The sequence below is a fragment of the Bradyrhizobium sp. CCBAU 53415 genome (assembly GCF_028128735.1).
Classification (GTDB): domain Bacteria; phylum Pseudomonadota; class Alphaproteobacteria; order Rhizobiales; family Xanthobacteraceae; genus Bradyrhizobium.
This window is the reverse complement of the sequence record NZ_LBJF01000019.1, coordinates 1-112,115: the sequence shown is the minus strand read 5'-3', so window position 1 is coordinate 112,115 and position 112,115 is coordinate 1. Positions and strand designations below refer to the sequence as shown.

Sequence of the window (112,115 nt, the reverse complement as noted above, 5' to 3'; positions counted from 1 at the left end):
GACCAGCGCGTCGCTGCGCGTGCCGCGCATGGCGTCGGCCTCCTTCGAAGGATCGATGACGATCAGCGGGATCTTCGCCGACTGTTCGTGGAACAGGTCCTTCTCGCCCATCCAGTGATCGCCGAGATAATCGCCGTGATCGGAAGTGAACACGATCATGGTCGTTTCCAGGAGATCGCGCGCCTCCAGGAATTTCATCAGCGCGCCCATCTGGTCGTCGATCTGGGTGATCAGGCCCATATAGGTCGGGATCACCTTTTCGCGGGCCTCGTCGCGCGCCATGTTGCGGGAGTAGCGCATGTCCATATAGGCGCCGAACACCGGATGCGGATTCTGCCGCTCGCGCTCGGAGCGGATCACCGGAATCATGTCGTCGGTCGAATACATGCTGGCATAGGGCTCCGGCGCGATATAGGGCCAGTGCGGCTTGATGTAGGACAGATGCAGGCACCACGGCCTGCCGTCGGTCTCGGCCTCGCTGATGAAATCCATCGCGCGCCGCGTCATGTAGGGCGTCTCGGAATGCTCGTCCGGCACGCGCGCGGCCTTGTCGGCGTGCACCAGCAGCCAGCCGTTCTGCAAGGAGCCATCGTCGGCCGCGCCTGAATTGGCCCAATGCTCCCAGGGGTTGGTCGCTTCGAAGCCATGCCGGCGCAGATATTCATCGTATTTCGGCCGCGGCCGCCCCGTGGGATGCAGGCCGTCGTCGCGCTCATAGGGCTCGAAGCCGCATTCGGCGACGTGCACGCCGATGATCGATTCCGGGGGTATGCCGAGCGCCTTCATGCCCTCGAGATCGGGCGCCATGTGGGTCTTGCCGACCAGCACGTTGCGCACGCCGATCTTGCCCAGGTGATCGCCGAGCGTGGGCTCGCCGACGCGCAGCGGCCAGCCGTTCCAGTGCGAGCCGTGCGAGCGCATGTAGCGCCCGGTGTAGAACGACATCCGCGAGGGCCCGCAGATCGGCGATTGCACATAGGCGTTGGTGAACAGTACGCCGCGCTTCGCCATCGCGTCGATGTTCGGTGTCTTCAGCGTGGGATGGCCGGTGCAGCCGAGATAATCATAGCGGAGCTGGTCGCACATGATCCAGAGAACGTTCTTCGCGCGCGCCATGCGTCATCCCTGTCGTTTCTTGATTGTTGGATGCTGCGCTATTGCGGTCGCGATGACAAGCCAGTGATGCGCGTGCCCGCAGTCTCACACTCTACTGTCGTCCCTGCGAAAGCAGGGACCCATAACCACAGGGGTTGGTTTGGCGAAGATTCGTCGTTCGGTACTACGACCGTGCCCGACCGAAAGATTACGCGGTATGGGTCCCCGCGTGCGCGCGGACGACGTTGGGGAGAGAGACTAGGCCGACCACGGTTCGGCTTCCGCCGCGCTCTTCGCCTTCGCCGACACCGGGGCCTCGCCGATCACCTCGACGAGCGCACGCAAGGCTTCCTTCACACCCTGACCGGTCGCGCCGGAGAGCAGCAGCGGCGTCTTCCTGGCGGCGCGCTTGAGGCGGTCCTTTTGCTTCTTGAGCTCGTCCGGCTCGACCGCGTCGATCTTGTTCAGCGCGACGATCTCGATCTTGTCGGTGAGCTGTCCGCCATAGGCATCGAGCTCCTTGCGCACGGTCTTGTAGGCCTTGCCGGCGTGCTCGCAGGTTGCGTCGACGAGATGCAGCAGCACGCGGCAACGTTCGACGTGGCCGAGGAAGCGGTCGCCGAGGCCTGCGCCTTCATGCGCGCCCTCGATCAGACCGGGAATATCCGCCAGCACGAATTCGCGGCCGTCGGCATTCACGACGCCGAGCTGCGGATGCAGCGTGGTGAAGGGATAGTCGGCGATCTTCGGCTTCGCCGCGCTGACCTTGGAGAGGAAGGTCGACTTGCCGGCATTGGGCAGGCCGACGAGACCGGCATCGGCGATCAGCTTCAGCCGCAGCCAGATCCAGCGCTCCTCGCCGGGCTGGCCGGGATTGGCGTTGCGCGGCGCGCGGTTGGTCGACGACTTGAAATGCGCATTGCCGAAGCCGCCATTGCCGCCCTCGGCCAGCACGAACTTCTCGCCGACCTTGGTGAAGTCGTGGATCAGTGTCTCGCGGTCCTCGTCGAAGATCTGCGTGCCCACCGGGACCTTGAGCACGATGTTCTTGCCGTTGGCGCCGTGACGGTCCGAGCCCATGCCGTTCTCGCCCTTCTGGGCCTTGAAGTGCTGCTGATAGCGGTAGTCGATCAGCGTGTTGAGGCCGTCGGCGACCTCGATGATGACGTTGCCGCCGCGGCCGCCATTGCCCCCGGAAGGGCCGCCGAACTCGATGAACTTCTCGCGGCGGAACGCCACGCAGCCGTTCCCGCCGTCACCGGAGCGGATATAGACCTTTGCTTCGTCGAGGAATTTCATGGGCCATAGGTAGGCCAGCCGGTCCCGCGCGGCAACCCGGATTGACCCGCAAATTGGCGGAATTTCAGCGATCTTGGGGCCGTGCTTAACTCGCCGCTGGCCGCCGCCTGATCAGGAATTTCTGCGTGCCCTCCAGCACCAGCTCCTTGCGCTGGTTGAACACGGTGCTCCGAAGCGTCACCGCACCCGTCGTGCGTCCTGGCGAGAGTTCGGTGACTTCCAGCGCCGGATAGATCGTGTCGTCGGCAAATACGGGTTTCAGGAATCGGCTCGTTTGCTCGAGGAAGCCGACCAGGGAGTCCTCGACCATGAACGGAAACAGGCCGGCACCGGGCGCGGTGTGGATCAGGGTCTGGAAACCGTGGGCGAGCAGATGCGGCATGCCGCGGCTGCGGCAATACTCCACGTCATAGTGCACCGGATGGGTGTCGCCGCTCGCGGTCTGGAATGCGGCGAACACCGCCGAGGTCTGGGTTCGGCTCGGCAGCACGAAACGTTCGCCGACGACGAAATCCTCAAACCAGCGCTGCTCGGGGATCATGCGATGCTGGGTGGGGTCGAAATCGGTCATGCGGTTGCTCTTTCCTTCGCGGGCAGCCTATCGCTACCGCGATGCGAAGAGTGCGACAATCCGTTCAATTCGGCTTGCGCGGGCTTGTCGCGGTCGCTCACGTCATTAAAACGACCGCAAGCGACACTACCAGCCGATTCCTGACGCTCTCTCCGCCGTCATTGCGAGCGCAGCGAAGCCATCCAGACTGCCGCCGCGGAAAGATTCTGGATTGCTTCGCTGCGCTCGCAATGACGAGCCTCTCAGATCCAGACTCGTTTCAATGCCCCTCCTCAAGTCTCTCTCCGCCTATGACGACCGCTCCGCGCGCCTCGCCGGCATCGCACTCATGGTGCTGTCGATCTTCATGTTCTCGTTCGGCGACGCCATGGGCAAGTTCCTGGTGGGCACTTACTCGGTGGGGCAGCTCCTGTTCCTGCGCGCCTGCGCGGCGCTCTTGCTGCTGTCACCTCTGATCTGGAAGCAGCGACGCCAGTTCCTGCATCTGGAGCGGCCGGGCCTGCAGCTGTTCCGTGTCCTGCTGTCGACGCTGGAGGTGGCCGCCTTCTTCCTTGCCACGGTCTATCTGCCGCTCGCCGACGTCATCACCTATTATCTGGCAGGTCCCATCTTCGTCACCGCGATGTCGGCGGTGTTCTTGCGCGAGCGGGTCGGCTGGCGGCGCTGGAGTGCGATCCTGATCGGCTTCTGCGGCGTCTTGATCGCGCTGCGCCCCTCCGCGCAGACGGTCAGCCTGCCGGCGCTGATTGCGCTCGGCGGCAGCCTGTCCTTCGCGACCCTGATGCTGATCACCCGCAGCCTGCGCAAGACGCCCGACATCGTGATGGCGTCGTCGCAATTCGTCGGCACGTTCTCGCTGGGCGCGGTGCTGTCGGCCTTCAACTGGGTGCCGCCGACCCCCGGCAGCCTCGTGATCTTTGCGCTGGCCGGGTGCGTCTCGGTGACGGCGCTGTTCTGCGTCAACCGCTCGCTCAAGCTCGCGCCGGCGAGCGTCGTCGTGCCCTACCAATATTCGATGATCGTCTGGGCCGTGATCTTCGGCTTCGTCGTGTTCGGCGACGTCCCGTCCATCGCAACACTCGTCGGCGCCGCCATCATCATCGGCGCCGGGTTCTACATTTACTTGCGCGAGCGCGATTTGGGACGGGAGAGTGCCGAGGTGAATCCGCCGGCGTAGCTCTTACCCTCCCCTGGAGGGGGAGGGTCGATCGCGCGCAGCGCGAGCGGGGTGGGGTGATCTCTCCACTCGAGCACCTGCTTCCGCTGAAAGACTGTCACCCCACCCCGTCTCACATTTCGCTGCGCTCAACGTGAGCCCACCCTCCCCCTCCAGGGGAGGGTGGTCAGCTTGCCTTACCTCACCCGTCGTGCGCTGCTCCAGCTCTTCAGCGACGCCCACACGCCGCGCGAGAGGCGGAAGCAGTCGACGGGCGTCGAGGAGCCCAGCGCCAGGAAGCGGTGCAGCTGGACGCCGCTCCACTGGAAGCCGCACTTCTCCAGCACCTTGCGCGAGGCCGGATTGGTGACGCGCGCACCGGCATGGAGATGCTCGTCCTCGAACTCCTCGAAGAAGAAGTCGATCGCACCGCGCGCGGCCTCGGTGGCAAAGCCCTGGCCCCAGTGATCGACGCCGAGCCAATAACCGAGCTCGGCACTATCGGGCTTCGAGCAGTCGATCCCGACCATGCCGACCGGCCCGCTATCGTGCTCGATCAGGAACACCGTCTCGCTGCCGAGCTCGGCGGTGGCGCGGATAAATTCGGCGGCGTCGTCCTGCGAATAGGGATGCGGCAGGCGCCGCGTGTTCTCGGCGACACGGCGGTCATTGGCGAGCCGGGCGATGGTCCTGACGTCGGCCAGCGTCGGCCGCCGCAAGGTCAGCCGCTCGGTGGCGACGACGCTGGGTCTCGCCTCCCGCAAGGTCACGCTCGAGAAATCCTGCAACATGTCCGGCTCCGTGAAAGTCACTAATTCGAAGTGAGCAAGTCAAAGAAAAGGGGAGGCCGGTTTCCCGCCTCCCCTGGAGCCTTCGATCTCTATGATCTCTGGGACTCCGCCGGTTCAGTCAGGACCCGGCGGACTCCAAATTTGATCCACCGTCTATTCAGCCGCCTCTGCGATCGGGAGTACCGATACGAAGGTGCGGCCGTTGGCTTTGGCCTGGAACGCAACACGGCCCTCGATCTTGGCGAACAAAGTGTGGTCCGTGCCCATGCCGACATTAAGGCCGGGGTGCCAGGTGGTGCCGCGCTGACGCGCAATGATGTTGCCGGGAGTGACGATCTCCCCGCCGAACGCCTTGATACCGAGGCGCTTGCCCTTGGAATCGCGTCCGTTGCGCGATGAACCGCCTGCCTTTTTGTGAGCCATGGCTCGTCTCCGAAATCCTGCGTATTTCTAGATCAATTCCTTGACGGAATCATTTCAAAATTTCTCACGCATCAATTCGTGAATTGGCGTGATCAATTCCATTTTATTCGGCGGCTTCCGTTGCCGGCTCCTTGGCCACCTTCTCCTTCTTCGGACGCGGGCCCTTGGTGGGCTTGGCGCCATCAGTCAGGATCTCGCTGATGCGCAGCACGGTGATCTCGTCGCGGTAGCCGCGCTTCCGGCGCGAATTCTTGCGGCGGCGCTTCTTGAACGCGATGACCTTGGGGCCGCGCTTGTGGTCGAGCACCTCGACCGCAACGGAGGCGCCCGCCACCGTCGGCACGCCCAGCACCGGCGTGTCACCGCCGACCACCAGAACTTCATTCAACTGCACGATCGAGCCGACTTCGCCTTCGATCTTGCCTACTTCCAGGACATCATCCGGCACGACGCGGTATTGCTTGCCGCCGGTTTTGATGACTGCGAACATCGTTTTTTTCCTTCGTGTTCAATCCCGGCCTCGCGACGAGAATCGTCCGGGCCGGCTTTTTGTCAGTCGCTATGGGTTTACATGCGTTTTGTGCGGGCGGGAGTTATCCCATTGAAAACCCACGCAAAAACAAGCGGCGCGAGAAACGCCCCGCGCCGGCTGCGGGACTTATAGCCGCCGAGCGCCGCAAGTCAAGGAAAAGCGGGCGAAAGCGCCCGGATTTGAAGGATTTGGTCCGCTCGCGACCTTGCAGGCGAATCTCGGACCGCCTTGCAACAAACCGGTTCCCTCGCCGTTGTCCCGGCCGGAACAGCTAAAAGCGGGCAAGGGCTCTCATGGCAACGGACGAACTGGTCAAGACGACGGGCATCGCCCATCACGGCGCGGAACGGCTGCCGTCGGTGGACATCGACAGCTTCAACATCGAGATGAAGGACGAGGACGGCTTCCTCGGCGACCGCGCCAGCAAGGGCGCCTTCCGCGACATCCTCGACCGCTGGCGCAAGCCGCTGCGCAAGACCGGCGAGGATCCGTTCGGCAAGGAGCCGTCGGAAAACGTCAGCAAGAAGACGCTGGACGCCATGCTTGTCGGCGACGACACCGAAGCCTCTGCGGTGGTGCACAGCGCGATCGAGGACTTTGCGCAGGAGCTCGCCTACGTCACCCGGCGCTTTCTCAAGACCAAGGCCTGGGCCAGGACCGAGCGCATCGTGGTCGGCGGCGGCTTCCGCGATTCCCGGCTCGGCGAGCTTGCGATCGCGCGTACCGAGATCATCCTGAAGGCCGAGGATTTCAAGATCGACCTGCAGCCGATCCGCCATCACCCCGACGAGGCCGGCCTGGTCGGCGCGCTGCATCTGGCGCCGTCCTGGATCTTCGAGGCTCATGACAGCATCCTCGCCGTCGACATCGGCGGCACCAATATCCGCTGCGGCCTCGTCGAGACCAGCTGGAAAAAGGCCAAGGACCTTTCGAAGGCCAAGGTCGTGAAATCCGAGCTGTGGCGTCACGCCGACGACGAGCCGACGCGCGAGGGTGCGGTGAAGCGGCTCACCAAGATGCTGAAGGGGTTGATCACCGAGGCCGAGAAGGAGGGCTTCAAGCTCGCGCCCTTCGTCGGCATCGCCTGTCCCGGCGTCATCAATGCCGACGGCTCGATCGAGAAGGGCGCGCAAAATCTTCCCGGCAATTGGGAGAGCAGCAAGTTCAACCTGCCGGCGAGCCTGATCGAGGGCATCCCCGTCATCGGCGAGCACGACACCGCGATCCTGATGCACAATGACGGCGTGGTTCAGGGCCTGTCGGAAGTGCCGTTCATGCAGGATGTCGAGCGCTGGGGCGTGCTCACCATCGGTACCGGGCTCGGCAATGCCCGCTTCACCAACCGCCGCAAGGACAACGGGAAGGACCGGGATTCCACGGAGAACGGGAAGAAAAAGGGTAAAGCGGACAAGGAGTAACCTTGACCGGTTAGGTTAAGGACCGGATTGCGTTGCGGGCTGCCTGCCGCACGTTAGGGTCGAATCGTCGCTTCCACTTGGCCGGCGAAGCCGCCCTTCCCGGCCAGTATTTCAATGAGCGGCACCGGGACCGCCAGTATTTACCGCGTCTGGCGGTCCCACCCCTCGGCTGTGCGCTGAGGCGTGATTCGGGGCCGATGCGCCGCCTCGGCGTTCGCGCCGGCGCATCGCCACGACATCGGCGGAACAGCTCGCGTCCAATTGCCCAAACGGCCGCCGAAATCCGGAACGGGTCCCGTTTCTGCTGTGCCATCGCGGGGTCCGGCCGGAAAACCCGCCTGATTTTCGTCCCCGTAGCCTTGTCTGGCCCGCCATCCTCGCCTATTAACGCCCCCAACCACAGGGGCCGCTGCTCCTATATGGCGCCTTCAGGAGAGGTGGCAGAGTGGTTGAATGCACCGCACTCGAAATGCGGCATAGGTGCAAGCCTATCGGGGGTTCGAATCCCTCCCTCTCCGCCATCTGCCCGCGACGTGCGAAAACCCCTATAAAACAAGGGGCGCCAAGAGCCCCCGGATTCGGTGGGGGAGAACCGCGGTGGAGAACCGCGGATCGTTCAACTTGTCGCAATCTGCCACCATTGCGCGGCTCGCGAAAGCCGAATCCTCCCAAAAACTGTCGTCTGGTCCAAGCCCGACCCATCGGGATGCGGCCATCGCTCTAGGCCTATCGGCGGTGGCGCCGGGTCTCCTGTGGCCTTAATCTGAAATTGCAAAGAAGAGATGAGACACCTAGGGAGGCTGCGAATGGAGAACGAGATCGACTTGATCCGATACAACCTCGGAAAAATCCTCGATCTCCTGCAATCGAGGTCGGGGAGCAGCAAACCGAATCCGCGCCGTATGATCGAGAACAAGGTGACGCGAACCATCCAGAACGGCGCGTTCATGGACGCCTTATCTGCAAACTACAAACGTCTGAAGTGGTTAGCTCCCCGTTCGGCAGACTCGATCTTTGACGAGGAGGTGAGCAGTTCATTGGCACGAAAAGAGTTGTCCGACGAGATCAGACGTCAAGCCAGAGATGAGACCAAATACTTGATCCCGTTCGCTTGCGTGCGCCAGGAAGCGGTCGGACACGGCGGCTTTCATACCGGCGCGTTGGGTTTCTGGAAGCCGCAGTTTCGGTGGATCTATGACTGCGGCGCCTGGCGCAAGAAAAGCGCCTTGTCGAACCGCATTCAGGCCTTTCTAACCAGATCACGGTCGGATCTATGTTCACCCGACGTCAATATTCTGTTCCTGTCCCATTTTGACGCCGATCACGTGAACGGGCTGGAGGAGTTATTTGAAGGATTTGCCGGCTCCCCAACTTCAGTAAAAATGGTCGTCGCGCCCTACCTCTCGCCGCGCGACGTCGTCGCCACGATCGGCAGGGCTGCTGAGGCCGGCAGGCATAGCGCTGATCTCATCCGTGCCGTCGCCGATCCGGCCGGATACTTTGGTGACAAGGGGGTGGAGACGTTGGTGTTGGTTCGGCCTGACGGTCCGCCGCCTTCGTCGTCGGAGGGCCCGGGCCGGGTGCCGACCTTGCCCACGCCGCATCCGCCTGACGGTGATCGGTTGGGCCTTGCATTTTTCAACCCGGATGGAAAATCCATCAGTTTGGATCCTCCTGAAAAAGGAAAGATCCACGTGATCGTCGCAGATCCGGGGTCGTTCTTCGAAATGACGTCGTACGGCCAAGCGCTGGACTGGATCTTTCTCCCCCATGCCCACGAATGGCGGCTTAACCGCGCGAAGATCGCCGACGAGTGCCGCCGAATACTCAAGCTCGATCCCGATGCGCCCGGCTTCAATCAAGCGCTTATCGAAAAGCTGAGGACTCGGGTCGGTCTGAATGACGTCAAGAAGCTCTACTGCGGCATGAATTCGAACGGGACTTCGATGTCCCTCTACGCGGGACCAAGAACTTCAGCATCCAACCGGGTCGTATACAGGAAGAAAAGCCGCTCTACGGGCTACGTGGCAACGACGAGTGCGCCAGGCTGGTTGCTCACGGGAGATGCACCGCTGAATAATCGAGACACGTTCGCCCAATGGAAGGGATCATTCGAACCGGTCGCAAGCCTCGCCGGCCATATGATGCTGCCGCATCACGGCGCCGAAAGGAACTTCAACAAGAGCTTGATTTCGTATGCTCCTGCAGCGATGCCGTTTCTCACGGTAGACCGCGACGACTACGTGGCATTCAAAAGGCCGCCTCTGAAGGTCAGGACCGCCATCAAGGGGCGTTTGGTCCCTGTGACCGAGAGGAAGTCCCTTGCGGAAGTAAGCGGCGAATCCAGAGGCATCCCGCACGCCGATGCCGTGTTGAAGTGGTAGCGGGCATCATCTGCTCCGACAATGAACCGTTTGGCTTGGAACATGAGGTTCAATCGCCGAGCTCCGAGAGATACCGGTCGACTATGATCCGAGTGAGCTGCTCTCCTCTCTTGGTGAGCAGCTCAAGGTTGTCGTGGGAGATGGGTGCGAAATCGGTGGGATAATTGTTCACTTCCTCTCGCCGCACTAGGTCTGGAGGACAGCACGGAAGCCGATTGTCCTGCTGGCCGAGATAGACCATGCCGAATGCTTCCAGTTCGCCGCATTCCACGTATTGATGCAATCGCTGGTAAGTGGCGTCCTGCACCTTGCGATGGACTGCAGAGAAGGATCGCGCCACGCGACCGATCCACCAGAAGTGGGTGCCTTCGCTTTCCATCTGTCCTGCGCCGGCGTTCAAGCTGATGATGTGGGTGGTCGGGTAAGCAACGGTGATGTCTTGCGATCTTCCGGGCTCGAGAACCGAAACTCCCAGATTCTCGAACACGCCGCCGTCAGTTAACGCGACCGTGGCGCGGTGCTCGCGACCGCCTTTGCGGAAATCGAAAGTTTCGATCAACGGAGGAAGAAGTATCGGAAATGCGGCCGATGCCGCCACGGCTTTCGCCACGGTTGGCGTCGGTCCGGTGATATCGCCGTATCGCCATCCACCGGACCGGCGCGAACCGAAGCGAAATGCGGTTCCTGTCCGCAGATCGCATGCGTTGACGACGACTTCGAGGTCGGATCTGGCGACTTCCGACATCGTCGTGCCTCCGAACAGGCGGCGGGCCAAGGCGCGCTCGAACGCGCTTGTTAGGCTCGCCCAGATTGGCAAATTCCGCGCAACTGCGGCAAGCCCGCGCTCGATACTGATCGAAGGAAGGCCGACCAGCCGGCGCACTAGCGAAAGCAGCATGCCTGCGATGCCCAATACGATTGAGACCGTTCCTGCGACAAGCAAAGTAGCCAAGATCTTGGGAAGCTGAGCGGTGAAGAGGACCTCGCGGGCGATTGCGCCCTGAATTCCGCTTCTGAGAAGAGAAACGACGTTCTTGTCGAACGTGTCGAAGTCGGCGGGACCGTATGCGTAGTACGCGCCGAGTACGCTTCCGCCGGACACTGTCGATATGACTCGCACCTTCGACAGGATCTTCCGGTCGTGCAGTGCCCGCAGGCATCCAAGATGAAAGGCCATCGCCCGCGCACCGCCACCGGATAGGGCGAGCGCGATGAATGGCTTTCGCCCTTCAGTGTTCGTATTCGGAGCGTTTGTAGACATTGCCGGAAATCACAACGTTCGCGGTGGTGCCGCCCACGATCAACATCAGGAATTGGCGTCCGAGAAATTCATCGCCGCCTAGCAGCTTCGCCATCGCGGCGCGGTCCGTGCCGCTCGGTATCGGCATCCCTCCCGGGTGCGTGTGCCACATGCCCACGAACCGCACAGAGCCTCTGGTACGCTTCGTCTTCTCTGCGTGCAGGTCCTGCACGCCCTCGACTCCGCAGACGAACCCTTCTTCGGAGGCGATGCTGTCTGGGGGAGGGCCGCTGGCTTCGTCGATCCAGATTGTCTTGAGAAATTCATCGGCTTCGCCGAAAAGGATTCCGCCCGTCTCTACGCGAGGACCACGCAGTCGCTCCGATCTTCGGACCCAGGACAGGATCGCCGTCCGCGCCGATCGGCCGAGGTGCAATCGGTAGCCGTGCCGAAAGTCGGTCAACAGATCGTTCGGCGCCCAGTCAAATTCGAGCTCGGCCGGTAAGCGCGCCTTAGGTCTGCGATTGGAAAGATCCAGGGCATAGCATCGGTGTCTGGGCTGCTCTGCTTCGGAAAGCCAGGTGGCGCCGACGTTGAACATGCGTGACGTGAGGCAGAGTACGTCGGCCGCTGACCCACGGAATGTCGGATCGGAACAGCCGGGCTCCGGTTGAAAAAGACGCTCACGGTCCGCGGACACTGGCCAGAACTCGTCGAGAAATCCCTTACCCCGGCTGGAGTTTGCGAAGGCTATCTTGCTCAGGCGATCGACGTGCAACGACATGCCCGGCGACGCTGATGTCGCCAGCGTCATGAGAGCGATATCGCCATTGTGACCCAACGCCATAGTGAGCAAGGGAGGGTGGCTCTTCGGGAGCTCCCTGAATTGGCGTTCCCACGCCACCGCTACCGTCCGAGAAGCCGTCGCATCGACGATCACGTCGGCCTCGAGCAAAGCCGCCAGCCACTCATCCTCGCGGAGCACTTTCCGGATGTCCCGACCGAGGTGCACGGTCTCGACATCCGGATTTGCGTAGCTCACGTTGCGCGCGGTCGATTGAGCCTTGCCATAGCCTATTTGGTAGCGATCGAATTGTTGCCGCACCAAAATGCCGGGCTTGACGATCGAGTCGTCGTACAATTGCAGTTTTCTCGCGCCCGCGCGCGCCGCCATGATCGCGATGCTGCTTCCGATCGCGCCGCAGCCAACGATGGCCACGTTCTTTCCGGTCCACCATCCCGCGGGGGATCGCGAATCGCGCCTCTCAACGATTTCCGAACGATCTTCGAGAACTTGGCACCATTCGATCTTGGCCTCGACGGCCCAGGCATAGAATTCGTCGATGTCGATCGGATTGTCGGGCGTCGAGGCGAGTGCGGCATCGCATAGCTTCTTTCCGCGCTCCGGGTCGATGCGCCAGCAGGCGAGATGTTGCTTCCGCTCGCCCCCAGCCGTTCCGCGCATCGCCGCACCCAGCACGAAGATGACCGGCTGATCCGCATTGGTCCGTAGCGCGCCCAGCGTGAGGCTCAATCTTAAAATCTGGATGGGAACGCCGATCCCGACGAGATGGTCGAGCAGCTCCATCATCGTCGCGGGATATTCGTGCGGCATGCCGGCCGGCAGCAGGACCGCTGCCGCGACCCTGCCATCCGGGATGGGTTCCGAGTTCTCGATCCAAGCCCCGAGCTCGATCACGGTCTCCGATTCCTTGGTAATCCGCGCGTAACCCGCCCAGAACGGCGGGGCCGGCTCCGGGGTGTTCTGGCGCGGCACAACCCTCAGCTTGCTGGTTGAGTACGCGATCGGAGGATGGAGCGGCAGGCCGGTCGGATCGAGTTCTCCCGCGGCCGCCGCACGGAGCCAGGCGTCGACGCGCGTCAGGAATCCGAACATGCCGTCCGCCGGCTGCCACTCGGTCTCCGACGCCTGGTAAAGACAGATGTAATCGCCCCACTGTACATGGGAAAAGTCGGCATAGTTCTTGTGCGTGAAGTAGAGAAGCGGTCTGTCCAAGGGGAAATCGGCATGCACCTTGACGGTCAGGCGCTCGCGGGCCCTGAACGGGATCCCGCCTTCCCTGTGTTCGTAGCGGGACAGATCGACCGAAATCGTGGCCGACAGCAGACCTCCTTCCGCCGTCGGCTCGACGATCTCGACGACCTCGAACCACTCGCCGGATGCGCGTGCGATCTCGTCGAGCTGCTCGACCGCCCAGGCCTGCCCTTCAGACCGCATCCTAGCCGAAGCCCACCTTCGCGGTCGGGGGCGCGCTGCTCCCGCGAGCAGCCGCGACTGCCGCATCCAACGTATGCCGCGCGCTTTCGGAGATCGCGTAGTTGTCGCCGCCCATGCGGATGCCGTTCCCCGTCACCGTGAAGATGATCGGACGCACCTTTTCGGGGGTGCTGAATTCGCCGGTGCAGACGAAGCCCGTGTTCACGATCTCCTCGTATCGATTCCTAGCCCTGCGATGGGGCGGATTGTCCCCCGAGCTGTTGGCATGTGGAAATTCGTCGGAGCTCGCCACGATGTATCCGACGTTGAGTTGGCAAGCCTTGAATTCATCGAGGACGTCCTGTTGCAGCACGTCGTTCTCGTACATCGCCTTCTTCGAGCAGTGATGCGGCGAGAGCAGCACGTTCCACTTCAGCATCTCGTCGTTTCCGTGCCAGTGGGTCTGCTGGAAGATCTGCATCAGGACCGGATAGGAGATGTCACCCAGCAGCAAGCCCCGCATCGCCTGCTGCGAGTTTCCGATTGTCACCTGCATTGCGAGACTGGTCTCATTGCGTGCGTCTGCCTCACCCTCCTTGAAGGGGGCATGGACGAATGCGTGAAAGCGATCTCCCGCCTCGACGCCATCGATCTTCGTAATCGATTGGCCCGGACGCGTGTAGAACCCCTCCTTTGGAAAACCGTGGTACCGCTCGCCCGGCTGGAAGAGGTTGCTGTAGCCGATCAGGCGAACCCTGTTTCCAGGTCCTGCATCCCCGTTGACCGCGATCATCCGCTCGGCGCGCCGGCGGGCTTCGTCGCGGAAGGCTTGTGCGTCCGGGCTAAGATCAGTTTTGCTTTCTCGAAAGATGCGCGGCGTGTGCCAGATTTCGCCGATCGTTACCCGCTTGAGCAGGTCCTTGAAGCCGCGGCAGTGGTCGAGATCGGGGTGGGTGAGCGCGAAAACAGACAGATAGGGCTTGCCGCCGCGCTTCGGCAGCTTCTCGACCAGTTCGTCTACGATCGGAATATGCTCGTTACCCTTTTCGGCCGCCATAACTTTGTCATTGATGTCGATCTGCACGACTTCGTCGTTACTGACGACGATTGTAGTGGTGTCGCCGCATCCGACAGGCCAGAACACGAAGGAAGGGCCGCTCACGCCTGCAAACATTGAATCCTCTCCAAAAAGCGATGCGCTCACAATCTTGGATAGATGGAATTTTTCCGCTCGCTTTCAAGAAGGCGCATCCTCACCTTAAAAATAAAAATGAGGTGGATGGTTTTCCTCCGGCGCTTGAACCGGCCGAATCGAAGCGGGGATGCCTCCGAGAACAGGTGACCCCCGCAGGGCACCCGCGGAATGGTGCGCGCTTGCTTTGGAGCGCCGCCCCTACACGGTCTCGACCGCAGCGGTTCGATCCCGCGCCGGAAGATCGACGCTCGAGGACTCGCGTTCGCCCATGCCACGGCATCTTTATCCCCTACGTTGCATCCTGGTAGTCTCGCCGCGACAGGAGATGAGATTGGGGGACACCGCGAACTCGGGGAAGATGGGGACCGACTGGACAGCCAATCAGGTCGCCGCGGTCGTCGCGAATTATTTCATGATGCTCGAACGCGAGCGGCTAGGAGAACCGATCGTCAAGGCCGAGTTGTACAGGCAGCTCGCATCCGAAGTCGGCAGGTCGACCAAGTCGATCGAATGGAAGCTTCGGAACGTCTCGGCAGTACTCGAGGAGATCGGGATTCCATGGCTTCCCGGGCTGCTGCCTGCTCACAATTACCAGGATGCGTTGGTCGAAGCTGTCGGCGCGCAGGTCGCGCTGCACCCGCAACTTCTGACGGATCCAGCGGCGTCCGAACCGCGCTTTACGGCCGCGGGAGTGCCGGTACTGGTCGATCCGCCTGCATTCGGCAACTCGGATCGGGATCAACGCCCGGAAGCCCTCCGACGTCTTGTGAGAACGTACGACCCGGCGGAGCGAGACGAACTCAACCGATCGCTAGGGCGTGCCGGCGAGAGGATGATCATCGACTTTGAGCGGCTACGATTGAGGCGCGTGGGTCGAGACGACCTGGCCTCCAAGGTGCGGTGGGTCTCGGACCTCGACGGCGACCATCTGGGCTACGACATCAGATCATTCGAGCCCGACGGTGAGGAGCGGTTGATGGAAGTGAAGACGACGAACGGCCACGCGCGCACGCGGTTCTGGCTGTCCGCTAATCAATGCGAGATCGCCGCATCGAACCCCGACATCTATCGGGTCCGGCGGGTCTATCATTTCCGTAACGGGGCGCAGATGTTCGACGCCAAACCTCCTCTGGAGGCCGGTCTATTGATGAAGGCGGACAAGTACGTCGTCGTTCCACGATAGGGCCCGCAGCGGCTGGATGATCATTTGATGTTGGCGCCAATTGTTGTCGCGATGTCCTTTTCGTCGTCCGGACTGCAGCCGCAAAAGTAGCTTTTGTCCGCGGGAGCCGTACCGAATTGCACGGACCGCTCCGAGGAGCGAGCTCCGGGACTGACCACGTAGCTCGTCTCCGAATTGCCGGGCGAAACGACGAGGCAGCCCTGGAATCTCGCTTCGAATCGGCGCAAGGCCACCAGTTGATCAGAGGTGGACACGGTTATTGCGGCAGGATCGGCCGAGCAGGCATAGGTCGAATACACGACTTCGGGAACGAACGAGAATTCGTAGCAGCGTCGAAGCGCCAAGTGGGCGATGCGCTGGTCCCAACCGCCGCTGCAATAGACGTGCGAGTCCTTGTCGATCTGCTTGAGCACGTTCGCCAGGCCGACGAAATGTGAAGCCCCGGAGGAGGGTTCGGCCGCGTAGGTGAATTCTGGATTCATTCGATTGTACAGCCACAACCCTGCAAGGCCGAGAAGAACGACGACGGCGCCGCCTATCGCGGCGGCGATCTTATCGCCGATCGTGTCGGTGATCTTGTCGCCGACCTTCTTCGCAACCGAGCCCAGAAAACTCATGTCGACCTACTGTGCCGATATCGGAGGCTGGCCGGGCGTTACAATCGGGAGATAGACGGTACTCACAAAGCGTCCGCTTCCCCACGTGGCGGAAATGGCCAACGTTGGAAGTCCAGCCGCGATTTCGCCCCGCTCCAGGATCTCGTGTTTCCCGCGCTCGTCGGAATATGTCGGTGCCGCGGCGCAAGTGATGGGGTCGTCCTTGCCCTGATCTGGCTGGTTGAACTTGCCGTCGTTGGAGGAAAAGAACCCCCTTGCACAAGCTGAAACGCGCTCACTCGAACGTATCAGAGCGCTGATCAATTCGTCGGGCACTTGGTTCACCGGCGCGGAAGCCGCCATGAGGGATGCGAGTGCCACCGCGAGTCCCTTGGGGTCGCGCAGCATCGGCTTGTCCGGTTTCCGGACGAAATTGATTGCTTCAAGAACCTGGCCCGCCGGCGGGCTGGTCGCCACAGCTCCGTTGATGGAGAACACGCACGTGCCGCTCTGGCGGTCCTGCGTCTTGCTCACTTGGGATCCGGGGTGAACCGCTACGCTGGCTCCCTTGTCCGGCGGCCCCGCGCAAGGGATGGTGGTGTCGCTTGCGGATGCGCCAATACAGGACGCCGTCAGGATCGCCAGCACGGCGACGAAAAAGCACCGCATCGTTCCCCCCCCCTAGAGCTCGGACGCCGAAGAATAGCCAAGCCAGCGACTATTGCAATTGAGCAACCAGACTGAATCAACCTGTGCGGGATCGTTGACCAGTTAACTTCCCACCGCTTCGTTTTCCCCGCATTTCTGGCCGCCGAACGTGCGGGAACCTTTCTTTCCGCTATCGCATGTGCGCAGCGTGGAATGTGCCCTCGGCTGGAGGTGGGGCTGTCACCGAGTGAGGAGTAAACAAGCATGCGAGGCATTAGAGCTATTTCGATCGACCCGGTGGCGCGGTCGATCGCCGCAGTCGAGATCAGCCCCGAGGCGCGCATGCTGCGCAGCTTCTTCGGGGAGAAGCCGAAGCTGGCGGCGAGGTTGCCGAAGGGTGACTCGCTGCTTACGACAGCCCTAGGGTATGGAGAGGCCTTCACCGTCGGTGGAACGCGCCCGCTCGTCGGTCCCGGCTTGATCGTCGGACGCCGGGGCGAGTGGGGCCACCGCTCGTCCGCACGCATCGCTCTCGACGACGTCGTCACGATGGTGCGCTGGACCTCGGTCGAGCTGCCCCCGCGGCCAACGCTCCCTGAGCCGCCGGCAAGCGTGCGCGCCATCGTCATCGATCCGAAGCTGGGCATCGTCGAAGAGGAGGTGATCGCCGCCCACGTGCCGGCGGCCGAGCGCCTGTTAGGCGGCGCGCACGACTGGCACATCCGCCTGCCAAGCGGTGACTTCCTGCTTTCCGCGAAGACCGACCGGAATTACCGCTGGTGGGTCCGATTGTATGGCGAAGTGAAGCTTATCGGCCGCTGCGTGATCGTCGGTCATGACGACGAGACGGACTACTTCGCAGACGCGACGGTGAGGCTCGATCAACTGCGGAAGTGGGTTGATTTCCGCGGGCCCGACGACAAGTCCTGGGTCCGCTATTCCGATCGCCACGTGACGGCTGCGTCGGCGGAGGCCGAGTAACGTGCCGCGGCGGCTGCCGCGAAAGCCGGACGCACTCAACCGTCGCAGCGCGGCACGAAGGAAGCGCTCCATGCGATCGCGTCCTCGCGTGTACAAGCAGGCGGTCGGTTCGGCGTGACGGTTTACGACACTGGCGAAGGGTCTCGGCGCCCGGTGCCGACCTTCCCGAATGGCCGCGATAGTTGCAGGAGGCGACGACTTCGATTGTCTAGCCCAGTATTATTGCGGCGATTCCTGCCCGGCATGCGAGCAAGAGCTCTTGAGACCGATGGATCCCTGGAGATGGCGCAGTGAGCAGACAATTCACCGACGGAGAGATCGGAGCGGCGATCAAGGCGCTCGCTGCCGAGGGCGTGGCACTGACGCGCGCCTCTGTCCGCAAGCGCCTGGGCGGGGGCGGCTCGACCCGGATTTCCGCCCTCTTGAAGGAGTACGCCGATGGCCTCCCTGGACCGGTGAGACAGTCCGGACCGATCCGGTCCGGCGGTCCAAGTGGTCCGGACCGGCTCAGTCCGGCCGGTCCGGTGTCCCTCCCTAACCAAGGCAAGGCGGCCCGCGTAGCGGCCGGCAACCCTTCGGAGGAGACCGCTGCGTCGGCTCCGGCCCGACCGGCGGGGGAGGATTGCGGGCCGGAGGGCGGCCTCGCACGGCTGCAGAGCGAGATCCGGGTGCTCAAGATCCTGCTCGAATCGGAGCGCAACGCCCGCCGCGAGGAGGAGGCCAGGCACGCCCGGACCATCGAGGCCCTGCAGCGCGAGATCGAGCTCGCCAGCCGCCGGTGAAGCAGGCTGTCGGACGGGTAGGGTCTGAATGGGCTGCGGGAGTTTTGCCTCCAATTTGAAGCCGCGGTCATGCTCGGACTCGGAGAGATCGTATGGCAGCTCTGGACGTACCCGGCGATGGCGTTGGCGAGCAGCACCAAGTCGCCGTGCACCACGGACATGCTGCCGCACACGCCCGGGCAGGGCGGCCGCGCTGTCTTCGTCGGCTCGCCGGTGCGCCAGTTCGCGTAGCCCTTGCAGTCCGACTTGTTCAGAGCGCCGATCTGGATGTCACCACATCGCGAGCATCACGCCCCACTTCGACGGGCAATCCGCATGCCGCTTCCTGAAAGCCGCCTTCTCCTCCGGCGTGGTCGTGCTCTGTGATCCACAAAGCGGCGACCGCGTCGAGGGCGATGGAATGCGAATCGAAGAAGCCAGTGTCGGCGCCCTTCTGCTGGGGCTCCAGCAGGCGCAGCGGCCTCCCCCTTGCATTCGATAATCGACGGCGTCCCCGATGATCCCGCTGAGATGGCGAACCCGTCGGCGACACCACCGTCGCCTCCTCACGATTGGCGCGGCCGTCCACGCCTTCGGGGTTCAGCCTTGCGTCCAAGCATCTTCTCCAGGTCCGCGACGAAGGTCTTGTCGCCGATCGGCCAGCCGCGACGGACCGCGGCCTCGAGGCGCTCCTTGGCGCCGGGATCGACCTCCGTTCGCATGAACTGCTCGAACGGGCCGATCCGCTGCGCGAGCGGTTCGACCGCTACGACGCCGTCACTCTTGCCGGACGCATGAGCCCGAGCGCTCGACCACGGCCAGGCCGTCGGGTGCTTGACCGTGTTGCCGTCGACAGGGTTGTTGAGGACGTACCGGACCGCGTCGAGCAGGTAGCGCTCGTCGAGCGCCGCCGACCAGAAGCGGCCTTGCCAGAGGTAGCCTGTCGTCTTGTTGCGCCTGTTGATGACCGTGGTGTAGCGGCGGTGCGTCTCGCCTACCGTCCGCGCCAGAGCCGCTTCGGTATCCGGCCGCAGGATCAGATGAACGTGGTTGGGCATTAGGCAATAGCACCAGACTTCGCATCCACCGGCGCGGGCCTGCTCAGCCAGGATCGAAAGATAAAGACGGTAGTCGCCGTCGTTGAAAAACACGCGGTTGCGCTGGTTACCGCGTTGGGTGACATGGTGGGGGTGACCGGGCGCGACGAATCGGGACGTGCGAGCCATGGCGACCTTCATGATCAGGCGTTGTTAATGTATCGTGTCCCTGTTTTTCAATGCAACCTGATTGGAGTTCTTCTCGTTTGATGTCTTTTGGCGCTCCTACCAACCTGCGAACCAATTTAAGTTGGAATCCTGATTTGTGTTGATTTCCAGCTACTTACCTTGTGTCTTGATGATCTCGGCGTAGGATCATCACACTTCATTTCGGTATCATTCTGCCGCGGTTTCCCGTCAGCCTGCGCCATTTTCCGTCGTTTCGTGGGTACTATGCGACCTGCGGTCATCGGCCCCACCGACCAAGCCTAGGTTCCATACCCTCGTTTTCGAAGGTTGTTGTGAAAAATATCCACAATCCCTGAGTGTGCATCGGCCTGACGACCCCGCCCGACGTGACGAAAAAGCCCGCCGGCGGCCGCCGGCGGGCTTGGGTAGGTGCGAGGGTTTGTCTACCCTATTTTCGTTTTCTGCGGGGCTGCCGCAGGATGGTCTTGCGGGGGCGCCCGCGCCGTCTCTTCAACACCCCTGCCTCGATCCACCAGCGGCGGACCTGGCCGGATTTGATTCCGCAGCGCTCGGCGATGGCGACGCGCTTCCAGAGGGCGTGAGTGCTCTCGCCCGGCCTGCGGCCGGCGTAGGCCCCGATCCAGATTTGCTTCCACTCCGCGACGGTCCGTTCGATCGGGTCCGGCACCAGCCGCATCATCTCCCACCCCCTGATCAGGTGCTTGTTCGCCCTGAATAGCTCGACGACTTCCCGGAGCCTGAGCTTTCCCTCCTTCTTGAGGGCGTGGAGGTGGTCGAAATACCGGTCCCTCAGGTCGAGGCGGAATTTCTTCCATTTCTTCTCGTTCTTCGGCCACGCGACGGCGCGCAGCTCGAGCACGACCGGATTCTGCTCGAAGGCCGGCGAGACCTCCTTCCATCTGTGCTTGCTAGGCTCCGGCAGATTTCTGGGCTGCGACCGGATCCAGACCAGACCGCGCTTTCCCGTGAAAGCGCTGGCGGCGCCCGCCAAGGGATGGTTCTCCTCGAGAAAGCGCCGCAGCTTCGGCAGCGGCACGACGTAGTTGGGAGCCGCGACGTTCCGCCTGAAGCACCTGGGCCCCGAGACCGCCAGCACCATCTCGCCGCTCGTGCCCGGCGGTATCGTCATGTCGAAGAAGTCGTGCATGCGAGGGACGATGCTGCGGGTATCGATGCCCATCCGCTCGCCGATCCTGGTGCAGATGAAATGCAGCGTTTCGTGGCGCGACGTCGGCTCCCCTTCGGCGAACAGCAGGTCGCCTTCCTTCCTGTCGTAGGCATCGCGAATCCGCCGGAAGGCGAGTTGGGCGATCGGGAGCAGATAGGCCGGCCGCGGCGCGCGCTCGTCCGGCACCAGAAGACGACCGGGCCGTTCGGGCGACCAGTGCTCGCCCAGGCGGATCCGGGTCGCCTGCAGAAACCCGACGCGAGCGCAGGCCGCGGCCCCTAGCAGGCCGGCGATCATGGTCGCGGACTTCGGATACGGATAGTTGTCCGGCATCATCAGGGCCACCACGTCCGCCGGTGTCGGCACGGGGCAGGGCGGCCGTTCGTGCTCGGGGGGCGGCGGCAGCGGAGCCCGATCGGCGAAACCATCCATCATGCCGCGGCCCGCGCCTTGAGATCGGTGACCAGCTGCTCGACCAGATCGGGCGCGAGTGAGGTCGGGGAAACGCGTTTGAGGTCCCGCCAGCGGATGTCGTCCTTGGGGATGCGGTCCTTCCTGGTCGGCATCTTGTCCCAGTCGACGTGGGAATAGTTCTTCTTGATGGTGTCCTCGTCGTTGCCGAAAACGTCGGCAACCTCCGTGAAGGTCACGCCGCAGTAGCCCAGCAGCGTGACGCCGCCATGCTTGCACTTGTGGGCAGACTTCTTGACGCCGGAGCGCTTCAGGGCGTCGTCCACCTTGTTCTTGAAGTTCTTCGGCGGCTTCCCTTTTTCGTGGATCACCCATACGGGCTTGAAGCCATATTTGGCGCCGAGCCGCTCGTCGTCCTCGTGCCACCCCAGCACGATCTCCGTCATCATCGCCAGCAGGTCGCTGCGGCGTTTGGGCTTCTGGCGCGACTTGACCGCCTGGGCCCCGTTGCGCCAGATCACGCCGTTCTCGTAGTCGATGCAGCCGACGTGATCGTTGAAGCCCCACGCGAGCTTGCCGTTGGCGTCGTATCTTGTCCCGGTCAGGAAATAGAGCAGGAAGAACCTGACGAGCCAGCGCTGCTCCTCGCGCGGGACGCGGACGCGCTTGCCGCCCTTGGTCGCGTCGAACCCGAGGCAGGCCCACAGCAGGGCCATCATGTCGTCGTAGGTGTAGAACGGCATCTCGCGTTCGATGAAGTCCGGCCACTCGAACTTCGCCGGCAGCACGGGGAGCTTCTTCTTCGCCGCGAACCATTCGATCGCCCATTCCAGGCAGGAAAGCTCGTCCGCGATCGGCGAGTCCTTGAGATTCTCGGGATCGCGCTTGCCCTTCTTCAGTTCCTGCACGATCCGCCGGCCGTAGTAGTTGCGACCGGTGTCGATGTCGATGTCGCGCAGGGCGAGGCCTTCGAAGATGCCGGAGAGATGGTCGACGCAGTTGCCCAGCGCCTTCCAGCGCCGCATCTTCTTCTTGCGGTCGGGTACCCCCTTCGCCGGCTGGATCTCCTGGATCCAGCGCCGCAGGACGTAGTTGACCTTGAACGACAGCGGGTCGCGCTGCGCGCCGTCGTCCTCTAGATACTTCCTCGCCGACTCGTAGGACGTGTAGTGCACCAGAGCGAGCGGGCTGCTCTCCGGCTTCATCGTCTCGGGCACGGCGTCCACGCCGGTTGACGTCGGGACGCCGCGGTCCATGATGACGATCTTCGGAGCGCGCCCCTCGTGACCCTTGCGCACGTCCAGATACGGTCCCGTTCCGGGCGCCTTGCGGCGTCTGCGGGAAAGGTTGGCGTGGAGCTTCAGGACCGCCGGCAGTTCGTCGTCCTTCCACTGCATGGTCACGAGACCGCGCAGCAGCTCCTCGACGAGCGGCGACACCTTCGGCAGAAAGGCCGAGTTGGCGAGATCCTCGGCATCAAGCTCCATGCCGCACCCCGCGGTCTCGTTCGGCGAACAAGCGCACGATGCGCTGGTGCAGCTGGTCCATCCGGGACTGTACGGCCATGAAGGCTTCGGGATCCTTCGAATAGACGCCCGACCGCGTCGGCAGGGCGAGGCGGTCGCGCAGCTCGCAGCACTTGATCAGCGCATCGACGGCGGCGGCGAGGTCCGAAAGCGGAAGCTTGGCCGCGATGTGGGTTTCGAGGTCGAGGCCGCGGCGCGCGGCCCGTGTCTGCTCGTAGCTCCGCCTGGCCGGCGACAGGGCAGCGATCGCGTCGGCGACGGCGGCGGGATCGACGGGGTCGACCGTCCGCATCGCGCGGTTCGCCGGACGCAGAGCGAAGTCGAAATTCTCGCCGTAGTCTTCGGCGATCGCGCACAGGACCCGGGCCTCTCCTTCGGCGGTCGGCGTAACGTCGACCAGCTCTCCGCCCGGGCTGCGCCAGATCGCGTGGAATTCGCCCATGAGAAACAGGCGGTTCGCCCAAATCGCCCAGGCGTGGACGAGCTGCCCCCTGTGCAGCCGCATGTGATCCAGTACGTTGCGTTGGCACATGCCGAGTTCGGCGCCTGGAAACGGACGGACGTCCACGTACTGCGGGTCCGCGGCCCCCAGCTCTCTGCCGAAGGCGGTCACCGCGGCATCGATGGCGTCGGGCGTGGTCTGGAACATCGGATCCTCGGGCTCGTATCCTGAATAGGAGGCGACTTTGGCCAAGGGCATTGGAACAGTCTCCGGGCCCATGATCGGGCCGGCCCACTCCTAAGCCCCGCACCAGCGAGTCGCAATGCGAAAATCGCAATGAAGTTAACGAAAGGTGGCTATTCGGTCGCGATCAGCATCACCCGACCGAATTGGGCGACCAGGCGTCGCTCGATCGAAAGCGGTCTTCTGGTAGGACGGGCCGGGTCGACCTCGTTAAGGGCAACGAAGTGCAGCACCGCCTCATCGCTGCCGACGCACCGCAGGATCGCGATTCTATCCGGCCGCGCTCCGTGCCGGTCTGCCGGTGTTTTCATGCGCAAAAAGACGTCCGCGTTGGCCACCGGAGGCCGGTTCGGGTGAACGTAGAGCACCTCTCCCGTTCGCGCTCTGGGCGACAACGCGTCGTCCGGAGCGAAGAGCGCGAAGGCTCCCACCACGCCGATGCATTGCGGGGGGCAGGGGCGGTATTCGATGGGGCTTCCCTCCGTCAGGCGGAAGAAATGGGGGCCGTCCGGCTCGATCGGTCCGTAGACCGGAATGTCCTGGGAAAGACGCGTGCGCGGCCTCGGTCCCGGAAGTCCCTTCTTCGCCCGGACGTCGTTCGCGCGTGCTCGGCTCGGCCCGGGCACGGCGCCCTGCGGGCTGCCGTCGAAGAAACCCCGGATGGCGCGGGCTTCCTCGGCACCGAGCTTGCGTCTTCCGTCGAGCAGCCGACTCACGCCGGAGGCATCGATCCCAAGCAGTCGGGCGATTTCCCGCTGGGTCTTCCCGCTGTCCTCCAATCGGTTCCGGATCCAGGCCGCGTCAATCCAATCGTCTTCGCTCAAGGATTCCTCCGGCAGGCTCGCGAACGCGGCGACATTACCCTGCGGTTGCGTAATCCGCAATGCGGTGGCTCCAAGCTACTCTCTTCTCTCTCTCTCCCTCCGGAAACTTCAGTCCGACCGCAGGATACGGCGGAGGAGTTCCCGGTCCGAGGGCCTCGGCGCAGCCGCCGGAGGCGGCTGGCCCGGCTTGTTCCGGGGTCCGCACACGCACATGCGTTCGACGGCCAGACGGTTCGTCAGGATCTTGCCTGCGATCTCGACCACATCCAGGCGCTGATCGCGCACCGCCGTGCGGAGGCTCGTCGTGGTCAAAACGCCTGGAAAGAACAGCGCCGCGGCCTCCGGCAACGTCATCATTTCGGATTCTCCCCATTGATCTGGATGAGGCCGGTGTCGCACCCGCTCAGGGATGGACGGACGACCGGAGACAAGCCGGTCCGCCTCCTGGCCGTCGACGCCGCGGGGGTTATTCGGAATTTCGGCCTTGGTTGCCATGGGTGCCTTTCGTTGAGAGGATCTTGCAGAGGCGAAGCGTGGGCTTCCTGTCACGATCGATGAGTCCTTTGCGAACCGCGGATCCGAAGGATCCAAGAAAATTCCGGAAAGCCGCCTATTTCGGTTTCCGATCCTTCGCTAGGATGCGGCGGTGCCGTTGGTCGGACGTCCACCCGTCGTGCGCGAGACCCGACGCGGTATGCGACCGAGATGCGCCACCACGATGCGGTCGACCTCCGTGCGATCGGGTGGCGGCGCTCGGCGAGCAGGCCGCGACGGCACCGATCGCCTCGCGGTGGGCGGCGACGAGACGGGCCGCTCGCCGTTCGAGCCCGACCAGGTCGTTACCGACGCGTTCACGCAGGCCCAGGTCGAGCGCGACCGCGCAACATTTACTCGGAGCCGGCGCCGAAAAGACAGCCGGGCCGCGGAAGCCGTAGGCAGCGAGAAGAGCGGCGACGAAGGCCCTCGAGTGCACGGCGAGCCTGATCTCGGCGCCGGTCATGTCTTGGACGAGCGGACCGAACGCCGGTTGTGCTTGGTCGGCTTCTTCATGCGGCATCCTCGTATTCGCGGGGGCCGATTGGGCCCCTTTTACGAACTCAGGTGAACCGGAGCGGAGAAAGGCAGCGCCTCCGTCAGTCGCGGTCGGAATAGCGGTCGTACGCGTCGATGCGCCTCGCGTCGATGTCGACGTCCCGCCGGTAAATTTCGCGCATGAGAAAGCTACGTTCGTCCCCGATCGCGTCTTCCCGGACATCGATGAACCAAGCCTTGATGCCGCCGTCCCCGCCGGCATCCCAGCGGTACCCCCTCCTCTTCAGCGTCTCGCGGAACGCGTAGGGCGCGCCGACCGCACGGATCCGCCAGCGCGGTGTGCGGGACGATTCGATGAGCACGTCGAGCGCGCGGCGGCCGCTGACAGGAAGCTTCCGCGCGAGTAGATCGATGCCGGCGCGGCAGTCGTCGGCCGCGCGATGGCCGTTGTGGAAGAATCCGAAGCCGGCGGCGAGCTGCCCGAGTCTCACCCCGTCGAATCCTTCGTCCGCCCACGGAATCTCGCGCCAGGAGCAGGCCCAGGGAAGATGCCGGAACGCGCCGCAGAACCTCTCGGCGAAGCGCCGGTCGAAGCCGGCGTTATGGGCGACGACGAGTTCGGCGTCGGCGACGAAGGATTCCACTTCGACCGGATCGATCGATGCGCCGGTCAACATCGCGTCGGTGATGCCCGTGAGCGCGGTCACCTCGCGCGGAACGGGACGTCCCGGGTCCCGCAGGCGATCGAAGGATTCGTGCACGGCGAAAACGCGGCCGTCGGCCGCGAAGTCGAACGGCACCATCGCGAGCTCAAGGATCTCGTCCACGGTCGGATCGAGACCCGTCGTTTCGACGTCCAGGAAGATGCCGCGATGCGCGGTGCTTCCGTCGGGCTCGTCGTAGAGGGACCGCGGCTCCAGGCGCCGCAGGATCCTGTACCGGCCGCTCGCCTCCAGCAAAGCGGCCGCTGCCTCCATCTGATCCACCGCTTCCACTCCCGCTCTCCCTGCAAAGTCCTGCCGCCACGCCCGGCCCGCGCCGCTGCGGCCTCCGGATATCGGTGATCTAGGGCGCCAACCAGATGGCCTTGTTCACCGGCACCCATTTGCCGGGCGTGTGGGCACCGCACAGAATCTTGGCGGCGATCGAAGTCGACGGAAAGGCGACGGCGGCGACGAGCCGACGCCGGTCGGAGACGCCCGGAATCGCCGACAGCACCTTCGCATCGAACAGCTCGTCGCGACGCGACCGCGTGAGCGCATCGACCGAGCCGTTGGTCTCCTCTCTGACCTCGGATCCGGCGGCGACGACGAAACGGTCGGCGGCCCAGTAGCCCCGAGCCCAGAGCCCGAGATACCGCATCTCGAACTCGTCGGCCCCGAGCGGCGCGCTGGTAACCCCGATCGACATCGGACCGCCATCGACCGAGTCCCCGGCGCTCTCCGCCGCGGGTGGCGGCTGGCGCGGGGAGGGCTCGGATCCAGCCGGCACGAAGATCCTGCAACCGGCATCGTACAACAGGCGCAATGCGTCGCCGTACACGCGGTCGTGGGTGGCCCGGACGGCAGCCGTCATCCGCGGCTGGACCGGGTTCAATCCCTTCGCCACCGTCACGACGCCGCAGTCGATGGCCTCCCGCGTCAATCGGAATTGAAAGTCGAGGCCGAGAGCCTTGTCGAACGAACTGTCGTCGCAGCCGGTGACGACGAAGACGTCGCGGCCGAAACTCTTGGACGGGTCGGCGCAATGATCGGCGAGGCGACGCGACACCCGATTGCTTTCGCCGACGTAGGCCACGCGTCCGTCGGTCATCAGGTAGCTGCCCGGCGTCGCCAGCAGGTCCGCGCCGGAGACCGACGCCAGATCGCTCATGGGAAACGCGTGGACTACGACGCGGCTCGCGCCGTCGGAGATCACGCGATAGCCTCCGAGCCCGCCGTTCGGGCGGTGGATGATGGTGGTCGTCGAACGATCGGTCATGTTGCCCCCGATTGCTGTTGATGGATGGCAGGCGCCGCATCGCGTGGCGGCGCCGTCATCCCGGCGCGGGAGGATGGTCCGCGAAGATCCGGCGGGCTTCGACGCCGGACAGGTGCCGCTTCGCGACGAGGACGGAGGCGATGGCGTCGAGGGCTGCGCGATGCCGGCGGACGATGGTGACCGCAGTTTCGTGGAGGCGGACGAGATCTTGGTCGACCAGTCGTCGCAGATTCGGATCGATCCGCAGGAGGTCCATCGCCGATTGAGGGTCGCCGAGATAGGCCAGCCCCCCGCCGAGACCGGTCGACAATCGCAACGAGGCGACGGCTCTCGTCGCCAAGGCCAAGTCGCTCGACTCGTCGCCCCCGGCATTCGCGGCGCAGTCGCCGTCGTAGACGACGACCTCCGCCGCACGCCCGCCGAGGTGAACGATCGTACGGTTCTCGATGCTCGCGCGGGTCTCGATGCTCCGCCGCCGGCGAAAGATCGTGCGACCGAACGCGCCGCTATCGCCCACCAGGTCGATAGCGACCAGCTCCTCTTCGTCGAGGGCGAAGGCGGTCACCGCGTGACCGGCTTCGTGATCCGCGATGCGCCGCAGAGTCGAAGCGTCGAGATCGACGGGCGGCGCCATGGCCTCGATCAGATCCTCCACGCGGACCGCGCGCTTTTCCGTGCGCGCGGCGCTCTTAGCGACCTTGACCGCTGCGGCGAGCTCGGCCGGGCTTCTGCCGATGCCGATCTGGCCTATAGCCGTCAGGTCGGCGTCCGCGAGACCCCCGGCCAGATGATGGCGCACGATCGACACGATCCCGTCCGGCCCCGGAGCCGCGAATGCGATCACGCGGTCGAGGCGGCCCGGGCGTATCAACGCGGGATCGACGCGGTCCGCGTAGTTCGTCGCTGCCCACACGAATACGCCTGGGCGGTCGCCGCCGGCCGCCGAATCCAGGAGCGTGAGGAATTCGGCGACGACGGGAGTCCACCAACTGGACGCGCGCGCGTCCTGGTGCAGGGCTGCGCGCGTGGGCAGAGCGTCGATCTCGTCGAAGAGTATCGCGCACGGCGCGCCAGATTCGGCTTTGGCGAAGGTCTCGCGCACGGCCTTGATCACGGAATCCAGATATCCGGCCGAGGTCGCGAAAAGTTCGGATATCGACGTCGCGACAAGCGGGATGCCGAGGTGCGCGCTGAGCACGCGGCAGAAATATGTCTTGCCGAGGCCCGGCGGCCCCGCGAACAGCGCGTTCGTTCCGACCCCGATTTCATGCCACTTGAGCCTTCCGGCCTTGTAGTCGGCGAACTCCCGGCCGAGCGCCAGAGCCCAGTCGCGGGCCCGCCCATATTCGACGGCATCCTCCATCCGAGGCAGGCGATCGGTGCGCGGTGAAGACAAGCGACTGGCGGAGCGACGGATGCGCTCGACGATCTCCGCCGCGCTCGAGCCGGCGCGGAAGCCGGACACGATGTCGTGCAGGTCGAGGGTCCCGAGACCGTCGATCCGCTGCGGATCGACGGTGTCGCCGACGAACAGAGCGATGGCGCGGTCGAGTATCTCGCCGTCGATCCTCAGGTCGATCGTGATGTCGGCCCCGGCGGCGAGCACGCGAGGAAGCGTCGCGACCGACGGCGCGATGCCGACGACCATCCGCCCCTTCGCGAGATGTGCCGCGACCTCGCCGTTTCCGACCTCCGCCTTGTGCCCCGACTTGCTGGAGCCGTCTCGCGCATAGACCCGCGCTTTCGGGTTCAGGCGCTCGATGGCCGTCTCGACCGGCGCCACCCAGGCGGCCGCCGGAACGCGGATGATGACGGCGAGCGCCTCCGGACCGGACAGGCGAGCCCGCATATCGTCGGTCAACGCCGCCTCCAGCACCGCGTCCACGACGCAGCGGGCGGGGTCTGGGCGTTCGCGCGGCGCCAAGTTCTCCTCGTCGTTCGCGACCGGGACGACGGAATCCTCGTTCTCTCCCGCGACGTCCGTCTCGTCGTCCGGGCCTCCCCATTCCTCCGCCGCGACCGCCTCGGCAAGCGCTGCGAAGCCGCGCTTTCCGGACCGGCGGATCTCGTTCGCCTTCGGGCCGGCAGTCTTCGCGCCGTCGTCCTGATGCTTGGCCATCATGCTCCTGACTTGCGTTGCGGTCGATGTCGCCGCGTGTCGTGCAAGAATTCGATCGCCGTCGGCGATGCGGCCCCATCCGCGGACGTCGATGCGCGCGGAATCGAGGGACGTGGCGCACACAAATGGACCGTCCCGCGCGAGGTGTGCTCGCGCGGGACGGTCTCATTTCGGACGATGTGAGGATTATGCGCCGTAGGCGCGTAGACCGACGGAGGATCCGGCGTAGCCCGATCGCACGATCAGATCGTCGGTGATGCCGTCGCGGAGGTCGAATTCGACCGTCCCTTCGCACGCGAGCGCGAAGACCACCGCGCGGGCGTCGCCCCGCGTGTCGACCGACCCGATGAGCTGGGCCAAACCGACGGGCCCGCCGATCTGCAAGGCTTCGCGAATTTCCGCGCGATCATCCGCGTGGACGCGGACGGCGTGGTGGCTCCAGACTTCGCGCGCCGCCGAGCACAGCGGCTCCGTGCGCAGGTCCTCGGCTTTGACCTCGATGATCCCGTGGCAACCGCGGGCGAAGGCGAGCTGCGTCAGCGCTTCCACCGCCGAACCGTTGGCCGGGCGGGTGTCGACGAGGTCGACCGCGTAGCGACCGTCGAATCGCTCTACGACGATGCCTTCGACGGGTGCGATGCGCTCGTCGATGATGACGCTGCTCTGATATTCGATGCGCCGGATGTCGCCGTCGAGGGTCGCTTGGACCAGGAAGTCTCTGGTCAGGGTGCTGGCGAAGGGGATGGCGCGGCTGGCCTTGTGGCTGACGAAGAGGTTCTTCTTCTGCATCTATCCTCGCTGATATCGTCCAATGAAAACGGCGAACGGCGGTCGCCTCGCACGGAATCGCGCGGGGCAACCGAGGGGCGGCAAATCCTCCCATGTCGGAGATGGAACGTCTCAGTAGAGGCGGTTTAGATCACAGAAGACCCGGAAAGTCAAGGAACTAGATATCTGATAGATATCGATTAGATATCTGATTGCGGGTCAACAGCTTTATGGTTACCGGCCCTTAGCACCAAGCAACCATCCTGTTAGAATCCGATCGGATCCAGGAAGGGTGCGACCACGATGGCGAAGGCCAAGAAGGACGTGAAACCACCGACGCCATCGACGCGGGGCGACGGCCGAAAGGCGATGTTGGTCTATATGAAGCCGGCCCTTATCGAGGCCATCAAGGACGCGGCGGCGGCAGGCGACATGAAGGCCTGGCAGTTCGTCGAACAGGCGGTCGCCAAGGCGCTCAAATCGAGAAAGGCGTGAGTCCTTCAAATGCCTCGCCTTGGACGAACTCGCCTCCTCGCGCTATCCGATCGGCTTCATAGTCGTCGAGCATCGGCGGCCTCCTCCTCCATTCGACCTGCTTCCGCGCGATCGTCGCGGGCCGGCCGAATCGGCGCTACGCATCACGGGGCGGGTACGGCTAAATACGCCGGCGCTTCGACGCTGCGGGTCTGATCACCCGCCGGAAGCGCGGAGCCCAGCGCTGCCTCCGACCGCCGCATCGCAGAGCAACGGGGACTTCGCGATCATGCGTCCCGGTACCGGCTCGCTCTATTGAGCACCTACTCGTTTCGTCTAGTTGCGGCGGAAACCGGCCTAGTATCACCGGAGAAAACGCGGGCTACAGAGCTTTCCTTGCCGAATCCGGGAAGAAGGCCCCAAGCTCCGAGAAGCTTTTCGGGTACACGTTTCCGCGGACGACAGCGGAGTTCGGTCATCTCGCCGGATCAAATGGGCTAGATCAGCGCCTCGGCTCGCTGGAGGGGTGCCGGCGTTGCCGCCGGCACCGTTTCTTACTTGCGCTGGCCCTTCTTCTCGTCCTGCGACAGCACGGATGCTGCGAGCTTCTTCGAGTCCGTGATCGTCGGCTTCTTGACGCCGCTGAGCACGCGAGACGCGAGGGTGGAGAGTTTCGGGGAGCTTTGCTTGGTAGGCATTTCAGTCAGTCCTTCACGATGATCGGGAATACCCCCGATGCACTGAAAGGACGGGCTTGACCGATCGGTAAGACTTCGATTCTATGAAGTCGTTCTTACTACCCATCGACCTGCCTGACCCGTCCCAGGGTGAATGGCAGGCTGAAACTTTGAAGCCGCTTCGGGTTGCCGCCCTAGGCGGCTTCGCTGTTTCAGTTCCATGCAAGTTACGGTGTTGCCGTAACGCGCGTCAAGAAGTAGTGCGAGTTCCTGAATCAAACACTAAATATGGTGGAAAGCGGGGGATATCAGGGGGTTAGCTTACGCCTGTCCCTCCGCCAAGCATCAGTGATTCCTTGCGAATCTCGAAGCGAAAAAACTTCGGAATTTGGCGGACGGAGGTTCGCTTGTCCCGCTGTTCACAGGGCAGGTAAATTGCTGATGCGATATCTGGTCGAAGTCCGAGATCGCCTACTCGATGCCGCTTCGATTCGGACATTCATTGCTCATGTCGCGGAAGCGACGGGGTCTTCCTTGGCGCCGCGAGCGATGATGCGCAGCCTCCCATCTGGAAGCGGACGCTGAAGCTTCAAGGCTTCTTCCGCCGGCGCGGTCATCCAGGTGTCGACCTCCTCCGGCGTGATCGCCTTCGGATGAACGGCGCCAACTTCGGCGTTCAGCTCCGTCGTCAGAAATGCGCAGAGGAGAAAATTTTTTGCGCTGCCTATCGACTCTTTTGTTCTTGTTATGTTCTATAGCAAGATGACGGACCGACCCGCGAGCTGGCGCATGCCGACCACCAAGCAGATGGACAAGATGGCCGCTCTCGTCGGCAGAAACGTGCCACAGAAGCCCGCATTGGCCCCCGACGCCGATCTGCCCGCGGAATACTGGCAGCCGCTCTTGGGCGACCCTCGCGCCGAGGCACGGTCGGGCTCCTCCGAAGCGGCGCTGCGGCTGGACCAAATTCCTCAGCATCTGCTTAGGGTGGGCTGCCGGCGCTGCGCCCGGATCGTCGAGATTCAGAAGGTCGATGCCGTCCGTCTCTATGGTCGGGAGGCGCTCTGGAAAGACGTCGGGCGGCGGCTCTTGGACAACACCTGCGCCCAGCGGACCGGGCGCCACGAAGAAGACGGTTGCTGGCCAGCGTTCGAGTAGTCGCCGGCGCGACCGGAACCGGATGCTGCCATGGCGCCGAAGCACCATCCCACCCCGCTTAGCGGCGGCGACCGCAAGGCCCTGCAGAAGGAGCTCGGCCGGGCCCGCGCCATGACGGGCATCCTCGCCGCCCAAGCCGCCGAGGCCCGCGCAAAAGGAGAGGCCCTGATCCGTCAGGCCGACAAGTTGCTCTCCGAATCCTGGAACGAGCGCATGTGGGCCGACGGCGGTCCGATCGACCCGTCACCGACCATCGACCAGGCGATCAACGGTGGTTATCCTTGGCTCGAAATCGAATGCTCGAGATGCAAGGCAAAACGTGAGGTCGACATGGCTGCGCTGCGCCATCCGCCCACGACGGCAGTCCATGATCTCGCGAGTAGGCTCCGGTGCAGCAAGTGCGCAAAGGCCGGTCGCCGACCGCCGGCGTCGCTGCTACAGCTCTCCCAGCGAGCCCGCCATCCGGATCCGGAAGCCTGAATGTGTAACCTCTACTCGATCACCACCAACCAGGCCGCGATCAGCGCGCTGTTCCGTGTCGTCAACCGCTACGTCGGCAACCTCGCGCCCATGCCCGGCGTCTTTCCGGACTACAAGGCACCAATCGTTCGCAATGGCGCCGAGGGCCGGGAGCTCGTTACCGCGCGCTGGGGCATGCCGTCGTCGTCGAAGGCCCTGATGGACGCGACGAAAAAGCGGGCCGAGAAACTGCGGGCCAAGGGCAAGGAGATCGACTTCAAGGAATTGCTCCGGATGGAGCCTGACGGCGGGACGACCAACATCCGGAATGTGAAGTCGAAGCATTGGACCCGCTGGCTCGGTGTCGAGAATAGATGCGTCGTGCCGTTCAACTCGTTCAGCGAGTTCAACAAGGCCGAGGGCGGCGACATCTGGTTCGCGCTCGACGAGACCCGCCCACTTCTTTGCTTCGCCGGCATCTGGACCAACTGGACGTCGGTGAGGAAGGTGAAGGAGGGCGAGACCACCAACGACCTGTACGCGTTCCTGACGACGGAGCCCAACGCGGAGGTCGGCTCCATCCACCCGAAGGCGATGCCGGTGATCCTGACGACGCCCGACGAGGTCGAGACCTGGATGACTGCGCCGGCGGAGGAAGCGCTCCAGCTCCAGCGGCCGCTTCCGGACGGGACACTGCGCATCGTCGCCCGCGGCACGAAGGAAGACCCCGCGCCGGCGACCGCCGAAGTCCGTGACTGAGGTTCCCTGTAGTCCCGAGGCGCTTGACTCTGAGGGCGACCCTCGAACAAAAATAGAACGAACGATTCTGCCCCGAAGGTCCGCTTGGCCAAACTGCCGCAACTGCCGGTCTACTATTATCTCGACCACTTCGCTGAAATGTTGGGGTTCGTGGAGAGGACCTATGCCCCCGTGCTTGGTCCGGAGCATCACGCCTTCATAGGGCGGTTCGAGGGTCTTTCGAGGGATGCGAGATGCCTGTTGGTCCGCATGATCAACCGGCGCGGTGCCATATTCAACCGATCGCTGTTCAGCTACCCCGAGATCGATGACGTCGAGCGGGCGGCATCCGATCTGACCGCGGCCGGTCACGCACGGGCGCTCGGCGAAGAGGACTATGCGGTTTTCGTTTCATGCCTGCCGAAGGACGTCCTGGTGACTGGTGCGCAGGCGGCCGGGCGTGGAGACGTCCGGAAGTCCTGGTCAAAGCCGAAGTTCATCGACTACTACCTTGAGAGAATACCATTTTCGGTCGCCGCGCAGCACTGTGGGGCGCGCAATTTCATCGCGCTCGACGGGACGCGTCCCATCGAGTTTCTGCTCTACCTCTACTTCGGCAAGACCGAGGTGGATCTGAAGAACTTCGCGCTGCGCGACCTGGGAATCCTCCGCACCAACCAAGAGACCTCGTTCAGCGCGCGCTTCACCGATGCCGAGGAGGCGCTCGCCTCGTTCCATTACAGCAAGGTTCTGGACAGTCTGGAGGACGGATCGGAGCCTGCCCACAGACGGGCGGCCGTCGACGTGCTCGGCGGACCCGCCTGCATGACCCAGTTCGCCGCCGATCTCCGCAGCCGAGCCGCGCATCGAACCGGGCTTTTCTTCGAGAAAGCACGCGAAAGGGATCTCGCCCTTACGCTTTACCGGGCGGGGTCTTCGCCGGACTGCAACGAGCGACTGGTCCGACTGCTCTACAATGACGGCGACAAGACAGAATCCGAAGCGCTGCTGCAGCGCATGATCGATGATCCCGCCAGCGACGAAGAACACCTTTTCGCTACCGACTTCTATGCCCGCAAGTTCGGCGGACGGCGCACGGGTCTCCACACCGAACTTTTGCGGTCCGGCCGCACGATCACCGTAGACGACGCCCATCGCGGCAATCCCGAGGCGGGCGTCGCCGGCGTGCTGCGGCGCGAGGGCACCAAGGTTTTCTTCACCGAGAATGTGCTGTGGCACAGCCTGTTCGGCCTGCTCTTCTGGGACGAGCTCTTCGAAAGCACCCGGATGCCCAGCGGGTTCGATTGGCTACCTCACTGCCTGAAGGATCGCAGCTTCCGCCGGCTCTTCGCCGCGACGATCGACGAGAAGCTGGCAGCCATCGCGTCCGGATCCGCCCTCCCGTTGATCCTCCGCACCGTCGCAGCGAGATGGGGCCGCCCGAACGGGGTCTTCAGTTGGGACCATGTGCAAGCGGAGGCGCTGCGCGCGCTGCTCGAAGGGTCCGATCCGGCTGGCGTCGCCAGCATCCTCGGCAGCATGTGCGACGACTTCCGCGGCATGCGCGACGGCTTCCCCGACCTCATGTTGGTCCAGGACGGCAAGGCGTCCTTCATGGAGGTCAAGGCCGAAGGGGACGTGATCCGCCGCAACCAGCTGACCCGCCTCCGCCAATTCGGCGACGCCGGCATTGTGGCCGAGATCGGTCGGGTCGACTACCGCTTCGACCCCGAGCAGGATTACGTGGTGGTCGACATCGAGACCACCGGCTCATGGTCGAACGGGGACCGCATCACCGAGATCGGCGCGGTGAAGGTCCGCAACCACCAGGTCGTGGACGAGTGGCACTCTCTCCTCAACCCGCAGCGTTCCATTCCAGCCAAGATCGTCCAGCTGACCGGCATCACGAACGAGATGGTTCGCGACGCGCCTTTGTTCGCCGAAGTCGCGGATTCCTTCATGCAGTTCATGGCCGACGGCATCTTCGTCGCCCACAATGTCAGCTTCGACTACGGCTTCATCGCCCACGAATTTGAGCGCATCGGGCGGCGCTTTAGATTTCCGAAGCTCTGCACGTGTGCTGGGATGCGGCGGCGCTTTCCGGGACACAAGTCCTACGGACTTGGGAAGCTCTGCGAGATCTACGGCATATCACTGGACAATCACCACCGCGCCTTATGCGACGCGCGGGCTTCGGCGGAGTTATTGAATCTGATCAATCAGAAGCGGAGCCAGGAGAGATATATCGGCGAAGCCGCCTAGCGGTAGTAGCTTGGAGACGGCTCCGGAAAATTCCGATAAGACGAAATTTGTCTTGCTCCGTCGGGCAAAACAGTGGTTCATAAGGCGCTGGTCCTAGGGAGACGAAGGAGCCAGCCCGATGGCGAATGACCTGGACACCTCCTCGGAATTGTCCAAGATCGCGAAACTGAACGGTGACTTCCGAAGGAATTACGGCACTCTCATCGGTGCGATTTTGTACCTGCGCACCGTGAGCGCCGCCCGCCGAAGCCCTTGGCTTTGGGCTGGCCTGATCTCGATCGCTTTTTCGGCGGTGCTGAGCTGGTTGGGGCGGCACGGGTGGTTTTTGCCAACGTTGCTCTGACGGCCGCGAACAGTGCCCCCCTTTCCCGGTAAAGCGTCCCGCGATGGCGACGAAGGGAGCCTGATGGGAGCCAGACGTAGCGTCCCGACCTCAACGAGGCAGGCAGTAGCACGTAATCCTCGATCTCCCGATTTGCCGCGTCCAACCGCATCACGGCAAGCAGGCCGGATGAGATCTGCCTTCGATAGGCCTTCCATTGCGCAGCGTGATCCTCTCCCCGTCGCGCCAGCCGTCGCGCGACGAGAAACGAAACTACCCGCCTGCCTTCGACATCGACGCCGATCCCGTCCGGAGCGAGCTCCGGCCGAAGACCAAGGTCGTTTCGCAACACCTCCGCGAGCTCGGTTGCGTGCCTCGCCTGTTCGGCAGCCCAAAACTCCCGGGTGTCGATCCAGTCGCAGTCGCGCGGCGACACGTAGCCGATCAACGCATAGGCCTTTCGCAGCGAACCGAAGTGCTTCACGTACGCCGAGACGTGATTGAGACCGAGCGTCGTATTGATGATGCGCGAGTTGAGCTTTCCGCGCCGGCGCAGCGTAAGCCGCAGGCGCAACAACATCTCATTTTCGGGGATCTCCACGCGCCGTTCGGCCAGCAGCTTCTGGGCTCGTGCGAAGATGCCGGGGTCCACGATAGGCTCGATCTGCGCAGCGCCTCGGATCCAGGTGTGATCCGGATTCTTGACCAGCCTCTGCCCCAACCGTCGCGAGGTGCGATTGTAGACGGTGTTACCGATGTAGTTCTCGTTCGCCAGGATGGTGGGGATCATACCGTCGGTCCAAGGGCGGCCATTGTGATTGGCGATTCCTGCGTCGTTCAGGTGTCGCCTGATGTCGCTGTACGATCTTCGGCCGTTGACGAACTGATCGAAAATGGACCGGATCACGGCCGCCTCCTCGGGGGAGCCGTGCTGCAGACGAACGCGATCCGATTGAAGAGCCTTGAACTGGCCTTTCGCGAGAAACGCTTTCGGATGCTCGCTTTCGTCGACCATCAAACGTCTAAGGCCGTACCCAACGGGAGCGCCGACGCGATATCCCAGGCTCGCCACCCGACAGTGCCCCGCGTGCACTTTGACCGAGAGTTCCCGGCTCCACTCTGCGGCCATGCCGCGCTTCAGGCTTTTCGCGATCCCTGAAACGAATGTGCCGTCGTTCTTGAAGAGCTCCGCGCAGTATTCGACCTGCACGCCGCTCCGCTTGCACAAGAATTCGTAGTAGGCGCTCTCGTCGACGTCCTGGAAGCGGCCCCAGCGACTGACGTCGTAGACGAGGATGTGGTCGAAGTCGGCTTGCCCCGACTGCACGTCCTCAATGAGCTCAATGAGACCCGGCCGTCCCTTGATCCGGAGGCCGCTGCGGCCCTCGTCCGAATAGGTACGGACGATTGTAAGAGCGTTCGCCTCGGCATAGGTGGCGATTGCTGCCATCTGGTTCTTGATCGAGTAGCGTTGGAGCTCCCTCGACATCCGGACGTATTGCGCGGCGCGACGCGCTCCGGTCCGCCTCGCCAAGCCTGTCCCCTTGGGAACGACGAGCCAGTTACCCATGCACCCCTCCCGTTACTTCAGAGGTACTTGCGTCCGCAATACACCTTGCGCGCTGGGTACGGCAACGGAAGACGACCAGCCGTGGGGGCTGCTGCGCCCGTGCCGTTGTGCACAGCGACGCGGAACAGGGGACAAGCCTCAGCCCTACCGTTTGCGAATCTCTGACCCGTGCTAACCGCCCGGAACTAACAGGAGGGCGGATGGATTCGTCCTGGCAGGAGCGACCTCGATGCTGATGACGAAGGAAAGACGACCGGCGATCCGGACGCGGCGCGGCTGGGCGATCCACGTGCTGCAGGAGGCGGGCGCTATCCGCGAATGCGAGGAGCACGGCTGGGCTAGGGATCGGGCCGACCCTCATGCGCGCGAGCACGCGTTGGACATCGCCAGGCAGGAGCCGCCGGAGGGCTTGTCTCCGGATCAGGCCGTCGAGGAAGTGCGCGAGGTTTTGGGTTCTATCGGTGATGCGTGCTCGGAGTGCCCCCCAGGCAAAGATTAGTTCGGCTGCCTGCCGCACCGCTCGGATGGCAGCGGATGCGGGCGAGTTCGAGCCAAGCCTGCGCGAGTTGGAGCCAGCGCTGCCGCTCGGAGCCATCGGCCAATAGGGCCTCCTTCACCGCTTCTTCCGCACGGTCCTTGGGCTCGAAGTCGTTATCCATGATGGGGAACGTCGTAGCCTACCTAGGTAAACGGCCGGTGGCCCTAAAAGTCCGTATTAACCCGGGTGGGCCCGCCCGCCGTCCATGGCAGGCCCTTCAAGGAAGCAAGTCGAGTGCATTCTGGAGCGCGGCGCCGGCGGCGGTGTTGTCGAAGATGCACCAGGCCTCGCCTGAGGACGATGCAGCACCGAGCCGTGACTTCAGCGCGCCAAGGTATGCCCCGTCGTAGGCGGAGTAGTAGATGCGCGGCGCTCCATGCAGCCGAAAATAATGCAGTCCCAGCCACCCGCCCGGCAGGTCGGCATCGGGCACGCGCGCCGGGTCCGCAGCGACGCGGCTGATCCGACGCTCCGTGAGCCAAGCACCGACCTCGGGCGTGAACCAGCTGACGTGACGTGGTTCGCACGCGAGAGCGGCTGAGGTCCCTTCCCGCAGTGCGCCGAACAGGATTTCCGCATCTGATTCAACGAACATCTTGCGAGGCGCAAACTGAACGAGCAAAACCCCGAGCTTCGCACCGAGGCCGGCGCTTTCTTCGATGAACCGATCGAGATCAGCCCGCGCAAGCTGGGACGAATGAGTGACGGACTTTGGGACTTTGACCGAAAATCGGAAGTCATCCGGCGTCGAGTTCGCCCACTTCTCGTACGTCGAGCGCCGGTGCGGCCTGTGAAAGGATGAGTTGATCTCGGTGGCATTCAACACCGCCGCGTAACGCTCAAGGTGGCTACCTGCGCCGCCAACCCTTTCCTTGCAGCTTTGAGGAACATTCCACCCTGCTGTTCCGATCCGAAGCATAGCTTTAACAAGGGCATCCTCTTCCCGTGTCAGTCCGCAATTGTCATCGGGAGCCACCGGATTCCGGACCTCAAGCCGACTTCCGCCGCGCTCCTGCTGCGGGCTTCTTCGCGGCATCCTTCGCAGGCTTCTTGCCGGCTATCGGCATCAGCATCTCCTTCTGACCCGCGGCCGCTTTTTTCGCCTTCTTGGCAGGCTTTTTCGCAGCACCGGTATCGGCCGCTGCGCCCCCGACGCTCTTGCGCAGTGCGTCCATGAGATCGACGACGTTCTCGCCCTTCGGCCGATCCTTCGGTACGATCGGCTTGCCGGCCCGTTTCTGGTTGATGAGCTCGACCAGCGCGCTCTCGTAGTGGTCCTCGAACTTGTCCGGTTCGAACCGCCCCGCCTTCTGGTTCACGATGTGCTTGGCGAGGTCCAGCATGTCCTTGGTGACCTTGACGTCCTGGATCTCGTCGAAATATTCGGCCTCGCTGCGCACTTCGTAGGGGTAGCGCAGCAGCGTGCCCACGAGGCCCTTGTCCATCGGCTCCAGCGCGATGATGTGCTCGCGATTTGTCAGTACGACGCGCCCGATAGCGACCTTGTCCATCTCGCGGATGGTCTCCCGGATAACGGCGAAGGCGTCGTGCCCGACCTTGCCGTCGGGCCGGATGTAATAGGGGCGGATCAGGTAGCGCGGATCGATATCGAACTTGTCGACGAACTCGTCGATCTCGATGGTGCGCGTGGATTCCAGCGCGATCTCCTCGAGCTCCTCCTTCGTGACTTCGATGAACTGATCCTTTTCGAGCTGGTAGCCCTTGACGATGTCCTCGTTGGGCACCTCGTCGCCGGTGTCGGCGTCGACCTTCAGATACTTGATGCGATGGCCGGTCTGCCGGTTCAGCTGGTTGAAGGAGATCTTTTCGCTTTCTGACGTGGCCGGATAGAGGGCCACCGGACAGGTCACGAGTGACAGACGCAGGAAGCCTTTCCAGTTGGCGCGGGGGGCCATGAACGCGGTACTCCGGAGGGACGGTGCTTGATTCAAGACGAACGGAGCCTGCCGGTTCCGACATGCTCCGGGAGCGTCAACAGGAAAATTGGCCATCTGCCCGCAGCGCCCTGGGCACGTCCGAAAACGTCGTGAATCGCTAGTTTTTCGGGTACCTCGTGGACCTTTTGCCCGGTATCGTGGACCCATGGACGCGCTGACCCAGCCCCTGAGAGAAGAGCATACTCGGCACCAGGTGGACCTGGCCGTAATGGCCGAGGCTTTAAGCCGGTCACCCGACTACCGGATCCTGAGGCGCCTGGTTGCCCGACCGACCTATATTCCGACAGCAGAACAGGAGGTCAGGACCGGCGTCCTGCTCGACAGCGAGACCACCGGCCTTGACCACGCCAAGGACGAGATCATCGAGCTCGGGATGGTGAAGTTCGACTACACTCAGGACGGGCGGATCGTTGGGGTCCGCGACACCTTCTCCGCCTTCAACGAGCCGAGCGCGCCGATCTCTGCGGAAGTGACGGCACTCACCGGCATCACGAACGAAATGGTCGCCGGACACAAATTCGATGATGACGCTGTCGCCGCCTTCGTCGAAAGCGCGGTCATCACGATCGCCCACAACAGCGGCTTCGACAGAAAATTCGCCGAACGCTACTGGCCCGTGTTCGAGCACAAGGCCTGGGGCTGCAGCATGAGCGAGATCGACTGGCGCAAGCACGGTTTCGCGGGCTCGCAACTCGGCTATCTCCTGAACGGAGCCGGCTACTTCCACCACGCACATAGGGCCGTCGACGACTGCCACGCCCTGCTGGAGGTCCTGGCGTTCGAATTGCCGAAGATTGGCTCGCCGGCATTGGCGCTCCTGCTGGAGACCGCCCGTAAGCCGACGATGCGGGTCTGGGCGGAGCAGACCGCGTTCGAGCTCAAGGACTCATTGAAGCGCAGGGGCTATCGCTGGAACGACGGCAGCGACGGCAGGCCCAAGTCCTGGTTCATCGATGTCGACGTGAGCGGCCTGGACGACGAGATATCGTTCCTGCGGACGCATATCTACATGCAGGATGTCGAGCCCACCGTGCAGAGGCTGACCGCTTTCACGCGCTTCTCCGGACGGATCTGAGGCTCAGCGGCCCAGACGCTTCTCGACCCGTTTGCGGGAGTTGCCGACCTTCTTGACCGCCTTCTTCACGGCCGATGCCGAGCGGCCGCTCTTCTTGACCTCGTATGCCACTTCGTGCTTCTGTCCGCCGGCCACGCGCGCCCGGTCCTGTTTGCGACCGCGTGCCGCCGTCTTTTTAACTGCCGCCATCGGATTCTCCTGATGCGAATGATGCGTTCCAACGCCGCAAGGATTCGCGCGGTTCCTTGCCGTCACGAGGCCGCATTTGGGCTGAAGGGACGAAGGCTGGCTCAACGGCCGCAGGGATGCCTGTGCATGATGGCAACCCACCCGTCCAGCAGCAGCCCGTCCCAGGATACGACCCCTTCATCCCACGTGGTGCCGTGTTCGCGGTACACCGCAGCCCATTGAGGTCTCCATTCGATCATCTGGTCGTTGAGCCTATCATGTACTTGGCAGGCACGATCCGGATCGAACGTTTCCATAGGATTCACGCGGGGTGTCCGGGGTCGACATCCTTCGGCGTCTTCTTCTCCCGCTGGGGCGTCATCTTCGCTGGACTTTCCCGTCCGGGGACCCCGCGGGGACCAAGCTGTTCACGCTGGATATCGTCCTCGGAGCGTTCGGGCTCGACACCGTTGATCGGCCTGTCAGGCATCATTCCATCCTCGCCTTTTCCTGCAGATCTCGTATCCGGATCTCGGCCGCCTCCTTGGAGGTCACGATCTCAGATTCATCGGGCACGCGCGCGATCGCGCTGAGCCTCTTGAGCTCGGCGAGCTGTTCCGGGGTAGGCTTTTCCATTCTCGAGTCCTCGATCGCCTGCACAACGGCTTCGTCGTCGAGCACGTCCAGCAGCCTGTCTATGGTTTGCTCGCAATTTCTAGGGCCGGGCTCGACATACTGGGCCAAGATGCCTTGTGCGTCTTCCAACGCCTTCGCAACTCGCCTTTCCGGATCCATGACCGGTACTCCACATACTCCGCAGGAAAACGCGGCTATGATCGGCGTGTTCCTTTGCTCAGCCCCTTGAACGAGCTGGCCCGCAGCAGACCTTCGGAGGTGATGTCACGGTACTCGATGTCGGCATAGAACTCGGGTTCGACCCACGTGGCCTTCGGCTTCCTGATGGTCTTGGTCAGCTTTTGCTTCGGGCTTACCACGGTGTCGAGCGCCTTGCGGATCTGCGCCGAGGTGGTTCGGCTCCATCCGGTCCCGACCTTTCCCATGTAGACCAGATCCTTGCCTTCCTTCTTGCCTAGATAGAGCGCGGCCACGCCGGATGGGTCCTTGATAGAGCCAACCACCGGAAACTTGCCCTTCTGGACGACCTTGATCTTCTGCCACGCCTCCACTCGATCCGATCGGTATGGTGCGTCCGCCCGCTTGGAGACGATACCTTCGTAATTCAGCTTGCTGGCTGCCGCGAACAGTGCATGGCCGTCCCCTTCGTGATGCTCGCTATAGAGAACGGGCTCCTTGAGGTCGTGCTCCTCGATCAGACCCTTGAGCAGCCTCTTCCGCTCGATCTGCGGCTCTTTCCGCAGATCTCGGCCGTCCAGCCAGAGCAGATCGAAAGCGAAGTAGACCAATCGATCCTGATCGCCTCTGGCGAGGTCCGCCTGCAGCTCGGAGAAGTTCGTGCGCCCATCATGGATGACGACAACCTCGCCGTCGACGATGGCCTGTCCTCCGATATCGAAGGCGGCCGCAATCATAGAGAACTTGCTGATCCAGTTGTAGCCGTTGCGGGTGTAGGCGCGCCGGTCGTCATCATCGATCCGGAGCTGGATGCGGTAGCCATCGTATTTGACCTCGTGAATCCATAGCGATCCCGAAGGAGCCTTCGTCTTCAGGGTCGCCAACTGGGGTTTGATGAACCCCGGCATTGTAGGGACCTCGGTCTTTTCCGGCCGAGGCGCCGTTGTACGCTTTGCCACGCTACTCAACTCACAAAAAACCCGCCGCCGGGTTGGGGCCGACGGCGGGCAGTCTACCTACCTCAATTAACGAGTCTCGCAACTTCGAAGGCGGCGAGGAGTTCCACTCTTCGCGCATTTGCGGCAGGGCGCCGGGCGATCCAGTCTTGGCAGAGCCCATCGAACTCCCGGCGAGGGCCGACGTTTACTGACATCATGTCAGACGCATTCGACTACTTCCGCGCCTACGCCATCCGCGCTCTCTGCAGAGCGAGATCCATGCCGCGGGGCAAGATGAAGCATCTGCAACTGGTGGCCGGCCGGATCTACAATCTCCTCAAGAAAGAGGCCGCCTACGGCCCCAATGTCCAGCACCTTGACGACTTTCGCGCAGCCCAGAAGCTCGAGGCCTCTCTCGATCGCCGGCCAAGTGACGGCTCGGGCCGGCGTACTCCGGCCGCGCCGCAAAGCCCGGGCCGGGAGGCTCGCTGAATGTATCCGCTCGACGCTCGTGGTGTGGCAAGTCTCCTGCGAGAGTACGCACAGCGCACGGCCTTGCGAGGCGGCAATCCCTACCGGGCGAAAGCTTACTCTAGGGCCGCCGATAGCTTGGCGGCCCTAGCCGTTCCTCTGGACGTGCTCGTCGCCGAAGATCGATTGACTGAGATCCCGGGCGTCGGCGATGCTATCGCCGACATCATCACCAAGGTTCACAAGACGGGCAGTCATCCTAGCCTCGAAAAGCTGCGGAAGGAGATTCCCGCGGGCGTGCTCGAGATGCTCGCTGTGCCCGGCCTTCGTCCGGAGAAGGTGCTGCGCCTGTACAAGGATCTCGGCATCGGCTCGCTCTCGGAGTTGGAGGCCGCCGCTAAGGATGACCGCATTAAGAAGGCGAAAGGGCTCGGCGCCGCGCTACAGACTAAGATCCTGCAGAACCTCGCGATCGCCAAAAGCGGAGAAGGCCGCCTCCACCTGCACCGCGCTGCCGCGCTGCTCGCGCATGCGAAGGACTCGATCCGCCAGTCGCGCCCCGAACTCAAGCGTGTGACGATTGCCGGCGATTTCCGCCGCGGCTGCGAACTCGTCGGCGATCTCGCGATCGTTGCGGAGGCAGCCAAGCCGGACAAGACATCCACGCCATCGGCCGACGGGCTGCAAATCCGAGTATCCGACCGCAAGCACTTCGGCGCCGCCCTTCTCTTCGCCACCGGCTCCGCCGGCCACATCGAGCAGCTCCAAGCCTTGGCCGCCGAGACGGGCATGCGGTTAGGCGCCGACGGCTTGCACAAGGGCCGCACCCTGATCGCCGGCGAGGAGGCTGAGATCTACAGCGCCCTCGGTCTGCCCTTCATCGACCCTGAGCTCCGGGAGGGGCGCGGCGAGGTCGAGCTGGGCCTGAAGGGCAAGCTGCCGAAGCTCGTCACCGACCAGGACTTGCGCGGCATCCTTCACTGCCACACCGATGCCTCCGACGGCACTGAGACGCTGGAGACCATGGCGAAGGCGACGCGCCAGCGCGGCTTCGAGTATTTCGGCGTGGCGGACCATTCCAAATCAGCCCACTATGCCGGCGGCCTCTCCGTCGAGGAGATCGCGCAGCAGCACCGGGAAGCCGACCGGTTGAACAAGCGCTTCGGCAAGGACTTCCGGATCCTCAAGGGTATCGAATCCGACATCCTGGCGGACGGGTCGCTCGACTATGAAGACGACGTTCTGGAGCGCTTCGACTTCGTGGTGGCCAGCATCCACGGCCGGTTCAAACTGGACCACAAGGCCCAGACGCAGCGGCTGCTGCGCGCCATATCCGATCCCCACACGACTCTCATCGGCCACATGACCGGGCGCCAGCTTCAGCGGCGGCCGGGCTACGAAATCGACGTCGATAAGGTGCTGCGGGCGTGCGCCAAGCACGACGTTGTGGTCGAGATTAACGCCCATCCGTGGCGGCTCGACTTGGACTGGCGCTGGCACCAGGCGGCGCTCGAGTTCGGCTGCATGATGAGCATCAATCCGGACGCGCACTCGATTTCCGAGCTCGACCACATGCACTGGGGCGTTCTGATGGCGCGCAAGGGCGGTGTCCCTGCCGACCGGGTTCTGAACGCGATGACGCTTGCGGAGATCACACGCTACTTCCGCCAGAAGCGGCGCTCGCTCGCCCGCGCCGCCTGATGCCGCAGAAGCAGGATTTCTCGCTGCAGGGAACGGTGGTGGCGGTCGCGGCCGATCGCGGGCACCACTTCAGCAAACCAACTCGGGACAGCATAATCCTGGTGGAAGGTCACGGCGTCGAAGGCGACGCCCACGCCGGCCAGTTCGTCCGGCACCGCTATTTGGCACGCCGCCGGCCCGGCCTGCCCAATCTCCGGCAGGTCCACCTGATATCATCCGAACTCTTCCCGTTTCTCCTCGAAGCTGGCTTCGAGGTTGGCGCCGGCGATCTCGGCGAGAACGTCACCACGGCCGGGTTGGACCTCGAACGGATGCCGCTAGGGACCCTGATCGAGCTCGGGCCGTCCGCGGTCGTCGAGCTGACCGGCCTTCGGACGCCCTGCGTCCTTATCGACCGCTTCCGAGCAGGCCTCAAGCGGCAGGTGGTCTCGTCGGCGGACACGGGCCCTCCCTTCAAAGCGGGGGTGCTGGGTGTGGTCCGCGCGGGGGGACCGGTCGCGGCTGGCGACAGCGCGCGTGTTCGCCTTCCTGCCTCCTTGTTTCGGCCTCTGCCTGCCTTGTAGAGACCCCCGACCATGGCTCGAAAATCAACCCTGCCTCGTCGCCTGCAGCCCATGCTGGCTACGCTGACCGATTCACCATTCGACGACCCCGATTGGGTCTTCGAGGACAAGTTCGATGGTTTCCGCATGGTCGCGGAGATTCGGGGTGGGCGGGTCGCGCTCTACAGCCGTAACGGCAAAATCATCAGTCACTCCTATGTCGAGGTCGCCAAAGCGCTGGAGGGTGTGAAGGCGGACGCTGTGATCGATGGCGAGCTCGTCGCCATCGGCAAGGACGGGGTATCCCATTTCCAGTTGCTACAGAACGCCCTGCGCCATGAGGCCAAGCTCCTGTATTGCGCGTTCGACCTCATGTTCACGGACGGCGAGGACCTGCGCACGCTGCCGCTCCTCGAGCGCAAGAAGCGGCTGAAAGCCATCTTGCCGCGTCACAAGCTGATCGCGTTCAGCAACCATCGCAAAGGCAATGGCACAAAGTTCTTCGCAGAAGCCGACCGGAGACATCTCGAAGGCATCATGGCCAAGCGCGCCGACAGCCCCTACGCGTCCGGACGCCGGACTGCCGACTGGCTGAAGGTGAAGACCGCGCAGCGGCAGGAGGTCGTCATCGCCGGGTTCACGGCACCGAAACGAACCCGCCCGTTCTTCGGCGCCCTCGCGCTGGCAGTTCGTGAAAATGATGGGTGGCGGTACATCGGCCACGTCGGCACCGGCTTCAGCCACCAGGTTCTCGAAGAGCTTCACGGCAAGCTACTGAAGCTCAAGACGCCCAACTCCCCCTTTCCCGCTAAGGTGAAGGATGAGCAGGTCACGACGTGGGTCCGTCCTTCGCTGGTCGCAGAAGTGAAGTTCGCAGAGTGGACCAGCAAAGGAGAGTTGCGCCAGCCAGTCTATCTCGGCCTGCGGTCCGACAAAAAGGCCAAGGATGTCGTTCGCGAAAAGAGCTGGTCGCGAAAATAGCGCCGCCGAGAAGAGAGGTCCGACCCGGTCAGCCGGCTTCGCGCTCGGCTGCCGAAGGCCACGGCGGCAAGGGCGGCAACCCGAGAGCCTTGCGTACGGGTCCGAACGACTTCCGGTGAGCTGCGCACGCACCAAGCCTGTCGAGCGCATCGTAGTGAGCTGGCACCGGGTAGCCCTTATGATCCGCGAAGCCGTAGCCGGGGTAGCGGATGTCGAGCGTCCGCATGACCGCGTCGCGCTCGACTTTCGCCAGGATCGACGCAGCGGCGATGCTTGCGGATTTGGCATCGCCCTTGACGATGGCCTGCTGGGGGAGGTTGATTTCCTTCAATCGCTTCGCGTCGATCAACAGGTGTTGCGGCGTCAACCCTAGCCCCCGAACGGCGCGCTGCATGGCCTGGATGCCGGCCCAGTAGATGTTGATCGTGTCGATCTCCTCTACATCCACGAACGCCACACACCAACTCTCAGCCTTTTCCTTGATCTCCTTTGCGAGTTCCTCGCGTGCCGCGGCATCGAGCTTCTTCGAGTCGTCGATCCCGACGATCCGCGTGCCGGGTTGCAAAATCACCGCGCCCGCGGACACTGGTCCCGCAAGAGGACTCATTCCGGCCTCGTCCACGCCTGCCACGGCATGATGGCCGCTTTCCCAGAGAGAGGTCTCGAAGCGGAGCATCTTGCGGAGGCGCTGCCCCTCGGACCTGTTTTCGAATCGCCGCTTATCGATGCAGGCTAGGATGGCACGTGCTCCCGCGCGCCCGTCAGCCCGCAGGATCTGCTCGACGCTTGCCTCGAGTGGTCGTTTCTCGACGACATAGCGCTGACGCAACACATCGAGCGAATATTGGGACATAGCGGCCTTCGCACAGACTAACGGGAAAGCGTGTCCGTAAACTTTGTGGCGATTGTCTGAAGTTAGGCCTTGCCGCCATCGTCAGCCTACGCAGCGCCCCGTCGAGTGGAACCGCCGGCTCTAGCTGGGGCCGGTATTCTGCGGGGCCTACTCATCTGCATCTACGACCCGCCGCGCCGAACGGAACCAACCGCTGTCTTCATTCCTTTAGAAAGGTGGAGCCTCGATCCCAGAGTGCTTCCGAGGGACAGGCCCATGCTCCGAGAGACTCGCAACGAAGAACAGGTTCTGGACCGCACCGCCGAGGTCGCAGCTACCATTGCGGAAGAAGGCCTTCGCTATGTCAGCGACTCCGCGCCCGGTTACACGCGCAAGCGGACGGGGACTACCTTCAGCTACTACGACAAGGACGGGAACCGCATCACCGATGCCGCCGTAGTCCGACGCATCAAGTCGATCGGTATCCCGCCGGCCTATGAATCCGTCTGGATCTGCCCCTCGGCCAACGGCCACATCCAGGCGACCGGCCTCGATGCGCGGGGTCGCAAGCAGTACCGTTACCACGCAAAATGGCGCGAGCTGCGCGACCAGAACAAGTACGAACACATCGTCCAGTTCGCTGCCGCGCTGCCCGCGCTGCGCGACCGTGTCGCGGCCGACATGAAGCTGGAAGGGCTACCTCGCGAGAAGGTTCTGGCCACGATCGTCAGTCTTCTGGAGAAGACTTTGATCCGGGTCGGAAACGCCGAGTATGCCGAGAAAAACAAATCCTACGGGCTCACCACGATGCGACGAAAGCACGTTGCGGTGGGCCGCGGCGTGCTTCGGTTCGACTTCACGGGCAAATCGGGCAAACAGTGGAAACTTCGGGTCGAGGACAAGCGGATTGCCGCCATCGTGAAGCGCTGCGCGGAGATCCCGGGACATGAGCTCTTCAAGTACCTGGACGACGACGGGCAGCCGCGTACCGTCGATTCCGGCGACGTCAATGCCTACATCAAGGACATCACAGGCGAGGACTTCAGCGCAAAGGATTTCCGGACTTGGGCGGGGACGGTTCTGGCCGCGTTGGCGCTGACCGAGTTCAAGAAGTACGACAGCCAGGCCGAGGCGAAGCGCAACGTCGTTGCCGCGATCGAGAGCGTCTCGAAGCAGCTCGGCAACACGCCCGCAATCTGCCGCAAGTGCTACGTGCACCCGGAAGTCCTGAACGCCTACATGTCCGGTGATCTCCTCAAAATGATCGAAGCCAAGATCGCGCAGAAGTTCAAGCGCCAGTACGCCAAGCTCACTTCCGACGAGATCATGGTTCTGGCGTTTCTGCGCAAGCGTCTCGATTCTCTGAAGGCACTTGCCTAATCTCGCGATCTGTTCGTAGACGGCGCTCTCCGTGATCGGTTGCAAGCCGGCGCTCGCGTCGGGGAGACGAGCGCTCGCCTTGGAATCGGGGTACTGGGCGTGGTCGGGCGAACGGGAAGGTCGCGGCTGGCCACAGCCCCGGCTGGGCATCCATCCTCATCCCGCCCCTTGCCGGCTCTGTAAAATGTGCCGTGCATAAATCGGGGGGCCAATAGCCGAATCGAAGCGCATTCGATAGTTCGGAGCCGCATGGCCGCAAACAAGGTAACGGCGGTACGCTTGGGGCTGGGGAGGCAACCGACGGTCCGGGACTATCAAGCCGCTCAGCTCCGCTGGCGGCTTTTTTTCGTTCAGCCTCCCTCAGGAGGCGTTCGCCCTCGCTCGTTCACGGGCCTCACGGTGACGCTCCCGGCGCTCGCGTCGCCGCTTGGCTCGATCGGCGGGCTGCCGCAGCGGTGGAACGGGCGACGTGGATGCCGCAATGGAATCTTCAACCGCGGGCACCTGGACAGCCTCCGACGCTGCTGGGCGGGCCTCCATGAAGTCGAGCACTGCCCGCCCTTTGGCTGTGATCTTCCATCCCCCGCTTATGCGTTCGACCAGCCCCTGTGACCAGATGTTGAGGTCGGGCACCCTCGCCGCCAGCCGCCTGGTCCTATCCGCCCAGTCGCGGCCACTCGTCGCCAGGATAGCCATGTCACGCTTGAGGTCTTCCATTGCGGCAAACCCGTCCGGGTATGCCGCCAAAATCTTCAAAACGGTGACCTGGAAGTTCACGCCCGCGCCCCGGCTCTCAGTTAGCGCCACATGGTGGGCGCGTGCGAAAGGGCCTTGCGGCCGACCTGTCTGAGGTCCTCGGGACAGAGCTCGCCGCCATTGGCGGCCTCCAGGATCTTCGAAGCCACATGCGTCCGCGCGCCGATCTCGCGCTGCGGAAGACCCTCGCACACTTCGTCGAAAACCGCGCGCAAAAGCGCCGTGGTTGCCATGTCGAACATGAAATGCCCCCAACAAGGGAAAGTAGCATCTTAGCCGAGTTTTCCCGATCTTACGATTGAGGCATGCTAAGTTTGCGGATTTGTGCTCGGGGATTAGGGAGCGACGCTGACGTGCCGAAATGCGAGCTTCGAGGTAGCGCCGAGTTATAAACCTAACGCGATCTCGGCCCACTTCAACATGCGATCGCTGTTGAGGAATGCCAGCACCGCTGGCTCCAGTGAGCCGGGTACGCCCCGTCCAACCAAGGCCGTTGCAGCCACCATGTCGCAGCGCTGATTGAAAGCGAACGAAAGCGCTGCGTTACCATTTCCCTCGACCCGATACGCGCGGCTGCGGCCTTGCATGGGCCCAACGACAATCTCCCGACCGGCACCGATCGGCGTTGTCTTACCAATCAGCGCCAAGTCGCCCATTTGCTCGAGGTCAGTATCGTCGGCGACGCCGGTGGTGCAATTGCAAAAGCCGAGCTTGGCGCGAACGTAAAGCTGGACCTCACCGCCGCAATCGTTGGCATTGCAGCGAAACGCCTTGCCTTTCCCCCAAGGATCTACCCCGAAGGGCCACTCGGTTTCCGTCCACACCGGGCGGATCTGCCCGGTTGCCGCTGTTGCACGTGTCAGGTCGCCGGATCGCAGCATCCAGACCGCAGCGACCGCACAGAACAGTGCCGCGGCTGCGCCGATCGCGGTGAATTTGCTGGTCAGACGCATAGCACCTGCCGCCGAACTCTCTCTAATTCTGAGCCATGAACTTTCGTGCGGCCGCCAGATCTTCCCGCGAGGAGGCGCCATCCCGTGCCATGTCGACCACCTTCGCATAGTACTGGCGTGCCTTCACGGCATCCCCTGCTTTCTCGGCGGCGTGAGCCGCGCCGATCATCGCGCCGAACCGGTTGGGCTCCTTGCGCATCGTGCTTTCGAACGCGACCAATGCCTCCGTCGCCATGCCGCGTTCGAGCAGCATGGTCCCATAAAGCTCGCGTGCCGGAGCAAGCGGTCCAGGCGTGACGATGGATTTCTCGGTCTTGTCTTCGGCATCGGCCGCAAGGCGCATCGCTTCCAACGCGTCCGCCGGTTTCCCCCAGGCGTTGAGCTGCCAGGCTGTGGCGACCTGCCGCTGGATCTCGACGATTTCGGCCCAATAGGCGTCCTTGTCCTGCTGCAGCTTGTCCCGCAACTCCGCCAGCTTGGCGATGTCCGCCGTCGCTGCGTCGGCATTGCCGGAGCGCGCGGCGCCGAGGGCGCGGGCGAAGTAGGTGATCGCATCGACATAGGCAAACCGGCTCGGCTCGACCTTCAGTGCGGCAGCCCTCGGCCAATCACCTCGCTCGACCATGTAGCGCGCTTGGCTCGCCGCTATCGCGTAGGGGCCGGCGCGAACGGCCGGCGCATAGCCCGTGGTCGCAAGCATGTCCGCGATGACGTCGCGGGCTCGGCTGTCCTGTGCAAGCTGGAGCAGGGCGTAGACCATGTAGTCGTCGGCGTGGAGCTGCTCGCTAGGGTCCTTGCCCTCCTTGGCAGCCTTGGCGGAACGGCTATTGGCATCGATGGATTCGTTCCAGTAGCCGACGCGCGTGAAGATGTGTGACGGCATGTGCAAGGCGTGCGGCGCCGCTGGCGCGATCTCGGAATAGCGCTTGGCAGCGTCGAGGCCTTGCTCCGCTATCGCCGGATAGTCAGAGGTGGATCAGGTAATGCGCGACGCCGGGGTGCCGCGGCTGCCGCTTGAAGATCGGCTCCAGGATGGCCGCGCCCTTGAGCTGGTTAGCATACGTCTTATCGTTTGGTGAGGCCGTGACATTCAGGGTGATGGCGTAGGCGATCTGCGCCTCGTCATCATTGGGATAGCGCTCCGCGACGGCCTCGGTTGCCTTGAGATAGGCCTGTGCCCGCTGGCCAAACGTCGTCTTCTCGTCCCCCGAGTAGAAGGCCAGCAGTGCGTCGACATAGTCTCGTTCGCGGTCGCTCTTGGCGCCGAGTGCCTTGGCTTTTTGCAGCGCGGCGAGGCCCTCGGCGAGATTTTCCTTCGGTGCGGGAAAATGAGGATTGTAGAGCAGGCTCAGTGCAATGCCCCAAAAGGCGATCGCGCATTCCGGATCGGCTTGCAACGTCTCCTTGAAAATCTCCTTCGCAGGCCGGTACCAGAACGAGTGCTGGTAGCGCATGCCGCGATCAAAGCGGCGTTGCGCGACCTCGTTGCAAGTGGTCTGGAAGTGCACCTTGCCAAACTGCTCGTCGGTCGCATCCTGTGCGCGGGCGCAGGCCGTGGCGCAGATCGAAGCAAGAGTGGCGAGGAGAAGAGAGACGCTTTTTAAAGCGAGCGCGCGCATGGGCCCCTCCGTTTTCGGTTAGAAGCAAATGGATTCAGAAGGCGCCAAAGAAAGGCCTTAGCGCCGAAATTTATCGTGCTGAAAATTCGCTTTGGAAAGGATTTGCCCATTTGCGGCAGGTGTCAATAGGAGGGAATGATGTGGTTAGGGAAGAACGCCTGTCAGAATTCATCCTTCTGCAAGCGGAATATCCGGAGGGGAAGCGGTCGCATGCAATGCCGCTAAAATGCAAAACCGATGGCGCGATGTAAGAAGGTTGTAGTGAGGGCTTTTGTCCTCAGGCGAAGGAGGAAAGTCGAGCTCAGCATGGCAGCAATTGAGGCGACACCGGACGTGCGGAGAACGCGGTCAGATCGACGCGAATGACCCGGAGCGGACGTCGACCGTGGGCGAGCCTCATATGCAGCCCATCGAACGACTCTCCACGTTGCCGCAGTCACTCGGGCAGTTCATGAAGCTGGCGGTATCGGCGAGATGCGAGCTGGAAATTCCATTTCTGTCGCTAAGTGCGACAGCTTGTCCGGGTTTTTGACGATGTAGATCGCGGTGATCCCGTCCTCGCGGATGTCGAGCGCAGTCGTCTGCAGAACGCCGCGTCCATCGAGGCTAACGTAGCCTGGCAGGCCGTCGATGGTGACGACACGAAGCAGCTTCGGCGGTACGACGTATTTGCGTCGCTGCCTAGCAAATAGGCGCAGGGCCCGCTCGACCCCCCGAATGACATTGCGGAAAGCAAGGACTTTGCCGCCGCCATCGGTATGGATCTCGACATTCCTTGCCAGCAGCGCCGAAAGCGCCGCCACGTCCCCGTCGCGTGCTGCGGCGAAGAAAGCACGGGTGATCCGATCCGCATCCGCGGGTTCGACATCAAAGCGGGGACGTGCGGTCTGCACGTGCTTGCGGGCGCGCGCCGCGAGCTGACGAACAGCTGCCGGCTGGCGGCCGAGCGTGATGGCCACTTCGGTCAGCGGCACGTCAAAGACGTCGTGGAGAAGGAAAGCGGCCCGCTCAAGAGGCGACAGGCGCTCAAGGGCCAGCATCAACGTGACCGTGACGTCGTCGGCGACCGTCTCGTTCGGCTCCACGGAACCGACGAGAGGATCTGGCAGCCAGGGTCCGACGTAGGTTTCCCGGCGCGCCCGCGCGGAGCGGCGTCGGTCGAGGCACAGGCGTGTGACAATGCGGGTCAGATAGCCGGGAGGCGAATCGACGCCACCCTCCACCCCGACCCACCGTAGCCATGCGTCCTGAACGACGTCCTCCGCCTCGGTGAGCGAGCCCATCATCCGATAGGCCAAGCGTGTCAGGCGCCTGCGCTCCGCTTCGAACTCGGTGGTCCGCTGATCGTCCATCGCCTCCATCCGCCCAGTTTCCTCGCAGATCATATCCGCTGTCACCGTCGCTCGCGCATCCCGAACCCGAGAATAAGACGATCGGACCTGCGTGGATGTGACATCGGCCGCTTTGAATGGAACCGCCGAGTGTCATGTCACACCCTGACCGCTTGGCCCGTCATCGCTCCGAGCGTCGAATCTCCGGCGTTCCGAACAACGAGGCACGTCATGAGCGAGAACAAGCGGCTGGTCTGGAACGAAGTGGCACCCCACGGTGCAAAGGCGCTCTTCAGCATCCACCACTACATCACCACGGGTACCGACCTGCCCCACGAACTGATCCACCTCGTCTTCCTGCGGGTTTCGCAGATCAACGGCTGTGCGCACTGCATTGACCTGCACACCCGGGACCTCTTGGCCACGATGTCATTTGAAAAAGTCGCCCTCGTTCCGGTCTGGGCCGAGGTGCCCCACCTGTTTCCCGACAAGTACCGGGCTGCCCTCGCGTGGGCGGAGGAAGTTACGCTCGTCAGCGAGACGCACGCCTCCGACGAGGCCTATGCGGCCGCAAGCGCGGCTTTCGCTCCAAAGGATCTCGTGGACCTCACGATCACGATTGCGGCCATGAACGCGTTCAACCGGTTGGGGGCGCCCTTTCGGCTCCCGGTCAAGGCTAAGGCCTGATCCGCTTCTTCGCATCGATTCGGAATGGCCCAAGGGCCGTTCCGAAGCGGAGCCGCGGGTGCCGGCCTATGAACCGGAGCGGAAGTTGCGCCCGGAGAGCTGTAGCGCCGCGCGCCTCAGGTCTCTCGCTCAGAGCTTTACCGAGATGAAGGCTTCTTCCGGAATCGCAAGCCTAGGCATTGCGCCGACTACAATGCCAGCTATTGGCCCGTGGGTGACCTCAGCCCACCGCGCGGCAATGTCGGCTTCCGAGAGATGACCCGACCGAGGGCATGCTGGCTGCTGAGGGCAGCCTTTGACCCTGAGCAGACTTTTGGACCGTTCTCATTCCGTATAGAAGTCGCCGTTTGTTCCCATTTGAGTATCCTTGGTTATTTTTAGGAACGTCAAAGGAGGTTTAGCGTCTGGCTCTATTCGAGAGGACCGCCGCCATGCCAGAGCATCACATCGAAACCCCGCTCTTTTGCCCTAAGTGCCGGAAGAGGACGCGGCTTCTCGAACGGCTTTGGAGCACAAAGACGGGAAACTACGTGTACGTGTACAAATGCCAATGCGGGGAGCTAATCTGGGAGGATTGATGACCGACAAGAAACCACCCAAGAAGCCCCGCGCAAGTCAAAAGCCGTCTCCCATCGACGAACTGCGCCAGATGGTCGAAGAGGACATCGAGTAGCAGCGGAAGTTCGTCCAAGAACTAAAGCGCAAGCTGAACTAAGGCTGCTTCAGTTGGCGGCCTCAATCATTCAGCCGACGTTGACTTTCGCTTGTGGCCCGATGGCGAAGTGCGTTTTAGTTCAGGTATTGTTAGCGCATCGGGGGCATACCGGAAGTGACGCGGCGCTGCTCAAACCGGCGCTTCTGACCCGTGGCTGACTTCCGCCCACAGAGCTGCGATTTCCGCTTCCAAAGAATGACCGCATCAGGGACATCCGGCTGCCATGGACGGCCCTTGACCCTTTCAGACATCAGACAAAGTGGGCTCTATGGACGCGACTGGAGTACATAGAACTTCGAGCTAGGCCGTGTACCCATAAACCCGGCGCCATGATGTAACTAAAACAATGTCTCCTTTGCCCCTACAGCGACCGACTTCGGGCGGCAGCGCAATATGTCGCGATAAGCCCCAAGCGGAAGTCGCCGTTGGGAGACCGCCAACTGAGGGGGCATCACTCGTCCCATATCAGCTTGCGTAAGTCACGGTGCCTTTGGCCATGTTGGGGAGCGTAAAGGAAGCGCTCGTCTCTCTCAGTCACCGACGCCTCGGCAACCTCGGCCATGATGCAGATGATCTAACCGGGCCGATCTTGGCTGGTTGCTAAGCTCTCATGGCGGGACAAGCAGCCCAACCAACGGGGCGCGAACTTCACTTTCCTTCCGATTTCACAATTTCTGCAAGGCTTTCGAGCTGGTGCCCCAATGCTGTCCAGCTTCGTGAAATGCTCAAAAGAACCGCAGAGCGCCTTGCTGAATTTTTCGAATCGGCTCCTCGGATTTTAAAATCAGCGGCATACGCTCTGCATTGTTCAATGGATGGCATTTGCGCTCCCGCATGTATGTAAATCTCGCCAAATAGGCGGCTTTACTGCTGCACCATTCAGTCTGAAACGTGAAGCCGGCTTCCAATGGGCCAGGAGGCTTAACGTTCCACCGCCTCTCACGAGAGCTTATGATCCTCCTCTTCCCAACCCAGCCGCCAGAGGTTGTGGCCTCCAGAGTAAGGTGGGAAAGGATTTTCGTCGATACGTATACCGCCGCGTCGGGCCTCTTGGCCAAGGTGGTAAGCGAGCCGCCGAGAGACCCGGAGTTTTCCCATGCCTAAACCTTTCTCGGTTTTGAAGACCGCTACTCCTCCGTAAATGTGGCAGTCTCGCTGACCTTCTGAGGGAGTAGTGGACGGTACCCTTTGAGCAGGACAGTCGGATCGGACTCCGCCAGAACCTTTTTTGCAAACTGTACGACCTCTCGCGCGCGCTCGATGAGTTCGCGATCGAACTCGCTGGGTCGATAAATCTGCATTTGGGCGGTTGGTCGGGGCGCTTGAGGCATAGGGCCAAAGCCATCAGGTCACCAACTAACGCAAATATTCAACGAGGTTTCCACAATTCCCGGCGAAAAGCGAAGCGATCCTCTTGTTGGCGGCGGTCGTTTTCGCAAGCTGCCAACATCTCTCGGCGCTGCCGGATGATTTCCCTACTATGAGCAATCGCTCGATCGGCGGCATCAAACAGATCTTGAAGTTCCCGGCCATACTGCTCGGTCATCATGGCGCTCCCTGGCTCGCAGGCGGGAGCACAATGATCTCTCAGCCACCGACGCCTACGGGCAGAGCCGAAGCCGGTGATGGGGACACAATAGCTGCGTCAATGGTTGGTTGCAAAGCTCCTGGTTTGGGACTTGGACAGGTCTACTCTCTTAAGGATTTGCATTGGCAAGACGGGCGATAAAATGGGGTTCTGAGCAAGATTGCCGTGAAGGTCTGCTGCGGCTGTCAAACGCCATCCGGAACTGCCCCCTTTGCGTCATGAAGAACTGCCCCCACCCTCGGGTTCATGATGTCGGTTGAAGGTTGGCTCCGCCGCTGACGGGACGGAGGGAGGCGGAGCCGACCGGAGGGCCGTCAGCGGCGGGCGGCTTGATGAGGCCGCTCTTTCGCTTGGCGCGGAGCCGGTAGCTGTCGCCGCGGATGGTCAGCACGTGGCTGTGGTGCAAGAGCCGGTCGAGGATCGCGGTGGCGACCACTGGATCGGCGAACACGGTGCCCCATTCGGCAACGCTGCGGTTCGACGTGATCAGCATGGCGCCAGTTTCGTAGCGCCGGCTGACCAGCTGGAAGAACAGATGCGCCGCGTCGGGCTCCAGCGGCAGGTAGCCGAGTTCGTCGACGATCAGCAGCTTTGGCTTCGCCAGCGCGAGCAGTTTCTCGTCCAGGCGCCGTTCGCCGTGCGCCTTGGCGAGGCCAGCGACCAGCGTCGTCGCCGTGGTGAACTGCACCGTGTAACCGGCCAGGATCGCCTCTCGCCCGAGCGCGATCGACAAGTGCGTCTTACCGACGCCCGGCGGGCCGAGCAGCAGCACGTTCTCGCCGTTGGCGATCCAACGTGACGCGGCCAGGTCGCGGATCTGCTTCGGATCGATCGACGGCTGCGCCTCGAAGTCGAAGCCCGCAAGCTCCTTCACGGCCGGGAAGTGTGCAAGTTTCAGCGCCATCTCGATGCGGCGATGATCCTTGCGCGCGATCTCGCGCTCGCACAGCAGGATCAGCGTCTCACGCGCCGACAGGTTCGCGCGCGCCGCCTCGTCGAGCAGGTTGTCGAGCTGGTCGCGGATGCCGGAGAGCTGCAATCGCGCCAGCATGGCCTCGAGCCGATCGGTCGGCACTTCGGTAGCCTTCTTTGTGTGCGCCATCAGAAGCTCCCTCCGATCACTGCCTCGTATTCGGCAAGGGGACGTAACAACGAGGGCGGCGGAGACGACGTGGGCACCGTCGATACCGCGATCTCCGCTCGGCAGACCGCGCCATTGCGGCCGGCAACCCCGTCGAGGTGGGCGGGATCGACGATCCGCAGCCGGCGGCCCTCCGATTGCTTGTGGACCGCAATCTCGCGCATGCCATGGCGGATGCGCACCTCGCCGGCCGCAACCGTCACCGCCACGCGCTCGCCGATCAGCCGCCACGGCACCGAGTAGCTGTTCGTGTCGATCTCGACGGCACAATCGTTGCCGACGACGCGGGCCAGTTCGCGCAACGATCCGAACGACGGCTGCCCGCCGAGCGGCTTCAACCGGTGTGCTTCGTCGCGCGCAAAGCGAGCGATCGGCGCCTCGCCGGTCGTGCCGTGGATACGCACGTTCGCCACCTCGCGCTCCCACCCGGCGAGATGCGCCTCGAATGCCTCCCAGCTCGCGAAGGAATGCCCCGCGATCGCGTTCTTCTTCACGTAGCCGACGCCATTCTCCGTCTTGCCCTTCGTGCGCGCCCGATACGGCGCGCAGGCGCGAGGACGGAAGCCCCAATGCTTCGCGAACGCGATGAGCTTGTCGTTAAACTGAACCGACCGGCTCACCGCATCGTGGCGCACCACGAGCGCGCGCGGATTGTCCATCAGCACTTCCTCCGGCACGCCGCCGAAGGTCGTGAATGCGCTCTCGAGCCCGGCGAACCAGTGCTCTTGCTTCTCGGCCCGGAACGCACGCACATGCAGCCGTCGCGAATGCCCGAGCGTCGCCACGAACACGAATGCCTTGACCTTCACCCAGCCGATCTCGACCAGACGCTCGCCGAAGTCGATCTGCAGCTGTCGGCCCGGGGGCGTCTCGAACCGCGTCGTCGCCAGCGCTTCGGCCTTCAGCGCCTGGCGATAGGGCTGCACGGCGCGTTGGAGCGTTCGCCGGCTGACTGCCACGCCTTTCTCGGCCAACAGGTCCTGGCGCACCACATCCGCATTGCCGCGATGCCGAATGAACCTCTCGCGCAGCCAGCCTTCAAGGCCATCGAGCCGTTTCGGGCGCTCAGGCGACTTGAACGGCTTCAGCCCGCCCGCCGCCACGTAGCCCTTCACCGTGTGGTGGCTGCAGCCCAGCTGGCGCGCAATCCGCTTCAGACCCCACCCGCACGCCCTCAGGCGCAACATCTCAGCCACGTCATCCGGCGTCTTCATCACCTGCCCCCGTGGATCAATCCACGACGAGCCTTCCGTGATTCGTTCCTCGTTCATTCGCTCTCTCCTCGGCTATCCAAGGAGGGGGCAATTCCTCGTGACGCCGAGGGGGCAGTTTTCCATGGCGCGCGACAGCGGCCAGAAGCTGCCATCGGCAGCTCTGTCACTGACGGAGAAAGAGGTACGCATGCCTACTGGACGCGCGCGATCTGAAAAGAGTACTTCGCCTCCAAGACCGGACCATTTTTGTCGCGAACGACGATCATCAGATCGCGAGCACGCGGGTTGCCGTTGGTCGCCCGCACCTCGTCTCTCAGCATATCGGCAAGAGCGTAAGCCGCCTCGTTTTGAATCTCATCTAGAGAGGAAAGCTCCGTTCCCTCTTCGTCGGGAGCTAACCCTTCGGCGCTAAGCAGATCGAAAAAATATAGCGGCATTCGGCGCGCTCCGATTTCGAGGCGGGAGCGCAAACATCTCTCAGCCATCGACGCCTGCGGGTCGCGTGCCGATGATGGTTGTTAACTAGCACAGCTTTGCCGTTGTTCCTACTCCGGGGGCCTCAGTCCGGGCGACCGGAGCCATTCGCTCAAGTGCGAGCCCGTCTCTGCTTGACGCGCTCTTCTCAGCAAGGTGTCCCTGAGAGCACCTGGGGGGAGCAGCTTGGCTTCTTCCCGCAGGCGCTTGGCCTCGACAGATAGGCGTTCTTCGAGAGAGAAGATCTGTTTAACGCGGCGACGCTTCGGCATAGGCAAAATCCAACGCTTATTAGCGAGAAAGCAACCGGCGTTCTCATAACAGAAGTCCTACGATCGAAGATAATGACCCGAAGCGGGCACTGGTTCAGTATCTTTTGATACGTGCAAAACAATATTGCACATGAAACCCGGAAAAATTCTCAAGTTACTCAAGAGGCGCTGATTGCTCAGTTGGAGCAATTTGCACCTGACGCACAGAGAACGCGGGCCGAACAATGCCGAAGTCAGTTGGCGCGTCGGTGTCTGCTATGGGTCCATTTTCGACGCATCTGGCAGAGATTGAGGGCTGTTGATGTCCGCTCTGTCCGTAAGCGCCATACCAGGAGCAAGCCAGGATCGTTGCGTTTGGCCCGACTACCGTGATTCAAACTCCTGAACTGGAGGTCGAATCATGCGCTACGAACTCACGGACCATGAATGGACCGCCATCAAGCCGATGCTACCGAACAAGCCGCGTGGCGTTCGTCGGGTGAACGACAGACGGGTCCTGAATGGCATCTTCTGGGTCCTCCGATCAGGAGCACCTTGGCGTGATCTGCCGACGGCGTTTGGCCCATACACCACTTGCTACAACCGGTTCGTTAGGTGGCGGCGGGCCGGTGTTTGGGGCCGCATCATAGAAGCGCTCGCCACTGCCCATGATGCCGCTGTCCAGATGATCGACACCTCCATTGTCCGCGTGCATCAGCATGGAGCCTGCATCACAAGAAACCAGCGCCAGTCGATGGGAAGGTCACGCGGCGGCTTGACGAGCAAAATCCATGCGGTGGTCGATGGCAATGGCTTGCCGGTACGGCTGGCGCTGAGCCCGGGTGAGGCCCATGACGTTCGACTCGCCGGAAAACTGCTGTCTCGTCTGAAAGCAGGCTCGATGCTGCTTGCCGACCGTGGCTATGATGCGGACTGGATCAGGGAGATGGCTATGAAGAAGGGCGCGTGGGCCAACATCCCGCCGAAGAGCAATCGTAGCGATCCGATCTGCTTCAGCCCCCACCTCTATCGTGCTCGCAACCAGGTCGAGCGGTTCTTCAACAGGATCAAACAATGTCGTCGGGTGGCGACGCGCTACGATAGGCTCGCCGCCAACTACCTCGCATTCGTTCAACTCGCATCAATAAGGCTATGGCTGCGCCTTAATGAGTCCGCGTCCTAAATCGCGAACCGCTGTGATCAATGCTGCGTTGAGCGAAGTGCTCCGATCAGTCGCGCAGCCGTGCCTGGCTTAACTCCAGGCGGAGTTGTACGCCAGAAGGCTTCCAAACAATATCGACTTTTCCGCCGAGCTGCCCTTCGACCGCAGACTTAATGAGCCTGCTGCCGAAACCGGTCGATGTCGGCTTGGCAATCGCAGCAGAGGAATTGCGCTCGCTCCACGTCAGAACCAGATCTTTTCCAGCAAGTTCCCAGCCGATCATCACCTTCCCGTCTGCACGACCCAGTGCGCCATACTTGGTAGCGTTCGTGGCAAGCTCATGCAGGATGAGCGCCATAGCGGAGGCTGATTTCTCGCCCAGCAGGATTTCCGGTCCGGCCAAGCTCACTTTGCCATGTTGCGCGTCACTCAAATGCGGTGCCAATATCTGTTCAGCAAGATGGATGAGCAACACCGAATGCGCCGGCATCGAATCTGCTGCGCCGATCCGGACGAGGTCATGTGCCCGCGATAGCGCTTGCAAACGTGCTTTAAGCGCGGAGCTCATTTCAGCCGTCGTATTGCTCGATCGGCCCGTCATGTACACCATGGCCTCGAAGAGCTGGAAGAGGTTCTTCACCCGATGATTCAGCTCTTGCATCAGCAGCTGCCGGGCCTCCTCGGCCATTTTCAAATCATGCAGGTCAGTGCACGTGCCGTACCAGCGGATGATTTCGCCCGCCTCGTTGCGGACGCACTGTGCACGTCCGATCACCCAGCGATATTCACCCGAGCGGTGCCGCAGCCGATACTCGATATGATAGGGGGTGCCCGTAGCCAAGCTGTGGCGCCACAATTTCCAGGCTCGCTCCTGGTCGTCGGGGTGAAACATTCCGTTCCAGGCCTCACCATCGGTTGAACCTTTGGGCATCCCCGTATATTCGTACCAGCGGTCGTTGTAATAATCATGATAGCCGTCAGGCAGCGTCGACCAGATCATCTGGTCGATGGAGTTAACGATGGCCTGGTAACGTTCCTCGCTTTCGCGAAGAGCAGCCACCGCCCGGATCGTGTCCGTCACATCGGTCGCTTGCACGAAAATGCCGTACCGGTCGCCCGCGCCGTCGCTTATCGGCTGATAGACGAAGTCGAGATGCCGCTGCTCGCGAATTCCACTTCGATCCAGGACGACCGGAATGGCGCGCCCGGCGTAAGGCTCTCCGCTCTTGTAGACGGTGTCGAGTAGCTCGATGAAACCTTGCGACGCCACCTCGGGCAGGGCCTGGTCGACCGACTTGCCGAGGATGTCGTTACGGCCCACCAACTGCAAGTAAGCGGGGTTTGCGATTTCAAAGACATGGCGTGGCCCCCGCAGAACGGCCGTCGCGCCTGGCGCCTGTTCAAACATCAGGGAGAGACGCGCAATCTCCTGCTGGGAGCTACGCCGCGCCAGGACAATTTGAGTTGTCTCGTTGCCTTGATTGAAGATGCCCGCAACCTCGCCGTCTTCGCCGCGGATCGGGCTGATGCTGTAGTTCCAGTAGGTCTCCTGCTGGACGCCGCCACGCACCATTGGCAGCATTTCGTCATAGGTAGAAAAGCCCTCACCCGTGGCCATCACGTTCTCGAACTGCGGGCCGACGACGTGCCAGATGTCGGACCAGACTTCCTTGGCGGGGCGGCCGAGAGCCCAGGGATGGCGCTCGCCCGGGATGACAGACCACGCGTCATTATAAAGGAGCCTGAAGTCCGGCCCCCAATAGATCGCCGTTGGAAAGCTCGAATACAGGCAAATGGACAGTGCCGAACGAAGCGATTGCGGCCACGAATCCGGAGGCCCGAGTGAATTTGACCTCCAGTCGAACAGGCGGATGCGCTCTCCCATCCGTCCTCCCCCGTTCAGGAATGTCAGCATCTCGTCACGCATCGAATGCCCGTCTCAGCCCTCCGGGAGCAACTTATCCAGCATTTCGGCGGACGGATACCCCCTGGCATGTCCTTACAGAGCGAACTGATGGGCCGGCTCTGTCCCGTCCAAAATATTTGCTGATCTCTCTCGATCTAGACCGCCCCCGGGAAGCTCTGCAAGTGGGCAAGAAGTTGGCAGAGCGAAGCCGAGAGACTGTGACGGTTCGGGACCATACCGGTGTGATCATAGGCGTCTTCACCCGGACGCGCATTGACTAAAGACGCCCCCGGGTTGGCGGCCCTCTTCATTTCAACCCAAGTTGGATTTCCGCTGTTGGCCCCTAGCTGACCTTCACGGCCATGCCGACTGGAGGCCACTTTTGACCCACAGCGGACTCCACCTCATCGCCTTTCAGGCGGGCGCTCATTGGTGTTCAAGACAATCAAGAAGCGAAAACAAAATGATGAAGAAAAAGGCCCGACCGCAAATGCGGCCAGGCCAGTTTACTGGATATGAGAAAGCTGCGGTCAGTACCGTCCGGCAGAGGGCCCGCCGAACTTGTAATTCACGCGAACCGTGACGAGGTCGACATCCTGACGAATGCGATCCGCACCGAATGCAACGCCCGCGGGGGTTGTGAAGGTAAGGGTGCGATCCTGCATGAACAGATGATCGTATTCGACACCAGCCGACCAGCCGGGGGCAAAGCCGTATTCAAAGCCTACGCCGACGGTACCGCCCCAACGGGTGTCATCGCCGGTGCTGGCAAGCAAGGCGCCAGTCGCAGTCGAGTAGATCCGGTTTCGATTGTCGGTCACAGCAGCACCGCCCTTGACGTAGAACAGGACGTTGTTGGTGGCCCAGCCGAGCTGACCCGTGAACAGACCGAACGCATTGATCCGCGATTCGTTACGGAAGCCCGGTCCGAAGAGCGTGCTCAAGTTGCTGCCTCGCAGGTCAGCCCAGTCGCCCTGCGCTTCGAGGCCGAACACCCATGTTCCAGTCTGCCAGCGATAGCCGATCTGACCACCCGCAACGCCGCCCGTTGCGTCGTGCGAACCTTCGGGGCCCACCAGGAACGGGGCAACCGAATCCCAGCTGTTGCGACTTGAGCCCCAACCGCCGTTGGCGCCGATGTAGAAGCCGCTCCAGTCGTAGATCGCGGCGACCATTGGAGGTGCCTTCGTGTAGGGACGCGCAGCCAGATCTGCCGCGCTGGCCGGAGGCGATAGACCGAGCGCCAATGCCCCGGCCGTTGTCATCAGAAGTCTTCTCACTAAAGTGTCTCCCCGAAAAAGAGTTGAAAGCACGACACGCGTACCCCCACTGCCGAGCACACCTTAACCTTTCCCTCGCTCGTTGCTGTAGCCGGCTTGCAACACTCTGCCGCGATAATTCCAAATAGCTCATATCAATTAGACACTTAAGTTCCACAAGGCTTAGCATTTCTTATAGGGTGGCGAACGTCTTCAAGGCCGGCAGACTCTTTTGCTTCTGGCCAGTCACTGACGACGTGAAGCGCGGCTTCAACGGCACGGGGTCCGTTACAATTTTCGGATGTAGACCCAACCGGACCTCGACGGACTGCGACAGGGAGTCCTGCGAATTGTGGGCAACAGGCCCGGAATCCAGGCGATCCCGAGCCACTCCAGAACAGCCGACACGTTGCTTCCATTCGATCGACTTCTCCGACCGTCCCACCTCCCGCTCCAGCCGCCGGTAGTGCTCGGCCAATCTTGTCGGTGGCTCGTTCGCGTCCGAGCATCAGGAAATAGTTTAGCGACTGCGATGGTGACCTGCTCGGCCGTCCAGTCGGTCCCCTTGGCCGCCGGCCCTGTATCATCTGCCTCCACTGGGTCCACTGGTCGCTTTCCCTGCTCGCACGGAAAAAGCCTTCCAGGCAGCAGCCCATCCGCAAACTTTCGAAAAGCCTTGCATGCGTGGTGTGCCGCGATATGCGAGTTGCGCTCGATCGCAGGACCGCCTTTATCCCTGTGGCCTTCAGGAGGTGCGATTCACCGGATGAGAGTCAGGGTTGACTTATCCAAGAAGCGCTTCAGTTTGGCGGCGAGCAGATCTCGGGTACGGATCTCGCATTCCCAGATGACCAGAACTCGCCGCCCGATCTTGCGAAGTTTTTTTCTGCTATCGGCGTCCCGGGGACGTGTCGCGCGAGAGTTTTGCGGCCCAGAAATTCTTGCAGGTCGCCGGCTGTGTGGATTTCGAGCATCCTTGTGTTGATGCCAGAAACAGCCATGAACGAACACGACCGTGGCAAGACGATGTCGTCACTCCCATTTCGGCGTCTCGATCCGACGCGGCGGCGGCGGTGCCGGTGTGCATGCCGGGCTGCTACGGCGAACTTCTGCCGGCAAAGCCGACCGATGTGTTCGTTGCCTTCTTCAAAGAGCCCACCACGACAGCGACCGCTCGCCGAACGCGCTGCTATCGCGGGTTCGCCCGCACCCGGACGTTGAGGCCAGGATCAAGCCGTTCATAGGAAGTTTCACCTTCCAGCTGCTGGGCGAGCAACTGGACGATGCGCGACCCCAATCCGCCGGGCTCTGCCCCCTCGGGCAGACCGACTCCGTTATCGGAAACCGACAGCTCGATGCCGCTTCCACTTGCGAACGAGACCGCAATGTGGCCGGGCCTGTCGGCGGGAAAAGCGTACTTCAGCGAGTTCGTGACAAGCTCGTTCGTGATCATGCCGATCGCGAGCGCATGGCTGCTGGCCAGGTCGATGTCCTCGCAGACCACCTGAAATGCAATCGGCCCGGGAGGCGCCAAAGACTGGAAGACCTTTTCCACGACGTTGTTCAAAAAAAAAGCGCATGTTCACGGAGTTCGAATCCCGCTTTGGCGAGAGATGGTCGTAGGCCTCCGCCATCACCTGCAGGCGACGCGCGGTGGCCTCCAGCGCGGCCGCGACTTCCGAACCGCCGTGTCTCGCCTCCAGCCTAATCATACCGCCAAGGATTGCGAGGTTGTTCTTCGTCCGGTGAGCCATCTCCTGCAGCAGCAGGGCCTTCGTCTTGTCGGCCAAAACCACCCGCCCCAGCTCGGAGCGTTGGAATTCGGCGACGGCGGCCGTTCCGGCTGCGGTGATGGCGAAGAGAGCGTTAGTCGCCAAGTAGTCCATGCCGTTGTTGCTGGCATAGCCGACGTAGGCCCCGATGGCGACCGCGATGATGGCTGCGAAAATTCCAGAGCCGCGGTCGAAGACGAGGCCCGAGAGAAACACACCGGGAAGCAGCAGGAAATATCCCGGCGAACCCGTCTGCATCTGCAGTGCCATCTGCAGGACGGCGCAGCCCAGCATGATGCACGCCGAAATGGCGTACCTGGCTACTGTCGGAAGCCATGCTCCAGGACGAGAGGGAAGAGCCTGTTCATGGACAGAGAACCGCAGCCACGCATGCCCGTTCCTCACTACGGCGCGTCTGCTCCAGGCCACGGGCCCAGCGCTCTCGCAAGCTGCATCAGAGCCGGGAACGACCGCAACGTTGCGCCGTTCGAATGTGAGACACTAAATCCACAAGAGCCCCCAGTGAGCGTACTTCTCGTCGAAGACGATCCTCTGATCCGCGAATTCGTCGTCGATGCCCTGCGCGAGGCCGGCTATCACGTGATCCATGCGAGCACGGGAGAGGAAGCGCTCGCTTGGTGCGACCGCCGCGTCGCGGATGTTCTGATCACCGACGTGAGGCTACCCGGGCAGGTCGACGGGTGGCAGATCGCGGAGCGCTATCGGGAGCAGTACCCGAATTTGCCGGTCGTCTACGCGACCGGCTTCTCGCCGGTCCCGCCTCGCCCGGTCCAAGGCAGCCGTATCGTGAGAAAGCCCTTCCACCCGGACGAGATCGTGCGGGTGGTCCAGGAGCTCGGCGAGACGAGGCGAGCACCCCCGACCTAGCGATCAACCGGCGGCCGCACGTCCGGAACTTCAGCGGGTGTGGATGCGCGAAGATCCAAACTTCCTTCACGCAGGAACGAAGGCTTGGCTGCCAAGTTTTCCCAACGCCCCTGCCCTAGGGGCGAACCCGGTACTGGCCCCAGCTCATAGCCCCCTAGAGCTGGGGCCTTCATACCGGCAGGCTATCTGTTCGGGAGAGCTTCAGCGAAATCGCTCGCCGACCACTACTCGTCGACCGCGGCAGCGGTGTTGCCGAGCAGCTTCAGCGCCGTCTCGATCTTTGAAAGCAACGCCTGGATCTCGGCCCGTTCGTTCGGACCCGGATCGGTCTCAAGGCGCGCGAGCAACTGCTCTTTCTGGGCCAGGAGCTTCGCAACAGCCGACATCTCATCATCCCCACAGGAACCGACGGAGAAAGGGCCGCTCGAGAGCGGCCCTTTCGTAGTTCACCAGCTCCGGGTACCGAAGCTGAAACCGATGCTCGGCCCACCGCCATAGTAGCCGTAGCCGCGGTCGTAGTAGCCGGGGCCGCCATAGTAGCCGTAGCTCCGGCGGACCACGTACCCGTCGTCCCCGCCGTAGTAGCGCTGGACGTAGCGTGGGCCGCGGGTCCGGTAGCAGCGACCGTACTCGTTACAAACGAGCCTGACCTGCTCGGTGGCACCGAGCTCGGCCGATGCGATGGCCGCAGGGGCGAGCGGGGCGGCATTCGCCGACGCTGCCATCAGGGTCGCCGTGAGCGCTCCCAACACGATGGTTTTCATGGTTCTTCTCCTTCGGTTGCGAGATCAATCGATCTCTTCGATGATGCGACGCTCGTGAGGTTCGACGATGTAGGTGCGCCTGTCCCGGTTGATGTACCGGTACTCGCGAAGGGTCGGAGCATCCCGATAGACCTCCTCCGGGAAGGCCTCGATCTCCACGCCCTCCGGCACGCGCTCGCCGGTCCGGATCTCGGTCCGGACCGAGCTGCCGGTGGTCACCCGCTTCTCGCGCTCGACCGGTCGCGCCTTGGCGTGCTTGCGGACGACCTCGCGTTCACGGTCGCTGAACGTCACCTTGCGCTGCTCGGTGCGCGCCGGCGCCGACGCGGTCGAACGGCCCGAGTACGGCAGGACGGTCACGATCTTGTAGGTCGATGGTTCGATGATCACGATCTCGTCCTTCACCAGGACGAAGTTGTAGCCCCGATACTGCGGCACGATCTCGACGACCTCGGCCGGCAGCGGCTGCAGCCGGATGTCGCGCGGGACGACGGTGCCCACCGACAAGGAGAAGTTCACGTTGGTGAGGGGCTGCACGTTCAGGTGCGAAATCGACGCGCTGATCCGGGTCCGCTGCTGGTCGTTGATGTTCACCGACGCATTCACGTTGGTGTTCGACGAACGATCCGCCGTGTTCTGCTGATTGTTCGGCTGCTGCGCGGTATTGGTCGAGCCGCTACCCGAGGGCGACTGCGCCTGGTTGGTGCCGGAAGCCGGCGGATTGGCGCTCTGCGTCGTGCCAGACGGCGAGTTGGTCTGCGCCTGGTTGGACGGCGTCGTGGACTGGTTCGTCGGCTGATTGGTCTGGGCCTGGTTCGTCGAGTTGCCCGAGGCGGGCGCCTGGGTGGTGTTGGTGCCTGACCCGGAATTGGACGGCGGGCTACCAGAGGTCTGGTTGGTCGATGACGGCGACAGGCTCTGAGCCGAGTTGCTGGAGGGAGTGGTCTGAGCCGAGCCCGACGAATTCGAGGGCGTCGACGTCGAAGAGGACGGCGTCGACGTGGAGTCCTTTTGCTGCGTTGCGGACGGAGTGGAGCTCGACGTGCTCGGAGACGATTGCGCGAATGCCGAAGTCGCGATGGCAACCGCAGCGGTCGTGGCCAAGAATAAACGCTTGTTCATCTGAAACCTCCCAAATGTGGACGCCGATCAACCCTCGGCGCCGCCTTCGGTTCCAGCCGGGAAAATCTGGCAATCCGCAGCGAGATCGAGCTTGCGATTTGCCCGGCGGCTAGAGATGCTGCTTCGCGGAAGGGCAAGCACGCGTTCACCAAGACGGCGTCGCCCGCCCGCCCGTCGTGCGAACGCCGCTCCCACACGATCTCCATGGCACCGTGGCCCGCTGTGTCTTTTGATACATTCGCGCCACGTCCGAGGTGCTACGACTTACCAAATGCCGAGCGGCGGGGCGGCCGATGAAACGACTTAGGCATTCCTTGGGGGACGTCGGCAATCCTAGCTGTCCAAATTGCCGTGTAACAATGAAATGGTTTCGGTCCGAACTCGTCCGGGACAATCCCACGACGATGATCGCGCACCTCTTCGTCTGCCCAAATTGCAAGGGCGCGCAAGGACAGGACACGGATTTCGAGCCGGTTGTCGTGCCGCCAAACAGGCTGGCCGGACCGCGATTTCAGGTCATCAAGGGGGCAAGCAGACCACCTGAAAGCGGTTCCATCATGGCTTCCAGACCGGGAAAAAGTGGAACTTCTGCCGCGTCCGCCTCGTTAGCAATAGCCACTTTACAACTGCTTGAGGAGAACTCCATGAAGAAGCTGGTCGTGTGCGGCGCGCTCGCCGCTTTCGCTCTCGGCACCCAGGCCGCCAGTGCCGCCGAGTTCTACATCGTCCGCGATGCGACGACCAAGAAATGCACCGTCGTCGACACCAAGCCGACGACCACCACCACGACAGTGGTGGGCAACGGCGTCTACAAGACCAAGACGGAGGCCGAGTCCGCCGTAAAGACCACCAAGGTTTGCACCGAGCACTGATCGCAGGCCGATTTAACGAGCGGCTCGTCCGGTACGCCGGGCGGGCCGTTTTGTTTCGGCCGAACGATTCCTTCGGAGGCGCTACCTGCCAGCGACCAGCTCGCGATATCGTTCTTCGTATTCCTTCGCCATTCGGCTCGCGACGAAGCGCTCCTCGAAGCGGGCGCGGACCCTTCGTCGGTCCAAGCGGATGACCTTCTCGACTGCTTCGATCGCCTCCTGCTCGCCGTCCACGATGAATCCGGTGACGCCGTCCTCCACGACCTCCGGCACCGATCCGGAGCGATAGGCGATCACCGGCGTCCCGCATGCCATCGCCTCGATCATCACCAGGCCGAAGGGCTCGGGCCAATCGATCGGAAACAGCAAGGCGGAGGCGCCGGCGAGGAACGGCTGCTTCCGCAGTTCGTTCACCTCGCCGATGAGCTGGACCGTCTCTCCATCGATCTCGGGTTCGAGCTTCTTCTTGAAGTAGGCCGTTTCGGCCCGGGGTATCTTGGCGGCGATCCGGAGCGGCATCTGAACCGCCCGCGCGATGCGTATCGCTGCTTCAGGCCCCTTCTCCGCCGTCAGCCGCCCGAGGAAGGCCAGGTACGATCCGGCTTCGTAGGAGGGACGAAACAGATCCTTGGGCAGCCCGTGCGGAATCGTCGCGATCCAATTCGCGTCCGGGAGCGGACGCCGCTGGTTGTCCGAGATCGAGACAAAAGGAGCCTTCGGGAAAGTGCCGATCACATCGGGCAGCCCCGGAAGGTCGAGCCGCCCGTGCATGGTCGTCAGAAACGGCACTCCAGTGCGGCCCAGGACCGGCAGAGGCAACCAATCCACATGAGAATGAATCACGTCGAAATCGCGCGCGCGCTCGCCGATGGCCTCGATCAAGAGCGCGCAGGCGGCGTTCGGATCGACGCCTTTCCGCCCCAGGCGTAGCGCGCGCGGCCACACGGCATGGAGCTTGGCTTTCGTGCTCGAGTCGCCGCTCGCAAACAGCGTCACGTCGTGCCCGCGATCGACGAGCTCGTCTACCAGCCAGGCGATCACCCGCTCGGTGCCTCCGTACAGCTTCGGAGGGACGCTCTCGGCCAACGGGGCAAGCTGGGCGATCCGCATCGAGCTAGGCTCCGAACACGATGCGCAAGCCGATCACGATGATCGCGGAGATCAGAAACGAAATCGCGAGCAGCGTCCAACCGGGCCTTGTGCTTCCGATGGCTGCGCGTGCCAATAGCATTTTCATGCACGTCAACATTCGTCTCTGGGAAGCCGGTGCAGGTAAGCGATCCCGAAGCTGGCGAGCTCTCCGGTATCACCCTGGCGCTCTTCCCATCTCCTGTGCAGATGGCGCTCCAGCAAACAGCGTCGGCTGTCGCGAGCGCCGACGTCGGGGCGCCGAGCGCGGTACACGTTCCAGGGGGTCTCCGAGGCGTTCTTCAAGACGACATCGTCAACCATTTCTGCGCTCCCGGCGACCGATCCGATCGCTGGCAACTCGACACAGTCGGCAAAGTTTCCAGTTTTTCCCGAGCGCGTGCCTCAACGCACAAGCGGGCGTTCAGCAAGCTTTTGCGCGGGCCCGCTCGCGTGCCGCACGACGGCGCTGCAGGCGCTGGCTTCGGCCGGAGCGCCTGGCGGCGAGAGGTGTGGACGCCGCTGGACTTGAAGCCGGCGGCTCCACGGCGGGCGCAGCGCTCTCCGTCGTTGTCTCGGCAGGCTTGGCTTCCATGAACCCCAGCACGGCACGGCCCTTCTCCGTGATCCGCCATCCGCCATTCAGACGCTCGACCAATCCTTGCGAGAAGATGTCGAGCTCCGGCACGCGAGCGGCAAGGCGCTTGGTCCGCTCGGCCCAGTCGCGCCCGCTCGTCGCCAGGATCGCCATGTCGCGCTTGAGATCGACCATGACGGCGAACCCGTCGGGATAGCTCACCAGGATCTTGAGCACGGTGACCTGGAAGTTCACCCCAGCCTTCCTCGACCTATCGCCACATGGTCGGAGCGTCGTGGAGGGCCGCGCGTCCGACCTGCTTCAGCTTCTCCGGCGAGCTGTCGCCGTTCGTCGCCGCTTCCAGAATCCTCGAAGCAACATGGGTGCGCGCCGCGGTTTCGTGGCGCGAGACGTCTTCGCAGACCTCGTCGGATACGGCGCGCAAGAGCGCGGTCGTGGCCGGATCGAACATGGAAACCCCCAACGCAGGAAGAGTTAGCTTACCGCGGAATAGCTTTGCGACGAATTCAACAAAGTTAACCGCCCCGCCCCAAGCATGAACGGCCCCCACGTGCGAGCAGCCCACCCGGCTGCAAAGCTGCTCCTTCGGTCCCCTTCTTTGACCCTCTCCCAGGCTTTCCGCTCACCACGATCCGCCGGCAGTCGCATCGGCGCGCTCGAAGGCGAGACGGCGGTCGGGTGTCCGCTTCCGCAGCATTGCCGACCGCTTCGGATGCGTGAGGACCGCCGCAACGTGGGCCGGCTCTTCCTTCTGGGCCTCGCCGGATGGTGCGGCAGGCATGGCGGCCATGGCTTCTCGCACTTCCCGCGGCAGCTCTTCCGGGATCGGATCGGCCTGCGCGATCATCGGTACCTCGGCGCGCTGGCTGGTGTCGAAGACGATTTTCTCCGGAAGGCTCCTCGCCGATTTTATCCGGATGATGGTCCTGTCGGGGTCGGCCACGGCGGCGGCTTCTACCGGAGCGGGCAGGTACCGATCCGCAGCGAAGAGCAACGCCAGCAGGAACCCGCCAACGAAGACGAAATAACGAATGATCGGCATGGATGGCCGCTCGGAAATGGGAAATCAAGGTATCGGCGGATGGGAGGCGGGCCGCTGCGATCAGCGACCCGCTAGAATGCTCAGTCGATCTCCTGGACGACCGTCCGGGTCGACGGATCGACCAGCATCACGCGCTCGCCCGAGTAGACATAGCGGTACTTCCTGAGCGAAGGACCCCAATCGGCGGGCACCGCCTCGAGCTCGACCTCGCGCGGGACGGGCTGGCCGACCACGATCTTCTGCTGCACCGGACGAACCTTGTGCTCGGTGACGTAGGTGCGGATCTTGGTGCGGTATTCCGGCTCGATCTGCACGGCGGCCGAGTGACCGGTGCCGGTGGTTGTGACGACCGTCGACTGCGCCATCGCGCCCGTCGAGATCAGCGCGGCCAGGGCCGTCGTCACTAGAAGATTGTTCATGTTGTTCTCCTCGCCGCCAGATGCGGCATGCGAGAACCCGCAGATGATGGCAAGGTTCCGGAAAGAGGCAGGAGAATTGCCATATTTTCCCGAACGTCGGAGGCGAGAGCGCGGGAAGTCGGCTCGGATCAAGGATTGGCTCGAGCCCCGAGAGCGTGGTCCGCCAGGCACTCGGTAAGGTCATCCCTTCTGCAGCACGGTCGAGAGCGCCGAGGCGTCATTCAATATCGAGAAGACCTCGCGCGAAGACAGATGCGCGGCGGCTTCCTCGAACGTCTCGCTGGCATCCACCTTGGCACGTCCGACCGCCAGGTTGGCGTCTACGGTATCGGGCCTGGCAGCGCGCGGTGGCGGCAACTGGGCGACATGAAAGGCCAGCAGCTCGGGGGCTTCGCGAAGCTCCGTGAGAGCGGGTTTGATGCCGACCTCCGCCGCCGCACTCAATTCGTTGGCCCGGCGCAGGATTGAAGGCGGCTCCCGGTCTTCAGGGGTGGCGAACAGTTTGCCGGACGACGGCCTGGCCGTCAGCGCCCCGATAGGAACAGCGAACAGCAGCCCGACGATCACCGGCGACATCCAGAGCAAAAGTGGCAACGAAACGGCGTAGGCGCTTGCGGCCATCGCAACGCCGCACAAGGTCGGGATGCCGTACTTCCGATAGAGCTCGCGGCGCTCCACAGTGCCGTCGTCTCGTCTTTGCGTCTGCCATCCGGCATCGCGGCCGGCCAGAATCTCGACGACCGCGATCGACTGAAAGATCATCATTACGGGCGCCATCAATGCAGAGATGACGATCTCCGCGAGAACTCCGGCCGAGGTCCGCAACGCGCCGCCGAATTGGCGCCTCACCGGGCTCCGCGTCCAAACGACGACCAGACTGAGCAGCTTCGGCAACAACAACAGTCCCATCGTGGCGACGAACACCCAAATAGCGAGCACGGGATCCTGGGCCGGCCAGGTCGGAAAGAGGGAGAAGCCCTTGGGAAAATACTCCGGGCGCACGAAGCGGGCCTGGAGCGAGATCAGCATCCCCAGCAGCAGGAATAGCAGCCACAGCGGCGCCGTTAGATAGGCCCCGATCCCCACCATGAAATGCAGGCGCGATACCCAATGGAGACCGCGAGCGGGCACCACGGCGAGATGCTGAAGATTGCCCTGACACCAGCGCCGGTCGCGCGCGGCGAAATCGAGCAGCGAAGGCGGCACCTCCTCAAAGCTTCCGCCGAGCGTCGGCAGCATGTAGATACCCCACCCCGCCCGCCGCATCAGCGCGGCCTCGACGAAATCGTGGCTGAGGATGTGCCCGCCGAACGGCTTGGGTCCCCGAAGCTGCGGCAGCGCCGCCGCTTCCGCGAACGCCTTCACGCGGATGATCGCGTTGTGGCCCCAATAGTTGCCTTCCGAGCCGTGCCACCAGGCCACGCCGGCGGCGATCATCGGCCCGTACAGCCGGCCCGCGAATTGCTGGACGCGGCTAAAAAAACTTCGCGCGTTGACCACCATCGGGAGCGTTTGGACGAGCCCCGCGGTCGGATTGGCCTCGATGGCATGGACCAACCGGACGATGGTCTGTCCGCTCATGAGACTGTCGGCGTCGAGCACGATCATGAAGTCGTAGACGGCGCCGAACCGCGTGATCCACTCGGAGATGTTGCCGGCTTTCCGCGCCGTGTTGTCGGCGCGGTGGCGATAGTACAGTCGCGGCGTCCCCACCGCCTGCCGTAGCGCGAGCAACGCTTTCTCCTCGGCGACCCAGATGTCCGGGTCGGTGCTGTCGCTCAGAACGTACCAGTCGAACAGCTCCCCGTGCGAGGTCGCCTCCAAGGATTCGATCATCGCGCGAAGCCGCGCCGTCAATCGGTGCGGGTCCTCGTTGTAGGTGGGAAGCAGCATGGCGGTGCGGCTCACGATCGCAGGCAGCTCCGCAACTACCGCGGTCGGATGGGTCAGCAGCACGAAGAACCCGGCGAGTGCGGAGGCAAACGAGAAAGCCACCCACGCGAGCAAAACGAGGAACAGCACCAGCACCATGGCTTCCAGTACGGTGACGCCGCCGACCTCCAGCACGCGATACATCTCGTAGCCGCCCGCGCCCGTGAGCGCCGCCGTCGCGAGCAGAATGAGGCCGCGGCGCCAAGCCATCGCGGAGCCCACCGCCGCAGGAACGCGGTCGGGGACCCGGGCCTTCCCGAGGTTGCCAGGAGCCATCGGAAGCGGCGTCTCGCGAGGCAGCAGGCGCTCCGTCGCGATATCGCCGGCGACCGGTCGCGTCGCCGTGGTCAGGGGGCCCATCGGTAGACCCAGACTTCCGACAAGGGCTTGTCACCCTCGGTCAGAAACGCGCGCAGCTCGATCGGCTCGCCTTTCACCTGGCACTGGAAGCTGAGCCGCCAGCCACCGGTGTAGGGATTGGGCTGCGTGACGATGTTCTTCACTTCGGACTTCTCCGCCGTCACCACGCCTTTCACGCCCGCGGGATCGATGCCCTTCAGGTTCTCACCGACCAGATCGAGGACGAAGAGGCGGGCATCCTCGCCCCGCGCCCCTATTCCGCTTCGCGTGAAGCGCGCCAGCGAATGCGGCTTCGGGCTATCCGGGCCCCAGTACAGCCGATAGGTGTAGTTGTGTTCGCCCTTGGCCTGCAGGGGGTTCTTCGGCCGCCAGAACGCGGCAATGTTGTCGTGAACCTCCTCCTTGGTCGGGATCTCGAATAGCGTGACCCCGCCCTCGCCCCAATCGCCGATGGGCTCCATCCAGAGACTTGGGCGTTTTTCGAAGCTGGACTCGATGTCCTGGTAGGCGAAGAAGCTTCGCTCCCGTTGCATCAAGCCGAAGCCGCGGGGATTGAGATCCTGAAAGGTGCTGATCTGCAGATCGCGCGGATTGCTGAGCGGGCGCCAAAGGCTTTCGCCCTTGCCGTTGAAGATCGCCAGGCCGTCGGAATCGTGGACCGACGGACGGAAGTCGTCGATGTCGTTGCGGTCGTTCGGGCCGTAGAAGAACATGCTGGTCATGGGCGCGAGACCGGCGCGCTGCATTTCGACGCGCGGATAGACCGACATTTCAACGTCGAACACCGTGGTTTCGCCCGGCCGGACGGTGAAGCGGTAGCTTGCCGCGCAGCTTTTGCTGTCGAGGAGAGCTTGGATGACCATCGAGGTTGCACCCGACGCCGGCCGCTCGAGCCAGAAGGCCTTGAAGAGCGGAAACTCCTCGCCCTTGGCTTCGCCGGTATCGATCGAGAGTCCGCGGGCGGAGAGCCCGTACGTCTGCCCCTTGGCCACAGCGCGGAAATAACTCGCGCCCAGGAATACGCAGACCTCGTCGTAATAGTCGGGACGGTTTATGGGCGCATGGATGCGGAAGCCTGTGAACCCGAGATCCGTCTCCTCGAACGCCGGGACCTTCTCTCCGAAAGAAAAGTCCGCCTTGCGGTACTTGATCTCGGCGACCTTTCCATCCGCGACCTCGAAGATATTCACCCTGTTCTTGTAAAAGAAGCCACGATGGAAGAACTGCGCTTCGAACGGAAGATTCTTGCCACGCCAAAGGGCCCGCTCAGGCAAAAAGCGGATCGAACGGTACTGGTCGTAGTCCAGGTCTTTCAACCCGGCCGGCAGCTTCTCGTCGGGCGCCTCGAACGGCTTGCTTGCGATCGCACGGGCAAGATCCCTCACCGTCGACGGGCCAAAGGTCTCGTCCGACGCAGCGGCGAAGCCGCTGCGCGAGGCGAGTAGCATCGCCGGCAGTAACGCCGACCCTTGAACAAGCTGGCGTCGGTTCACGTGTACTCCTCGCTACTGCTGCCGCGGCCAAGCAACGATCACCATGGCCCGTGGGTTCCACGGCCCGCGTATGGTCCCAGAGGTACATACTTCCAGCATCATTGGCCGAGGCTCTGCCCGTAGGCGTCGGTGGCTGAGAGACCGATTGCGCTCCCGCCCGCACCAAGTGGAGCACAACCATGCCTATTGCGCGCTTGCTCGCGGACATCACCATTGCGCCAGAATAGCGGAACGCTCTCGAGTTGGCCTTCAAGGCCGCTCTCCGAAAACTCGAACTCGTCGATCGCGAGGGCCCTTGTGCGCTGTCGTCGCAAGGAAGATGCTCGAACTTCATCAGCGCGGTGTGACCGATGCTGCCGCACTCTCCGATCTGACCATTCGAGAAATCGGTAGGCAGCGGTTCAACTCAGCGTCGGCTCGCTACGCGAATGCCCGGCGAGTACCTAACTCCCTTCGGTGCCGCAGCGATTAACTTGCCGCCTGCTCGGCGGCGCGGCGGGCCCGTCGTCCGGTCGTCTTCACACGCTCGTTCGCCGTTTTTTCCGCTTTGGCGCGCGATTCGCATTTCTCCCGCAGGTCTTCGATCTCTTCGTCCGTGAGATGCTCGATACCGACAAGGGAGTTTCGCGCCGTCCCGACGCGGATCAATTCGTCAAGCTTGACCTGCATGGCTGCGCTGTCGCGGTTCTGGGAATTCTGAATGAGGAAGACCATCAGGAAGGTGACGATGGTGGTGCCGGTGTTGATGACCAACTGCCACGTGTCCGAATAGCCGAACAACGGACCGGTGACTGCCCAGATGATGACCACCAGGGCCGCGAGCACGAAGGTCGACGCGCGCCCCGCAGCCTGCGAGGTGCGGGTAGCAAACTCGCCGAAGAAGCGGGCGGTGCCGCCTTCCGTTTTCTTCCGCCTATCACGCATGAGATCCTCCGATTTTGAGAGAACGGGCGAAGAGGTTCGCGGGTTCCCCGTAAGGCGCATCGACCACTAGCCTCAGTCGAAAGTATGAACGTCCGCAATGGGATCTGCGGAACTGGAGGGCAAACGTTCCGGTTGGATGCCCAGCATGGCTCGGATCGAAGACTACGCCTTGATCGGCGATTGTGAGACTGCGGGTCTGGTCGGGCGCGACGGGTCAATCGACTGGCTCTGCGTCCCCCGCTTCGATTCGGACAGCTGCTTCGCGAAGCTACTCGGCGATGAGCACAACGGATACTGGAAGATTTGCCCCGAGGCTCGCTCGAGCAGCGAACGACGCTACCGACCGGGCACCTTGATCCTCGAGACGACCTTTACGACCGACTGCGGCCGGGTCCGCCTCATCGATCTCATGCCGCCTAAGACGGATCTCTCGAAGGTCGTCAGAATCGTCGAAGGACTGGAGGGCGAGGTCGAGATGCGCAGCGAACTTGTCGCGCGCTTCGACTACGGGACCAGCGTACCTTGGGTCAGCCGCCTTGAGGACGGAGCGGTCAGCATGGTCGCGGGCGCGTCGATGCTACTGCTCAGGACCGCGGTGCCGATGCGCGGCGAAGCCATGAAAACTGTGGGCTCGTTCTCGGTCGCGCGCGGCGAGACCGTGGCTTTCGTGCTTTCCCATCAGATATCCTACCAGGATCCCGCCGCTCCCGAGGACCCTGCGTCTCTTCTGAAACAGGCAGAGGATTTCTGGCGCAATTGGTCCAGCCGCTGCAAGACGGCAGGGCCATATTCGGAGGCGGTCCAGCGATCCCTGATAACTCTCAAAGCGCTGACGTTCGGGCCGAGCGGCGGCATCGTCGCCGCCGCTACGACGTCGCTGCCGGAGCAGATCGGAGGCTCGAGAAATTGGGACTACCGCTTCTGCTGGGTACGTGACGCCACCTTGACGCTACTGGCCCTCGTGGGCGCGGGCTTCTTCGACGAAGCGCGCGCTTGGCGCGACTGGCTCGTCCGCGCCGTCGCGGGAAGTCCGCGGCAGCTCCAGATCATGTACGCGGTCACCGGCGAACGCAGGCTGACCGAGTGGGAAGTCCCGTGGCTCTCCGGATATGAGAACTCCAAGCCCGTCCGGATCGGAAACGCGGCGCACACCCAGCTTCAGCTCGACGTCTACGGCGAGCTGATGGACGCCCTATATCAGGCGCGCCGCGGCGGTCTCCGCGAGAACAAGCGCGCCTGGGCAGTACAATGCGCGCTGCTCGACCATCTCAAGAGCATCTGGAGCCAGCCGGACGAGGGCATATGGGAGGTCCGGGGCGGCGCGAAACACTTCACGTATTCCAAGATCATGGCGTGGGTCGCCTACGATCGGGCCATCAAGTCGGCTGCCGAGTTCGGCATGAAGGGCCGCGTCGAGGAGTGGGAAGCGCAACGAGCCGCGATCCACGACGAGGTGTGCCGGCGCGGCTACGACCTTGAGCGCAAAACCTTCGTCCAGGTCTACGGCGAGCCGCAACTCGACGCGAGCTTGCTGCTGATCCCGGCCGTGGGCTTTCTGCCACCCGAGGATCCTCGCGTGATCTCGACGATCCAGGCGATCGAACGGGAATTGCTCCAGGACGGTTTCGTCCGGCGTTACGATACGGGTGCGACGAAGGATGGTCTGCCGCCGGGGGAAGGCATGTTCCTGGCCTGCAGCTTCTGGCTGGCGGACGCCTACCATCTGATCGGCCGCGACGCCGAGGCCAAGGAATTGTTCGAGCGGCTTCTGGCGCTTCGCAACGACGTCGGCCTGCTATCGGAAGAATACGACATTTCGCGGCGGCGCTTGGTCGGAAACTTTCCGCAGGCCTTTTCTCACATAGCCCTCGTCAATACCGCCCACAACCTCACCCACCGCGAAAAACCCTCGGAGCACCGCGGTAGCAAGAGAGCCCTCCCCAGCGAGGGAGATGAAGCCGCGCGCTCCGACTAGGAGGTCCGCCATGACAGTGAATTCAACCGACCCGGCCGCTCCGGCAAGCCCGGGCGAGCGCTTGCGACCGCAGGCCCGCTTTCCCGTGACCCTGGAAGGGCAGCCTGCGCTGGTGACCGGCGCCAACTCAGGTATCGGCCGCGCGGTCGCGCTGGGGCTGGCCGCGGCCGGCGCCGACGTCGTCGTCAACTATGTCGTGGATCCCGTCTCAGCCGAAGAAGTCGTTCATGAAATCGAGGCCCGGGGCAGAAAAGCGATCGCAATCAAGGCGGACGTCGGCAACGAGGATGACGTCCGGTCGATGTTCGCCCGTGCCATCGATCATTTCGGCACGTTGCACATCGTGGTGAACAACGCCGGACTGCAGCGCGACGCGCCCCTCCATGAGATGACGATCGATCAGTGGAATAAGGTGATCGGCGTCAATCTCACCGGCCAGTTCCTATGTGCCCGGGAGGCAGTCCGCGAATTCAAAAGACGGGGCATCGTCGGTGACATCTCGGCCGCGGCCGGCAAGCTCGTCTGCATGAGTTCGGTCCATCAGGAGATTCCGTGGGCGGGCCACGCGAACTACGCGGCATCGAAAGGCGGCGTGATGCAGATGATGCGAAGCATCGCGCAGGAAGTCGCCCCCATCGGCATCCGCGTCAACGGCATCGCACCCGGCGCCATCCGGACGCCCATCAATCAGCGCGCCTGGGAGACGAGGGAAGCGTACGAAAGCCTGATGACGCTGGTGCCCTACAAGCGCATCGGAGAGCCGGACGACATCGCGCAGGCGGTCGCCTGGCTCGTCTCCGACGCCGCCGACTACGTCACCGGCGCCACCCTGTTCATCGACGGCGGCATGACCCTATTCCCCGGCTTCGCAAGCGGAGGCTAGGCAAAGCCTCAGGGTCATGATCCCAACGAGAACCGCTGGTCGCATCGCTTACGCAGCAATTGGAGGATCGAACTTTGGTAAATGGCGCACGGGCAATGGCTGCAGGTAAGATCGCGCGCAAGATGGCGAGCGCTCTGACATCGGTTCTGAAGCGCCGCTCGGCGGTGAAGAAGGCAAGTAAGACGCGGGAGAAGAGCGCAAGCCAGGTCTCGCCGCCCCCAGGTCGCGAAACATAGCTGGTGCTCCGATGCCGATCTGGTTGACCGCCGGCCTTTGGGGGCTGCTTGGTGCCTCATCGCTGCTCCTGGGAGCAGCCGTCGCATTCGTCCTCAGAATGCCTCGGTACGTTACCGCGGGGATCATGTCGTTCGGTTGCGGCGTGCTGATCTCGGCCGTGGCCTACGACCTGTTGGAGGACGGGTATCAGGAAGGCGGGATCTGGCCGATCGTCGCCGGTGCCGTTGCGGGCTCCGCAATGTATGCCCTTGCCGATTGGGCGGTCTCTCGAGCAGGCGCGCATTCACGTAAACGGTCCGGGGACCAGCAGGCGAACGCCGGCCAAGGCGGAGGGTTGGCGATCGCAATCGGGTCGCTCCTCGACGGGGTTCCGGAAAGCGTGGTTCTGGGGCTCGGGCTGTTGAGCGGGAAAGGCATCAGCCTCGCTATGCTGGCAGCTATCTTCCTGTCCAATTTCCCGGAAGGACTGTCCAGTGCGCTCGGCATGCGAACCGCGGGTCGCTCCCGGCTCTACATCTTTGGCCTTTGGGCAACGATCGCCGTCCTCTCCGGGCTTGCTGCTTCCGCGGGAGCGGCTTTCCTTGGCGGAGCTTCCCCTCAGGTCGTTGCTGCCGTGAGTGCCGTCGCTGCGGGCGCTCTCCTGACGATGGTGGTGAACACCATGGTGCCCGAAGCGGTCGAAGGCGAACAGAAGCTGGCCGGCTTGCTCGTTGTCGTCGGCCTCCTCGTCGCCTTTGCGCTCTCTAACTTAGGAGAGACTTAGAACGCCGGGCCGTGCGATGCAGAAGCAAGGCTGTTGTCGGACGGGCCCTGCGGGTCGCTCGCGACGTGAAGGGGAAAGCCTGGACTTCACCCTCTCCAGGACGACAAGCGACGATCGATTGGCGTCCTGAAGCGCCTCGAAATCGACTGAGAATGACACCCTGAATCGCGGAACGGGTGGTACACAGGGGTGGTCATGAATCCTTGTTTTCCGCGGATTTTCACACAATCGCGGCGAAGGGGGAAGAGAGTCCCACTGACGCCGAGATTTTCCGCGCCAGACTACGATTTCTGCGAAAACATACCGGGCGCGCGTGTCAAATACCACGACAAGGCGCCGCTTCACCCTTTCTCGAACGCGACAAGTTCAGCGTTGAGCTGATCCTCTGCAAACGGCTTTTGCAGGATTTTGCAATTTCGCCATTCTTCCTCGATCCCTGCTCCGTAGCCTGTCGTGAACAAGAATGGGACGTCCCTGGTCTGCAGCATCTCGGCCAGACCATAGCTGAATTCGCCGGCGAGGTTGACGTCCAAGAGGGCTACATCGAATCCGCCAGCGTCGATCAAGCTCGTTGCTTGTGGGACATTAGTCGCCTTGGCAACGACTTCGTGGCCCAGTTCTTCGGCCATGTCTTCTATCATCATGGCAATTAAGCTTTCGTCTTCCACCACCAGCAGCCGCAGCGGCATGTCGATCTCCAAAGGTGCATCTCAGGCAAGATAGAAAGGTTTTGCCGACCATGACCTAGCCGGCGCCCCGCAGACGAACGATTTTGGGATCGTCGAACTCGGCAAATGCTTCGTGGAGCCGGCGCGCCAACTCTTCCTCCTGAAACGGCTTCCTTATCAGCCTCGCGTGATGGATCTCTTCAAGAGCCTTGAGGTCGGCATAGCCGGTCGCAAAAAGAGTCGGAAGATGCGGTCGGAGTCCATGTGCCTTCTTGGCAACCTCCACGCCGCTCATCGCCGGCATGGCGTAGTCCACTATCAGAGCGTCAAATTGCTCCGGCCCGGCAAGGATATCCAAGGCGGCGGCGCCGCTACCCACGCTGACAACGGAGTACCCCAGCTCTTCGAGCATCACGCCGACCACCTCGCGAACGGCGCTGTCGTCGTCGACCAGAAGGATTGTCTTGGCGGAGGCCCGGCCTGACGCGGTCTCGCTTTTCGGCGTCTGCCCAGGGGCCTGGGAGACATTGGCGGCGCGAGGAAGATAGACGCTAACGCTGGTACCTTCCCCTGTAGCCGTCCTGATCTTCACGCCACCGCCGGACTGCTTGGCGAACCCGAATACTTGCGGCAATCCAAGGCCTGAACCTTTTCCGACCTCCTTTGTGGTGAAAAACGGCTCGAACACATGGTCGAGAACATGTGGAGGAATGCCGGTACCGGTGTCGCTCACCGTCAGGACCACGTAATCACCCGGAGGCGGGTCGGCCGGCCTGGCCGGCGGTTCTTTGACGACCGCCTGACTGGTTTCGACGGTCAGCGCGCCGCCGATCTCCATTGCGTCCCGCGCGTTGATGGCCAGATTGAGAATGATCAATTCGATCTGGGTCGGGTCAACGAGTGCTGGGGCTAGGTCGCTCTTCAACACGGTTTCGATCCGGATTGAGCCTTTCATCGTGCTCTGCAGAAGCTCGCTCATCCCGGTCACGGTTTCATTCAGGTCGACGGGCTTTGGCTCGAGCTTCTGGCGCCGCGAGAACGCCAGCAACTGGGCGGTAAGTGTGGCTCCTCGCTCAGCCGCGGTCCGCATGTATTGGAGGCGCGATCGGACGTCCTGCTCGCGCTCCGGCTTGTCGAACCGCTTCTCCACGAAAGCAATGTTGCCCAGGATGACCGTAAGAAGGTTGTTGAAATCGTGAGCGACCCCGGCGGTGAGCTGTCCGACGGCCTCGAGCCGCTGCATCTGCCGGAGGGTCTGTTCGACGCGCTCCCGCTCTTCGATCTGCCGGGCGAGTTCGGCGTTGCGTTCAGCCAGCGCGGTCGCTGCCGCTCTTTCGGCGGTGCAGTCGCGTCCAACGAGATAGATGGCTTCCTCATCCGGCGCTGCATTCCAGGTGACCCACCGCCATTCGCCGTTCGCATGGCGGATACGGCTTTCGAAGCGACCGACGGTGCGATCGCGGATCGTATCGGCAAGCTGTCGCTTCACCTCGGTGCGCTCTTCGGGGGGCAGCAACAGATCGAACATGCTCTCCGTAAGGGTGCCTTCGGCGTACCCGAGCATTGTGCTCCAAGCCGGGTTGAGGCGCCGCAATCGTCCCTCCCGTCCGATCACGGCGAACAGGTCTGGACTGAGCCGCCAAAGGCTGTCTCGCTCCGCGGTTCGTTCCGCGACGCGACGTTCCAGGTCGGTCGTGAGGTCTTCCAGATCCTTCTTCGCTCTGCGTTCCTCGGTGATGTCGCGCACGACCCCGACAAAGCGTTTGAATTCCTTCTCTTCGAACAATGCCTGACCGCGGGCGGCTATCCAACGCTCGCTGCCGGCGTCCGAGAAGATACGATATTCCGCACCGAACGTGCCATCGTGTTCGCGAGACCACTTCGTCGCCTGGCGGACAGCCTGATGAAGTCGGTCGCGGTCGTCCGGATGACAGGCGGCAAGATAGTCTCGATAACCCGGCGATTTCTGGACCGGCCAGCCGAGCATCGCCTTCGCGCTGGCGTCCCACTTGAGCTCTCTCGTCGCCGGATCATAGTCCCACAGGCCGAGCTTGGCCGCTTCCATCGCCAGACGCGCGCTGACTTCGCTGCGGGCCAAAGCATCTTGGATCTTCTTGGCCGATGCGCGCTGGCGGGCTTGTTCGAGCGCACGCTCTACCGCTGTCGACAGCCGTGTGAGATTCCGCTTCACCACGTAATCAGTGGCGCCCCGCTTGAGCGCGTTTGTGGCAAATTCCTCGCCAACGACTCCCGATACGAAGATGAAGGGAAGATCGGGCTGCAGAACCGTGGAGATGTTCAGTGCCGAGAGGCCGTCGAAATCGGGCAATGAATAGTCCGCCAGCACGATGTCATGGCCGCCGCCTTCCAAAGCCGCGACGAAATCCCGTCTGTTGTAGACGCGGTCGAGTGTGAAGCCCAATTGGGCCTTCGATAGATGCGCCGCCAGCAGTTCGGCATCGATCTCACTGTCTTCAAGCAGCAGAATGCGGATAGGCTCTTGCTTCATCATTGGGCCTCGTTGGTGAAGGGGCGGGGAGGCGGCTCGTTCAGCACGGCCCAAAACATTCCGAGATCCTGGATGGCTTCGAAGAAGGCGTTGAAGTCCACGGGCTTCACGACAAAGGCGTTGACGCCCAGTTCGTAGCTCTTCACCAGATCGCGCTCCTCTCTCGAGGAGGTCAGCATCACGACGGGGATCTGGCGCTGGTGGCGGTCATTCTTGACCTTTTCGAGAACCTGCAGCCCGTCGATTTTGGGAAGCTTTAGATCGAGCAGCACAACGGCCGGATCGCCGGGCGGCCTGCCTTCGAAGCTGCCTCTCGCGGCCAGGTAATCGAGCGCTTCGGCTCCGTCGCGAGCAATGACGATCTCGTTAGCCAACTGGCACTTCGCAAGCGCCGCCAGCGTCAGCTCGAGGTCTCGCGGGTTGTCTTCAACAAGCAGAATCGGTCTGAGGTCCGGCAATTAAGAGCTCCTCTTCTTCAAATCTTTGGGGCGCGGCAAGGTGAAAGTGAGGGAGGCGCCGGCCCCTACCTTGCCTTCGGCGCTAATTGAGCCGCCGTGGCGGTCGACGATGCGCTTGGCCAAGGCCAATCCGATGCCAGTCCCCTCGAATTCCTCGGCCCTATGAAGGCGCTGAAAGACGCCAAAAAGCTTGTCGACGTACTTCATCTCGAAGCCGACGCCGTTGTCAGCGACGATATAAGTCGTGCTGTTCGCGTCTTCGTGGCCTGAGATGGTGATGATGGCCGGGTCCCGCGGCGCCGTATACTTGATGGCGTTGTGAAGCAGGTTCTGAAGCACCTGACGAAGCATGGCGGGGTCGCCATAGCCTATTGGAAGCGCCCCTACCTGCCATTCGATGTTTCGCCCCTCGGTCTCCGTCCGCAACGAATGCCTCAATTCGTTGACAATCTTGGCGACATCGACGTTCGACTTGAGAAGCTGAGAGCGCCCGAGTTGGGAAAAATGCAAAAGGTCGTCGACGAGCCTTCCTGCCGAGATGGCGGCGCCCCTAATTGTTTCGATGTAGTGACGCGACTTTTGATCGAGCCCTTTCTCCTTGTCCGACAGAAGTTCTGCGAAACCGACGATGTGCCGGAAAGGGGCACGCAGATCGTGCGAAATCGAATAGGAAAACGACTCCAGCTCCTTGTTGGCGGCTTCCAGCCGGTCCGTGAGTTCAGCACGCTCCTCCGCAGCCTTCAGCACAAGAGTCTGAATCGACGCGCGGAAGCCGAGCGCGCTCTCCACTTCTGCCGAAGTCCACGGCTTCGACTGCTGACGGACAAGCTGTTTCCAAAGGTCGAAAGACTTGCGCGGATGAAGCCGGCCGGCCCCGCTCTCCATAGGCTTGTTGGGATCGCCTCCCCAAGCAACCGTCTTGACGACTTCGGGCCTGAACCAGATGATGTAATCGCCCCGGATCTGCGAGATGGAGACCGCCAGCACACCACTGGCTTTTTCGCTCAAGAACTCGCCGCCCGACCATATCGAAGCCAGCGAATTCGTTTCCAATACGTCGTGCCCGGCCTCGAAGAGCCACGTCGCCAGATCACGTATCTGGCGCTCGCTCGGCGTCTGACCGGTCGTCAGTATGCCGCCCTGCACGACAACTGCAGCGCCTTCCGCATCCACAAGCCGCAGCCATTCGTGCGGATTGTTTACCAGCCCGCGCTGAAACGAAGTCGCGACCGAAAGCTTGCTGAGCAGCGACGTCTCCACGCTCTTCAGCTCAAGGCGTTCCGCGGCACTGCTTGCCTTCAGGCGCGAGCCAATCTGCAGCGACACGACTTGAGCGAGGATGTCGCATGCGGTGCGGATCTGCGCGTTGACCATCCGAGAGGCGCGGCTATGCCCGGAGATGAGCCCCCACAACGCACCGTCGACGATGATTGACATCGACATCGACGACGCCGTCTCCATGTTGCGCATGTATTCGAGATGAACGGGCGAAACGCTGCGCAGCGCCACCTGCGACAGGTCAAGCGGCAGTCCGTTGAGGGGACTGATCGAGGGTTCGATCTCGACCGGATCGTAGCTGGCGTCAGGAATGAGCCGGATCCTGTTCAGGCGATAGAGCTCCCGCGCTTGAGCGGGAATATCGGATGCGGGAAATCGAAGGCCGAGGTAGGAAGGAAGAATTTTATTCGTGTCTTCGGCCAAAACCGTGCCGTCGCCGTTACCGTCGAAGCTGTAAAGGAGAACTCGATCAAAATGGGTGATTGCCCGCACCTCGCGGGCCACCTCCTCAGCGATGCTAATAATATCGTGGGCACCGGATATGCGGTCCAGAAAGTCCCGCAACCGCGGGTAAAGACCATCCAGCGTCGACTCGCCTGGCCGCGGCGGTGGTTCGAATTCCAACAAGAGTCCTTGGGGGCTGCGGTGGGCGGTGAGCTGAAGCTGCTGCGATCCGACTGCAACCAGGTAGAAAAGCGTGTTTTCGCCTCCCGACAACCACCCACGGATTTCCTCGCAAAGCGTGGTCGCTTCCTCATAAGCAGAGAGCAACGCGTCATTGCCGACATCGAACCCAAGCAGTCGGCGAGCGTTCGCGCTCTGTTGCAATATCTTCAGGGTTTCAGGTTCGACCACCAAAAGCGCGCCGTGAGGCTGAATTGCTCCCGGGATTTTAATGGGCTCTGCGGCACACTCTTCAAGATAGCCGTCATCCAACTCGGTCACTGGGTGATGCCTTCTTGACTCAGAGCTTATGGCAAGCAAATGCCGGTGGTCAGTAGACTTTTCTGGGATGCGGATTTGCGCATAGGGAACGGAATGAACTTAACCCAAGTTCCGGCATTTTGTTCCATGATGCGAAGGCGGGGCGAGATTTGCTCGCTATGACAAGTGTTTACTGTGGACTCTGACCCTTCGCGTCTCGCGCTCCGAACGTCGAGGGCAAGAAGAAATACAGTCGTACTCGCAGGCGAAAAGGCGCTGAGGCCAACGTCGGCGCTTCGCCGAGCTTCTGATGGTGCTTGAGCTGTTGCGCGCCTGTTCATCGAGAGCACGACTAACGCCGGCTAATGCAACTTACAGACAATCCGGCGAGATGGTCCAAACCGCCGTATGCTTGATCTCGGCGTCTTCTAGATCGCGGGTCACCGGTACGCGATAGTCGGCGAGTCGGACAAGCTTTGCCTTCGGAAGGAAAGTGCGCCCGGGATCGCCGATCAAGATAGTCGCACCGGCGCGCGCATGGTCGGCCAGAAATGCAAAGGCACGCGTCGCGGTGTCCCCCTCATAGAAAATGTCGCCCGCGAGGATGGTCTGCCATCGGCCGTTTGGTTGAGTGTCGAGCACGTCCTCGCCGCACGACGTGAGGTGGACCAGGTTGACCTCCGCATTGAGTTCGGCCGCCGCGATCGCGAAGGGGTCGATATCAGACACTGTCACCCCGACCGCGCCGGCCTTCATCGCCGCGATGCCGACGAGTCCAGAGCCAGAAGCGATGTCGAGCACGTGCCGGTCCCGCACGGTAACGGGGTGATCGAGCACGTAGCGAGCCAGCGCTTGACCGCCCGCCCAGGCAAAGGCCCAGAAGGGCGGGGGGAGACCGGCCTCGTTCAGCTCGTCCTCGGTCTGCTGCCAGATCGGCACCGATTCATCGGCGAGGAAGACCGCGATTTCCGGCACCAGCGGCACCGACCGCAGCCGGGTGTTGGCGCGGATGAAGGATTGCGGGTCGGCAATGGTCGTGGCTGTCAAGGCGGGCCGTCGCTGTCTTGGTCCCGTGATAACTAGCATAAACCGTCTCCCGCCGCGAAGGCGGGCTTAGGGCGGCCGCTAATCCGACTTCGCGAAGTGTCTCCGCCCCTCGCGAGAATCTCCTGTGATCCGATCCTACGATCCTCGACCGCCTCGAAAATGGCTTGGATTGAACGTCCGAAGCGCTAAACAGGTGGTACACAGCGGTGGCCACAAAAACCAACCGGCCCTTTTAGGAATCCTTGTTTTTCGGCGGTTCTCGCGCCTCCGGCGCTCTGGGGAAGAGAGTCCCACTCTCTCCGCCACGTCAAATTACGTGACAAAAATCCGCCAAGGGAAAGCAGCATCTTGGCCGAGTTTTCCCGGTCTGACGATTTAGGCCTGTTGAGCGGCGGATCTATGGGGCCTAGCCAAGTAATTGCAGCAATGATCAGCGTGCCGTAGTGCTCCTCTTCAGCGATGCAAACTGCTTTTTCAGGCGCGGCACTGCAAAGTCGGTGAAGGCGCGCACCTTTGGCACCGAGAGCCGGCCCTGCGGGCAGATCAAGTGCGCGGGCATTTGCGGATCCTCTTGGTCAGCCAGCACGATCTCAAGGTCGCCGCGTGCGAGGGGCTCCGCCACCTGGTACGAGTACATCCGCGCCACGCCGCGCCCCGCGACCGCGGAGGCTACTGCCGCATAGGTACTGTTGACGATGAGGCGAGGATTGAATTGGACGGTCCGCGGCGCTGACGACCCGGCCTGCGCTGCGAACGTCCAGGAATTGGGCAGATGCGCCATGGCTACGATCTGGTGCTTGGCGAGGTCACTTGGCTCGGCAATGCGTGGATGCTGCTTCAGATAGCGCGGCGCCGCCACGACGACACGGTTGATCTCGCCGACCCGCATGGCGATCATCGTCGAATCCACCAAAGGACCGATGCGAAGCGCGACGTCGACGCCCTCCTCAACCAGATTGACCGGTCGGTCGAACAGCAAGAGTTTTGCCGACACGGCCGGATAGGCGTCCAGAAACGCATCTAGAATAGGGCGCAAGACCATCTCGCCTGACACGACGGGAGCCGTGATCGTTAGAATGCCGCGCGGCGCTGCGCGGGCTGCGGTTGCGATGTCCTCGGCCTCCTCGAGCTCGGTGAGGACGCGGCGGCAGACCTCGACATAGCGCTCGCCATCCTCGCTCAGCTTGATCGATCGCGTGGTCCGGTGCAGCAGCTCGGCGCCGACACGCTCCTCCAGGAAAGCGATTGCACGGCTCACCGCGGCCGGGGAGCGGCCGAGTTTGCGCCCTGCCGCAGCCAAGCTTCCTTCGTCCACCGCAAGGACGAACACCTTCATCGCATCCAGCCGATCCATGCCTTCCTGCCGCACCATCACATTCCGGCGGCAGGCTAGGCGTTCGCCGCCGTCGCGACAACCACCTCGAGGCGCGGCCCCGCATTCGTTCGCCTGGCGAAAGAGTGTCTGCCGGGCTGCGGATATTCGCAAGCAAGCCGCCGCAGCGTAGCTGAGGAGGCAAGCCAGCCGGCGCTGGCGGAGCTTTCAACCAGCAACAGGAGCCTCTCATGGGTATCGAGCAGAAGGTCGCCATCATCACCGGTGCGTCGCAGGGTATTGGCGCAGCCCTGGTCCAGGGTTTTCGCAATCGCAACTACCGCGTCGTGGCGACGGCGCGCTCCATCAAGCCATCTGACGACGATGACGTCCTCGCCGTTGCCGGCGACATCGCCGATCGTTCCACCGCCGAACGCGCCGTCTCGCAGGCGATCGCCCGCTTCGGTCGGGTCGACACGCTGGTCAACAACGCCGGCATCTTCGTAGCAAAGCCGTTCACGCAATACACGGCCGAGGACTATGCGGCGGTGACGGGAACGAACGTCACCGGCTTCTTCAACATCACGCAGCTCGCGATCGCGGAGATGGAGAAGCAGGGCTCGGGTCACATTGTCCAGATCACCACGACCTTGGTCGATCAGGCCAACTCGAATGTGCCGTCGGTGCTGGCTTCGCTGAGCAAGGGTGGGTTGAACGCCGCGACCAGGTCGCTTGCGATCGAGTATGCCAGGCGCGGCATCCGTGTGAATGCCGTTTCGCCCGGGATCATCAAGTCGCCGATGCATCCGGTCGCGACACATGCGCAGCTCGACGCGTTGCATCCGGTCGGCCACATGGGCGAGATGTCCGACATCGTCGATGCGGTGCTCTACCTCGAGGGTGCCTCCTTTGTCACCGGCGAGATCCTGCATGTCGACGGCGGCCAGAGCGCAGGCCACTGAACGCGGAGCGGGACCATGCCAATCGTCACCATTCAAGTGACCCGCGAGGGGACGACGCCTGGAGCGGCGTCGCTCACGGCGGAGGAAAAAGCCGCGTTGATCAAGGGATCGAGCGAGCTCTTACGCGACGTGCTCGGCAAGCCGCTCGACTCCACCTTCGTGGTGATCGAGGAGGTCGACACCGACAATTGGGGCTGGGGCGGCCTGCCCGTGCCGGAATTCCGCCGCCGCCGCACCGCTCGGACGGACTGATCCGTTGCAGGAGGGTGACATGACCGACGCAGACACGAAGCAGCACATCAAGTCCCGGCTGCCGCCGCGGCCGGGATCCGACTCACGATCAACCTGGCGATACGCCGTGGCGGGCCTGTCGGCATCGCTGGTCGGCCTCGGACTCGCCCGTTTCTCCTACACGCCGCTGATCCCGGCATTGATTGCGGCAAAATGGTTTAGCGCGTCGGATGTCGTCTATCTCGGCGCGGCGAACTTGGCCGGCTATCTCGCCGGCGCGCTTGCAGCACGAGCTCTCGCGGCCCGAGTCGGTGCGGTCCGCGCCCTGCGGGCGATGATGTTGCTTGCCACGCTCTCGTTTCTTGCGAGCGCAACGTCGCTGTCGTTTACGTGGTTCTTCGGGTGGCGCTTCCTGTCCGGCCTGACTGGCGGCATCATCATGGTGCTGACGGCTTCCGTCATCCTGCCGCACACCTCGGCCGCCCGGCGCGGCATCGTCGGCGGGGTGATTTTCGCCGGTGTTGGCCTGGGAGTGGCTGCGTCGGGCACGCTGGTGCCGTTGCTGCTGCAGCAGGGCTTGGAGCAGAGCTGGTACGGTCTTGGCCTGCTCTCGGCGCTCCTCACGCTCGCGAGTTGGTGGAACTGGCCGGCCGAAGCCAAACCTGCTGCTACGCCGTCGCATCAAGCGAAGCACCACCGCGGTTCGCTGTCTGCGCGCGCGCTGTTGCTCCAATACGGTCTCAATGCGGTAGCCCTGGTGCCGCACATGGTTTTCATTGTCGATTTCGTGGCGCGTGGCCTCGGCCAGGGCATTGCCGCGGGCTCCCGCTATTGGGTGCTGTACGGTCTCGGCGCAGTCGTCGGCCCACTCGTCACCGGTCAGCTCGGCGACCGTTCGGGGTTCGGACCCGCTCTCCGCGCCGCGTTCCTGATCGAGACGGCTGCGGTGCTGCTGCCCACTGTCAGCACGGCGCCGCTGTCCCTGATCGTATCGAGCGTGGTCCTCGGCGGCTTCACGCCCGGTATCGTGCCCCTGGTCCTAGGACGGGTCCATGAGCTAGTGCCCCACTCGCTCGAGCACCAGCGCGGGATGTGGAGCCACGCCACGACCAGCTTTGCCCTATTCCAGGCGGCTGCAGCGTACGGTTTCTCGTGGATCTACGCCCAGGCCGGAGGCGATTATCTGGTCCTGTTCGGACTTGGCGGCGCCGCTCTGATGCTTGCATTGGCGATCGATCTCGGCGTCTCGCTCATGACCCGAGAGAAGTAGTCACTGGAACTCGGCCCGGCATGGGTCTTCCGTTTCGGCCGCCAGACCCTCGCCTTGCCGCGGCGATCCTCGCACCTAGGGCCGCCTCGCAGAAGCTAACGAGCCATAACAACGCATAACGAGCAAATGGCGGCCGTCCGTAGCAATGTGTTCGCAGGACAGCGGCAATCCAATGCCGAATGTACAGCGAGGATCTGCCCCGTGCGGATCCGCGAAAGGCTTCGGCTCGAACGTGCCGATGACATGCAACACATTAGGAGATCAAGAGATGAACAACAACCAGATCGTCGATTCCAGCTTCACCGCCATCATCAATGCGCCGATCGACCGGATCGACATTCCCGATTGGTGCTTCAATCTCTCCGAGCACGAGTATCAGGGCTGCTCCCCGGCGCATATCGCCGCGGGCTTCACGACCACGCCCGATGGCAAGCGCATGTCCATCAATGTCGAGATCATCGGCGGGAGCCTCATGGTTCAGCATTACGTCGAGACGCTCGGCCGGAGAGATCATTTGATCCTCGACTCGACATCGGACGTCTTCACGCCGAACGGTCGAACCACGATCCACGTGACCTGGGAGTTGAGCGTCAAGGAGATCGAACCCGGCAAATGTGAGTTCACTAACAGGGTCAAAACGCATGCCACGGACGAGTTCATGACGTTCATTGGCAAGCAGGGCATTCCGCTCGAGCTGTTCCGAGCGCAGCGCCAGCCCTTCTCGATCTCTCACAATCAGAGCGAAACGCCGCTGTTTGCGGCCAGCATCGAGCGGGCAGCTCTGCAGAACAACCGATAGCCAACCGGCGGGCTCGAGAGGAGAGATCCATGACGCAATTGTCCTACGAGAAGGAAATCACCGCTCTGCTGGTGGTCGATCCCTACAATGACTTCATCTCTGAGGGGGGCAAGATCTGGCCCCGTATCAAGGCCGTGGCCGAAAGGAACGACTGCGTTCCGCACATGATCCAGGTGCTGCATGCGGCCCGCGACGCCAGCGTCCGTGTCTTTTATGCCATGCACCACCGCTACCGGCCCGGCGATTATGCCTCCTGGAGATACGTTGCGCCAATTCAAAGGAGAGCCTGGAACAACAGGAGCTTCGAATTCGGCACCTGGGGTGGAGAGTTTCGCGCAGAGTTCGTCCCGGCGCCCGGCGAGATCGTGGCAAGCGAGCACTGGTGTTCCAGCGGCTTCAGCAACACCGACCTCGACCTGCAGCTCAAGCGGCATGGCATCCAACGCTTGATCGTCATAGGGCTGGTCGCTCACACCTGTATAGAGGCGACCGTGCGCTTCGCTGCCGAGCTCGGATACGACGTGACGGTCGTCAAGGACGCAGTTGCCGATTATTCCGACGACATGATGCGGGCCGCGCTGGAGATCAACATCCCGAACTACGCCAGCGCGATCGTAACCACGCAGGAAATCGTCGAGGCGTTGTCGGCAATGAATTCCGCAGCGTCAGCCGCGTGACCTTCCCGTCGCGCGCCCCCCCGTTCTGAATCGTCTTTCCTGACTGGAAGCGAGAAACTCAATGGCTCGACAGATTACCATCGACAAGCTGTCTTCCGGCCTCTGGACGGCGACCTTCAATAACCCGCCCATCAATCTGATAGATCCCGACACGATCGGCGAATTGCAGGACCTGCTTGCACAGCTCGAAAGCGATGCAGAGATAAAGGTCGTGGTGTTCCGAAGCGCGGACCCGGATTTCTTCCTGGCGCATTGGGATGTGCTCGCGGACAAGCGGACAGTCGCCGCCATGCCGCCGGGTCCCACGGGCATGCATCCATGGATCGATCTGCTCGTTCGGCTGTCACGTGCACCGGTTGCCTCCATCGCGGAGATTCGCGGGCGCGCCCGCGGGGCCGGAAGCGAATTCGTGCTGGCCTGCGACATGCGCTTCGCCAGCCGCGAGCGTGCAATTCTCGGGCAATTCGAAGTGGGCCTCGGTGCGGTGCCGGGCGGCAATCCCATGGCGAGGTTGGCCGGCCTGATGGGGCGGGGGCGTGGGCTGGAGGTGATCTTGGGCGCGGACGACTTCTCGGCGGAGCTTGCCGAACGCTATGGTTATGTCAACAGAGCCTTGCCGGACGAGGAGCTCTCTACCTTTGTTGAATCCTTTGCGCGTCGTCTCGCCTCGTTCGAGAAGCACGCGATCGTAGGTGCCAAGGCCTTGATGGATCAGGTCACTTTGCCGGCCGATGCGGTCTTCCCTCCTTCGTTATCGGCGTTCTTTGCGTCAGTGGCTCACCCTGGCACCCGGAAACGAGCGGCATCTCTCCTCGAGCGAGGACTGCAGCGCCGATCCGAAACCGAGATGCGGCTCGGCCAAGCGGTTGCTGAAGCGAACTCCTCGGAACGTGATTGATCTTCCCGATCGATCGACCGAGGACAGCTGGCCTTGCCATGCGCGGCACTGCCTTTTTCGATTTCGACGGGCGGTCGTATGGGCTCGTTGGTGCCGTTCGGTCGAACGCCGACAGGAAGCAGCGTGAGCGTGCGACATCGGCGCTGATTGAGCTCGAGATAGGTAGCTCAAGCCGGCAGTCGATGCGCGCGGATCCGTTGTGTTTCGGTCCGGCCCTGCCTATACTTTGGCTCACCGAAATCGCAGTCGAGGTTACGCAGTGCCGCGCGCTCGCCGTATCCTTGGCGACAAGGCGCGCACCCGGAATGAACTCTCCCAAGAGCAGCACACAGCCGGAAGGAGCGACCGGCTCCCCTCACAGCAACACCGGGGCAGGTAGGGATTTCGATCAGGTCACGTTCGGCCCCTTTTCTCTTCGATCACGAATCCTCGAAAAGGACGGGTTGCCAGTCAAGCTTGGCAGCCGGGCAACTGACATCCTGCGCCTGCTCGTGGATCGCGCCGGCGAAGTCGTGCCGAAGAGTGACATCCTCGCATATGTGTGGGCTGGCCTCGCGGTAGAAGAGATCAGCCTGCGCGTGCACGTTGCCGAACTCCGGAAAGCCCTGGGCGATGGGAAGGAGGGAGCCCGCTATATCACCAATATTCCGAGCCGAGGGTATTGCTTCGTCGCGCCCGTGCGACGGGTCGAACGCAGTTCGCCGCCGGCGGAGATCCCGCAGATCCAGGCCGGGGCGATAGACCCGCCGTCCGCACTTCCATATCGCCTCGACCGAATGGTCGGACGAGAGGACGTTCTGGCCGAGCTCTCGGCACGTCTGCTGAGCGAGCGCTTCGTCACTCTGAGGGGACCGGGCGGCATTGGAAAGACAACCGTTGCCATCGCGATCGCACATAAGATGTGGGAGGAGTTCGAGAGCAAAGTCCACTTTCTCGATCTTGGTCCTCTGAAGGATGGAACGCTCGTTGCCACCACGGTGGCCGCCGCTCTTGGCCTCGTCGTTCATCACGCCGATCCAACCGAAAGCATCATCAACTTTCTTCGCAGACGTCGCCTGCTTCTCGTGCTTGATAGCTGCGAACATGTGATTGAAGATGTCGCACGTCTGGCAGAGACGATTCACCGCGAGGCATCCGGCATCACCATTCTTGCGACCAGTCGCGAGTCGCTATTGGTGCAGGGAGAGCACATTTACGAACTCGTTCCGCTACCAAGCCCCCCGCAGGGCGCTCGGCTCAACGCCGGTGAGGTGCTGAGCTATCCGGCCGCGCGTCTTTTCGCCGAACGTGCCGCTGCTGCCGGCCACCGCTTGGATATCACCGATCAGGATGCGGAGGTTCTTGCCGATATTTGCAGCAAGCTTGACGGCATTGCGCTGGCGATCGAACTCGCTGCCGCACGCGTTGGCGTTTACGGCTTGCGAGAGATAGCAACATTGCTCGATGGCCGGCTCAAGCTCGAATGGCGAGGCCGACGGACGGCGCCGCCGCGACAACAGACGCTCGGCGCCACGCTTGACTGGAGTTTCGGTCTGATTGGCGAGGCCGAGAGGCTGGTCCTTCAGCGTCTCGCAATCTTTGCCGGGCCCTTCACGTTGCAGGACGCGATTGCCGTCGTGGTGGAAGAGGGGGAGCCTGTCGACGGCGCTGTCGACGCACTGGAGCAACTCGTAGCCAAGTCCCTGTTGTCGACGCAGCCGAGCCGCTTGTCGCGAATCTTCCGCCTGCTCGACGCCACCCGCGCCTATGCGCTCCAGAAGCTCGGTGAGAGCGGCCAAGTCCAGGACGTCGCGCGGCGTCACGCCGAACACATTCACCGCTCCCTCGAAGCGGGCATGGCCGATTCTGGCTCTGCAGATCGGATGTTGCCTGCGCTTGGCCGCGGCAGCCTGTTGGCAGACGCCCGCGCCGCGCTTCAATGGAGCTACGCTCACGACGGCGGTGATGAGCTTCGTGTTCCGCTCGCAGGCAGTTGCGCACGTCTGTTCGTCGAGCTCAACCTGCTTAATGAGGCGCGCATCTGGTCTGAGCGCGCGCTTGCCGTTCTCGACGACCGCCACCGCGGAGGCAAGTGGGAGCTGGAGCTTCAAGCCACGCTCGGTCATGCCTTCATGTTCACGGAACGCAATAGCGAGCGAGCCGAGGCCGCACTTCGACGCGGACTCGAGATCGCGGCCGAGATCGGAGACGACGCCAACACATTCAGGCTGTTGGCGCGATTGAACATGTTCTATCGCCGGACAGGCGACTATCGGCATCTGCTGCCGGTGGCACTTGAGGCCGAGCGCGTCGCTCGTCTGATCGGTGATGCGGCGGGCATCGCCGGCGCAAAGGCCCTCATCGGGGTATCCCATCATCTCGTCGGCAACCAGGCCGAGGCGCAGCTTCATTTGGACGAAGGCGTCCGCAACGACGCGGCGCTACGCGGGGCGCAACCCGGCCATTTTGCCTATTCCAGAACACCGCAGATACCGCTTGCTCGCGTGTTGTGGCTGCGCGGCTTTCCCGATCGAGCCGTGGAATGTGCTCGTCCACTGACGGGCGCCGGCGCGCCTCGGGATGTCGTCATGCACTGTATCGCGCTCTGCTGGTCCGCCTCGCTGTACGGGTGGATTGGAGACTGGACCGCGGTCGAGGCGATGGCCGGTCGGCTCGAGGCGCATGCCGGCCTGCATGGGCTCGCGCCCTACCAGGCGGTCGCGGCCGGTTTCCGGGCGCAGACGATGATCGCCGGCGGGGATTTGCGCGGCGGTGTCGAGTTGCTGAGAATCGCACTTCCGCGCCTGCATGCTGATCGCTACGAGCTCTACGCGTCCGCATTCGTTGCGGACCTGTCTTGGGGATTGGCAGAACTCGGGCAACCGTCCGATGGACTTGGAATACTGAACGAAGCGATCGCGCGCATCGAGCTTGCTGGCGGCGCCTTCGACATGCCGGAGCTCTTGCGCGTCCGGGCGGAACTGGAGCTGCGCAATGAGGATCTTCATGCCGCAGAATCAAGTCTCCGGTCGTCGGCTGCGTTGGCTGACCAGCAGGGCGCGCTCTCCTGGCGATTGCGGACTGATATGTCGATGGTGCGTCTGAGGCGCGAGCAGGGAACGCTAAGTCACCTGGAGGAGCTTGCCTCGACTTATGCGAAGTTCTCGGAAGGGTTTGAGACGGCTGATCTGAAGGCCGCTCGGCTCATGCTCGATTCGTCGCTCGTCTGACCGGTTGAGGGTCAGTCGAACCGCAAATCCCAGAGATCGATGGATATCATCAGCGTATCGAGCATCGGGGTCAGGGTCGTCTCGTCACGTAGATAGGTGCGCCGTCTCGTCGGGATCTTGATGCCGTCGACGTCGACGGGGTTGAACACGTACTCGGCGACGGGAAAATTCCCTGCTATTTCGACTCGATAATCATGGCGGCGGATGAGCAGGTCGGGACCGAAGTAGAAGTCCTGCTCGATGCTGTGGCTTGCGATCGCCGGCGAGAAGGTCGCCCGCAGCCCCCGCCACACCTCACTTCCCTCAAGGCATGGCTCGATCTCGTGCACTTCCGAAGCTTTCTCGGAAAGCAGGAACGGCGTAGTGAGGCCGGTCCAGAGGGCGCAGCTTTCGAAGTAAATTCGGTGCAGCGGATCCCAATGCGTCCGCATATCGTGCCGCGCGAATGAGGTGCGCGGGTCCTTTCGCTCAGCGACGACACGTTCGTCGGCGGCAACAATGGCGACCCGCTCGGGGCTGAACTCGCTGTGCTGGCCGTTTCTTCCAAACGGCTCAATGAGAGCCTGCTCACGGTGAAGGTCAATCCGCACGGTTCGCTGCAGATGATCCTGTTCGACGCCTTTCAGGACCCAAACGTCGCCGCCCGCCGCGATTGTGGCGGTGAGGCGCTTGCGGGCATTCCATCGGTTTAGGCCGCCATGAGCCTCGATTGCATTCGCCAGCAGCGCAATCATCCGTCGATTTTCCTTCGTGAGAACTACCCTGACAGGTATGCCCAAATGCGGATGATCGCTCGTTAAGCGTTGTTAAGTGGCGCTGCATAACCGAAGAAAACGCCGTAGAAACCCGGATCTCTCATCCAAGCAGCAGAGGTGCCGTCCAGCCGAACCTCGGATCGGCCAGGCGGTCGCGCTTCGATCAGACGTCGGCGGTAACGTCCATGATGGCAGCGGCAAATGCCTTAGGCGCCTCTTGCGGCAGGTTATGGCCCACGCCTCCCTTGATCGTGCGGTGAGAATACTTGCCTGAGAACATCTTGGCATAGGACGACGGATCGGGATGTGGAGCCCCGTTCGCGTCGCCCTCCATGGTAATGGTCGGGACACCAATGACAGGAGCCCGTGAAAGTAGCGCCTCATAACCATCATACTTTGCTTCGCCTGCGGCAAGGCCGAGACGCCAGCGGTAGTTGTGGATCACGATCGCAACGTGGTCCGGATTATCGAACGCCTCGGCGCTGCGCTCGAAAGTGGCCTCGTCGAAGCGCCACTGCGGGGACGCGAGCTGCCAGATCAGTTTCGAGAACTCCCGACGATACTTCTCGTAGCCTTCGCGACCACGCTCGGTCGCGAAGTAGAACTGATACCACCACTGAAGCTCTGCCTTAGGCGGCAAGGGCATTCTGCCGGCTTGCTGGCTGCCGATGAGATAGCCGCTTACCGAGACCATCGCCTTGCAGCGCTCCGGCCACAGCGCCGCGATGATGTTGGCAGTCCGCGCGCCCCAGTCGAAGCCGGCGATCGTGGCTTTGTCGATTTTGAGCGCTTCCATCACAGCGATGATGTCCGCCGCGATCGCCGATGGCTGCCCGTTCCGCATCGTCCCATCAGACAGGAAGCGCGTGGTGCCATAGCCACGCAAATAGGGCACGATCACGCGGTAGCCCGCGGAGGCGAGAATTGGCGCGACATCGACGAAGCTGTAGATGTCGTACGGCCAGCCGTGCAGCAGGATCACGGCTGGACCGTCGACCGGTCCTGCTTCGGCATAGCCGACGTTGAGCAGGCCGGCATCGACCTGCTTGAGCGACGGGAACGAAGTGTTGCCGCCTGCTTTGACGGCGGCAGCAGGCTTCGCAGGCTTGGCTACGGCTGTGCTTGACGCAAGCTGGGCTGCTGCGAGCATCGTCGCGGCGCCTGCGAAGAAGCGGCGGCGTTCGTGGTCAACATCATCTGACATGAGAGGCTCCTATCGTGGTTCCGTTGTTTTCAGCGCGGCCAGGATTGTGTTGTTCAGCCCTTCTGCCCCTCGAGCCGTGCAAGAAAGTCGCGGACCAAGGTGGCGATTTCGTCGGTCGCCTCATCCAATGCGAAGTGGCCGGCTTCCAGGATGTGGACGTCCGCAGTCGGGACATCGTCGCGATAGGCGCTCGCGCCGGCGACGGTGAAGGAGGGATCGTACTTGCCCCACATCACCAGGATCGGAGGTTGCCTCCTGCGCAGCCAATCCTGCCATTTCGGATAGGCAGCGACATTGGTCCGGTAGTCCAGGAACAACGTCGTCTGAATCTCGGGTTGGCCGGGACGCGTGAGGAAGGCGTATTCATCGCGCCAGGCGTCGGGTTCGTAGCGCTCGGGATGTGGACTTGAGCCGAGGTGACGCTGACGCGTCGCCTCGAGAGAGGTGAAGTTGGCCTTCAGCGCGTCTAGTTCATGTGCGGGATCGGCCCAATATTTGCGACGCGCTTCCCAGAGCTGGCTCAAGCCCTGCTCGTGTGCAACAGCGTTCTGGATAATCATGGCGCGAACACGTTCCGGATGGTCCAGCGCCATGCGGAAGCCTACCGGGCCACCATAGTCCTGCATCAGCAGAACGTAGCTGGTGAGACCGAGCCGGTTCGCGAGCTCGCCGATCACGCCCGCGATGTTGTCGAAGGTGTAGGTGAAGTCGGAGGGCGACGGCGCACTGCTGTTGCCGAAGCCAGGATAGTCGGGCGCGATCAGATGATATCGGTCCGCAAGCAGCGGCAACAACGGTTCCCACATCCGCGACGACGAAGGGAAGCCGTGCAGCAGGAGCACCGTCGGCGCGTCCGGCGGGCCGGCTTCGCGATAGAAAACCTTGAGGCCGCCGATATCGACCGTGTGATAGCTTATCGTACGGCGGCTCGACCGCAGATCGTGGGCCGAAGCCTGCACGGTCGCGCAAGCCAGGGCCGCTGAGAGGGCGAGGGTCGCTGGAATGCTCATGTCATCGCTCCGATGTCGCGAGCGCAATCTGCACCCGAAGCGGCCTGTTAGCTCGTTAAGTATTGTTAGGCGTTGAGAGCGAGACCCGGACCGCAGCTTTTTGCTTTAACGTGAGCAGCTTATGGCGGTGCCGCGGCAACTCGACAGCGCGCTCGACGATCGTAACAGAATTTCGCAACGTCTAACGAGCCAAACCCACGCTGTGCAGCCAGTATGACGCTCACGCCAGTTTCAACCAACGGGGAGGCTATCATGTCCGCCATCCACTCCATTCCGAACGGCAGCACCGTTCGATCTCAGTTCGTCTCTGCCCTTGGGGAGCAATCGCGGGATTGGGAGCTCGTGCTGCAGGAATCCCACCACCGCATGAAGAACACGCTGACACTGCTGGGCGCCTCGGTCCGCCGCGACTTCACCCGAGCCGGCAGTCGGGACGTCTCCGGGGCGGTGGATCGGTTCGAGCGGCGAATCTGTGCCTTTGGCAAGCTCTACCAACTGCTTTCGAACAGCGACGAGCCGTCCGTGTCCGTCGCAACCTTCTTTGAGAACCTCTGCGAAGCACTTTCGGCAGCGGTCCTGGAGCCCGCCGGCGTGCGGTGCGAGGCTTTGGTCGAAGGCGGCGTTCTCCCGGCATCACAATGTCATCGGCTTGCGCTGATGATCACCGAGCTGGTCACGAATGCGGCGAAACACGCCTTCCCGAGCAAGGCGGGAGCCTTGATCCGGATCGAGGTCGTCTGCCGAGATGGCACATGGATCTGCACGGTGGCAGACAACGGCATTGGTGCGACGGATCAGCTCCGGGGCACCGGCAGCCGTATCCTGGAAGGGCTTGCGCGCAGCATTCAGGCCCGCCTGAATGGCGAGGCGGGACAGGGTGGCACTCGGATCACCATCGAGATGCCGACGACCGCCTGAAGATGGACGGCTCTCACGAACGCTGCGCCATAACACTAAGAGCAAATTGGTAGTGCAACAGCGGGTTCGGCTTTCGGCCCGCCTTACATCGGGAGTTCGACATGGCAAAACTTGAAATTGATCGCGAGGCAGAGAAAAGGACCCCGGCATCGCATAGCGCTGATCTGAAGCTCGAAGTCGTCGTAATTCCGGTGTCCGACGTGGACCGCTCCAAGGCGTTCTACGAGCGTCTCGGCTGGCGACTGGATGCCGATTTCGCCTCCGGCGATGGATGGCGCGTGGTCCAGTTCACACCGCCGGGCTCTGCCTGCTCGGTGATCTTCGGCCGCAATGTTACGTCAGCATCGCCGGGCTCGGCACGCGGTTTGTACCTGATCGTATCAGATCTCATTGCCGCAAGGAATGAGCTGATCGAGCGCGGAATTGCTGTCAGCGAGGCTTTTCATGGCGGCGGCGATGTCCATATTGGCGCCGATGACCCCTATCTCTTCGGCAGCGTCCGGATCGGCGGCGTCGATCCGCAGCGCGGCAGCTACAGCTCGTTCGCCTCTTTCAGCGATCCTGACGGCAATGGCTGGTTCCTGCAGGAGGTGACCACGCGGCTGCCCGGGCGCATCGAGCGCGACGGCGCGACATTTGCCTCCATGGCCGACCTGGCTGCCGCGCTGCGTCGTGCGGCGGTAGCGCATGGCGAGCACGAGAAGCGCACTGGCTTGCACGACGAGAACTGGCCCGATTGGTACGCCGAGTACATCGCGCGCGAGCAGGCCGGTCAGTCCCTGTCGTCATAAAGGCAAGAGCATTTTCTGTCCACGGCGCACGACGGCTCGCTGTCGTGCGCCGTTTGGCGTTGGCTCGCCCGAAGCACCATCGCAGCGCGTCTGATTGTGCAGACTCGCAATGGCTAACGAGGCCTAACAACCGATAACTCGCCAAGCAGAGGGGGCTGCGTCAATCTCCATGCACGAAGCAACGACGGCCCGATATCGAGATCGGCCATCGCCACCGACCATAGCAAGGGAGATTCGCAATGACCACGCAGGCACGCGCCGACATCCTCAACCCCGACCGTCGTCAATTGTTGGGCCAGGCCGCGATGGCCGCCGTTGCCGCCGGCGTATCGAGCCTGCTGCCGCTGCATCCGGCGAAGGCGACCACGAGCGAGGCGATCCGCCCGTTCCGCGTCAACGTGCCCGAGGAGGACCTGCTCGATCTGCGCCGCCGCCTGGCAGCAACGCGCTGGCCGGATCGGGAGATCGTCAACGACCAGTCGCAAGGTGTGCCGCTGAGGACCGTGCAGGAGCTCGTGCGCTATTGGCAGAGCGATTACGACTGGCGCAGGATGGAGACGCGGCTAAACGCCCTGCCGCAATTCGTCACCGAGATCGACGGCGTCGACATCCATTTCATTCACGTCCGCTCGCGGCACGAACACGCGCTCCCGATGATCGTCACCCATGGGTGGCCAGGCTCGATCATCGAGCAGATCAAGATTATCGGTCCGCTCACCGATCCAGCCGCGCACGGCGGGCACGCCAGAGACGCGTTCGATCTGGTCATTCCCTCACTGCCCGGTCACGGCTTCTCCGGCAAGCCGACCACGCTCGGCTGGGATCCGCAGCGCATCGCGCGCGCCTGGATCGTGCTGATGAAGCGTCTCGGCTACACTCGCTACGTGGCGCAAGGCGGTGATTGGGGCAATGCGGTCACCGAACAGATGGCGCTGATCGCGCCGCCGGGGCTGCTCGGCATCCACACCAACATGCCAGCCACCGTCCCCGACGATATCGCCAAGGCACTCCAGCCGGGCGGAACGCGACCGGCGAACCTCTCGGCTGAGGAGCGCATCGCCTACGACCAACTCGACGATTTCTACAAGCACGGTCTCGGCTATGCGATCGAGATGTCCAACCGGCCGCAGACGCTTTACGGCTTGGTCGACTCGCCCGCGGGCCTCGCGTCCTGGATGCTCGACCATGATGCGCGCAGCGCCGCGATGATCTCGCGCGTCTTCGAAGGCAAGACGGAAGGCCTGTCGCGGGACGATGTGATCGACAACATCACGCTCTACTGGCTCACCAACACCGCGGTCTCGTCGGCGCGGCTCTATTGGGAGAACAAGCTGGTGTTCTTCGCGCCCAAGCATGTGAAGATCCCGGTCGCGGTCAGCGTTTTCCCAGACGAGATCTATGCCGCGCCGCGCAGCTGGGCCGAGAAAGCCTATCCCAGGCTGATGCATTACAACCGTCTCGACAAGGGCGGTCACTTCGCAGCCTGGGAGCAGCCCGCATTGTTCACCGCGGAGATGCGCACCGCATTCCGCCCGCTGCGCCAGTCGATCTGAAATCGGCCTAGATCAGGAGTGAGACCATGAACCGTCCCGAAAGCATCTTCGCGACCGACGAGATCCGCCTTGAACGCCGGCTGCCGACCTACTGGCGTGTCACCTTCGACATGCCGCCGGTCAATATCTTCGGACCGAAGCACCTTCCGCTGCTCAGCGACATTGTCACCGCGATCGAGACCGATCCGCAAGTGAAGGTGGTGGTGTTCGACAGCGCCGTCGAAGGATTCTTCATCACGCATTACAATTTCCTCGCGCCGCTGGAGGAATCGCTTGCCGTTCCGCCCGGACGGACGGGCCTGCAGTCACTGCCCGACACCTTGGTGCGGCTCAGCCGGGCGCCTGTTGTCTCCATCGCTTCGATCCGCGGCCGAGCGACCGGTGTCGGCAGCGAACTCGCGCTCGCCAGCGACATGCGCTTTGCCAGCCGCGAGAAGGCCATCCTGTCGCAATGGGAGGTCGGCGCCGGCCTCGTTCCGGGCGGAGGACCGATGGCACGATTGCCGCGCCTGATGGGCCGTGGCCGCGCGCTCGAGGTTCTACTGAGCGCGGACGACGTTCATGGGGACCTCGCCGAACGGTATGGCTATGTGAACCGGTCCTTGCCGGATGCCGAGCTCGACGGTTTCGTCGAGGCGCTCGCGATGCGTATCGCCACGTTCGACAAGGACGCCATCGCCGAGACCAAGCGCCTCGTCGATATCGCGAGCCTGCCGGCCGATGTCGAGATCAAGCCCGAGTGGGACGCGTTCCTGGCCGCTCTCGCACGCCCCGCAGCCCAGAGCCGCATTAAGGCGCTCATGGCGCGCGGCTTTCACCGTCCCGGCGACGTCGAGAATCGACTCGGTTTCCACGTCGGCCAGCTGGGCGAATGAATCAACGGCCCGCGCGCGACTGCGAGTCGTGCCGTTCTGCCGGAATACAAGGAGAATCATATGAGCTTCACGATCGATATAAACGGAATCCCTCGCAGCGTCGACGTCGATGGCGACACCCCGTTGCTCTGGTTGTTGCGCGACGTGCTCGGCATGACCGGTACGAAATTCGGCTGCGGCATGGCATTGTGCGGAGCGTGCACCGTCCATCTCGACGGCGCGGCAGTCCGGTCCTGCATCACCACTGTCGATAGCATCGGCGACGGCAAGGTCACCACGATTGAAGCGATCGGCGGGACTTCGGCAGGTGCGAAGATTCAGAGAGCCTGGCTCGAGCACGAAGTGCCGCAATGCGGCTATTGCCAGTCCGGCCAGATCATGTCGGCCTCGGCGCTGCTTGCTGACAAGCCTCATCCGACCGACGCGGATATCGATGATGCCATGAGCGGCAACATCTGCCGCTGTGGGACGTATGTCCGCATTCGCGAGGCGATTAAGCTTGCCGCCGGATCGCAGGTGAAGGAGCGTTGATCATGACATCGGATCGCACGGCGTCTCACGCCACTGTCGCGCTGTCCCGTCGCAGCTTTCTGGTGAAGACGGCCCTCGCCGGCGGCGGTCTGGTGCTGAGCCTGAGCTTGCCGCTTGGCGAGAGCAGAAGCTCCTCCGCCGGGACGTTCGAACCGAACGCCTTCATCCGGATCGGCCGTGACGGTCAGGTGGTCCTGACCATGCCGTATGTCGAAATGGGGCAAGGCACCTACACCTCCATTCCGATGCTGATCGCCGAAGAGCTGGAAGTCGGCCTCGGGCAGGTGCGGCTCGAACATGCGCCGCCTAACGAAAAGCTCTATGCCAACCCGCTGCTGGGTGTGCAGGCCACCGGCAATTCGAACGCGATACGCGGCGCCTGGAAGCCGTTGCGAGAAGCCGGCGCGACCGCGCGGATGATGCTGATCGAAGCAGCCGCGCGGCGCTGGGGCGTCGATGCGAAACGCTGCCGGGCCGAGGCAGGCGAGGTCATCCATACGCCGAGCGGGCGTCGCCTCAAGTACGGTGAGCTCGCCGCCGAGGCTGCGATGATCCCTCCGCCTGCCAGCGTGGTTCTGAAGAATGCGGATGAGTTCAAGCTGATCGGCACGCCGGCCCGGCGGCTCGACGTGTCGGGCAAGGTGAACGGCTCCGCCCTCTATGGAATTGACGCGCGGCCACCCGGGCTGAAGATCGCGACATTGGCTCAATCGCCGGTGTTTGGCGGCAGACTGAAGAAGGTGGATGACAGTGCGGCGATGGCCATCAAAGGCGTGCGCCAGATTGTCCGGCTCGACGATGCCGTTGCCGTGGTCGCGGATCACATGGGCGCAGCCAAGAAGGGTCTGGCGGCACTCAAGATCGAGTGGGAGGACGGGCGCCATGCTGGTCTCAGCACGCAGGACATAGCCCGCGAGCTCGAGGACGCCACTCTGAAGGCCGGTCCGGTTGCGCAAGACATCGGCGACGCTGCGAAAGCGTTGGCCGGCGCCGCGACCCGGGTCCAGGCAAGCTATCACCTGCCATTTCTGGCGCATGCAACGATGGAGCCGATGAACTGCACGGTCCACTTCCGCGGCAATGAGTGCGAGATCTGGGTCGGCACGCAGGCGATCGCAAGAGTCCAGGCGATGGCAGCGAAGGCAGCTGGCCTGCCGCCCGACAAGGTCACGGTTCACAATCATCTGATTGGCGGAGGTTTTGGACGCCGCCTTGAGGCCGATGGCGCGGTACGTGCGGTCGAGATCGCCAAGCAAGTCGATGGTCCCGTGAAGGTCGTGTGGACGCGCGAGGAGGACATCCAACACGACATGTACCGTCCCTATTGGGTTGACCGCATCGAAGCCGGTCTCGACGAGAGCGGTAGACCCGTGGCATGGACCAATCGTTTCGCCGGCTCCTCTGTGATCGCGCGGTGGCTTCCGCCCGCATTCCGGAACGGGCTCGATCCCGATACGACGGAAGGCGCAATCGACCTGGTCTATTCGCTTCCGAACTTCCATGTCGAATATGTTCGCGTCGAACCGCCGGGCATTCCGACGGCTTTCTGGCGCAGCGTCGGTCCCTCGCACAACGTATTCGTCACTGAGAGCTTCGTTGATGAATTGGCGGCGGCGGCCAAGCAGGATGCCGTCGCCTATCGCCGTGCGCTGCTGGACCACAATCCGCGTGCGAAGGCTGTGCTCGAACTCGCGGCGGAAAAGGCGGGATGGGGCACACCATTGCCCCAAGGGCGAGGCCGGGGCGTCGCCCTGCAAAATGTGTTCGGAAGCCACCTCGCGCAGGTTGCGGAGGTCGAGGTGGCCAAGGACGGATCGGTCCGCGTGCACCGCGTGGTGTGCGCCATGGACTGCGGCATCGTGGTCAATCCCGACACGGTGCAGGCACAGATCCAGAGCGGCGTCATGTTCGGCGTCACCGCGGCCCTGTACGGTGAGATCACGCTGAAAAGCGGTCGCGTCGAACAGGCTAATTTCGACACCTATCAGATGCTGCGCATCGATCAGGCGCCTTCCATCGAGGTCTACCTCGTGAAGTCCGCGGAGCCACCCGGCGGAATGGGTGAGGCGGGAACCTCGGGCATCGTCCCGGCCGTGGCGAACGCGGTTTTTGCAGCCACTGGCAGGCGATTGCGCAAAATGCCGATCGACCCCGACGCGCTCAAGACGTGAGTGCCTGATGCACATCTCGGCAAAGGAGACCAAAATGCATCAGCCTGATGAAGACAGGTTCCGAGCCATCCTGCCCGAGGATATCGCGTGGAAGCCGTTTCCAGCCTTTCCGCCGGGCGCGCGGCTGGCCGTCATGGTCGGCCATCCGGCTGAATCTGGTCCCTACGTCGTCCGAGTGAAAGTGCCGGGCGGCACGAAGTTGATGCCGCACAAGCATCCGGAGGATCGGATTTACACGGTGATGTCCGGCGTCTTCTACATAGGACTCGGCGAGACCTTCGACGGTGGCAAGGTTGAGGCCTATCCGCCGGGCACCGTCCTCGTGCTGCCCGGCGATACCTGGCATTTCCATTGGGCAAAGTCCGGCGAATACGTCACGCAGGTGTCCGCGATCGGCCCGCTTGGCCTCGAATATCGCAATAGGCACGATGACCCGCGCCTGCGTGCGGGAGAGAGCCTCGGCACGCAGTCAGGCTAATGCGCGTAAATGCCGGAGGACGGGCGGAGCGGGCCGGGTTTGTGCGGGTCCTTGAAAGTCTCGAAATCGCTCGAGGGCCCGATGGGCCGAACAAGTGGTACACGGCGGTGGTCACAAAATCCGACGGGACTTTTCTGGAATCCTTGTTTTCCGCGGTTTTTCGAGCAACCTGGCCGAGCGGGAAGAGAGTCCCACTCTCGTCGCCGCTTAAAAAGTCAAAAAGCCCTCGCAGCCGAACAGCGCGAAGACAGCGGTCACCCATAGCCCAGCTGTCGCGCACATGGCACATCGAAAGCGAAACGCAGCCGTATTTGGGAAGTGCACTTGCTCGGAGCTATGGTTCGGCATCACAGCACTCGGCCGGTGATCAGAACTGGGCTGCAAGCTCAGTGACGATGAGTGCCTAAGTCCCGCCCGGAGTCGGCTTTGCGTGAACGCTCGGCGCTGATCCACACATCAGACCCGTGCGCTTACGCGCTGGTTAGCTTCGGCAATAGCTGCATCGACATCTTTTATTAGGAAACGGATACCCGGCGTCATGTGGATCATGATCGCGTTTCCAGTACACGTTCGATCGCCGCCCGGGAATACCTCGTACGTGTTCCCGAAGATACCAATTCCGTGCCCAGCCTCCTGAATCTTTACTGACGTATCCCAGCACGAATATGTGCGCGGCTTACCCATTTATCTTTCCCTTATGGCTTGATTCCCGATCAGAATGGCTCGTCGAGAAGCGGCGGGCAAACCGCGGAGGGAAGCTAAGCCCTCAAGGTGCGTCAATCGGGAGTTGTCCCCGGAAAAATTTTAGATGAGTACGACGAAAGCACGCGGCCTGCTTCCGATGGAGGCGACACCCTTGATGCGTGCAGGCCCCGGAATAGGCATCGCGCCGGGCAGGGGTCAATGGAACATCTCGCCTGGGACGCCTTCGGACGCCTCGAAATCGCTCGAGAATTGACGGCCCGCCGGGCCGAAGCGGCGGTACGCGACCGTGGTCACGAAATCCGACTTGGCTTTTTGGGAATCCTGTTCCGAGGGTTTTCGCGCAATCGGGGCCTAAGAGGAAGAGAGTACCGCTCGGCCTGATCGACCGCCTCCGGATCGCTCTCGTCCAAGGCCGCCCTGAGGCCGACGGCCGCGAAGCCGACCGGCGGGTTGGCCAGGTGCGCGTCGCGGACCCTTACATGGGCGACGCCCCGCAGCGCGTGCAGATCTTGATGTGTCAGCGGCGTGGGTTTGACCCGAGCAGCGGGATTCGAACTCCCGGCGCCGAGGCGAGCCCACTCCGATTCAAGCGCAGCGCTAGCGGCGGTGCAGCGGGTCACGGCGGTGCGCCGGTCCGTGGTCTCAAGCGACCGCCAGACCTCCTTCCGGCCAACCAGGTGGCGGTAGCGGAGGGGGACCTTCTTCCGGATCCAGTAGAATTGCGAGGTCGGGCGTTTGACTGGCGTCGGCATCTTGATCGAGGGCATGGTGGAGCATCCCGGTGTAGCACCGGCGGCTCAAGAGGCCCTTGGATTGAAGGATAAACTTGAAACTAAGTGGTCCAGCAGCCCCGCAGGGGCGAGTCCCACTCTCTCCGCCGCTAGGCATTCCGCGGACTTGCACATTCGTTGGCCGGACGTGGCGCGCGGTGGTCTCGGGACTCGGGTCTCGAGTCCTTAGTCGCTGGGCCGTCAGGCGGCCGTGCGGCGAGCCGCCCTTTCGGCTTTGTCCGCAGCGATCTGCTGCGGCGAGCGCCGCGTCCGCTTGAGAGGCGCCGGCGGCCGATTCAAGGCTGGGACCTTGAACCTCGGGAAGAGGGCCAACTCCTTCGCAAGCACAGGCACCTTTCGCTTGCCGTATCGCGCCCCGGTCCCGCTCTTGCTTTCGTGACCGCACATGTAGTCGCACAACTCCGGCTTCATCTTCGTCCCGCGCACGATCTCGCGCCAGAGGTGGCGCCAGCCGTGGTTGGGCTGCACGTCGGTGATCTTGAGCGTATCGCGCACCCATTCTCCCAGCCGCTCGGCGACCTTGTGCCATTGCGGATTGGCTCCCTTTCCGCCGCGGGCGCGGACAGGATCGTAGAACAGCGGCTTGCCGAGCTTGCGGCGTGCTTCGACGTAGACCATGAACTTCTGGTCGAGCAGATGCTTGTGGACCGGCACGCGGCGCAGCCGCTTACCTTTCGTGATCTCGGGTCTCAGCACGAAGCACCAATGACCAAGAATCTGCTGGACGTCGGACGGCAAAAGCGAAGTGATCTCGTTCACGCGGGCGCCGGTGTAGGCGCAGATCCAGGGGACCCAACGTCTGGCCGCCCTCATCTCGGCGGAGGTCAGGTGCGATGGCGTGGCGACGGTCGCCGACAGGATCGTGAGCGCCTGCTCCGGATCGAATCCTCGCTCGTCGTCTTCCTTCCAGGCCTTGACACCCTCCACCTTGATCCCGGCGAAGGGATTGATCTCGAGCCGCAGCGCGTTGAGCATGTGGGTGGCCACCGACCGCGGCGCCGCAAGCCAGACGTCGCGGACGGCCTTGGGAGCGATGCCCTGGGAGATCATGTAGTCGCGCCAGCGGACCGCGTCCTGCGGCGTCACCCGCGCGAGGTCCCGGTGCTTGATCCATTCGATGAAGCGTTCGATGACGGGCCGCCAGCGCTTGGCCGTAGGCCCGTCGAGGCCGCCCTTGATCCGAGGCTGGCTGCAGTAGAGCTCGAAGGCCTCCATGATGTCGACCTTGGGCTTCGTCCTAGTCTTGGGCAGTTCGCCGAGTTTTGTGTTCTCCTTGTAGTCGCCCTTCGATGCGCGGAAGACGTCGCCGTAGGCGCCCTTCCTCGCTTCGGCGAGAAGGGGCTTCAGCTTTTCGACCTGAGCCTCGGCCGGCGACCCTCCGAGTTCACGGATCAGGACCTCGCGCGCCCAGCGATCCAGAGCCTCTTCGGCTCCCGGATCATCGTCGTTTTCCGTGAGGGCGAGCCACCTCAGGGCGCCGAATCCCGTGCCGGGCTCGGCGATGTGGGCATCGCGGATCCGGACGTGGGTCTCGCGCTGGATCGCGAACAGGTCCTGATGCGCCAAACCCGCCTTGGGGGCCTTCGGTCCCCGCTTCGCCTCCAGCGCCAGAAGTTCCCATTCGCGCTCCAGCTCGACGGAGGCGACCGCGATCCTGGCGTTGGCGGTCCGCCGGTCGGTAGTCTTCAGCGACTTCCAGACCTCCCCCCGGCCGACCAGGGCCCGGTAACGCGCCGGTACTTTCTTCCGGATCCAGTAGACGTTCTGCTCGCGGCCGTTCGCCTTTTTGGGCCGGAAGGGGGTGGGCATTTTCGTCGTTCCCATTGGTGGAGACCCTCGGTGTAGAACCGACGGCTCAAGGAACGCCCAAAAACACACATAAACTTGTATTTACCGGGTGTTTTCGCACACGTGGGGGAGAGTCCCTCCCTCTCCGCCATTCTCTCGAGTGTCCAGCCCGGACACATGGGTAACAGAACGTATCTGAGACATGGGTGACAACCTCGTGCCGAACGGGTTGTCGAGGTTTGCAGGTCAGTCCACGCCTTCATGGCGCCGGACCATTATTGCTCGGCACGCACATTCGCCGTCAACCCCGCGCGCCAAGGGGCGCGCCCCCTGCGGGGCTTCGAGGGTTGACGGCTCAGCGCGGCCAAGCAAGGGGCTGCCATGCCAAGAATGAGCAAGAGTGCCGATCTCAGTCAGAGAGAGGATGTCGTACCGGAGACATCGGTGACAGGCCTCGGACCGAACGGGTTGTCGAGGGGTTGCAAGGTCTTTTGCTCCAGGTCGAAGTATCCCAGGTCGTAGTGCATGAAGCTGACGAGCCAAATGCCGTCGTCGACTTCCTTGATGCCGAGCTTCTGTCCGGCCAGCACGATGGAGATGTTGATTTTCTTTCGATGCAGGCAAAGGCGGCCGCAGGATGTGATGACGACGTCGCGATCGTGGAAGGGATAGGACAGTTCGGGCAGGCCATCGTAGTGGCGCGCTGACGCGGTGTAGAGCTCGGCAGGGCACTTCATGTCGAGCGCCTCGTGGGGACGTTCGGTATT

The 112,115-nt window shown here is 62.8% G+C and carries 108 protein-coding genes, 1 tRNA gene and 3 pseudogenes (1 of these 112 running past the window's edge); 42 read left to right on the top strand and 70 right to left on the bottom strand.

The window, feature by feature from the left end; genetic code table 11:
• The 3 genes and pseudogenes from XH87_RS12060 to XH87_RS12050 all read right to left on the bottom strand — a co-directional run.
• Positions 1–1,116, bottom strand: a pseudogene (locus tag XH87_RS12060) (alkaline phosphatase family protein) (it extends 519 nt beyond the left edge of the window).
• Between the two features lie 237 nt (positions 1,117–1,353).
• Positions 1,354–2,394 carry a GTPase ObgE gene (gene obgE / locus XH87_RS12055; RefSeq protein WP_035715881.1) on the bottom strand — a complete coding sequence of 347 codons (1,041 nt, stop codon included), beginning with the start codon at positions 2,392–2,394 and terminating at the stop codon, positions 1,354–1,356.
• Between the two features lie 85 nt (positions 2,395–2,479).
• Positions 2,480–2,965, bottom strand: a complete 486-nt coding sequence (locus tag XH87_RS12050) for a MaoC family dehydratase (RefSeq protein WP_035715879.1) — start codon at positions 2,963–2,965, stop codon at positions 2,480–2,482.
• A gap of 262 nt (positions 2,966–3,227) precedes the next feature.
• On the opposite strand from XH87_RS12050, the gene XH87_RS12045 reads away from it, so the two are divergent.
• Complete coding sequence (locus XH87_RS12045; RefSeq protein WP_271587430.1) at positions 3,228–4,142, top strand: DMT family transporter; 915 nt, start codon at positions 3,228–3,230, stop codon at positions 4,140–4,142.
• Between the two features lie 176 nt (positions 4,143–4,318).
• Here the strand turns inward: XH87_RS12045 and XH87_RS12040 are convergent, their stop codons facing one another.
• From XH87_RS12040 to rplU, 3 genes are all read right to left on the bottom strand, one after another.
• Positions 4,319–4,912, bottom strand: coding sequence for a GNAT family N-acetyltransferase (locus tag XH87_RS12040; protein WP_271522180.1), 594 nt, complete (start codon positions 4,910–4,912; stop codon positions 4,319–4,321).
• A 153-nt stretch (positions 4,913–5,065) separates the two neighbouring features.
• Positions 5,066–5,335, bottom strand: a complete 270-nt coding sequence (gene rpmA, locus XH87_RS12035) for a 50S ribosomal protein L27 (protein ID WP_008538809.1) — start codon at positions 5,333–5,335, stop codon at positions 5,066–5,068.
• A gap of 103 nt (positions 5,336–5,438) precedes the next feature.
• On the bottom strand, positions 5,439–5,825 hold the full coding sequence (gene rplU / locus XH87_RS12030) for a 50S ribosomal protein L21 (protein ID WP_100236419.1): 387 nt from the start codon (positions 5,823–5,825) through the stop codon (positions 5,439–5,441).
• 335 nt (positions 5,826–6,160) lie between these two features.
• Between rplU and XH87_RS12025 the strand changes: the two genes are divergently transcribed.
• The 3 genes from XH87_RS12025 to XH87_RS12015 all read left to right on the top strand — a co-directional run bounded on the left by XH87_RS12025 (position 6,161) and on the right by XH87_RS12015 (position 9,669).
• Positions 6,161–7,285 carry an ROK family protein gene (locus tag XH87_RS12025; RefSeq protein ID WP_271587429.1) on the top strand — a complete coding sequence of 375 codons (1,125 nt, stop codon included), beginning with the start codon at positions 6,161–6,163 and terminating at the stop codon, positions 7,283–7,285.
• Positions 7,286–7,716: 431 nt separating this feature from the next.
• Positions 7,717–7,806 (top strand) — tRNA-Ser (locus XH87_RS12020).
• Positions 7,807–8,091: 285 nt separating this feature from the next.
• Entirely contained in the window at positions 8,092–9,669 is a 1,578-nt protein-coding gene (locus tag XH87_RS12015; RefSeq protein WP_271587428.1) for a hypothetical protein, read from the top strand.
• Positions 9,670–9,718: 49 nt separating this feature from the next.
• On the opposite strand, the gene XH87_RS12010 is transcribed toward XH87_RS12015, so the two are convergent.
• Genes XH87_RS12010 through XH87_RS12000 form a run of 3 tightly spaced genes read right to left on the bottom strand, consistent with a single transcriptional unit; the run spans position 9,719 to position 14,301 of the window.
• Entirely contained in the window at positions 9,719–10,930 is a 1,212-nt protein-coding gene (locus XH87_RS12010) for a patatin-like phospholipase family protein (protein WP_271587427.1), read from the bottom strand.
• The gene (locus XH87_RS12005; protein WP_271587426.1) at positions 10,899–13,148 is read right to left on the bottom strand and encodes a ThiF family adenylyltransferase; all 2,250 of its coding nucleotides are present in this window, start codon (positions 13,146–13,148) and stop codon (positions 10,899–10,901) included. Before XH87_RS12005 ends, XH87_RS12010 begins: the two co-directional genes overlap by 32 nt.
• Before the next feature lies 1 nt (position 13,149).
• Positions 13,150–14,301, bottom strand: coding sequence for a hypothetical protein (locus XH87_RS12000; protein WP_271587425.1), 1,152 nt, complete (start codon positions 14,299–14,301; stop codon positions 13,150–13,152).
• A gap of 352 nt (positions 14,302–14,653) precedes the next feature.
• Between XH87_RS12000 and XH87_RS11995 the strand changes: the two genes are divergently transcribed.
• A complete protein-coding gene (locus XH87_RS11995; protein WP_442868262.1) occupies positions 14,654–15,505 on the top strand; it encodes a DUF3883 domain-containing protein in 852 nt (283 codons plus the stop codon).
• A gap of 20 nt (positions 15,506–15,525) precedes the next feature.
• On the opposite strand, the gene XH87_RS11990 is transcribed toward XH87_RS11995, so the two are convergent.
• Entirely contained in the window at positions 15,526–16,122 is a 597-nt protein-coding gene (locus tag XH87_RS11990; protein ID WP_271587423.1) for a hypothetical protein, read from the bottom strand.
• 6 nt (positions 16,123–16,128) lie between these two features.
• Positions 16,129–16,770, bottom strand: a complete 642-nt coding sequence (locus XH87_RS11985; protein WP_271587422.1) for a hypothetical protein — start codon at positions 16,768–16,770, stop codon at positions 16,129–16,131.
• Positions 16,771–17,046: 276 nt separating this feature from the next.
• On the opposite strand from XH87_RS11985, the gene XH87_RS11980 reads away from it, so the two are divergent.
• The 3 genes from XH87_RS11980 to XH87_RS11970 all read left to right on the top strand — a co-directional run bounded on the left by XH87_RS11980 (position 17,047) and on the right by XH87_RS11970 (position 18,743).
• Positions 17,047–17,730 (top strand): hypothetical protein, encoded by a 684-nt coding sequence (locus XH87_RS11980; RefSeq protein ID WP_271587421.1) that lies wholly within the window; start codon positions 17,047–17,049, stop codon positions 17,728–17,730.
• Positions 17,731–18,020: 290 nt separating this feature from the next.
• The gene (locus XH87_RS11975; RefSeq protein WP_271587420.1) at positions 18,021–18,512 is read left to right on the top strand and encodes a DNA-binding protein; all 492 of its coding nucleotides are present in this window, start codon (positions 18,021–18,023) and stop codon (positions 18,510–18,512) included.
• A 69-nt stretch (positions 18,513–18,581) separates the two neighbouring features.
• Positions 18,582–18,743 carry a hypothetical protein gene (locus XH87_RS11970; RefSeq protein WP_271587419.1) on the top strand — a complete coding sequence of 54 codons (162 nt, stop codon included), beginning with the start codon at positions 18,582–18,584 and terminating at the stop codon, positions 18,741–18,743.
• Positions 18,744–18,762: 19 nt separating this feature from the next.
• On the opposite strand, the gene XH87_RS11965 is transcribed toward XH87_RS11970, so the two are convergent.
• The 7 genes from XH87_RS11965 to XH87_RS11935 form a co-directional block, all read right to left on the bottom strand.
• Positions 18,763–19,107: a hypothetical protein gene (locus XH87_RS11965; RefSeq protein WP_271587418.1), complete on the bottom strand. Its 345-nt coding sequence runs from the start codon at positions 19,105–19,107 to the stop codon at positions 18,763–18,765.
• Positions 19,058–19,729 (bottom strand): transposase, encoded by a 672-nt coding sequence (locus tag XH87_RS11960; protein WP_271587417.1) that lies wholly within the window; start codon positions 19,727–19,729, stop codon positions 19,058–19,060. Before XH87_RS11960 ends, XH87_RS11965 begins: the two co-directional genes overlap by 50 nt.
• Positions 19,730–20,165: 436 nt before the next feature.
• Positions 20,166–21,341, bottom strand: a complete 1,176-nt coding sequence (locus XH87_RS11955) for a hypothetical protein (protein WP_271587416.1) — start codon at positions 21,339–21,341, stop codon at positions 20,166–20,168.
• Positions 21,338–22,804 (bottom strand): hypothetical protein, encoded by a 1,467-nt coding sequence (locus XH87_RS11950; RefSeq protein WP_271587415.1) that lies wholly within the window; start codon positions 22,802–22,804, stop codon positions 21,338–21,340. The genes XH87_RS11955 and XH87_RS11950 overlap by 4 nt, the downstream gene beginning before the upstream one ends.
• Positions 22,794–23,543, bottom strand: coding sequence for a hypothetical protein (locus XH87_RS11945; protein ID WP_271587414.1), 750 nt, complete (start codon positions 23,541–23,543; stop codon positions 22,794–22,796). The genes XH87_RS11950 and XH87_RS11945 overlap by 11 nt, the downstream gene beginning before the upstream one ends.
• A gap of 98 nt (positions 23,544–23,641) precedes the next feature.
• The gene (locus tag XH87_RS11940; protein ID WP_271587413.1) at positions 23,642–24,352 is read right to left on the bottom strand and encodes a LexA family transcriptional regulator; all 711 of its coding nucleotides are present in this window, start codon (positions 24,350–24,352) and stop codon (positions 23,642–23,644) included.
• Positions 24,353–24,460: 108 nt separating this feature from the next.
• The gene (locus XH87_RS11935) at positions 24,461–24,847 is read right to left on the bottom strand and encodes a hypothetical protein (RefSeq protein ID WP_271587412.1); all 387 of its coding nucleotides are present in this window, start codon (positions 24,845–24,847) and stop codon (positions 24,461–24,463) included.
• A gap of 223 nt (positions 24,848–25,070) precedes the next feature.
• Here XH87_RS11935 and XH87_RS11930 point away from each other — a divergent pair, with 223 nt between their 5' ends.
• On the top strand, positions 25,071–25,457 hold the full coding sequence (locus XH87_RS11930) for a hypothetical protein (protein WP_271587411.1): 387 nt from the start codon (positions 25,071–25,073) through the stop codon (positions 25,455–25,457).
• 28 nt (positions 25,458–25,485) lie between these two features.
• On the opposite strand, the gene XH87_RS11925 is transcribed toward XH87_RS11930, so the two are convergent.
• The 4 genes from XH87_RS11925 to XH87_RS11910 form a co-directional block, all read right to left on the bottom strand.
• Positions 25,486–26,379, bottom strand: a complete 894-nt coding sequence (locus XH87_RS11925) for a 3'-5' exonuclease (RefSeq protein ID WP_271587410.1) — start codon at positions 26,377–26,379, stop codon at positions 25,486–25,488.
• A 70-nt stretch (positions 26,380–26,449) separates the two neighbouring features.
• Complete coding sequence (locus tag XH87_RS11920; protein WP_035666687.1) at positions 26,450–27,364, bottom strand: hypothetical protein; 915 nt, start codon at positions 27,362–27,364, stop codon at positions 26,450–26,452.
• Between the two features lie 55 nt (positions 27,365–27,419).
• Positions 27,420–29,483 carry an AAA family ATPase gene (locus tag XH87_RS11915; protein ID WP_271587409.1) on the bottom strand — a complete coding sequence of 688 codons (2,064 nt, stop codon included), beginning with the start codon at positions 29,481–29,483 and terminating at the stop codon, positions 27,420–27,422.
• A gap of 186 nt (positions 29,484–29,669) precedes the next feature.
• Positions 29,670–30,272, bottom strand: coding sequence for a hypothetical protein (locus XH87_RS11910; RefSeq protein ID WP_271587408.1), 603 nt, complete (start codon positions 30,270–30,272; stop codon positions 29,670–29,672).
• A gap of 282 nt (positions 30,273–30,554) precedes the next feature.
• On the opposite strand from XH87_RS11910, the gene XH87_RS11905 reads away from it, so the two are divergent.
• A complete protein-coding gene (locus XH87_RS11905) occupies positions 30,555–30,746 on the top strand; it encodes a hypothetical protein (RefSeq protein ID WP_271587407.1) in 192 nt (63 codons plus the stop codon).
• Positions 30,747–31,279: 533 nt separating this feature from the next.
• Here the strand turns inward: XH87_RS11905 and XH87_RS11900 are convergent.
• Together XH87_RS11900 and XH87_RS11895 are read right to left on the bottom strand one after the other, a co-directional pair.
• The gene (locus tag XH87_RS11900) at positions 31,280–31,423 is read right to left on the bottom strand and encodes a hypothetical protein (RefSeq protein WP_271587406.1); all 144 of its coding nucleotides are present in this window, start codon (positions 31,421–31,423) and stop codon (positions 31,280–31,282) included.
• Positions 31,424–31,908: 485 nt separating this feature from the next.
• Positions 31,909–32,106, bottom strand: a pseudogene (locus XH87_RS11895) (SOS response-associated peptidase); the annotation flags it as partial.
• A gap of 58 nt (positions 32,107–32,164) precedes the next feature.
• On the opposite strand from XH87_RS11895, the gene XH87_RS11890 reads away from it, so the two are divergent.
• From XH87_RS11890 to XH87_RS11875, 4 genes are all read left to right on the top strand, one after another.
• On the top strand, positions 32,165–32,560 hold the full coding sequence (locus tag XH87_RS11890) for a hypothetical protein (RefSeq protein WP_442868263.1): 396 nt from the start codon (positions 32,165–32,167) through the stop codon (positions 32,558–32,560).
• 30 nt (positions 32,561–32,590) lie between these two features.
• A complete protein-coding gene (locus XH87_RS11885) occupies positions 32,591–33,040 on the top strand; it encodes a hypothetical protein (RefSeq protein ID WP_271587404.1) in 450 nt (149 codons plus the stop codon).
• Complete coding sequence (locus tag XH87_RS11880) at positions 33,041–33,778, top strand: SOS response-associated peptidase (RefSeq protein ID WP_271587403.1); 738 nt, start codon at positions 33,041–33,043, stop codon at positions 33,776–33,778.
• Positions 33,779–33,862: 84 nt separating this feature from the next.
• Positions 33,863–36,019 carry an exonuclease domain-containing protein gene (locus tag XH87_RS11875; RefSeq protein ID WP_271587402.1) on the top strand — a complete coding sequence of 719 codons (2,157 nt, stop codon included), beginning with the start codon at positions 33,863–33,865 and terminating at the stop codon, positions 36,017–36,019.
• Between the two features lie 200 nt (positions 36,020–36,219).
• Here the strand turns inward: XH87_RS11875 and XH87_RS11870 are convergent, their stop codons facing one another.
• Complete coding sequence (locus tag XH87_RS11870; protein ID WP_271587401.1) at positions 36,220–37,911, bottom strand: recombinase family protein; 1,692 nt, start codon at positions 37,909–37,911, stop codon at positions 36,220–36,222.
• Between the two features lie 229 nt (positions 37,912–38,140).
• Here XH87_RS11870 and XH87_RS11865 point away from each other — a divergent pair, with 229 nt between their 5' ends.
• On the top strand, positions 38,141–38,410 hold the full coding sequence (locus XH87_RS11865) for a hypothetical protein (protein ID WP_271587400.1): 270 nt from the start codon (positions 38,141–38,143) through the stop codon (positions 38,408–38,410).
• A gap of 256 nt (positions 38,411–38,666) precedes the next feature.
• Here the strand turns inward: XH87_RS11865 and XH87_RS11860 are convergent, their stop codons facing one another.
• Entirely contained in the window at positions 38,667–39,368 is a 702-nt protein-coding gene (locus XH87_RS11860) for a DUF72 domain-containing protein (RefSeq protein WP_271587399.1), read from the bottom strand.
• Between the two features lie 70 nt (positions 39,369–39,438).
• Complete coding sequence (gene ku / locus XH87_RS11855) at positions 39,439–40,365, bottom strand: non-homologous end joining protein Ku (RefSeq protein ID WP_271587398.1); 927 nt, start codon at positions 40,363–40,365, stop codon at positions 39,439–39,441.
• Positions 40,366–40,552: 187 nt separating this feature from the next.
• On the opposite strand from ku, the gene XH87_RS11850 reads away from it, so the two are divergent.
• Entirely contained in the window at positions 40,553–41,482 is a 930-nt protein-coding gene (locus tag XH87_RS11850; RefSeq protein WP_081492481.1) for a 3'-5' exonuclease, read from the top strand.
• A 3-nt stretch (positions 41,483–41,485) separates the two neighbouring features.
• On the opposite strand, the gene XH87_RS11845 is transcribed toward XH87_RS11850, so the two are convergent.
• From XH87_RS11845 to ligD (XH87_RS11830), 4 genes are all read right to left on the bottom strand, one after another.
• Positions 41,486–41,671: a DUF3606 domain-containing protein gene (locus XH87_RS11845; protein WP_271587397.1), complete on the bottom strand. Its 186-nt coding sequence runs from the start codon at positions 41,669–41,671 to the stop codon at positions 41,486–41,488.
• A gap of 301 nt (positions 41,672–41,972) precedes the next feature.
• Positions 41,973–42,140, bottom strand: a complete 168-nt coding sequence (locus XH87_RS11840; protein WP_271587495.1) for a hypothetical protein — start codon at positions 42,138–42,140, stop codon at positions 41,973–41,975.
• Entirely contained in the window at positions 42,140–42,445 is a 306-nt protein-coding gene (locus tag XH87_RS11835; RefSeq protein ID WP_271587396.1) for a hypothetical protein, read from the bottom strand. The genes XH87_RS11840 and XH87_RS11835 overlap by 1 nt, the downstream gene beginning before the upstream one ends.
• A 35-nt stretch (positions 42,446–42,480) precedes the next feature.
• Positions 42,481–43,371, bottom strand: coding sequence for a non-homologous end-joining DNA ligase (ligD, locus tag XH87_RS11830; protein ID WP_271587395.1), 891 nt, complete (start codon positions 43,369–43,371; stop codon positions 42,481–42,483).
• Positions 43,372–43,680: 309 nt separating this feature from the next.
• On the opposite strand from ligD (XH87_RS11830), the gene XH87_RS11825 reads away from it, so the two are divergent.
• The 4 genes from XH87_RS11825 to ligD (XH87_RS11810) are packed head-to-tail and all read left to right on the top strand — an operon-like array spanning position 43,681 to position 47,096.
• Positions 43,681–43,893, top strand: a complete 213-nt coding sequence (locus XH87_RS11825) for a hypothetical protein (protein WP_271587394.1) — start codon at positions 43,681–43,683, stop codon at positions 43,891–43,893.
• Positions 43,894–45,573 (top strand): DNA polymerase/3'-5' exonuclease PolX, encoded by a 1,680-nt coding sequence (locus tag XH87_RS11820; RefSeq protein WP_271587393.1) that lies wholly within the window; start codon positions 43,894–43,896, stop codon positions 45,571–45,573. It begins immediately after the preceding gene.
• Positions 45,573–46,136 carry an MOSC domain-containing protein gene (locus tag XH87_RS11815; protein WP_271587392.1) on the top strand — a complete coding sequence of 188 codons (564 nt, stop codon included), beginning with the start codon at positions 45,573–45,575 and terminating at the stop codon, positions 46,134–46,136. The genes XH87_RS11820 and XH87_RS11815 overlap by 1 nt, the downstream gene beginning before the upstream one ends.
• A gap of 12 nt (positions 46,137–46,148) precedes the next feature.
• A complete protein-coding gene (gene ligD, locus XH87_RS11810; protein WP_271587391.1) occupies positions 46,149–47,096 on the top strand; it encodes a non-homologous end-joining DNA ligase in 948 nt (315 codons plus the stop codon).
• A gap of 28 nt (positions 47,097–47,124) precedes the next feature.
• Here the strand turns inward: ligD (XH87_RS11810) and XH87_RS11805 are convergent, their stop codons facing one another.
• Entirely contained in the window at positions 47,125–47,949 is an 825-nt protein-coding gene (locus XH87_RS11805) for a ribonuclease HII (RefSeq protein ID WP_271587390.1), read from the bottom strand.
• A gap of 105 nt (positions 47,950–48,054) precedes the next feature.
• On the opposite strand from XH87_RS11805, the gene XH87_RS11800 reads away from it, so the two are divergent.
• The gene (locus tag XH87_RS11800; protein WP_271587389.1) at positions 48,055–49,308 is read left to right on the top strand and encodes a DNA topoisomerase IB; all 1,254 of its coding nucleotides are present in this window, start codon (positions 48,055–48,057) and stop codon (positions 49,306–49,308) included.
• A gap of 360 nt (positions 49,309–49,668) precedes the next feature.
• Here the strand turns inward: XH87_RS11800 and XH87_RS11795 are convergent, their stop codons facing one another.
• The 6 genes from XH87_RS11795 to sigJ all read right to left on the bottom strand — a co-directional run bounded on the left by XH87_RS11795 (position 49,669) and on the right by sigJ (position 53,988).
• The gene (locus XH87_RS11795; protein ID WP_035709171.1) at positions 49,669–50,085 is read right to left on the bottom strand and encodes a hypothetical protein; all 417 of its coding nucleotides are present in this window, start codon (positions 50,083–50,085) and stop codon (positions 49,669–49,671) included.
• Positions 50,086–50,105: 20 nt separating this feature from the next.
• Positions 50,106–50,306 (bottom strand): hypothetical protein, encoded by a 201-nt coding sequence (locus XH87_RS11790; RefSeq protein ID WP_028141954.1) that lies wholly within the window; start codon positions 50,304–50,306, stop codon positions 50,106–50,108.
• Between the two features lie 144 nt (positions 50,307–50,450).
• Positions 50,451–51,017, bottom strand: coding sequence for a hypothetical protein (locus XH87_RS11785; protein WP_028141953.1), 567 nt, complete (start codon positions 51,015–51,017; stop codon positions 50,451–50,453).
• 22 nt (positions 51,018–51,039) lie between these two features.
• Entirely contained in the window at positions 51,040–51,900 is an 861-nt protein-coding gene (locus tag XH87_RS11780) for a hypothetical protein (RefSeq protein ID WP_271587388.1), read from the bottom strand.
• Between the two features lie 82 nt (positions 51,901–51,982).
• Positions 51,983–52,636 carry a hypothetical protein gene (locus XH87_RS11775; protein ID WP_271587387.1) on the bottom strand — a complete coding sequence of 218 codons (654 nt, stop codon included), beginning with the start codon at positions 52,634–52,636 and terminating at the stop codon, positions 51,983–51,985.
• 449 nt (positions 52,637–53,085) lie between these two features.
• Positions 53,086–53,988 (bottom strand): RNA polymerase sigma factor SigJ, encoded by a 903-nt coding sequence (gene sigJ / locus XH87_RS11770; RefSeq protein WP_244659518.1) that lies wholly within the window; start codon positions 53,986–53,988, stop codon positions 53,086–53,088.
• Positions 53,989–54,198: 210 nt separating this feature from the next.
• Here sigJ and XH87_RS11765 point away from each other — a divergent pair, with 210 nt between their 5' ends.
• Positions 54,199–54,654, top strand: a complete 456-nt coding sequence (locus XH87_RS11765; RefSeq protein ID WP_028141951.1) for a carboxymuconolactone decarboxylase family protein — start codon at positions 54,199–54,201, stop codon at positions 54,652–54,654.
• Between the two features lie 2,084 nt (positions 54,655–56,738).
• Here XH87_RS11765 and XH87_RS11760 read toward each other — a convergent pair.
• From XH87_RS11760 to XH87_RS11745, 4 genes are all read right to left on the bottom strand, one after another.
• Complete coding sequence (locus XH87_RS11760) at positions 56,739–56,918, bottom strand: hypothetical protein (protein WP_128963645.1); 180 nt, start codon at positions 56,916–56,918, stop codon at positions 56,739–56,741.
• Between the two features lie 283 nt (positions 56,919–57,201).
• Complete coding sequence (gene istB / locus XH87_RS11755) at positions 57,202–58,059, bottom strand: IS21-like element helper ATPase IstB (RefSeq protein WP_271587386.1); 858 nt, start codon at positions 58,057–58,059, stop codon at positions 57,202–57,204.
• Positions 58,059–59,369 carry an IS21 family transposase gene (gene istA / locus XH87_RS11750; RefSeq protein ID WP_442868261.1) on the bottom strand — a complete coding sequence of 437 codons (1,311 nt, stop codon included), beginning with the start codon at positions 59,367–59,369 and terminating at the stop codon, positions 58,059–58,061. Before istA ends, istB begins: the two co-directional genes overlap by 1 nt.
• Positions 59,370–59,503: 134 nt before the next feature.
• Positions 59,504–59,749: a DUF6894 family protein gene (locus XH87_RS11745; RefSeq protein ID WP_128963644.1), complete on the bottom strand. Its 246-nt coding sequence runs from the start codon at positions 59,747–59,749 to the stop codon at positions 59,504–59,506.
• Positions 59,750–60,458: 709 nt separating this feature from the next.
• On the opposite strand from XH87_RS11745, the gene XH87_RS11735 reads away from it, so the two are divergent.
• Complete coding sequence (locus tag XH87_RS11735; protein WP_128963640.1) at positions 60,459–61,220, top strand: IS5 family transposase; 762 nt, start codon at positions 60,459–60,461, stop codon at positions 61,218–61,220.
• 46 nt (positions 61,221–61,266) lie between these two features.
• On the opposite strand, the gene XH87_RS11730 is transcribed toward XH87_RS11735, so the two are convergent.
• The 4 genes from XH87_RS11730 to XH87_RS11720 form a co-directional block, all read right to left on the bottom strand.
• The gene (locus tag XH87_RS11730; protein WP_035709162.1) at positions 61,267–63,126 is read right to left on the bottom strand and encodes a PAS domain-containing sensor histidine kinase; all 1,860 of its coding nucleotides are present in this window, start codon (positions 63,124–63,126) and stop codon (positions 61,267–61,269) included.
• Between the two features lie 509 nt (positions 63,127–63,635).
• Positions 63,636–64,370 carry an outer membrane protein gene (locus tag XH87_RS11725; protein ID WP_035703233.1) on the bottom strand — a complete coding sequence of 245 codons (735 nt, stop codon included), beginning with the start codon at positions 64,368–64,370 and terminating at the stop codon, positions 63,636–63,638.
• Positions 64,371–65,553: 1,183 nt separating this feature from the next.
• Positions 65,554–65,817 (bottom strand): ATP-binding protein, encoded by a 264-nt coding sequence (locus tag XH87_RS36755; protein WP_442868260.1) that lies wholly within the window; start codon positions 65,815–65,817, stop codon positions 65,554–65,556.
• Positions 65,699–66,430, bottom strand: coding sequence for a histidine kinase dimerization/phosphoacceptor domain -containing protein (locus XH87_RS11720; RefSeq protein ID WP_271587384.1), 732 nt, complete (start codon positions 66,428–66,430; stop codon positions 65,699–65,701). The genes XH87_RS36755 and XH87_RS11720 overlap by 119 nt, the downstream gene beginning before the upstream one ends.
• A gap of 228 nt (positions 66,431–66,658) precedes the next feature.
• Here XH87_RS11720 and XH87_RS11715 point away from each other — a divergent pair, with 228 nt between their 5' ends.
• Positions 66,659–67,024, top strand: a complete 366-nt coding sequence (locus XH87_RS11715; RefSeq protein ID WP_035703238.1) for a response regulator — start codon at positions 66,659–66,661, stop codon at positions 67,022–67,024.
• Between the two features lie 224 nt (positions 67,025–67,248).
• Here the strand turns inward: XH87_RS11715 and XH87_RS11710 are convergent, their stop codons facing one another.
• From XH87_RS11710 to XH87_RS11700, 3 genes are read right to left on the bottom strand one after another with little or no spacing between them, the layout of a single operon-like run.
• Positions 67,249–67,410, bottom strand: a complete 162-nt coding sequence (locus XH87_RS11710) for a hypothetical protein (RefSeq protein WP_193374107.1) — start codon at positions 67,408–67,410, stop codon at positions 67,249–67,251.
• A gap of 60 nt (positions 67,411–67,470) precedes the next feature.
• The gene (locus XH87_RS11705) at positions 67,471–67,788 is read right to left on the bottom strand and encodes a hypothetical protein (RefSeq protein ID WP_035703241.1); all 318 of its coding nucleotides are present in this window, start codon (positions 67,786–67,788) and stop codon (positions 67,471–67,473) included.
• 24 nt (positions 67,789–67,812) lie between these two features.
• Positions 67,813–68,910, bottom strand: a complete 1,098-nt coding sequence (locus tag XH87_RS11700) for a DUF1236 domain-containing protein (RefSeq protein ID WP_194403770.1) — start codon at positions 68,908–68,910, stop codon at positions 67,813–67,815.
• 644 nt (positions 68,911–69,554) lie between these two features.
• Between XH87_RS11700 and XH87_RS11695 the strand changes: the two genes are divergently transcribed.
• Positions 69,555–69,782: a hypothetical protein gene (locus XH87_RS11695; RefSeq protein WP_028141949.1), complete on the top strand. Its 228-nt coding sequence runs from the start codon at positions 69,555–69,557 to the stop codon at positions 69,780–69,782.
• An 81-nt stretch (positions 69,783–69,863) separates the two neighbouring features.
• Here the strand turns inward: XH87_RS11695 and XH87_RS11690 are convergent, their stop codons facing one another.
• The 9 genes from XH87_RS11690 to XH87_RS11650 form a co-directional block, all read right to left on the bottom strand.
• Positions 69,864–70,892, bottom strand: coding sequence for a glycosyltransferase family 4 protein (locus XH87_RS11690; protein WP_271587383.1), 1,029 nt, complete (start codon positions 70,890–70,892; stop codon positions 69,864–69,866).
• A 4-nt stretch (positions 70,893–70,896) separates the two neighbouring features.
• Positions 70,897–71,019 (bottom strand): hypothetical protein, encoded by a 123-nt coding sequence (locus XH87_RS11685; RefSeq protein WP_256379450.1) that lies wholly within the window; start codon positions 71,017–71,019, stop codon positions 70,897–70,899.
• 315 nt (positions 71,020–71,334) lie between these two features.
• Entirely contained in the window at positions 71,335–71,742 is a 408-nt protein-coding gene (locus XH87_RS11680) for a hypothetical protein (RefSeq protein ID WP_028141946.1), read from the bottom strand.
• 16 nt (positions 71,743–71,758) lie between these two features.
• Complete coding sequence (locus XH87_RS11675; RefSeq protein WP_028141945.1) at positions 71,759–71,959, bottom strand: hypothetical protein; 201 nt, start codon at positions 71,957–71,959, stop codon at positions 71,759–71,761.
• A 171-nt stretch (positions 71,960–72,130) separates the two neighbouring features.
• Complete coding sequence (locus tag XH87_RS11670; protein WP_050990942.1) at positions 72,131–72,550, bottom strand: hypothetical protein; 420 nt, start codon at positions 72,548–72,550, stop codon at positions 72,131–72,133.
• Positions 72,551–72,630: 80 nt separating this feature from the next.
• Complete coding sequence (locus XH87_RS11665) at positions 72,631–72,969, bottom strand: DUF1236 domain-containing protein (RefSeq protein ID WP_028141944.1); 339 nt, start codon at positions 72,967–72,969, stop codon at positions 72,631–72,633.
• A gap of 180 nt (positions 72,970–73,149) precedes the next feature.
• Positions 73,150–75,261, bottom strand: coding sequence for a glucans biosynthesis glucosyltransferase MdoH (mdoH, locus tag XH87_RS11660; RefSeq protein WP_028141943.1), 2,112 nt, complete (start codon positions 75,259–75,261; stop codon positions 73,150–73,152).
• A complete protein-coding gene (locus tag XH87_RS11655; protein ID WP_271587493.1) occupies positions 75,249–76,709 on the bottom strand; it encodes a glucan biosynthesis protein G in 1,461 nt (486 codons plus the stop codon). The genes mdoH and XH87_RS11655 overlap by 13 nt, the downstream gene beginning before the upstream one ends.
• A 513-nt stretch (positions 76,710–77,222) precedes the next feature.
• Positions 77,223–77,678: a low affinity iron permease family protein gene (locus tag XH87_RS11650; protein ID WP_028141941.1), complete on the bottom strand. Its 456-nt coding sequence runs from the start codon at positions 77,676–77,678 to the stop codon at positions 77,223–77,225.
• 136 nt (positions 77,679–77,814) lie between these two features.
• On the opposite strand from XH87_RS11650, the gene XH87_RS11645 reads away from it, so the two are divergent.
• From XH87_RS11645 to XH87_RS11635, 3 genes are all read left to right on the top strand, one after another.
• Positions 77,815–79,653 (top strand): glycoside hydrolase family 15 protein, encoded by a 1,839-nt coding sequence (locus XH87_RS11645; protein ID WP_049801897.1) that lies wholly within the window; start codon positions 77,815–77,817, stop codon positions 79,651–79,653.
• Positions 79,654–79,663: 10 nt separating this feature from the next.
• Positions 79,664–80,536 (top strand): glucose 1-dehydrogenase, encoded by an 873-nt coding sequence (locus tag XH87_RS11640; protein WP_271587382.1) that lies wholly within the window; start codon positions 79,664–79,666, stop codon positions 80,534–80,536.
• A 247-nt stretch (positions 80,537–80,783) separates the two neighbouring features.
• Complete coding sequence (locus XH87_RS11635; protein WP_028141939.1) at positions 80,784–81,536, top strand: ZIP family metal transporter; 753 nt, start codon at positions 80,784–80,786, stop codon at positions 81,534–81,536.
• A 341-nt stretch (positions 81,537–81,877) separates the two neighbouring features.
• Here the strand turns inward: XH87_RS11635 and XH87_RS11630 are convergent, their stop codons facing one another.
• The 6 genes from XH87_RS11630 to XH87_RS11605 form a co-directional block, all read right to left on the bottom strand.
• The gene (locus XH87_RS11630) at positions 81,878–82,225 is read right to left on the bottom strand and encodes a response regulator (RefSeq protein ID WP_028141938.1); all 348 of its coding nucleotides are present in this window, start codon (positions 82,223–82,225) and stop codon (positions 81,878–81,880) included.
• A gap of 55 nt (positions 82,226–82,280) precedes the next feature.
• Complete coding sequence (locus XH87_RS11625) at positions 82,281–84,716, bottom strand: response regulator (protein WP_271587381.1); 2,436 nt, start codon at positions 84,714–84,716, stop codon at positions 82,281–82,283.
• Complete coding sequence (locus XH87_RS11620) at positions 84,713–85,171, bottom strand: response regulator (RefSeq protein WP_028141937.1); 459 nt, start codon at positions 85,169–85,171, stop codon at positions 84,713–84,715. Before XH87_RS11620 ends, XH87_RS11625 begins: the two co-directional genes overlap by 4 nt.
• Positions 85,172–87,394 carry an ATP-binding protein gene (locus XH87_RS11615; protein WP_271587380.1) on the bottom strand — a complete coding sequence of 741 codons (2,223 nt, stop codon included), beginning with the start codon at positions 87,392–87,394 and terminating at the stop codon, positions 85,172–85,174.
• Between the two features lie 351 nt (positions 87,395–87,745).
• Positions 87,746–88,420 carry a class I SAM-dependent methyltransferase gene (locus tag XH87_RS11610; protein WP_035703259.1) on the bottom strand — a complete coding sequence of 225 codons (675 nt, stop codon included), beginning with the start codon at positions 88,418–88,420 and terminating at the stop codon, positions 87,746–87,748.
• A gap of 430 nt (positions 88,421–88,850) precedes the next feature.
• Entirely contained in the window at positions 88,851–89,774 is a 924-nt protein-coding gene (locus XH87_RS11605; RefSeq protein ID WP_035703286.1) for a LysR family transcriptional regulator, read from the bottom strand.
• Between the two features lie 209 nt (positions 89,775–89,983).
• Between XH87_RS11605 and XH87_RS11600 the strand changes: the two genes are divergently transcribed.
• The 7 genes from XH87_RS11600 (at position 89,984) to XH87_RS11570 (ending at position 97,778) form a co-directional block, all read left to right on the top strand.
• Positions 89,984–90,694, top strand: coding sequence for an SDR family NAD(P)-dependent oxidoreductase (locus XH87_RS11600; RefSeq protein WP_035703262.1), 711 nt, complete (start codon positions 89,984–89,986; stop codon positions 90,692–90,694).
• A gap of 15 nt (positions 90,695–90,709) precedes the next feature.
• Positions 90,710–90,946: a tautomerase family protein gene (locus tag XH87_RS11595; RefSeq protein WP_035703264.1), complete on the top strand. Its 237-nt coding sequence runs from the start codon at positions 90,710–90,712 to the stop codon at positions 90,944–90,946.
• Positions 90,947–90,965: 19 nt separating this feature from the next.
• On the top strand, positions 90,966–92,195 hold the full coding sequence (locus XH87_RS11590; RefSeq protein WP_271587379.1) for a YbfB/YjiJ family MFS transporter: 1,230 nt from the start codon (positions 90,966–90,968) through the stop codon (positions 92,193–92,195).
• A 268-nt stretch (positions 92,196–92,463) separates the two neighbouring features.
• Positions 92,464–92,994 carry a hypothetical protein gene (locus XH87_RS11585; protein WP_035703267.1) on the top strand — a complete coding sequence of 177 codons (531 nt, stop codon included), beginning with the start codon at positions 92,464–92,466 and terminating at the stop codon, positions 92,992–92,994.
• Positions 92,995–93,023: 29 nt separating this feature from the next.
• Entirely contained in the window at positions 93,024–93,671 is a 648-nt protein-coding gene (locus XH87_RS11580) for an isochorismatase family cysteine hydrolase (RefSeq protein ID WP_271587378.1), read from the top strand.
• Positions 93,672–93,732: 61 nt separating this feature from the next.
• Positions 93,733–94,569, top strand: a complete 837-nt coding sequence (locus XH87_RS11575) for an enoyl-CoA hydratase/isomerase family protein (protein WP_271587377.1) — start codon at positions 93,733–93,735, stop codon at positions 94,567–94,569.
• A 38-nt stretch (positions 94,570–94,607) separates the two neighbouring features.
• A complete protein-coding gene (locus XH87_RS11570; RefSeq protein WP_271587376.1) occupies positions 94,608–97,778 on the top strand; it encodes an ATP-binding protein in 3,171 nt (1,056 codons plus the stop codon).
• A gap of 11 nt (positions 97,779–97,789) precedes the next feature.
• On the opposite strand, the gene XH87_RS11565 is transcribed toward XH87_RS11570, so the two are convergent.
• The 3 genes from XH87_RS11565 to XH87_RS11555 form a co-directional block, all read right to left on the bottom strand.
• On the bottom strand, positions 97,790–98,512 hold the full coding sequence (locus XH87_RS11565; RefSeq protein ID WP_271523835.1) for a hypothetical protein: 723 nt from the start codon (positions 98,510–98,512) through the stop codon (positions 97,790–97,792).
• 184 nt (positions 98,513–98,696) lie between these two features.
• Positions 98,697–99,737, bottom strand: coding sequence for an alpha/beta fold hydrolase (locus XH87_RS11560; protein ID WP_035703294.1), 1,041 nt, complete (start codon positions 99,735–99,737; stop codon positions 98,697–98,699).
• A gap of 53 nt (positions 99,738–99,790) precedes the next feature.
• Positions 99,791–100,747 (bottom strand): alpha/beta fold hydrolase, encoded by a 957-nt coding sequence (locus tag XH87_RS11555; protein WP_271587375.1) that lies wholly within the window; start codon positions 100,745–100,747, stop codon positions 99,791–99,793.
• Positions 100,748–100,999: 252 nt separating this feature from the next.
• Here XH87_RS11555 and XH87_RS11550 point away from each other — a divergent pair, with 252 nt between their 5' ends.
• From XH87_RS11550 to XH87_RS11520, 7 genes are all read left to right on the top strand, one after another.
• Positions 101,000–101,665 carry a sensor histidine kinase gene (locus tag XH87_RS11550; RefSeq protein WP_271587374.1) on the top strand — a complete coding sequence of 222 codons (666 nt, stop codon included), beginning with the start codon at positions 101,000–101,002 and terminating at the stop codon, positions 101,663–101,665.
• Positions 101,666–101,766: 101 nt separating this feature from the next.
• Positions 101,767–102,456, top strand: a complete 690-nt coding sequence (locus XH87_RS11545) for a VOC family protein (protein WP_035703298.1) — start codon at positions 101,767–101,769, stop codon at positions 102,454–102,456.
• A 239-nt stretch (positions 102,457–102,695) separates the two neighbouring features.
• Positions 102,696–104,009, top strand: coding sequence for an epoxide hydrolase family protein (locus XH87_RS11540; protein WP_271587373.1), 1,314 nt, complete (start codon positions 102,696–102,698; stop codon positions 104,007–104,009).
• Positions 104,010–104,035: 26 nt separating this feature from the next.
• The gene (locus tag XH87_RS11535; RefSeq protein WP_271523842.1) at positions 104,036–104,884 is read left to right on the top strand and encodes an enoyl-CoA hydratase/isomerase family protein; all 849 of its coding nucleotides are present in this window, start codon (positions 104,036–104,038) and stop codon (positions 104,882–104,884) included.
• Between the two features lie 60 nt (positions 104,885–104,944).
• The gene (locus XH87_RS11530; RefSeq protein ID WP_271587372.1) at positions 104,945–105,415 is read left to right on the top strand and encodes a (2Fe-2S)-binding protein; all 471 of its coding nucleotides are present in this window, start codon (positions 104,945–104,947) and stop codon (positions 105,413–105,415) included.
• A gap of 2 nt (positions 105,416–105,417) precedes the next feature.
• Positions 105,418–107,586 carry a xanthine dehydrogenase family protein molybdopterin-binding subunit gene (locus XH87_RS11525; RefSeq protein WP_271523844.1) on the top strand — a complete coding sequence of 723 codons (2,169 nt, stop codon included), beginning with the start codon at positions 105,418–105,420 and terminating at the stop codon, positions 107,584–107,586.
• Between the two features lie 34 nt (positions 107,587–107,620).
• Positions 107,621–108,064 (top strand): cupin domain-containing protein, encoded by a 444-nt coding sequence (locus tag XH87_RS11520; protein WP_271523846.1) that lies wholly within the window; start codon positions 107,621–107,623, stop codon positions 108,062–108,064.
• Positions 108,065–109,059: 995 nt separating this feature from the next.
• Here the strand turns inward: XH87_RS11520 and XH87_RS11515 are convergent.
• The 3 genes and pseudogenes from XH87_RS11515 to XH87_RS11505 all read right to left on the bottom strand — a co-directional run.
• On the bottom strand, positions 109,060–109,536 hold the full coding sequence (locus tag XH87_RS11515) for a DUF6538 domain-containing protein (protein ID WP_271587371.1): 477 nt from the start codon (positions 109,534–109,536) through the stop codon (positions 109,060–109,062).
• A 204-nt stretch (positions 109,537–109,740) separates the two neighbouring features.
• Positions 109,741–111,369 carry a DUF6538 domain-containing protein gene (locus tag XH87_RS11510; protein ID WP_271587370.1) on the bottom strand — a complete coding sequence of 543 codons (1,629 nt, stop codon included), beginning with the start codon at positions 111,367–111,369 and terminating at the stop codon, positions 109,741–109,743.
• 392 nt (positions 111,370–111,761) lie between these two features.
• Positions 111,762–112,115, bottom strand: a pseudogene (locus tag XH87_RS11505) (IS481 family transposase); the annotation flags it as partial.

Excerpts from the sequence above, each read along its gene's own strand:
- XH87_RS11575 (WP_271587377.1), top strand. The coding sequence starts at position 93,733 with ATGGCTCGACAGATTACCATCGACAAGCTGTCTTCCGGCCTCTGGACG.
- XH87_RS11640 (WP_271587382.1), top strand. The coding sequence starts at position 79,664 with ATGACAGTGAATTCAACCGACCCGGCCGCTCCGGCAAGCCCGGGCGAG.
- XH87_RS11600 (WP_035703262.1), top strand. The coding sequence starts at position 89,984 with ATGGGTATCGAGCAGAAGGTCGCCATCATCACCGGTGCGTCGCAGGGT.
- XH87_RS11705 (WP_035703241.1), bottom strand. The coding sequence starts at position 67,788 with ATGAAAACCATCGTGTTGGGAGCGCTCACGGCGACCCTGATGGCAGCG.
- mdoH (WP_028141943.1), bottom strand. The coding sequence starts at position 75,261 with ATGGGCCCCCTGACCACGGCGACGCGACCGGTCGCCGGCGATATCGCG.
- XH87_RS11815 (WP_271587392.1), top strand. The coding sequence starts at position 45,573 with ATGCCGCAGAAGCAGGATTTCTCGCTGCAGGGAACGGTGGTGGCGGTC.
- XH87_RS11725 (WP_035703233.1), bottom strand. The coding sequence starts at position 64,370 with ATGACAACGGCCGGGGCATTGGCGCTCGGTCTATCGCCTCCGGCCAGC.
- XH87_RS11945 (WP_271587414.1), bottom strand. The coding sequence starts at position 23,543 with ATGCCCTTGGCCAAAGTCGCCTCCTATTCAGGATACGAGCCCGAGGAT.
- XH87_RS11775 (WP_271587387.1), bottom strand. The coding sequence starts at position 52,636 with ATGCGCGCGCTCGCTTTAAAAAGCGTCTCTCTTCTCCTCGCCACTCTT.
- obgE (WP_035715881.1), bottom strand. The coding sequence starts at position 2,394 with ATGAAATTCCTCGACGAAGCAAAGGTCTATATCCGCTCCGGTGACGGC.
- XH87_RS12045 (WP_271587430.1), top strand. The coding sequence starts at position 3,228 with ATGCCCCTCCTCAAGTCTCTCTCCGCCTATGACGACCGCTCCGCGCGC.
- XH87_RS11900 (WP_271587406.1), bottom strand. The coding sequence starts at position 31,423 with ATGCCTACCAAGCAAAGCTCCCCGAAACTCTCCACCCTCGCGTCTCGC.
- XH87_RS11580 (WP_271587378.1), top strand. The coding sequence starts at position 93,024 with ATGACGCAATTGTCCTACGAGAAGGAAATCACCGCTCTGCTGGTGGTC.
- XH87_RS11535 (WP_271523842.1), top strand. The coding sequence starts at position 104,036 with ATGAACCGTCCCGAAAGCATCTTCGCGACCGACGAGATCCGCCTTGAA.
- XH87_RS11700 (WP_194403770.1), bottom strand. The coding sequence starts at position 68,910 with ATGAACAAGCGTTTATTCTTGGCCACGACCGCTGCGGTTGCCATCGCG.
- XH87_RS11835 (WP_271587396.1), bottom strand. The coding sequence starts at position 42,445 with ATGGATCCGGAAAGGCGAGTTGCGAAGGCGTTGGAAGACGCACAAGGC.
- XH87_RS11685 (WP_256379450.1), bottom strand. The coding sequence starts at position 71,019 with ATGAAAATGCTATTGGCACGCGCAGCCATCGGAAGCACAAGGCCCGGT.
- XH87_RS11970 (WP_271587419.1), top strand. The coding sequence starts at position 18,582 with ATGCTCGGACTCGGAGAGATCGTATGGCAGCTCTGGACGTACCCGGCG.
- XH87_RS11905 (WP_271587407.1), top strand. The coding sequence starts at position 30,555 with ATGGCGAAGGCCAAGAAGGACGTGAAACCACCGACGCCATCGACGCGG.
- XH87_RS11515 (WP_271587371.1), bottom strand. The coding sequence starts at position 109,536 with ATGCCCTCGATCAAGATGCCGACGCCAGTCAAACGCCCGACCTCGCAA.
- XH87_RS12050 (WP_035715879.1), bottom strand. The coding sequence starts at position 2,965 with ATGACCGATTTCGACCCCACCCAGCATCGCATGATCCCCGAGCAGCGC.
- XH87_RS11985 (WP_271587422.1), bottom strand. The coding sequence starts at position 16,770 with ATGCGGTGCTTTTTCGTCGCCGTGCTGGCGATCCTGACGGCGTCCTGT.
- XH87_RS11840 (WP_271587495.1), bottom strand. The coding sequence starts at position 42,140 with ATGCCTGACAGGCCGATCAACGGTGTCGAGCCCGAACGCTCCGAGGAC.
- XH87_RS11990 (WP_271587423.1), bottom strand. The coding sequence starts at position 16,122 with ATGAGTTTTCTGGGCTCGGTTGCGAAGAAGGTCGGCGACAAGATCACC.
- XH87_RS11655 (WP_271587493.1), bottom strand. The coding sequence starts at position 76,709 with ATGCTACTCGCCTCGCGCAGCGGCTTCGCCGCTGCGTCGGACGAGACC.
- XH87_RS11690 (WP_271587383.1), bottom strand. The coding sequence starts at position 70,892 with ATGCGGATCGCCCAGCTTGCCCCGTTGGCCGAGAGCGTCCCTCCGAAG.
- XH87_RS36755 (WP_442868260.1), bottom strand. The coding sequence starts at position 65,817 with ATGATCACGAACGAGCTTGTCACGAACTCGCTGAAGTACGCTTTTCCC.
- XH87_RS11525 (WP_271523844.1), top strand. The coding sequence starts at position 105,418 with ATGACATCGGATCGCACGGCGTCTCACGCCACTGTCGCGCTGTCCCGT.
- rpmA (WP_008538809.1), bottom strand. The coding sequence starts at position 5,335 with ATGGCTCACAAAAAGGCAGGCGGTTCATCGCGCAACGGACGCGATTCC.
- XH87_RS11845 (WP_271587397.1), bottom strand. The coding sequence starts at position 41,671 with ATGGCGGCAGTTAAAAAGACGGCGGCACGCGGTCGCAAACAGGACCGG.
- XH87_RS11760 (WP_128963645.1), bottom strand. The coding sequence starts at position 56,918 with ATGATGACCGAGCAGTATGGCCGGGAACTTCAAGATCTGTTTGATGCC.
- XH87_RS11955 (WP_271587416.1), bottom strand. The coding sequence starts at position 21,341 with ATGATGGATGGTTTCGCCGATCGGGCTCCGCTGCCGCCGCCCCCCGAG.
- XH87_RS11880 (WP_271587403.1), top strand. The coding sequence starts at position 33,041 with ATGTGTAACCTCTACTCGATCACCACCAACCAGGCCGCGATCAGCGCG.
- XH87_RS11860 (WP_271587399.1), bottom strand. The coding sequence starts at position 39,368 with ATGCTTCGGATCGGAACAGCAGGGTGGAATGTTCCTCAAAGCTGCAAG.
- XH87_RS11510 (WP_271587370.1), bottom strand. The coding sequence starts at position 111,369 with ATGCCCACCCCCTTCCGGCCCAAAAAGGCGAACGGCCGCGAGCAGAAC.
- XH87_RS11950 (WP_271587415.1), bottom strand. The coding sequence starts at position 22,804 with ATGGAGCTTGATGCCGAGGATCTCGCCAACTCGGCCTTTCTGCCGAAG.
- sigJ (WP_244659518.1), bottom strand. The coding sequence starts at position 53,988 with ATGGACGATCAGCGGACCACCGAGTTCGAAGCGGAGCGCAGGCGCCTG.
- XH87_RS11720 (WP_271587384.1), bottom strand. The coding sequence starts at position 66,430 with ATGCTGGGCTGCGCCGTCCTGCAGATGGCACTGCAGATGCAGACGGGT.
- XH87_RS11790 (WP_028141954.1), bottom strand. The coding sequence starts at position 50,306 with ATGTTCGACATGGCAACCACGGCGCTTTTGCGCGCGGTTTTCGACGAA.
- XH87_RS11555 (WP_271587375.1), bottom strand. The coding sequence starts at position 100,747 with ATGAGCATTCCAGCGACCCTCGCCCTCTCAGCGGCCCTGGCTTGCGCG.
- ligD (WP_271587395.1), bottom strand. The coding sequence starts at position 43,371 with ATGCCGGGGTTCATCAAACCCCAGTTGGCGACCCTGAAGACGAAGGCT.
- XH87_RS11670 (WP_050990942.1), bottom strand. The coding sequence starts at position 72,550 with ATGCCGATCATTCGTTATTTCGTCTTCGTTGGCGGGTTCCTGCTGGCG.
- XH87_RS11590 (WP_271587379.1), top strand. The coding sequence starts at position 90,966 with ATGACCGACGCAGACACGAAGCAGCACATCAAGTCCCGGCTGCCGCCG.
- XH87_RS11545 (WP_035703298.1), top strand. The coding sequence starts at position 101,767 with ATGGCAAAACTTGAAATTGATCGCGAGGCAGAGAAAAGGACCCCGGCA.
- XH87_RS11550 (WP_271587374.1), top strand. The coding sequence starts at position 101,000 with ATGTCCGCCATCCACTCCATTCCGAACGGCAGCACCGTTCGATCTCAG.
- XH87_RS11870 (WP_271587401.1), bottom strand. The coding sequence starts at position 37,911 with ATGGGTAACTGGCTCGTCGTTCCCAAGGGGACAGGCTTGGCGAGGCGG.
- ku (WP_271587398.1), bottom strand. The coding sequence starts at position 40,365 with ATGGCCCCCCGCGCCAACTGGAAAGGCTTCCTGCGTCTGTCACTCGTG.
- XH87_RS11745 (WP_128963644.1), bottom strand. The coding sequence starts at position 59,749 with ATGCCGCTATATTTTTTCGATCTGCTTAGCGCCGAAGGGTTAGCTCCC.
- XH87_RS12005 (WP_271587426.1), bottom strand. The coding sequence starts at position 13,148 with ATGCGGTCTGAAGGGCAGGCCTGGGCGGTCGAGCAGCTCGACGAGATC.
- XH87_RS11935 (WP_271587412.1), bottom strand. The coding sequence starts at position 24,847 with ATGGCAACCAAGGCCGAAATTCCGAATAACCCCCGCGGCGTCGACGGC.
- XH87_RS11865 (WP_271587400.1), top strand. The coding sequence starts at position 38,141 with ATGCTGATGACGAAGGAAAGACGACCGGCGATCCGGACGCGGCGCGGC.
- XH87_RS11820 (WP_271587393.1), top strand. The coding sequence starts at position 43,894 with ATGTATCCGCTCGACGCTCGTGGTGTGGCAAGTCTCCTGCGAGAGTAC.
- XH87_RS11560 (WP_035703294.1), bottom strand. The coding sequence starts at position 99,737 with ATGTCAGATGATGTTGACCACGAACGCCGCCGCTTCTTCGCAGGCGCC.
- XH87_RS11585 (WP_035703267.1), top strand. The coding sequence starts at position 92,464 with ATGAACAACAACCAGATCGTCGATTCCAGCTTCACCGCCATCATCAAT.
- XH87_RS11540 (WP_271587373.1), top strand. The coding sequence starts at position 102,696 with ATGACCACGCAGGCACGCGCCGACATCCTCAACCCCGACCGTCGTCAA.
- XH87_RS12015 (WP_271587428.1), top strand. The coding sequence starts at position 8,092 with ATGGAGAACGAGATCGACTTGATCCGATACAACCTCGGAAAAATCCTC.
- XH87_RS11915 (WP_271587409.1), bottom strand. The coding sequence starts at position 29,483 with ATGGCCAAGCATCAGGACGACGGCGCGAAGACTGCCGGCCCGAAGGCG.
- XH87_RS11665 (WP_028141944.1), bottom strand. The coding sequence starts at position 72,969 with ATGAACAATCTTCTAGTGACGACGGCCCTGGCCGCGCTGATCTCGACG.
- XH87_RS11625 (WP_271587381.1), bottom strand. The coding sequence starts at position 84,716 with ATGATGAAGCAAGAGCCTATCCGCATTCTGCTGCTTGAAGACAGTGAG.
- XH87_RS11850 (WP_081492481.1), top strand. The coding sequence starts at position 40,553 with ATGGACGCGCTGACCCAGCCCCTGAGAGAAGAGCATACTCGGCACCAG.
- XH87_RS11675 (WP_028141945.1), bottom strand. The coding sequence starts at position 71,959 with ATGTTCGATCCGGCCACGACCGCGCTCTTGCGCGCCGTATCCGACGAG.
- XH87_RS11565 (WP_271523835.1), bottom strand. The coding sequence starts at position 98,512 with ATGATTGCGCTGCTGGCGAATGCAATCGAGGCTCATGGCGGCCTAAAC.
- XH87_RS11735 (WP_128963640.1), top strand. The coding sequence starts at position 60,459 with ATGCGCTACGAACTCACGGACCATGAATGGACCGCCATCAAGCCGATG.
- XH87_RS11765 (WP_028141951.1), top strand. The coding sequence starts at position 54,199 with ATGAGCGAGAACAAGCGGCTGGTCTGGAACGAAGTGGCACCCCACGGT.
- XH87_RS11650 (WP_028141941.1), bottom strand. The coding sequence starts at position 77,678 with ATGCGTGATAGGCGGAAGAAAACGGAAGGCGGCACCGCCCGCTTCTTC.
- ligD (WP_271587391.1), top strand. The coding sequence starts at position 46,149 with ATGGCTCGAAAATCAACCCTGCCTCGTCGCCTGCAGCCCATGCTGGCT.
- XH87_RS11930 (WP_271587411.1), top strand. The coding sequence starts at position 25,071 with ATGCGGTCGACCTCCGTGCGATCGGGTGGCGGCGCTCGGCGAGCAGGC.
- XH87_RS11780 (WP_271587388.1), bottom strand. The coding sequence starts at position 51,900 with ATGCCGTCACACATCTTCACGCGCGTCGGCTACTGGAACGAATCCATC.
- XH87_RS11785 (WP_028141953.1), bottom strand. The coding sequence starts at position 51,017 with ATGCGTCTGACCAGCAAATTCACCGCGATCGGCGCAGCCGCGGCACTG.
- XH87_RS11710 (WP_193374107.1), bottom strand. The coding sequence starts at position 67,410 with ATGTCGGCTGTTGCGAAGCTCCTGGCCCAGAAAGAGCAGTTGCTCGCG.
- rplU (WP_100236419.1), bottom strand. The coding sequence starts at position 5,825 with ATGTTCGCAGTCATCAAAACCGGCGGCAAGCAATACCGCGTCGTGCCG.
- istB (WP_271587386.1), bottom strand. The coding sequence starts at position 58,059 with ATGGCGCACACAAAGAAGGCTACCGAAGTGCCGACCGATCGGCTCGAG.
- XH87_RS11920 (WP_035666687.1), bottom strand. The coding sequence starts at position 27,364 with ATGACCGATCGTTCGACGACCACCATCATCCACCGCCCGAACGGCGGG.
- XH87_RS11695 (WP_028141949.1), top strand. The coding sequence starts at position 69,555 with ATGAAGAAGCTGGTCGTGTGCGGCGCGCTCGCCGCTTTCGCTCTCGGC.
- XH87_RS11570 (WP_271587376.1), top strand. The coding sequence starts at position 94,608 with ATGCGCGGCACTGCCTTTTTCGATTTCGACGGGCGGTCGTATGGGCTC.
- XH87_RS11635 (WP_028141939.1), top strand. The coding sequence starts at position 80,784 with ATGCCGATCTGGTTGACCGCCGGCCTTTGGGGGCTGCTTGGTGCCTCA.
- XH87_RS12025 (WP_271587429.1), top strand. The coding sequence starts at position 6,161 with ATGGCAACGGACGAACTGGTCAAGACGACGGGCATCGCCCATCACGGC.
- XH87_RS11645 (WP_049801897.1), top strand. The coding sequence starts at position 77,815 with ATGCCCAGCATGGCTCGGATCGAAGACTACGCCTTGATCGGCGATTGT.
- XH87_RS11730 (WP_035709162.1), bottom strand. The coding sequence starts at position 63,126 with ATGCGTGACGAGATGCTGACATTCCTGAACGGGGGAGGACGGATGGGA.
- istA (WP_442868261.1), bottom strand. The coding sequence starts at position 59,369 with ATGAACGAGGAACGAATCACGGAAGGCTCGTCGTGGATTGATCCACGG.
- XH87_RS11910 (WP_271587408.1), bottom strand. The coding sequence starts at position 30,272 with ATGCAGAAGAAGAACCTCTTCGTCAGCCACAAGGCCAGCCGCGCCATC.
- XH87_RS11530 (WP_271587372.1), top strand. The coding sequence starts at position 104,945 with ATGAGCTTCACGATCGATATAAACGGAATCCCTCGCAGCGTCGACGTC.
- XH87_RS11630 (WP_028141938.1), bottom strand. The coding sequence starts at position 82,225 with ATGCCGCTGCGGCTGCTGGTGGTGGAAGACGAAAGCTTAATTGCCATG.
- XH87_RS11605 (WP_035703286.1), bottom strand. The coding sequence starts at position 89,774 with ATGGATCGGCTGGATGCGATGAAGGTGTTCGTCCTTGCGGTGGACGAA.
- XH87_RS11825 (WP_271587394.1), top strand. The coding sequence starts at position 43,681 with ATGCCGCGGGGCAAGATGAAGCATCTGCAACTGGTGGCCGGCCGGATC.
- XH87_RS11805 (WP_271587390.1), bottom strand. The coding sequence starts at position 47,949 with ATGTCCCAATATTCGCTCGATGTGTTGCGTCAGCGCTATGTCGTCGAG.
- XH87_RS11890 (WP_442868263.1), top strand. The coding sequence starts at position 32,165 with ATGACGGACCGACCCGCGAGCTGGCGCATGCCGACCACCAAGCAGATG.
- XH87_RS11520 (WP_271523846.1), top strand. The coding sequence starts at position 107,621 with ATGCATCAGCCTGATGAAGACAGGTTCCGAGCCATCCTGCCCGAGGAT.
- XH87_RS12040 (WP_271522180.1), bottom strand. The coding sequence starts at position 4,912 with ATGTTGCAGGATTTCTCGAGCGTGACCTTGCGGGAGGCGAGACCCAGC.
- XH87_RS11885 (WP_271587404.1), top strand. The coding sequence starts at position 32,591 with ATGGCGCCGAAGCACCATCCCACCCCGCTTAGCGGCGGCGACCGCAAG.
- XH87_RS11595 (WP_035703264.1), top strand. The coding sequence starts at position 90,710 with ATGCCAATCGTCACCATTCAAGTGACCCGCGAGGGGACGACGCCTGGA.
- XH87_RS12010 (WP_271587427.1), bottom strand. The coding sequence starts at position 10,930 with ATGTCTACAAACGCTCCGAATACGAACACTGAAGGGCGAAAGCCATTC.
- XH87_RS12000 (WP_271587425.1), bottom strand. The coding sequence starts at position 14,301 with ATGTTTGCAGGCGTGAGCGGCCCTTCCTTCGTGTTCTGGCCTGTCGGA.
- XH87_RS11960 (WP_271587417.1), bottom strand. The coding sequence starts at position 19,729 with ATGAAGGTCGCCATGGCTCGCACGTCCCGATTCGTCGCGCCCGGTCAC.